At 46.4% G+C, this 107611-nt stretch carries 109 protein-coding genes (1 of these 109 running past the window's edge); 67 read left to right on the top strand and 42 right to left on the bottom strand.

Annotated elements, in window-relative coordinates; all coding sequences use genetic code 11:
• Positions 1-310: 310 nt before the first annotated feature.
• From CWE13_RS11680 to CWE13_RS11655, 6 genes are all read left to right on the top strand, one after another.
• A complete protein-coding gene (locus CWE13_RS11680) occupies positions 311-1156 on the top strand; it encodes a flagellin N-terminal helical domain-containing protein (protein WP_126808861.1) in 846 nt (281 codons plus the stop codon).
• 200 nt (positions 1157-1356) lie between these two features.
• Positions 1357-2154 carry a flagellin N-terminal helical domain-containing protein gene (locus CWE13_RS11675; protein WP_126808860.1) on the top strand — a complete coding sequence of 266 codons (798 nt, stop codon included), beginning with the start codon at positions 1357-1359 and terminating at the stop codon, positions 2152-2154.
• A gap of 197 nt (positions 2155-2351) precedes the next feature.
• Positions 2352-3206 (top strand): flagellin N-terminal helical domain-containing protein, encoded by an 855-nt coding sequence (locus CWE13_RS11670; RefSeq protein WP_126808858.1) that lies wholly within the window; start codon positions 2352-2354, stop codon positions 3204-3206.
• Between the two features lie 227 nt (positions 3207-3433).
• The gene (locus CWE13_RS11665; RefSeq protein ID WP_126808856.1) at positions 3434-4258 is read left to right on the top strand and encodes a flagellin N-terminal helical domain-containing protein; all 825 of its coding nucleotides are present in this window, start codon (positions 3434-3436) and stop codon (positions 4256-4258) included.
• Between the two features lie 157 nt (positions 4259-4415).
• The gene (locus CWE13_RS11660; RefSeq protein ID WP_126808854.1) at positions 4416-4811 is read left to right on the top strand and encodes a thiol-disulfide oxidoreductase DCC family protein; all 396 of its coding nucleotides are present in this window, start codon (positions 4416-4418) and stop codon (positions 4809-4811) included.
• A 111-nt stretch (positions 4812-4922) separates the two neighbouring features.
• Positions 4923-5270: a flagellar protein FlaG gene (locus tag CWE13_RS11655; RefSeq protein ID WP_126808852.1), complete on the top strand. Its 348-nt coding sequence runs from the start codon at positions 4923-4925 to the stop codon at positions 5268-5270.
• A 114-nt stretch (positions 5271-5384) separates the two neighbouring features.
• On the opposite strand, the gene fliE is transcribed toward CWE13_RS11655, so the two are convergent.
• Positions 5385-5720, bottom strand: a complete 336-nt coding sequence (gene fliE, locus CWE13_RS11650) for a flagellar hook-basal body complex protein FliE (RefSeq protein WP_126808872.1) — start codon at positions 5718-5720, stop codon at positions 5385-5387.
• Between the two features lie 270 nt (positions 5721-5990).
• Here fliE and fliF point away from each other — a divergent pair, with 270 nt between their 5' ends.
• The 13 genes from fliF to fliR all read left to right on the top strand — a co-directional run bounded on the left by fliF (position 5991) and on the right by fliR (position 17315).
• Entirely contained in the window at positions 5991-7769 is a 1779-nt protein-coding gene (gene fliF / locus CWE13_RS11645) for a flagellar basal-body MS-ring/collar protein FliF (protein ID WP_126808851.1), read from the top strand.
• A complete protein-coding gene (fliG, locus tag CWE13_RS11640; protein WP_126808849.1) occupies positions 7756-8784 on the top strand; it encodes a flagellar motor switch protein FliG in 1029 nt (342 codons plus the stop codon). Before fliF ends, fliG begins: the two co-directional genes overlap by 14 nt.
• Positions 8777-9523 carry a flagellar assembly protein FliH gene (locus CWE13_RS11635; RefSeq protein WP_126808847.1) on the top strand — a complete coding sequence of 249 codons (747 nt, stop codon included), beginning with the start codon at positions 8777-8779 and terminating at the stop codon, positions 9521-9523. The genes fliG and CWE13_RS11635 overlap by 8 nt, the downstream gene beginning before the upstream one ends.
• Positions 9520-10902, top strand: a complete 1383-nt coding sequence (gene fliI, locus CWE13_RS11630; protein ID WP_126808845.1) for a flagellar protein export ATPase FliI — start codon at positions 9520-9522, stop codon at positions 10900-10902. Before CWE13_RS11635 ends, fliI begins: the two co-directional genes overlap by 4 nt.
• On the top strand, positions 10899-11372 hold the full coding sequence (fliJ, locus tag CWE13_RS11625) for a flagellar export protein FliJ (RefSeq protein WP_126808843.1): 474 nt from the start codon (positions 10899-10901) through the stop codon (positions 11370-11372). The genes fliI and fliJ overlap by 4 nt, the downstream gene beginning before the upstream one ends.
• 3 nt (positions 11373-11375) lie before the next feature.
• Positions 11376-12776 (top strand): flagellar hook-length control protein FliK, encoded by a 1401-nt coding sequence (locus CWE13_RS11620; protein WP_126808841.1) that lies wholly within the window; start codon positions 11376-11378, stop codon positions 12774-12776.
• A 129-nt stretch (positions 12777-12905) separates the two neighbouring features.
• On the top strand, positions 12906-13400 hold the full coding sequence (fliL, locus tag CWE13_RS11615) for a flagellar basal body-associated protein FliL (protein ID WP_126808840.1): 495 nt from the start codon (positions 12906-12908) through the stop codon (positions 13398-13400).
• A gap of 90 nt (positions 13401-13490) precedes the next feature.
• The gene (gene fliM, locus CWE13_RS11610) at positions 13491-14579 is read left to right on the top strand and encodes a flagellar motor switch protein FliM (RefSeq protein ID WP_126808838.1); all 1089 of its coding nucleotides are present in this window, start codon (positions 13491-13493) and stop codon (positions 14577-14579) included.
• Positions 14572-15024, top strand: a complete 453-nt coding sequence (gene fliN / locus CWE13_RS11605) for a flagellar motor switch protein FliN (protein WP_126808836.1) — start codon at positions 14572-14574, stop codon at positions 15022-15024. The genes fliM and fliN overlap by 8 nt, the downstream gene beginning before the upstream one ends.
• Positions 15021-15458, top strand: coding sequence for a flagellar biosynthetic protein FliO (gene fliO, locus CWE13_RS11600; protein ID WP_126808834.1), 438 nt, complete (start codon positions 15021-15023; stop codon positions 15456-15458). Before fliN ends, fliO begins: the two co-directional genes overlap by 4 nt.
• Positions 15455-16219 (top strand): flagellar type III secretion system pore protein FliP, encoded by a 765-nt coding sequence (fliP, locus tag CWE13_RS11595; RefSeq protein WP_126808825.1) that lies wholly within the window; start codon positions 15455-15457, stop codon positions 16217-16219. The genes fliO and fliP overlap by 4 nt, the downstream gene beginning before the upstream one ends.
• A 14-nt stretch (positions 16220-16233) precedes the next feature.
• On the top strand, positions 16234-16503 hold the full coding sequence (fliQ, locus tag CWE13_RS11590) for a flagellar biosynthesis protein FliQ (protein ID WP_126808823.1): 270 nt from the start codon (positions 16234-16236) through the stop codon (positions 16501-16503).
• Between the two features lie 20 nt (positions 16504-16523).
• Positions 16524-17315: a flagellar biosynthetic protein FliR gene (fliR, locus tag CWE13_RS11585; RefSeq protein ID WP_126808821.1), complete on the top strand. Its 792-nt coding sequence runs from the start codon at positions 16524-16526 to the stop codon at positions 17313-17315.
• A gap of 10 nt (positions 17316-17325) precedes the next feature.
• Here the strand turns inward: fliR and flgL are convergent, their stop codons facing one another.
• The 11 genes from flgL to flgB form a co-directional block, all read right to left on the bottom strand.
• Positions 17326-18282, bottom strand: a complete 957-nt coding sequence (gene flgL, locus CWE13_RS11580) for a flagellar hook-associated protein FlgL (protein WP_126808820.1) — start codon at positions 18280-18282, stop codon at positions 17326-17328.
• An 89-nt stretch (positions 18283-18371) separates the two neighbouring features.
• A complete protein-coding gene (gene flgK, locus CWE13_RS11575; RefSeq protein ID WP_126808818.1) occupies positions 18372-19979 on the bottom strand; it encodes a flagellar hook-associated protein FlgK in 1608 nt (535 codons plus the stop codon).
• Positions 19980-20040: 61 nt separating this feature from the next.
• A complete protein-coding gene (locus CWE13_RS11570) occupies positions 20041-20379 on the bottom strand; it encodes a rod-binding protein (RefSeq protein WP_126808816.1) in 339 nt (112 codons plus the stop codon).
• Positions 20379-21482 carry a flagellar basal body P-ring protein FlgI gene (locus CWE13_RS11565; protein ID WP_198677956.1) on the bottom strand — a complete coding sequence of 368 codons (1104 nt, stop codon included), beginning with the start codon at positions 21480-21482 and terminating at the stop codon, positions 20379-20381. The genes CWE13_RS11570 and CWE13_RS11565 overlap by 1 nt, the downstream gene beginning before the upstream one ends.
• 11 nt (positions 21483-21493) lie before the next feature.
• Positions 21494-22180: a flagellar basal body L-ring protein FlgH gene (locus tag CWE13_RS11560; protein WP_126808813.1), complete on the bottom strand. Its 687-nt coding sequence runs from the start codon at positions 22178-22180 to the stop codon at positions 21494-21496.
• Between the two features lie 41 nt (positions 22181-22221).
• Positions 22222-23004: a flagellar basal-body rod protein FlgG gene (flgG, locus tag CWE13_RS11555; RefSeq protein WP_126808811.1), complete on the bottom strand. Its 783-nt coding sequence runs from the start codon at positions 23002-23004 to the stop codon at positions 22222-22224.
• A 26-nt stretch (positions 23005-23030) separates the two neighbouring features.
• Positions 23031-23774, bottom strand: a complete 744-nt coding sequence (locus CWE13_RS11550; RefSeq protein WP_126808809.1) for a flagellar basal body rod protein FlgF — start codon at positions 23772-23774, stop codon at positions 23031-23033.
• A gap of 100 nt (positions 23775-23874) precedes the next feature.
• A complete protein-coding gene (gene flgE, locus CWE13_RS11545; RefSeq protein WP_126808807.1) occupies positions 23875-25059 on the bottom strand; it encodes a flagellar hook protein FlgE in 1185 nt (394 codons plus the stop codon).
• Between the two features lie 37 nt (positions 25060-25096).
• Complete coding sequence (locus CWE13_RS11540) at positions 25097-25765, bottom strand: flagellar hook assembly protein FlgD (RefSeq protein WP_126808805.1); 669 nt, start codon at positions 25763-25765, stop codon at positions 25097-25099.
• Positions 25766-25769: 4 nt separating this feature from the next.
• The gene (gene flgC / locus CWE13_RS11535; RefSeq protein WP_126808803.1) at positions 25770-26177 is read right to left on the bottom strand and encodes a flagellar basal body rod protein FlgC; all 408 of its coding nucleotides are present in this window, start codon (positions 26175-26177) and stop codon (positions 25770-25772) included.
• A gap of 18 nt (positions 26178-26195) precedes the next feature.
• Positions 26196-26606, bottom strand: coding sequence for a flagellar basal body rod protein FlgB (flgB, locus tag CWE13_RS11530; RefSeq protein ID WP_126808802.1), 411 nt, complete (start codon positions 26604-26606; stop codon positions 26196-26198).
• A 226-nt stretch (positions 26607-26832) separates the two neighbouring features.
• Between flgB and flgA the strand changes: the two genes are divergently transcribed.
• The 4 genes from flgA (at position 26833) to CWE13_RS11510 (ending at position 29086) form a co-directional block, all read left to right on the top strand.
• Positions 26833-27543 (top strand): flagellar basal body P-ring formation chaperone FlgA, encoded by a 711-nt coding sequence (gene flgA / locus CWE13_RS11525; protein WP_126808800.1) that lies wholly within the window; start codon positions 26833-26835, stop codon positions 27541-27543.
• 209 nt (positions 27544-27752) lie between these two features.
• Positions 27753-28031 carry a flagellar biosynthesis anti-sigma factor FlgM gene (gene flgM / locus CWE13_RS11520; RefSeq protein ID WP_241973689.1) on the top strand — a complete coding sequence of 93 codons (279 nt, stop codon included), beginning with the start codon at positions 27753-27755 and terminating at the stop codon, positions 28029-28031.
• A 30-nt stretch (positions 28032-28061) separates the two neighbouring features.
• Positions 28062-28511: a flagella synthesis protein FlgN gene (locus CWE13_RS11515; protein ID WP_126808798.1), complete on the top strand. Its 450-nt coding sequence runs from the start codon at positions 28062-28064 to the stop codon at positions 28509-28511.
• Positions 28512-28528: 17 nt separating this feature from the next.
• Positions 28529-29086, top strand: a complete 558-nt coding sequence (locus tag CWE13_RS11510) for a hydrolase (protein WP_126808796.1) — start codon at positions 28529-28531, stop codon at positions 29084-29086.
• 17 nt (positions 29087-29103) lie between these two features.
• Here the strand turns inward: CWE13_RS11510 and CWE13_RS11505 are convergent, their stop codons facing one another.
• Entirely contained in the window at positions 29104-29967 is an 864-nt protein-coding gene (locus CWE13_RS11505) for an ion transporter (RefSeq protein WP_126808794.1), read from the bottom strand.
• 239 nt (positions 29968-30206) lie between these two features.
• Between CWE13_RS11505 and CWE13_RS11500 the strand changes: the two genes are divergently transcribed.
• Genes CWE13_RS11500 through mnhG form a run of 7 tightly spaced genes read left to right on the top strand, consistent with a single transcriptional unit; the run spans position 30207 to position 36279 of the window.
• Positions 30207-32792: a putative monovalent cation/H+ antiporter subunit A gene (locus CWE13_RS11500; protein WP_126808792.1), complete on the top strand. Its 2586-nt coding sequence runs from the start codon at positions 30207-30209 to the stop codon at positions 32790-32792.
• Positions 32789-33220: a Na+/H+ antiporter subunit B gene (locus CWE13_RS11495; protein ID WP_126808790.1), complete on the top strand. Its 432-nt coding sequence runs from the start codon at positions 32789-32791 to the stop codon at positions 33218-33220. The genes CWE13_RS11500 and CWE13_RS11495 overlap by 4 nt, the downstream gene beginning before the upstream one ends.
• A 10-nt stretch (positions 33221-33230) precedes the next feature.
• A complete protein-coding gene (locus CWE13_RS11490) occupies positions 33231-33578 on the top strand; it encodes a Na+/H+ antiporter subunit C (RefSeq protein ID WP_126808788.1) in 348 nt (115 codons plus the stop codon).
• Positions 33575-35083, top strand: a complete 1509-nt coding sequence (locus CWE13_RS11485; RefSeq protein ID WP_126808787.1) for a Na+/H+ antiporter subunit D — start codon at positions 33575-33577, stop codon at positions 35081-35083. The genes CWE13_RS11490 and CWE13_RS11485 overlap by 4 nt, the downstream gene beginning before the upstream one ends.
• Positions 35080-35553 (top strand): Na+/H+ antiporter subunit E, encoded by a 474-nt coding sequence (locus tag CWE13_RS11480; RefSeq protein ID WP_126808785.1) that lies wholly within the window; start codon positions 35080-35082, stop codon positions 35551-35553. Before CWE13_RS11485 ends, CWE13_RS11480 begins: the two co-directional genes overlap by 4 nt.
• 20 nt (positions 35554-35573) lie before the next feature.
• On the top strand, positions 35574-35843 hold the full coding sequence (locus CWE13_RS11475; protein ID WP_007419484.1) for an MrpF/PhaF family protein: 270 nt from the start codon (positions 35574-35576) through the stop codon (positions 35841-35843).
• Positions 35836-36279 carry a monovalent cation/H(+) antiporter subunit G gene (gene mnhG / locus CWE13_RS11470; RefSeq protein ID WP_126808783.1) on the top strand — a complete coding sequence of 148 codons (444 nt, stop codon included), beginning with the start codon at positions 35836-35838 and terminating at the stop codon, positions 36277-36279. The genes CWE13_RS11475 and mnhG overlap by 8 nt, the downstream gene beginning before the upstream one ends.
• Before the next feature lie 87 nt (positions 36280-36366).
• Here mnhG and cysK read toward each other — a convergent pair whose 3' ends face one another.
• Both cysK and cysE read right to left on the bottom strand, forming a co-directional pair.
• Entirely contained in the window at positions 36367-37350 is a 984-nt protein-coding gene (cysK, locus tag CWE13_RS11465; protein ID WP_198677955.1) for a cysteine synthase A, read from the bottom strand.
• Positions 37350-38195 (bottom strand): serine O-acetyltransferase, encoded by an 846-nt coding sequence (gene cysE / locus CWE13_RS11460; RefSeq protein WP_126808781.1) that lies wholly within the window; start codon positions 38193-38195, stop codon positions 37350-37352. The genes cysK and cysE overlap by 1 nt, the downstream gene beginning before the upstream one ends.
• 192 nt (positions 38196-38387) lie before the next feature.
• Here cysE and CWE13_RS11455 point away from each other — a divergent pair, with 192 nt between their 5' ends.
• Positions 38388-39680 (top strand): metal-dependent hydrolase family protein, encoded by a 1293-nt coding sequence (locus CWE13_RS11455; RefSeq protein ID WP_126808779.1) that lies wholly within the window; start codon positions 38388-38390, stop codon positions 39678-39680.
• Between the two features lie 112 nt (positions 39681-39792).
• On the opposite strand, the gene CWE13_RS11450 is transcribed toward CWE13_RS11455, so the two are convergent.
• Positions 39793-40257, bottom strand: coding sequence for a DUF2489 domain-containing protein (locus CWE13_RS11450; protein WP_126808777.1), 465 nt, complete (start codon positions 40255-40257; stop codon positions 39793-39795).
• A 3-nt stretch (positions 40258-40260) separates the two neighbouring features.
• The gene (gene yihI, locus CWE13_RS11445; RefSeq protein WP_157980967.1) at positions 40261-40764 is read right to left on the bottom strand and encodes a Der GTPase-activating protein YihI; all 504 of its coding nucleotides are present in this window, start codon (positions 40762-40764) and stop codon (positions 40261-40263) included.
• 890 nt (positions 40765-41654) lie between these two features.
• Here yihI and CWE13_RS11440 point away from each other — a divergent pair.
• On the top strand, positions 41655-43415 hold the full coding sequence (locus CWE13_RS11440; protein ID WP_126808773.1) for a DUF885 domain-containing protein: 1761 nt from the start codon (positions 41655-41657) through the stop codon (positions 43413-43415).
• A gap of 89 nt (positions 43416-43504) precedes the next feature.
• On the opposite strand, the gene CWE13_RS11435 is transcribed toward CWE13_RS11440, so the two are convergent.
• Together CWE13_RS11435 and yihA are read right to left on the bottom strand one after the other, a co-directional pair.
• Positions 43505-44410 (bottom strand): DMT family transporter, encoded by a 906-nt coding sequence (locus CWE13_RS11435; protein ID WP_126808771.1) that lies wholly within the window; start codon positions 44408-44410, stop codon positions 43505-43507.
• A complete protein-coding gene (yihA, locus tag CWE13_RS11430; RefSeq protein WP_126808769.1) occupies positions 44407-45048 on the bottom strand; it encodes a ribosome biogenesis GTP-binding protein YihA/YsxC in 642 nt (213 codons plus the stop codon). The genes CWE13_RS11435 and yihA overlap by 4 nt, the downstream gene beginning before the upstream one ends.
• 177 nt (positions 45049-45225) lie before the next feature.
• Here yihA and CWE13_RS11425 point away from each other — a divergent pair, with 177 nt between their 5' ends.
• Positions 45226-45867, top strand: coding sequence for a c-type cytochrome (locus CWE13_RS11425; RefSeq protein ID WP_126808767.1), 642 nt, complete (start codon positions 45226-45228; stop codon positions 45865-45867).
• Between the two features lie 239 nt (positions 45868-46106).
• Here the strand turns inward: CWE13_RS11425 and polA are convergent, their stop codons facing one another.
• The 4 genes from polA to aroE all read right to left on the bottom strand — a co-directional run bounded on the left by polA (position 46107) and on the right by aroE (position 53702).
• Positions 46107-48941 carry a DNA polymerase I gene (gene polA / locus CWE13_RS11420; protein ID WP_126808765.1) on the bottom strand — a complete coding sequence of 945 codons (2835 nt, stop codon included), beginning with the start codon at positions 48939-48941 and terminating at the stop codon, positions 46107-46109.
• Positions 48942-49525: 584 nt separating this feature from the next.
• Positions 49526-50743: a DUF945 family protein gene (locus CWE13_RS11415; RefSeq protein ID WP_126808764.1), complete on the bottom strand. Its 1218-nt coding sequence runs from the start codon at positions 50741-50743 to the stop codon at positions 49526-49528.
• Positions 50744-50794: 51 nt separating this feature from the next.
• Positions 50795-52777, bottom strand: coding sequence for an SLC13 family permease (locus CWE13_RS11410; RefSeq protein ID WP_126808762.1), 1983 nt, complete (start codon positions 52775-52777; stop codon positions 50795-50797).
• Between the two features lie 67 nt (positions 52778-52844).
• Positions 52845-53702 carry a shikimate dehydrogenase gene (gene aroE / locus CWE13_RS11405; RefSeq protein ID WP_126808760.1) on the bottom strand — a complete coding sequence of 286 codons (858 nt, stop codon included), beginning with the start codon at positions 53700-53702 and terminating at the stop codon, positions 52845-52847.
• Between aroE and CWE13_RS11400 the strand changes: the two genes are divergently transcribed.
• Positions 53701-54138, top strand: a complete 438-nt coding sequence (locus CWE13_RS11400; RefSeq protein WP_126808758.1) for a group II truncated hemoglobin — start codon at positions 53701-53703, stop codon at positions 54136-54138. The genes aroE and CWE13_RS11400 overlap by 2 nt on opposite strands.
• Before the next feature lie 71 nt (positions 54139-54209).
• Here the strand turns inward: CWE13_RS11400 and CWE13_RS11395 are convergent, their stop codons facing one another.
• The 6 genes from CWE13_RS11395 to dprA form a co-directional block, all read right to left on the bottom strand.
• The gene (locus tag CWE13_RS11395; RefSeq protein WP_126808756.1) at positions 54210-54995 is read right to left on the bottom strand and encodes a hypothetical protein; all 786 of its coding nucleotides are present in this window, start codon (positions 54993-54995) and stop codon (positions 54210-54212) included.
• 168 nt (positions 54996-55163) lie between these two features.
• Complete coding sequence (hemF, locus tag CWE13_RS11390; protein ID WP_126808754.1) at positions 55164-56087, bottom strand: oxygen-dependent coproporphyrinogen oxidase; 924 nt, start codon at positions 56085-56087, stop codon at positions 55164-55166.
• Entirely contained in the window at positions 56084-56659 is a 576-nt protein-coding gene (gene tsaC / locus CWE13_RS11385) for an L-threonylcarbamoyladenylate synthase type 1 TsaC (RefSeq protein WP_126808753.1), read from the bottom strand. Before tsaC ends, hemF begins: the two co-directional genes overlap by 4 nt.
• Positions 56660-56716: 57 nt before the next feature.
• Entirely contained in the window at positions 56717-57280 is a 564-nt protein-coding gene (locus tag CWE13_RS11380; RefSeq protein ID WP_126808751.1) for a DNA topoisomerase family protein, read from the bottom strand.
• A gap of 29 nt (positions 57281-57309) precedes the next feature.
• Positions 57310-57786, bottom strand: coding sequence for a DUF494 family protein (locus CWE13_RS11375; RefSeq protein ID WP_007419504.1), 477 nt, complete (start codon positions 57784-57786; stop codon positions 57310-57312).
• Between the two features lie 5 nt (positions 57787-57791).
• Positions 57792-58961 (bottom strand): DNA-processing protein DprA, encoded by a 1170-nt coding sequence (gene dprA / locus CWE13_RS11370; protein ID WP_126808749.1) that lies wholly within the window; start codon positions 58959-58961, stop codon positions 57792-57794.
• A 148-nt stretch (positions 58962-59109) separates the two neighbouring features.
• On the opposite strand from dprA, the gene def reads away from it, so the two are divergent.
• Genes def through trkA form a run of 4 tightly spaced genes read left to right on the top strand, consistent with a single transcriptional unit; the run spans position 59110 to position 63353 of the window.
• Positions 59110-59622: a peptide deformylase gene (gene def, locus CWE13_RS11365; protein WP_126808747.1), complete on the top strand. Its 513-nt coding sequence runs from the start codon at positions 59110-59112 to the stop codon at positions 59620-59622.
• Between the two features lie 11 nt (positions 59623-59633).
• Positions 59634-60620, top strand: a complete 987-nt coding sequence (fmt, locus tag CWE13_RS11360; protein WP_126808745.1) for a methionyl-tRNA formyltransferase — start codon at positions 59634-59636, stop codon at positions 60618-60620.
• The gene (gene rsmB, locus CWE13_RS11355) at positions 60617-61957 is read left to right on the top strand and encodes a 16S rRNA (cytosine(967)-C(5))-methyltransferase RsmB (RefSeq protein WP_126808743.1); all 1341 of its coding nucleotides are present in this window, start codon (positions 60617-60619) and stop codon (positions 61955-61957) included. Before fmt ends, rsmB begins: the two co-directional genes overlap by 4 nt.
• Positions 61958-61970: 13 nt before the next feature.
• Complete coding sequence (gene trkA, locus CWE13_RS11350) at positions 61971-63353, top strand: Trk system potassium transporter TrkA (RefSeq protein WP_126808741.1); 1383 nt, start codon at positions 61971-61973, stop codon at positions 63351-63353.
• Positions 63354-63370: 17 nt separating this feature from the next.
• Here the strand turns inward: trkA and CWE13_RS11345 are convergent, their stop codons facing one another.
• The gene (locus tag CWE13_RS11345) at positions 63371-64870 is read right to left on the bottom strand and encodes a TrkH family potassium uptake protein (RefSeq protein ID WP_126808739.1); all 1500 of its coding nucleotides are present in this window, start codon (positions 64868-64870) and stop codon (positions 63371-63373) included.
• Positions 64871-64918: 48 nt separating this feature from the next.
• Positions 64919-67138, bottom strand: a complete 2220-nt coding sequence (locus CWE13_RS11340) for a transglycosylase SLT domain-containing protein (protein WP_126808737.1) — start codon at positions 67136-67138, stop codon at positions 64919-64921.
• Between the two features lie 281 nt (positions 67139-67419).
• Here CWE13_RS11340 and fadB point away from each other — a divergent pair, with 281 nt between their 5' ends.
• From fadB to tusA, 3 genes are all read left to right on the top strand, one after another.
• A complete protein-coding gene (gene fadB, locus CWE13_RS11335) occupies positions 67420-69561 on the top strand; it encodes a fatty acid oxidation complex subunit alpha FadB (RefSeq protein ID WP_126808735.1) in 2142 nt (713 codons plus the stop codon).
• Between the two features lie 18 nt (positions 69562-69579).
• The gene (gene fadA, locus CWE13_RS11330) at positions 69580-70743 is read left to right on the top strand and encodes an acetyl-CoA C-acyltransferase FadA (RefSeq protein WP_126808733.1); all 1164 of its coding nucleotides are present in this window, start codon (positions 69580-69582) and stop codon (positions 70741-70743) included.
• 159 nt (positions 70744-70902) lie between these two features.
• The gene (gene tusA, locus CWE13_RS11325; protein WP_198677954.1) at positions 70903-71145 is read left to right on the top strand and encodes a sulfurtransferase TusA; all 243 of its coding nucleotides are present in this window, start codon (positions 70903-70905) and stop codon (positions 71143-71145) included.
• Positions 71146-71216: 71 nt separating this feature from the next.
• On the opposite strand, the gene CWE13_RS11320 is transcribed toward tusA, so the two are convergent.
• Positions 71217-71699: a GNAT family N-acetyltransferase gene (locus CWE13_RS11320; RefSeq protein ID WP_126808729.1), complete on the bottom strand. Its 483-nt coding sequence runs from the start codon at positions 71697-71699 to the stop codon at positions 71217-71219.
• A gap of 124 nt (positions 71700-71823) precedes the next feature.
• On the opposite strand from CWE13_RS11320, the gene CWE13_RS11315 reads away from it, so the two are divergent.
• Positions 71824-72555, top strand: a complete 732-nt coding sequence (locus CWE13_RS11315; protein WP_126808727.1) for a helix-turn-helix domain-containing protein — start codon at positions 71824-71826, stop codon at positions 72553-72555.
• On the opposite strand, the gene CWE13_RS11310 is transcribed toward CWE13_RS11315, so the two are convergent.
• Both CWE13_RS11310 and CWE13_RS11305 read right to left on the bottom strand, forming a co-directional pair.
• Positions 72472-73821: an alpha/beta fold hydrolase gene (locus tag CWE13_RS11310; protein WP_126808725.1), complete on the bottom strand. Its 1350-nt coding sequence runs from the start codon at positions 73819-73821 to the stop codon at positions 72472-72474. The two genes, CWE13_RS11315 and CWE13_RS11310, sit on opposite strands and share 84 nt — an antisense overlap.
• Before the next feature lie 109 nt (positions 73822-73930).
• Complete coding sequence (locus CWE13_RS11305) at positions 73931-74521, bottom strand: DNA-3-methyladenine glycosylase I (RefSeq protein WP_126808723.1); 591 nt, start codon at positions 74519-74521, stop codon at positions 73931-73933.
• 106 nt (positions 74522-74627) lie between these two features.
• On the opposite strand from CWE13_RS11305, the gene glyQ reads away from it, so the two are divergent.
• From glyQ to CWE13_RS11290, 3 genes are all read left to right on the top strand, one after another.
• The gene (gene glyQ / locus CWE13_RS11300) at positions 74628-75578 is read left to right on the top strand and encodes a glycine--tRNA ligase subunit alpha (protein WP_126808721.1); all 951 of its coding nucleotides are present in this window, start codon (positions 74628-74630) and stop codon (positions 75576-75578) included.
• 1 nt (position 75579) lies between these two features.
• Positions 75580-77649, top strand: coding sequence for a glycine--tRNA ligase subunit beta (glyS, locus tag CWE13_RS11295; protein ID WP_126808719.1), 2070 nt, complete (start codon positions 75580-75582; stop codon positions 77647-77649).
• A gap of 139 nt (positions 77650-77788) precedes the next feature.
• Entirely contained in the window at positions 77789-78097 is a 309-nt protein-coding gene (locus CWE13_RS11290; protein ID WP_126808717.1) for a hypothetical protein, read from the top strand.
• Between the two features lie 109 nt (positions 78098-78206).
• Here CWE13_RS11290 and gyrB read toward each other — a convergent pair whose 3' ends face one another.
• From gyrB to dnaA, 4 genes are read right to left on the bottom strand one after another with little or no spacing between them, the layout of a single operon-like run.
• The gene (gene gyrB / locus CWE13_RS11285; RefSeq protein WP_126808715.1) at positions 78207-80624 is read right to left on the bottom strand and encodes a DNA topoisomerase (ATP-hydrolyzing) subunit B; all 2418 of its coding nucleotides are present in this window, start codon (positions 80622-80624) and stop codon (positions 78207-78209) included.
• Between the two features lie 13 nt (positions 80625-80637).
• Positions 80638-81732, bottom strand: a complete 1095-nt coding sequence (recF, locus tag CWE13_RS11280; protein ID WP_126808713.1) for a DNA replication/repair protein RecF — start codon at positions 81730-81732, stop codon at positions 80638-80640.
• A gap of 17 nt (positions 81733-81749) precedes the next feature.
• The gene (dnaN, locus tag CWE13_RS11275; RefSeq protein WP_126808711.1) at positions 81750-82850 is read right to left on the bottom strand and encodes a DNA polymerase III subunit beta; all 1101 of its coding nucleotides are present in this window, start codon (positions 82848-82850) and stop codon (positions 81750-81752) included.
• Positions 82851-82890: 40 nt separating this feature from the next.
• Positions 82891-84351 (bottom strand): chromosomal replication initiator protein DnaA, encoded by a 1461-nt coding sequence (gene dnaA / locus CWE13_RS11270; protein ID WP_126808709.1) that lies wholly within the window; start codon positions 84349-84351, stop codon positions 82891-82893.
• Between the two features lie 319 nt (positions 84352-84670).
• Between dnaA and rpmH the strand changes: the two genes are divergently transcribed.
• The 8 genes from rpmH (at position 84671) to CWE13_RS11230 (ending at position 91274) form a co-directional block, all read left to right on the top strand.
• Positions 84671-84805, top strand: coding sequence for a 50S ribosomal protein L34 (rpmH, locus tag CWE13_RS11265; protein ID WP_007419525.1), 135 nt, complete (start codon positions 84671-84673; stop codon positions 84803-84805).
• A 36-nt stretch (positions 84806-84841) separates the two neighbouring features.
• Positions 84842-85213, top strand: coding sequence for a ribonuclease P protein component (gene rnpA, locus CWE13_RS11260; RefSeq protein WP_126808707.1), 372 nt, complete (start codon positions 84842-84844; stop codon positions 85211-85213).
• On the top strand, positions 85168-85458 hold the full coding sequence (gene yidD / locus CWE13_RS11255; protein WP_126808705.1) for a membrane protein insertion efficiency factor YidD: 291 nt from the start codon (positions 85168-85170) through the stop codon (positions 85456-85458). Before rnpA ends, yidD begins: the two co-directional genes overlap by 46 nt.
• A gap of 2 nt (positions 85459-85460) precedes the next feature.
• A complete protein-coding gene (yidC, locus tag CWE13_RS11250; protein ID WP_126808703.1) occupies positions 85461-87131 on the top strand; it encodes a membrane protein insertase YidC in 1671 nt (556 codons plus the stop codon).
• 192 nt (positions 87132-87323) lie between these two features.
• Positions 87324-88745: a tRNA uridine-5-carboxymethylaminomethyl(34) synthesis GTPase MnmE gene (mnmE, locus tag CWE13_RS11245; RefSeq protein WP_241973688.1), complete on the top strand. Its 1422-nt coding sequence runs from the start codon at positions 87324-87326 to the stop codon at positions 88743-88745.
• A gap of 3 nt (positions 88746-88748) precedes the next feature.
• Positions 88749-89633 (top strand): patatin-like phospholipase family protein, encoded by an 885-nt coding sequence (locus CWE13_RS11240; protein ID WP_126808701.1) that lies wholly within the window; start codon positions 88749-88751, stop codon positions 89631-89633.
• Between the two features lie 152 nt (positions 89634-89785).
• The gene (locus tag CWE13_RS11235) at positions 89786-90949 is read left to right on the top strand and encodes a dicarboxylate/amino acid:cation symporter (RefSeq protein ID WP_126808700.1); all 1164 of its coding nucleotides are present in this window, start codon (positions 89786-89788) and stop codon (positions 90947-90949) included.
• A gap of 67 nt (positions 90950-91016) precedes the next feature.
• The gene (locus CWE13_RS11230) at positions 91017-91274 is read left to right on the top strand and encodes a hypothetical protein (protein WP_126808698.1); all 258 of its coding nucleotides are present in this window, start codon (positions 91017-91019) and stop codon (positions 91272-91274) included.
• A 46-nt stretch (positions 91275-91320) separates the two neighbouring features.
• Here the strand turns inward: CWE13_RS11230 and CWE13_RS11225 are convergent, their stop codons facing one another.
• The 4 genes from CWE13_RS11225 to CWE13_RS11210 form a co-directional block, all read right to left on the bottom strand.
• Positions 91321-91764: a hypothetical protein gene (locus tag CWE13_RS11225; RefSeq protein ID WP_126808696.1), complete on the bottom strand. Its 444-nt coding sequence runs from the start codon at positions 91762-91764 to the stop codon at positions 91321-91323.
• Between the two features lie 58 nt (positions 91765-91822).
• A complete protein-coding gene (locus tag CWE13_RS11220; protein ID WP_126808694.1) occupies positions 91823-92173 on the bottom strand; it encodes a TraR/DksA family transcriptional regulator in 351 nt (116 codons plus the stop codon).
• Between the two features lie 239 nt (positions 92174-92412).
• Positions 92413-93264 (bottom strand): universal stress protein, encoded by an 852-nt coding sequence (locus tag CWE13_RS11215; RefSeq protein ID WP_126808692.1) that lies wholly within the window; start codon positions 93262-93264, stop codon positions 92413-92415.
• 18 nt (positions 93265-93282) lie between these two features.
• Positions 93283-94761, bottom strand: coding sequence for a SulP family inorganic anion transporter (locus CWE13_RS11210; protein ID WP_126808691.1), 1479 nt, complete (start codon positions 94759-94761; stop codon positions 93283-93285).
• Between the two features lie 466 nt (positions 94762-95227).
• Between CWE13_RS11210 and CWE13_RS11205 the strand changes: the two genes are divergently transcribed.
• The 14 genes from CWE13_RS11205 to CWE13_RS11140 form a co-directional block, all read left to right on the top strand.
• On the top strand, positions 95228-95683 hold the full coding sequence (locus CWE13_RS11205; RefSeq protein ID WP_126808689.1) for a flavodoxin domain-containing protein: 456 nt from the start codon (positions 95228-95230) through the stop codon (positions 95681-95683).
• 606 nt (positions 95684-96289) lie between these two features.
• Positions 96290-98191 carry a tRNA uridine-5-carboxymethylaminomethyl(34) synthesis enzyme MnmG gene (gene mnmG / locus CWE13_RS11200; RefSeq protein WP_420837041.1) on the top strand — a complete coding sequence of 634 codons (1902 nt, stop codon included), beginning with the start codon at positions 96290-96292 and terminating at the stop codon, positions 98189-98191.
• Positions 98192-98215: 24 nt separating this feature from the next.
• Complete coding sequence (gene rsmG / locus CWE13_RS11195; protein WP_126808686.1) at positions 98216-98875, top strand: 16S rRNA (guanine(527)-N(7))-methyltransferase RsmG; 660 nt, start codon at positions 98216-98218, stop codon at positions 98873-98875.
• Between the two features lie 22 nt (positions 98876-98897).
• Positions 98898-99689, top strand: a complete 792-nt coding sequence (locus CWE13_RS11190) for a ParA family protein (protein ID WP_126808684.1) — start codon at positions 98898-98900, stop codon at positions 99687-99689.
• A gap of 2 nt (positions 99690-99691) precedes the next feature.
• Positions 99692-100576: a ParB/RepB/Spo0J family partition protein gene (locus tag CWE13_RS11185; protein WP_126808682.1), complete on the top strand. Its 885-nt coding sequence runs from the start codon at positions 99692-99694 to the stop codon at positions 100574-100576.
• Between the two features lie 279 nt (positions 100577-100855).
• Positions 100856-101254 carry an ATP synthase subunit I gene (locus tag CWE13_RS11180; RefSeq protein ID WP_126808680.1) on the top strand — a complete coding sequence of 133 codons (399 nt, stop codon included), beginning with the start codon at positions 100856-100858 and terminating at the stop codon, positions 101252-101254.
• 15 nt (positions 101255-101269) lie between these two features.
• A complete protein-coding gene (atpB, locus tag CWE13_RS11175) occupies positions 101270-102118 on the top strand; it encodes a F0F1 ATP synthase subunit A (protein WP_126808678.1) in 849 nt (282 codons plus the stop codon).
• Positions 102119-102211: 93 nt separating this feature from the next.
• Positions 102212-102466: a F0F1 ATP synthase subunit C gene (atpE, locus tag CWE13_RS11170; protein WP_007419545.1), complete on the top strand. Its 255-nt coding sequence runs from the start codon at positions 102212-102214 to the stop codon at positions 102464-102466.
• Between the two features lie 38 nt (positions 102467-102504).
• Positions 102505-102975, top strand: a complete 471-nt coding sequence (gene atpF, locus CWE13_RS11165) for a F0F1 ATP synthase subunit B (RefSeq protein WP_126808676.1) — start codon at positions 102505-102507, stop codon at positions 102973-102975.
• A gap of 17 nt (positions 102976-102992) precedes the next feature.
• Positions 102993-103526 (top strand): F0F1 ATP synthase subunit delta, encoded by a 534-nt coding sequence (atpH, locus tag CWE13_RS11160; RefSeq protein ID WP_126808674.1) that lies wholly within the window; start codon positions 102993-102995, stop codon positions 103524-103526.
• Positions 103527-103540: 14 nt separating this feature from the next.
• Complete coding sequence (gene atpA / locus CWE13_RS11155; RefSeq protein WP_126808672.1) at positions 103541-105082, top strand: F0F1 ATP synthase subunit alpha; 1542 nt, start codon at positions 103541-103543, stop codon at positions 105080-105082.
• Between the two features lie 55 nt (positions 105083-105137).
• Positions 105138-105998, top strand: coding sequence for a F0F1 ATP synthase subunit gamma (gene atpG / locus CWE13_RS11150; protein WP_126808671.1), 861 nt, complete (start codon positions 105138-105140; stop codon positions 105996-105998).
• A 42-nt stretch (positions 105999-106040) separates the two neighbouring features.
• The gene (atpD, locus tag CWE13_RS11145; protein WP_126808669.1) at positions 106041-107426 is read left to right on the top strand and encodes a F0F1 ATP synthase subunit beta; all 1386 of its coding nucleotides are present in this window, start codon (positions 106041-106043) and stop codon (positions 107424-107426) included.
• Between the two features lie 18 nt (positions 107427-107444).
• On the top strand, positions 107445-107611 hold the start of the coding sequence (locus CWE13_RS11140) for a F0F1 ATP synthase subunit epsilon (protein ID WP_126808667.1). 262 nt of this gene lie beyond the right edge of the window; the window shows 167 of its 429 coding nt (coding positions 1-167); it begins with the start codon at positions 107445-107447; the stop codon falls past the right edge of the window.

The following is a 107611-nucleotide window of genomic DNA, read 5'->3' as shown; positions in this document are numbered from 1 at the left end:
TTAGCTAGTGATTCCCCTTACCGGGCTCACAGAGGACTCACACCTCCAAGTCATCCTGCCAGCACCACCTGCACAGGAACAGCGCCTGTCAAGGCGCTACGCGCCGTGCCCGGCGCACCACAAAAAACTCCGTTTGTTAGTGGATCGTGAAAGATTATCGGCCGAGACACGGAAAACTAAAACGATAATTCAGTGCTTTCAAGCGACAGTCAAAAATATTTAAAAAAATTCTAAAGAATATTTCGATAGGGTCGATAAATGGAGCATTCGCGCGAATCGATAGCGCTTTAATCGAAAGAGGAAATACCTTATGTCAGTTATTAACACCAATATGACATCGCTAATTGGTCAGCAAAACTTATCGAAGTCGCAATCTTCTCTGCAAACTTCGATGGAGCGCTTATCTTCTGGCTTACGCATCAACAGCGCAAAAGATGATGCCGCGGGTCAAGCGATTGCAAACAAAATGACAGCGGAAATTCGTGGTTTGACCCAAGCGCAACGGAATGCCAACGATGGTATTTCATTAGCACAAACCGCTGAAGGTGCGTTGAACCAAATCAACGACAACATTCAGCGTGTTCGCGAACTCACCGTGCAAGCACAGAATGGTACCAACTCAGCGGACGATATCGCTTCAATCCAAGCTGAAATTACTGAGCGTTTAAACGAGATAGAACGCGTTGTAGACGACTCATCTTTTAACGGCAATTTACTCTTCAACGATGGAACAAATACCTCAGATGGCCAAGCTGCTGTTGATTTCAACATTCAAGTAGGATCAAAAGACGGCCAGGTAATCACCATCGAGAACACCTTGTTAGACGCAAGTGGCTTTTCAATTGCTGGATTTAATGTCGATGCGGGTGCCGGTGCAGTTACCGCAGATCCATTAGATACATTAGACGACGCGCTTGCCGCAGTTGACGTTGCGCGTTCAGGTTTAGGTGCAATTCAAAACCGCTTAGAATCAGCCATCGATAACATCAGCACCACAACAACTAACCTTTCTGCAGCACGTTCACGTATCGAAGATGCAGATTATGCTGTTGAAGTATCGAACATGACCCGCGCGCAAATTTTACAGCAGGCAGGTACTTCTGTTTTGGCTCAGGCTAACCAAGTACCACAATCTGTATTATCACTATTGGGTTAATCGAAGCCTTTTTGTAGATATTGTGACGTTATATTTGGCCACCTACGGGTGGCCTTTTTTATGCGCATTTATTAACCGCCATTAAAAGTTAAACGTGTAGCTAAAGTTTATCGAGAATCTGCCGATTATTATCAATGACGGTATTAACTTGTCGATAATCGATAGCAATATCGATACTTATAAACTAGAGGGACATCACTATGTCAGTAATTAACACCAACATGACCTCGCTGATTGGCCAGCAGAACTTATCGAAGTCACAATCTTCTCTACAGACTTCGATGGAACGCCTATCATCTGGCTTGCGCATTAATAGCGCAAAAGATGATGCCGCTGGCCAAGCGATTGCGAACAAGATGACTGCGGAAATTCGCGGCCTAACGCAAGCTCAGCGCAATGCCAACGATGGTATTTCACTAGCACAAACCGCTGAAGGCGCGTTGAACCAAATCAACGACAACTTGCAGCGCATGCGTGAACTTACCGTACAAGCTGAAAACGGCACCAACTCAGCAGACGACATCGCTTCAATCCAAGCTGAAATTACTGCTCGCTCAGCTGAAATCGATCGTGTTATCGACGAATCTACCTTCAATGGCAACGCCTTGTTTGCAGATGCTGCGGCAACAACTTTTGATATTCAAGTTGGTTCTAAAGACGCTCAAACTATTGAAATCTCAATTGCTCAAGCTAGTGGCTTCAGCCCTGCTGATACAACGCTTGGAACAATGACTTTAGCGGATCTTGATGGTGCATTAAGCAATGTTGACGAAGCGCGTTCAGGTTTGGGTGCAATTCAAAACCGCCTAGAATCAGCGATTGATAACATCAGCACCACAACTACTAACCTTTCTGCAGCGCGTTCACGTATCGAAGATGCGGATTACGCAGTAGAAGTTTCAAACATGACTCGTGCACAGATCCTACAGCAAGCCGGTACTTCGGTACTAGCGCAAGCGAACCAGGTTCCACAGTCTGTATTGTCACTACTAGGTTAATTCCTATTTCGTTAGTGTTGAATTAGTAATCTACATATTACTAATTTCTATAAAAGCAGCCACCTTTCGAGGGGCTGCTTTTTTTATGCCTAGATGATTAAAGTTTAATCATCTTAAGCCGATAAATTCTTTGACAACTTTTAATTTTGTCGACTACCGACTTCACTGTCGATTTCTACTGGAAGAGGGACATTAACATGTCAGTTATTAATACAAATATGACCTCGCTGATTGGCCAACAGAATTTATCGAAATCGCAATCTTCATTGCAAACTTCGATGGAGCGTTTATCGTCTGGTTTGCGCATCAACAGCGCAAAAGATGATGCTGCTGGCCAAGCCATTGCGAACAAGATGACTGCGGAAATTCGCGGCCTAACGCAAGCTCAGCGTAATGCCAATGATGGTATTTCACTAGCGCAAACCGCTGAAGGCGCGTTGAATCAAATCAACGACAACATTCAGCGTGTGCGTGAGCTAACCGTACAGGCACAAAACGGTACCAATTCAATCGATGATATAGCGTCAATTCAGGCTGAAGTAGATGCCCGCCTGTCTGAAATTGGCCGAGTGATTGACGAGTCAACTTTTAACGGTATCTCCATCTTTGACAGCGCTGATGATTTTTCTATTCAAGTTGGCTCTAAAGATGGGCAAACCATTGATATTGCAGCAATCGTTACCACTAGCTTTGGTTCTGCCGCTGGCAGCCGATTGGAGAACTTTGACGTAGATTCAGCAGCTACAGTCGATTTATCTGCTGATGGCGGAAGCGCGACAGCTGGTGTTCTCGAAGTATTGGATTTTGCATTATCTAATGTTGATGAAGCGCGTTCAGGGTTAGGTGCTATTCAAAACCGCCTAGAATCAGCCATTGATAACATCAGTACCACAACTACTAACCTCTCTGCAGCGCGTTCACGTATCGAAGATGCGGACTACGCAGTAGAAGTTTCAAACATGACGCGTGCACAGATCCTACAGCAAGCCGGTACTTCGGTACTTGCGCAAGCGAACCAGGTTCCACAGTCTGTATTGTCACTATTAGGTTAATGCTCACTTTATGCACCTCTGCCGAGGTGCATAAAAGTGTTCTTATTAGGCCACCTTCGGGTGGCCTTTTTATTACCCAATGTATTTTTTCACACTAAGTGTTTTGCAATAAAAGTCACAATCAGCGCTAAAGTTTGCGGCATATCAGCCGATTATTCTCTATGACGGTATTAACTTGTCGATGATCGATAGCAATATCGATACTTATAAATTAGAGGGACATAACTATGTCAGTAATTAACACCAACATGACCTCGCTGATTGGCCAGCAGAACTTATCGAAGTCACAATCGTCTCTACAGACTTCGATGGAGCGTTTATCATCTGGTTTGCGCATTAATAGCGCAAAAGATGATGCCGCAGGTCAAGCTATCGCGAACAAAATGACTGCAGAAATCCGCGGCCTAACGCAAGCTCAGCGTAATGCCAACGATGGTATTTCACTAGCGCAAACCGCTGAAGGCGCGTTGAATCAAATCAACGACAACATTCAACGAGTTCGTGAGCTAACTGTGCAAGCACAGAACGGCACCAACTCGGCGGCGGATATTGAATCAATCCAAGACGAAGTAGATCAACGTCTAGCCGAAATTGACCGTGTTGTTGATGAATCAACATTCAACGGTAACGCGTTATTCGGTAACGGTACTACTTTCGATATCCAAGTAGGCTCTAAAGATGGCCAAACTATCACTGTAAGCATTGCCGACGCCGCAGACTTTTCAGCAGCCTCTACTAATGCTGGTGCTGGTGACTTAGCAGCGTTTGACGTAACTAGCGCTACTGGCTTAGCTGATCTTGATGCTGCGCTTGCGGCAGTTGACGTATCTCGTTCAGGTTTGGGTGCGATTCAAAACCGCCTAGAATCAGCGATTGATAACATCAGCACCACTACTACTAACCTTTCTGCAGCGCGCTCACGTATCGAAGATGCGGATTACGCAGTAGAAGTTTCAAACATGACACGTGCACAGATTTTGCAACAAGCTGGTACTTCTGTACTTGCACAAGCAAATCAGGTTCCACAGTCTGTATTGTCACTATTAGGTTAATATACTCTGGGTTAACCACTACCCTTACGTATGCTTTAAAGGCGCCCTCGGGCGCCTTTTTGTTACCCGGCATTGCAGTAAGCCTCATCTAAAACACCACCTATGCCGTACACTACGTAAATATCTTCCCACTAATTCTTAAATCAAAGGCCATATCATGAGCACAGAAAAATCGTTGACGATATTTTACGACGGCGGCTGCCCATTATGCGTGCGGGAAATGAAGCATTTAAAGCGTTTAGATCGTGATGAAAAGATAGTGTTTGAAAACATTCTGCACGATGATTTTACAACGCGATATCCAAATATATCGATTGAGAATGCTAACCAAATTTTGCATGGCATCAATCGCAGTGGTGAAATGATATATGGTCTTGATGTTACTCATGCAGCATGGAGCGCAGTAGGCCGTGGTTGGCTTACCGCGCCATTACGATGGCCTGTTATTGGTTGGTTTGCAGATAAAGCCTACCTATTTTTTGCACGGAATCGCAATCAAATCTCTAAGCTTTTCACCGGCAAATCACGTTGCGATCAATGCTCCATAGATTAATACTCAGCGATAGCTTTGCTTAAATAATCAACAGTTTGCTAAAGTTTATTTATGATCTACCGATAATAACTCTAATCGGCAAAAACCAGTGCAGCACAGGAGCACTATAAAATGACTACACCTATTAGCGAACTATCCGGCAACTGGCCTGCTGCATTTGCAGCCTCAGAAAAACAACGTTCCGATAAAGTTATGCAAAATTTGCCTGCGGAGAAAGGTGAAAATGCTGAAGCCAAACAAGTCAGCGCAGAAGATTTAGTGCCACCTCTACAACAAATAAATGAAGTTTTAAATCCTTATGGTGTGCAGTTTGAAATTTCTGAGGGTAAACCCGTTGTTGTGCAAATTATCGATACCAAATCGGGTGAAGTAATCAGGCAAATACCCTCTGAAGAGGTATTGCGCGCCGCTGAACAATTGGCGGATATTCGTGGCGTACTGGTTAATAGCGAAGCATAAATAGCAATACAACTTGCATCTAACCTAGGTTGCCAGAGAATTTAAATCAAAAACCCCAGGCTTTTTACCTGGGGTTTCCTTTTTCTAGCTTGCAATAGTATTTTTTAGTACTGCTTACACATTCATGTTCATAATTTCTTTGTAGGCGTTAACTAAACGATTTCGAACCTGTACACCCATTTCAAAGGCAATACCCGCTTTTTGCGCATCAACCATCACATCATTCAAAGAAACACTTGGATCACCAAGTTGAAATGCAGTTCTTTGGCTAGCCGAAGCCTGTTGCAGTTCGTTTATACGGTTTATTGATGATTGCAGCTCGTTTGCAAAACTACCCTTCTCTACGGCATTACCTGCTGCTATCGCCTTTGGGTTAGCGACCTGGCCAGTAGCTTGCGTTTGCACCGCTTGCATTTGTTGTAACGCTGATTGAATACCTGCAACACTCATTTTATTACCCTCACCTGCAATATTCGCAATCATACCGTGATGTTCGAACGTTTAGTTCTTACCGCCAAACCTATCTACGGTTCAATGATTCTTTTTTGATGGAGCACAGATTACCAATGAAAACTCAAAGTGAACGGTTTAAATAAAGCAAAAAAAGTGGTCTTTTTACTCCTTTGCTTTCCTTTCAAATAGCGATAATGCTATCCATGAAAATACCCTGACCCGTTGTTTGGGTAGTTGAAATTCTTAACTCGAATGCGCAAAGAGCCCATGGAATCTACGATAAACCAACAAACGTCTGCCGCTAGTGCAGCCACAACAAATCCAAGCACCAGTACTCAACTGGACAAAGTGCTTGGTTTACTACGTGGAAATTCGATTCTTCCAATATTGATCGGTGGAGCCGCATTTATAGCCGTCGTCGTTGCACTCATCATGTGGGCGACAACCCCAGAATATCGCGTGCTATACAGCAACTTAAGCGAATCGGATGGCGGTCAAATTGTAACCGAGCTTGAAGCTCAACGTATTCCTTATCAACTATCTGCGGGTGGTACCAGCATTCTCGTGCCGGGCGACCAAGTTCACCGCGTACGTTTGGGTATGGCGGAACAAGGTTTACCGCAAGGCGGTAATACTGGGTTTAGCTTGATGGATAATCAATCGTTCGGCATTAGCCAGTTTGCAGAGCAAGTTAACTTCCAGCGCGCATTAGAAGGCGAATTGGCAAGCTCAATGGAATCTCTCGGGCCCGTTAATCGGGCGAGAGTGCATCTTGCTATGGCAAAGCCTTCCGTTTTTGTTCGCGATCGCGAACCGGCTAAAGCTTCTGTAATTTTAAACTTGCATGCGGGCCGTACACTCGGTGAAGGGCAAGTAAATGCGATTGTCCACATGGTATCAAGTTCGGTGCCAGAGCTCACGGCTGAAAACGTTACCGTTGTCGATCAACAAGGTACGTTACTTTCTGCCAATGGCCAAAGTAACGATTTATCAGGAACAGAGCTAAGCTATACGGAAGAAGTAGAACGTACCTATCAACGCCGTATTGAAGAATTGCTAGCGCCGATTTTAGGTAGAGATAACTTAAACGCGCGAGTAACCGCACAAATTGATTTCTCTCGAATCGAAGAAACGTCAGAAACGTATAGCCCGAATCAAACGCCAGAAACGGCAGCAGTAAGAAGTATTCAAAGCAACCTATCATTACAAGGCGAAGGCGATTTCGTTGGCGGTGTTCCGGGTGCTTTATCGAATACACCGCCTGGTGTAGTTACTGCACCCATTGAGGCGCCTGAAGAGGGTGAAGAAACAACGGGTAACCAACCAAGCCAAAATAATCGCAATGTGCGCCAAGATAATATTGTTAACTACGAAGTAGACCGGAATATTGCCCATATTCAACATCAACGGGGTCGCCTAGAGCGTTTATCCGTAGCGGTTGTGGTGAATCACCGCAGCGCCGTCGACGAAGAGGGCAACCCAACTGCCGTTCCGTTGACCGAAAACGAACTTGCGCAAGTTGAACGTTTAGTTCAACAAGCCATGGGATTTAATGCGGCACGCGGTGATCAATTAGAAATCGTGAATAGCCGTTTTGTATCATCCGCGGACCCGCTCGCAATCGAACCTCGCGAATGGTGGCAAGAGCCAGATACCCAGCAACTTATTATTCAAGTTGGGCGTTATGTTTTAGCCGGCTTAGGTATATTGCTTTTCTATCTACTAATTTTGCGCCCCATGATTAATCGCCGTTTTGTGAAAAGCAAAGCAAGCGATGTTGTGGATAGTGCCGAAGAATCTGAAGCACCAAGCGCTAAACCAAGTAGCCGGATACGTGCGGTTGTTGGCGACGATGAAGAAGATGATGCTTTGCCAACGAGCGGCGAAGACGCCGACGCGATGACATTCAATTGGCCGAAGAAAAAGAACATGACAGCGTACGACGACGCCGTTCGAAAAACACAAGAAATAGCCCGACAAAAACCGCGTCAAGTTGCACGCATCGTGCAAAATTGGCTAACGGAGGACGAGCATGTCCGCGACTGATACTTTAACCGAAGTAAGTAACTTCGAAAACATGACAGGATTGCGCAAAAGCTCAATTCTACTGCTCTCGCTCGACGAAGATACCGCCGTGGATGTGTTTAAACATTTCACACCGCAGCAAATTCAGCGTATCAGCAAAGAAATGGCACGCTTACAAAACGTTTCGAGAAATGAAATCAAATGGGTTTTGGAGCAGTTCCACGAAGATCTATCCAATGCGCCACCGGTTGACGAATACGACGGTTATATTCGTTCCGTACTAACAAAGGCGTTGGGTAGCGAGCGCGCATCTACGTTAATTGAAGATGTGCTCGATCAAAAAGCTGGTAACTACGGTATTGATGCGCTGAACCTAATGGATGTTCCAGAGGTAGCGGAACTGATTCGTGATGAACACCCGCAGATTATTGCAACTATTCTTATACACCTGGATCGCCAACAGGCAGCCGGTGTTCTTGAATTGTTTGATGAACGCTTGCGCAACGATGTGGTTTTACGAGTTGCCACTTTTACCGGTGTTCAACCGGCAGCATTACAAGAACTTACCGAAGTGCTCGGCGGTATGCTGGATGGTCAGAATCTGAAACGCAGCAAAATGGGCGGCGTAAGAACAGCTGCAGAAATACTCAACTTAATGAGTGCAGGCCAAGAAGATACAGCACTGGAGAATATCCGTGCCTACAACGACGAATTGGCAACAAAAATTATCGACGAAATGTTCCTATTCGAAAACCTTATCGATTTGGACGATCGCAGCATTCAAGTGCTCCTCAAGCAAATCGATACCAATGTATTGGTTATTGCGCTTAAGGGTGCTGAAAATGAATTGGTTGATAAATTCTTACGCAATATGTCGCAACGTGCTGCCCAGTTAGTTCGCGAAGAAATGGAAACCCGCGGCCCGATTCGCCTATCGCAAGTGGAAACCGAGCAAAAAGCTATTTTGGCCATTACACGCCGCTTAGCCGATGCGGGCGAAATTATGCTGAGTAGCGGAGACGATACCTATGTTTAAGCCCTTTTCACCTGAAAATCTGAAAACTGAAGCTTCTGATTTTGCAGAAACGAAAGTAGTTTCGGGTGAAAAATGGCATCGTTGGGACTTAGATGAGCTGCGTAATGCTCGAAAAAACACGCTTCCGATTAATGAAGAGCAGAAACAAGGCTTTATCCGTGATGCTGAATTGAACGCTTTGCGGGAGAAGGCGCGCCAAGAAGCTTGGGAGCAAGGGCATAAAGAAGGCAGTGATAGCGGTTACCAAGCGGGCTATGAACAGGGTCTTAAAACCGCGAAAAGCGAAGTAGAAGCAGAAAAGCAGGCAACGATCGACGAAGCTGTTGTACCGGTTCGCGAACTCGCACAAGCCTTTAGCGCTGCGTTGAACGATATTGATAAAAATATTGCAGATGAATTAGTAGAGCTCGCACTGGCTGTTGGTACTCAACTAGCACGCGATAGTTTAAACGAGAATCCTGAAACCGTTTTAAAAATTGTGCGCGAACTTATGCATTCCGAGCCTACATTTACTAATAAACCACGGTTATTTGTGAATCCTGAGGATTTTACGCTTATTGAAGAGCATCTTCATGATGAGCTACAAGCTGCTGGTTGGAAGCTGGTATCGGACGAGCGCTTAACGCGCGGTGGGTGCCGTTTAGTAAGCCAGAACGGTGAACGTGATGCCACTTGGGAAGCGCGCTGGGAACAAGTAAGAGCTCAGATTCGACAACGCGATGAGGGTAAAGACGCGTGAAAAACACCTACGAAAGCACTTTTGGTAATGACTGGGGCCACGTTTTGAACAAAGTTCAAAATCGTGTTGCCAGCTTGCCTAGCTTTCGCACTAGCGGCCGAGTTATTCGCGCCACGGGGATGGTTCTCGAAGTCGTGGGCTTAGAACTACCTCTAGGCAGTGCTTGTAGAATTGAAATTGTTGTTGAAGGTGGCCACGAATTTATTGAAGCCGAAGTGGTTGGATTTTCAGGCGAACGTTCATTCTTGATGCCTTTAGTGGAAATCCGTGGCTTAACGCCTGGAGCTCGTGTCTTTCCTCTGCAAGAACACGGACCTTTTGAGGGCCGACGTTTCCCAATTGGTACCAGTTTGCTGGGCCGAGTTGTTGATGGTAACGGTAAGCCGCTCGACGGTAAGGGTCCATTGCGAGAAGCAAAATTCGCACCATTAGCCACGCCCAATATAAACCCAATGAATAGAGCTCCGATTGACCAGCCAATTGATGTAGGAATTCGAGCTATTAACTCACTGCTTACGGTTGGCCGCGGCCAACGAATGGGTTTGTTTGCAGGTTCCGGTGTAGGTAAATCAGTGTTGCTTGGAATGATGGCGCGTTATACCGCAGCTGATATTATCGTGGTTGGATTAATTGGCGAGCGTGGCCGTGAGGTACAGGATTTTATTGAAAATATTCTAGGTGAAGAAGGGTTAAAACGCGCCATTGTTGTCGCCGCACCGGCCGATACTTCGCCGCTCCAACGCTTACAAGGTGCTTCTTATGCCACGCGGCTCGCAGAAGATTATCGAGATCAGGGTTTGAATGTATTACTCATTATGGACTCCCTTACGCGGTTTGCCATGGCGCAGCGCGAAATTGCTCTGGCGATTGGCGAACCACCAGCAACAAAGGGCTATCCGCCGTCGGTTTTTGCCAAATTACCCGCACTGGTAGAACGTGCAGGTAACGGATGTAAAGGGGGCGGCTCAATTACCGCATTTTACACCGTGCTCACAGAAGGTGATGATCAGCAAGATCCAATTGCAGATTCAGCGCGCGCTATTCTTGATGGCCATATCGTACTTTCCCGTGCACTTTCGGAATCGGGCCATTATCCGGCAATTGATGTTGAAGCCTCGATTAGTCGTGTTATGCCTGCAGTTGTACCTGACACACAAATGAAACAAGCACAGCATTTTAAAAAGCTATTTTCAGTGTATCAGCGAAACCGCGATTTAATTAGCGTTGGCGCCTATAGCCCAGGGCACGATCCGGTTCTCGATCAAGCTGTACAGATGTATCCAAAATTAGAATCATTTTTACAGCAACCACATAATCAAGGGGCCGATTCTTCTGCCTCTACGAGCGCATTAACTAATCTGTTTGGAGGTTCGCAATGAGCGGTTCCACAGCACTTGATACGCTAACTGATTTAGCCAAAGAAGCACGCGATAAAGCCGGGCAACTACTCGCCACGGAACGTACCAACGAACAGCAAATCCTAGCGCATCAGGAAATGCTAGTGAATTATCGCGAAGAGTATGCAGTGCAACTTCAACAACTGATGCTCGACGGCGTGGACCCGGTAACACTGTATAACTATCGTCAATTTCTAATGTCGTTAGATGAATCAATTAAGAAAGCGAGCCAAGCCTTACACCAACAAAATAATTTGGTGGACAAAAGTAAGCAAAATTGGCAACAGCAGCAACGAAAACTAACGTCGTTTACAACACTAAATGATCGACGCCTTGCTGCAGCCCGCAAAACGGCGGATCGGAAAGAACAATTGCAAACGGATGAGTTTGCCAATAATCAGCATATTCGCGGTGGGCATTTAAAGCTCATCTCTGATGCTGATAAGGAGTAACCGATGTTAAATATGATGTTGCTGAACCCTTCACAACCAGGAACGAACAGCCCGCAAAATGCGTCCGCTGCTGCCACCACTTCGGCAACAACCCCGGGAGATTTTGCTGCGCGATTACAAAACCTTGTAGATGTTCAACAGGGAGCAAAAAAGGCTACCGGCGACAAACATACGCCGCAGGAAATATTACTCTCTGATTTGATACCCTCGGAGCTAAAGCCGGGTGTTGAGCTAGTGCCAGGCGATCAAGTGCAACCGTTACCGATTGAGCTTCCAGCTGAAGCTCCGTTAATGGCGGCGAGCACGCAAGGTACACAGCCGTTAGCGACACAACAAAATAACCTCTCAGAAGATATGCTGGCGCGCATAGAGCAAGCGCAAGCACTGGCGAAGCAACTTAACCAAGGCCATTCTGCACCGACGGCTGCGGTTCAAGATGTGAACTCGTTATTTAATGCGCAAAACACAGTGAGCCCAACCACCCTGCCAAGTTCGCAAACACAGCAACTCGCCTCAATGCAGCCTAGTGCGGCTATGCAACAGGTGATGTCAGAGCAAAACAGCAAAAATATGCAACCAAGCGCCATGGCGCAAACGCTCAAAGCTGGAAATAATCAACTTGCCACGGTGAATTCGCAAACGTTAACGGCGAGCCAAACTGCCGCGTTGCAAATGGCTATGCAGCTTAGTGGTCAAGAACGAGCCAGTTTGCCCGCTGGCGCTTTCTCTGAGGGTAATACTTTTTTGGCAGACGCCAAGTTACCGCCAACACCGCAACAGCCAATGCCCACTTGGCAACCGTTAGCAACGCCGGTTCCCATCAAACAAGCCATGCCAACTGCTGAATCAGCGCTGCAAGGTATGAATAGCTTAACGAACGTAAGTACATCCGCCAACGGTGAACAAGCCAATTTGGCGGCAATGCAGGCAGCGAGTACGAATGTGGCAAGTAGTAACGCGAGCCCTACGAGTACGCTTACCGCACCTTTGGCATCAAATGCCTGGCAGCAACAATTAAGCCAACAAGTAGTAAACATGAATTTTCGTCAAGACAATCAGGTAGCGCTGCGCTTGCACCCGGCAGAGTTAGGACCATTGATGATTAACCTGAGAATGGACGACCAAGCCGCAAGTTTGCAGTTCAGTGCAACGAACGCAAATGTGCGCGCTGCAGTAGAAACAGCCATTCCGCAATTGCGCGAAATCCTGGCTGAGAACGGCATAGAGCTTAGCGAATCATCGGTAAACGATGGGCAAGCCGAACAACAAAATCAGGAACAGAGTTCAGGTTCTTCCGAAGTGGCCGATAATAGTTTAAGCACACCAACCCAAAGCACTGAAGAAAGCTCGGAACGGGAGCTAGACATTCAGGTTGGGAATGGGCAAATTGACCTGTACGCCTGATATTGATCAGGTATTTTCTTACCTTTTCAGGTTAAACTGAGAAGATAAGAGGGTGAAACTTCGCTTTTTTACGGTTCACTTAAATTAAGTACAGGCATAATTCAGAATAAGCTAAAACAGGGTAAATACATGGCTAAGCCACAACCGAAAAATAAAGATAGTAACAATACGATTATCCTCGCCTTAGTTGGCTTGGTTGCGATAATGATTGCGGTTACCGCGGTGAACACTTGGTTATTGCTTGATACCAGAACTACTGCGCAATCTGCGTTAGCAGCCAGTAATCCAGCGGCCGAGCGTATTCGTGAGCCGGTATTCGTAAAGATTGAACCTTTTACTGTGAATTTGCGCAGTGATCAATTTGGTCCTCGCCTTCTCTACACGGGGATGACCCTTGAAGTGCAAGATGGCGATACTCGGCAAACCTTGTTAGACAACATGCCGCAAGTACGGAGCCGATTGTTAGTCATGCTTTCTGGGCTCGATGCCGAAAATATTAGTACCACCGAAGGAAAAACAGAACTTGCGGAGCGTATTAAGGTTCGTTTATCAGAATCTTATGCCAATTCCACCGCAGAAATCGAAATTTTTGAGGTGTTATTTACTGAGTTTATTGTTCAGTAACACCCGTTAACAGAATACGAGCTCCCCAGTATTTGGCAAATAATCCGATATTGGCAGCATTTGCAGTTAGAAAACTATAGATGAGCGTTTATGGCTGGTGATAAGCCCCTTTCACAGCATGATATCGATGAATTATTGGGTTCGGTATCTAAACCATCGAAACCTGCAGATGATGTAAAAACATCATCTCGGCAGGAGCGTTTCGGTGGCGTAAAAGAACGGAATACCGGTGAGCGACCATTTGATCCGGGCACTCAGCATCGGGTTGTGCGCGAGCGCTTGCACACCCTTGAAATCATAAACGAGCGATTTGCTCGGCAGTTCCGCATGAACTTGTTTAATTTGTTGCGCCGTAACGCCGATATTTCAGTTGAATCCGTTCGTTATCAGCGCTTTCAAGATTTTTCCGATAAGCTACCTACCCCAATAAATTTAAACATCATTGCCATGAAGCCGCTGCGCGGAACCGCGCTAGTTGTATTCCCGCAGAACATGGTTTCTATGATTGTTGAAAACTTATTTGGTGGTGATGGTCGATTTATCACGAAAAATGAAGCGCGCGAATTTACAGGCACCGAACAACGTATTATTAATCGTGTTCTAAATCTGGCGATGGATGCTTATCAAGAGGCTTGGCGTGCTGTTTTCCAACTTAAAATTAGCTATATCCGTTCCGAGATGCAGCCAAAATTTGCCAGTATCACAAGCTCTCCGAGTGAGATCGTAGTCACCACAACCTTTCATCTGGAAGTAGGTAACTTGGATTCAAGCTTTCAGATTTGTATGCCCTACTCGATGATCGAACCACTGCGCGATCGCCTTACCAATTTGCGCGCCGATGCATCAAGTGCAACCGATAAAGCATGGCGTGAGCGTATCACCCAAGAGCTACAATCTTCTGATGTTGAGCTCACCACAAACTTCTTGGATATCCCAGTGCGTTTACCGCAAGTAATGGCACTTAAAGTAGGTGATGTATTGCCGGTTTCGCTGCCGAAAACAGTAACGGCTACGGTTAGCGGTTTACCTGTGCTGGAATGCGAGTACGGTTCATTAAACAAACACCGTGCACTGCGAGTTATTAAAATTTTAGAGAACCATGCGGTGACAAGCCCAAGCAAAGCAGAACATGTTTCTGTGTATGGGCCGGAAACCTCTGAGGATTATGACGATGACTGATGATAAAAAGCCGAATAAGGATGCTGAAGAGCAACCTAAAAAGGCCACACAAGGTAGCTCAGAAAGCGGAAATCAAGATCCGTGGGCAGATGTACTCGAAGAAGAGCAAGCTGCTGGGAATCCGCAATCGGCCGGAGATCGGGTATTTAAACCGCTCGAAAGTACCAATCGTGGGGCTAGCGCCAGCGATTTAGATATCATCATGGATATTCCGGTAAAGCTCAGTGTTGAACTTGGCCGCACGCGAATCACCATTAAGCAGCTATTAGAACTGGCGCAAGGCTCAGTTGTTGAACTCGATGGCTTAGCGGGTGAACCTATGGATATTCTCATCAATGGTTACCTCATTGCCCAGGGCGAAGTGGTGGTTCTTGATGATAAGTACGGTATTCGAATCACTGAAATAGTAACGCCAGCAGAACGTGTACAGAAACTGAATCGATGATCACAAACACTACGAATGCGGCGAGTACTCCGGCGGGCACCGATGTGGTGTCAAGCCTTACTCTGCTTGGTAAAGTGTCCGCTTCGTTAATTTTAGTTATTGTTATTATTTTGGTATGTGCTTGGATTTTTCGCCGCATGGGCAGTAGCTGGTTGCCAAGCACAACCAATAAAATTCAGGTTATCACCAGTGCAAGCCTAGGTGGAAAAGAACGTATTGTGGTAGTAGATGTAGAAGGGAAACGCTTGGTACTAGGCGTAGCCCCAGGAAGTGTGAATCGGCTTAGTGAAGTAGCTATCCCCGAAATCACTGCGATCGAGAAAGAACCCTCGGCAACAGAAAATGGCCATGTGAACCCGATTCTTAGCCCGTTTGCGAATCTCTTAAAAGCAAAGCAAAAGGCGAGTAGCGATCACAAAGGTAGCAAGAAATGACGTATTCCCACAAAGCATGGTTCGGTGTTGGTATTTTAATTTTGAGCGCAATTGCGCTTTTTTTGCCTACTGAAGTACTCGCACAAGAACTGCCAACAATAACCAGCACCACCGGTGAAGATGGCACTCAACGCTGGTCCGTGCCGTTACAAACACTATTACTCCTCAGTAGCATGGCGTTTTTACCCGCCGGCCTGCTAATGATGACGAGCTTCGCCCGAATTATTATCGTACTTGGCCTCCTACGTACCGCCATGGGTACGCAATCAGCGCCACCTAACCAAGTGTTACTGGGCATCGCTCTATTTCTTACATTTTTCATTATGTCGCCGGTACTTGCACAGATATATGAAACGGCGTGGGTTCCGCTCAGTGAAGATGCCATTGGCTTTCAAGAATTCCTGCCCCTCGCTGCAGAACCGCTGCGTGAATTCATGCTCGCGCAAACACGCCAAGGCGATCTAGAACTCTTCGTGCGTCTTGCCGATATCGGACCAATTCAAGGACCGGAAGAGTTGCCAATGCATGTATTGATTCCATCGTTTGTTACTAGTGAATTAAAAACGGCATTCCAAATCGGCTTCACGATATTTATTCCATTTCTGATTATCGATTTGGTTGTGGCTAGTGTATTGATGGCGCTCGGTATGATGATGGTGCCACCCGCTACTATCTCTCTGCCGTTCAAGCTCATGCTGTTTGTATTGGTTGATGGTTGGCAACTGATTATTGGTTCACTTGCTGCAAGCTTCTACTTTTAGCTAGGGGGTAACCGATGAATCCAGAACAAGTTATGACCATCGCTTATCAAGGCATGCGCGTAGCGCTTTATCTCGCAGGCCCCTTGTTGCTTACTGCATTGCTTATCGGCTTAATCGTAAGCTTGTTCCAAGCCGCTACGCAAATCAACGAAATGACCCTTTCCTTCATCCCGAAAATTCTTGGGGTAGTGATCATGCTCGTAGTCATTGGGCCTTTTTTACTTCAATTAATTATTGATTACACCACTGAGCTATTCACCAGTATTCCTACCATGGTGCAATAGCGTAGTGTTCCGGTTGCACCATGATTGAAGTAACCTTTCTGCAGCTACAGGGTTGGATAGTAGCCTTTATCTGGCCTCTGTTTCGCATCACCAGCTTTATGGTGTCTGCTCCCGTATTTGGTCATTCACGCATTCCTGTTCAACTACGAATAGCTTTTGGCGCAGCATTAGCCATTGTTATGGCGCCAGTTATTCCAGCCATGCCCGATGTACCCATATACTCATGGGCCGGGTTTGGTATTATTGTAGAGCAGGTTTTAATTGGCGTTGCCATGGGCTTAGTAATGCAAATAGCGTTTGCAGTAGTCATGGCGGCAGGTGAGTTTATTGGTTTGCAGATGGGGTTAGCGTTCGCCACCTTCTTTTCGCCCGATAGCGGTGCAAACACCATGATCTTATCGCGGCTACTACATGCGTTTACGATTCTGCTGTACTTGGCGTTGAATGGGCATTTAATAATGCTAGAAGTTATCGCATTTTCCTTTGAGCAGTTGCCCATAGGTACCGCAGGTTTAAACTTGAATGCGTTTGAAGCCTTTGCGCGTTTTGGTGGGGTTATTTTCTCATCGGGGATATTGCTGGCGCTACCGGTATTTGGGGCGTTACTGATTATCAACCTTACACTCGGTATTCTTAATCGCTCTGCACCTCAGCTCACTGTATTTTCGATTGGTTTCCCACTATCGCTTACTATGGGTTTGTTCTTAATTATGATACTCACAACGCAGCTCGGCACTTTCGTGCAAGCCCTATTTACTCACGCGTTGGAGTTTATTGCGCAAATGCTCGAAGCACTTGCGCCTATTCAATAAAAGCCAGAATCTAGCGGAGATAGTTAAACAGGCTTAAACCTTTGATGTCCACAAACGCTTTTTGCGCGGCCTGTAATCCAACCATTCGTAAACTATAATCAGAAGCAGCTTGTACATAATCTAAGTCGACTAAATCCGATAATTGCTGTTCATAGCCTAATGTGCGATTGCCAGCCACCAAATCGAGGGTATCTAACTCATTTAACCGAGCACCCAATGAAGCCCGCTTCGTTAGCGTATTATCCTGCGCATTATCGAATTCGCGCATTACATTACTAAAGACATCTTTTCGATCCGCATCCGATAACGTGCCTTCGTCTGCGCGTAAAGCGGCTATTGCGTTTTCAAAGCTAGCGAATAAATTCGTATTTGCTGGGGTACCATCAACGGCTGGACGCGCGTTGCTCAGCGCAGTTAAGAAGATATCGTTGCCGGTGTGCCCAACTTCCATCAACCGATCGCCATCAACCCGCTCTTGACGCATTTCAGTGCTACCTTCAAACTGCACCGTGCCATCGGCAGCACGCGTAAATGGCGCTTCGCCATCGCGGTAACCACCAAATACATAACGGCCGGTGCCATCGGTAGTGTTCGCTAAGCCAACGAGCGCTTCGTATACACCTTCCATTTCACTAGATACCGAGATACGGTCAGTTTCACTCAGCGTACCGTTTGATGCTTGCACCATGAGTGTTTTTGCACGGGTTAACATATCGCCAACGCTATTCAACACACTTTCCTGCTGCGAAAGGCTATTTCGCGCACTTACTCGCGCATCAGTATATTGTTGGGTTACCGCGATCGATTGGCCTACACCCACGGCGCGCGCAGCTGCTTGCGGATCATCTGATGGGTTGACAACACGGCGACCGGTAGACATTTGCTGGCCTACTTTCATAAATTCCGCTTGCTGACGATTCATCGATGAAACGTTCTGATCAAAAATGGTAACCGTACTAATACGCATATTACTTTTCCCTAGAATCTTTGCCGAAAATCTTCGCCAAAGCTAACGCTGTTCACTTACTACAATATATCGGCTGTTATCAGCAAAAATTAACGGGCGATCGACAATATTGTCTCTAAAACTGTCATTCCAGCCTCGATCACTTTCGCATTCGCTTGGTAATATTGTTGATAACGCACTAAGTTCGCCGCTTCTTCATCTAGGTTCACACCCGACTCAGATTGCTGTAATGCCTGCAACTGTTCAGTTAAGCCCTGCTGAGCGGCAAGATTGGCATTTACCACCGCATTCCGGTTACCGGAATCACTCACTATTGCGCCATAGGCTTGGCTGAAGTTGGCGTTGCCACCAACCACGCGACTACTTTGTAAATCTTGCAGAGCAAGTGCGTTGCGGTTGTCGCCAGAATCAGCCGAGGTAGCGGCAGCAATGTTCGAGATATCATTAATTTGCACGTTGAAATCACGTGCTGCGCGCTGCACCGGGTTTACACGAAATCTATCGCCAACTTCCGGTGTGCCATTCACATTAATCTGTAATCCAGCAAAATTTAAATTACCATCGCCATCAGGCGCTACATTCATGCGGTTGCCAGTATCACGTTGCGTAGCTTGCCAATCTGTACCATTAAACGTTAAATCCCAAGAGCTTGCCGATAGTTCACTCAGATCGGCAATTGAAACATCGAGAACCGCATCACCGTTATTTTTCGTGTTTGTATAGCTCGAAGGAGCACCAATACTGAAAAATTCACCGCCGGCATCTCCATTCAGATCAACACCTGCTTGATGTTGCTCGTTAAACGATTGCGCCATGGTTACGGCGAGTTGGCCGAGTTGGCCTTGTATTCTATCTAGGCTCTCGCGGCGAAAGCTCATCAAACCGCCTAATGCTCCACCTTTGAATTGGTCTTCTCTAAATTCCAGAAGGTTGCCAGAAGAATCCCGGTAGCCAACAACTGTCCGCTCCGGATCTGACGAAGAGGCCATAGCTTCAAGCGAAAACGAAGTATCCCCAGTAACGAGTGGTTGGCCGTTACCGATAGATACGTTATATGCACCGCCATCTTGAACGTTCACGCGAATATCAATTTTCTTACTTAATTCAGCAACATATTGGTCACGCTGGTTAAGAAGCGCATTCGGGGTTTGCCCAGTAGCCGCAGCCGAAGAGGCGATTTCTTTGTTCAACATCGCGATTTGCCCAGCGACATCGTTAATTTGCGAAACCTCTAGTTGTACAGCACCGTTTACCGTGCGTTGTAAATCATGCAGGTAGTTATCAAATGAACGAAACTGGGCTGCCATACTATTGGCATTACCAAGCACGCCTTCGCGGGCAGCTGGTTCTGCAGGGGCGCCGGCTAAATCACCAAGAGAACCAAAGAATTTTTGCATCAGCGGCGCTAAGCCGGCCTCAGGATCAGCCAAGAGATTATCAATTTGGCTGGCTTGGGTTTTATACGATTGCAACGAAGAAAGATTGCCATTCGCATTGTTTAAGCGCTCAGCAATAAAACTATTGAACTGGCGATTCACGCCATTTACTTGCACGCCGCCACTGTTTTTCGCTTCACCAAGCAAAACAACTTCCCGATTATACCCAGGTGTATACACATTCGAGATATTGTTACTGGTGGCATATAGCGCTGTTTGCGCTGCGTTCAAACCGGTAATGCCGGTGTTTAAAATACTCATCAGACCTACCTTTTAACTGTGCTGAAGATTATCGGCAGCGGAGGCGAATTCTTAAGGTTATTTAGGGCTTTTGTGCCGGATTTTGAGCAGGGCCTTGCTGGAGTTGCTGCACTAATTGATCCGCTAGGCCAATTCCGCGTGTAGCAAGATGGCGCGTGAGCTGTTGATCATACATGCTTTGCATCTGTTGCGTTTGTGGCGAATCAAACAACTCTGATTTCCCTGTAGCCTCGCGCATACTCTGCATCACCATATTTAAAAAAACGGCTTCAAATTCTTCAGCAGCTTGGCGTAAACCGGCTTCTCCGTCTACGCGGTTATTGGCTTTTATCTGATTCAAACTTTGTACATCAAGTGCCATTCGTGCCTGCGTGGCTTGGGTACCAAACGTATCATTCATTAGATTATCTCCAGTTCAGCACGTAACGAACCTGAGGCTTTCAATGCCTCTAGAATAGCCATCAAATCAGCTGGGCTTGCGCCAAGTGAATTCAAGGCGTTCACCACTTCCATTAGATCCACACCTTCAACCATATTTAAGGTGCCTGCTTCTTGGGTAATTTGAATATCAGTATCCGTGGTTACTACCGTTTCGCCCTGTGAAAAAGGTGCTGGTTGGCTTACCTGCTGACGGGTATCAATCGATACCGAAAGGTTTCCATGAGCAACCGCAGCTTGGCTCAAACGCACATTTCCGTTCATTACTACTGAACCTGTGCGTGAATTAAGCACTACCCGAGCACGGCCGATCGCTGGGTCGACATCAATATTTTCTACGCGTGCCATGAACCGAACGCGTTCATTCGCATCTTGCGGGCCAAATAAGCGAATCACTCGACCATTTACCGCCTCAGCCACGAAATTACCGAATTCATCGTTGATTCGTGAAACCACGCGTTCCGCGGTGCTGAAATCAGCTTGCTTCAAATGCAGTTCAAGCTCACCCTGGTTGCTGCCCAGAGCCAATGCTACTTCGCGCTCGACAATCGCACCGCGAGAAATACGTCCTGCCGCTTGATGGTTGATAGTTTCGCGGCTGCCGCCACTCTCAGCACTAACACCACCGATTAAAAGGTTACCTTGGGCAATAGCGTAAATTTCGCCATCCGCACCGCGCAATGGGGTCATAAGTAAAGTGCCGCCACGTAAGCTACGCGCGTTACCCACCGAGGATACCGTTATATCTAGCCGCTGGCCTTGCATTGAGAACGGCGGTAAATCTGCAGTTACCATTACGGCAGCTACGTTTCGTAGTTGCATATTCGTGCCTGCAGGAATCGTAACCCCGAGTTGTGAAAGCATGTTGGTTAAGCTTTGGCCCGTAAATGGTGCTTGCGTAGTTTGATCGCCCGTGCCATCAAGCCCCACAACCAAGCCGTAACCCACGAGCACGTTATCGCGAACACCAGCAAACTCAGCTAAATCTTTTAAACGCTCAGCTTGCGCCGGTGAACTGGCGATTAATGCGGCACCGAGAATAATGATGCTTAAGAATTTTTTCATGTTGATCACCATTACAGTGGGCTCGCCCAGTTAAAGAATCGTTGTAACCAGCCCATACGTTGCGCTGTATGAATATAACCATCACCGATGTATTCAATACGCGCTTCGGCAACCTGGCTTGAAAGCACAGTGCTTTGGCCAGTTACAGAACGAGGGTTCACGATTCCAGAGAAACGAATATATTCCGCGCCACTGTTGATGGCGATTTGCTTTTCACCGCGAACGCGTAAATTCCCATTCATCATCACTTCCAAAACCTGTACGGTAATGGTGCCTTGAAAGGTATTATTCGCGCTGGCCGAACCTTGCCCAGTAAAATCGCTCGCCGAGCTGACATCGAGGCCTAGATCAGCAAGTGAATCTAAGAAATCAGGCAGCTGCTCTATATCAATACCTACATTGCTTGCACGTGAAGCGGCGGTTTGGTTGCTTTTTGATGCACTTACTTGTTCTTCAACAAGAATAGTTAAAATATCCCCAACCATGCGTGGTCGGCGATCTTCAAACAGTGGTGCGTAACCTCGCTGTGCTTGAAAAATCGAGCCATTCGCTTGTACGGCACCACGCTCAGGCATAATAATTGGCTCTGGCTGGGTTACCACAATTGGTTTCGGTGGGGCTGAACACGCAACTAACCCAAATGCGGCAACGGCTACACAAATGGCTTTAGCAGCTGATTGTTGGGTTAATTTAAACATCAAAAACTCCTGAAACTTAAGCATGTGCGAAAACGCTACGCTTATAATTGCGTTAAGCGCGAAAGCATTTCGTCGCTCGTCCGCAATGCCCGGCTGTTAATTTCGTATGCGCGTTGGGTTTGAATCATATTCACCATCTCTTCAACCACATTCACGTTCGAAGTTTCAACATAACCTTGGAATAATCGTCCAGTTCCGTTGTCACCAGGGCTATATTCATTGCGTGGGCCCGATGAAGCAGTTTCCCGATACAAATTACCGCCCACAGATTCAAGGCCGGTATCATTCATAAAGGTCGCTAGGGTTACTTGGCCAACTTCGGTGGGTTGGGGGTTACCCGGCTGTGTTACCGATACAATGCCATCTTCACCAATAGTGACACTTAACGCGTTGGCTGGGACAAAGATACCTGGCTCCAACGGGTAGCCACTTGCAGTAACCATTTGCCCGTTTTCGTTTAGTTGGAAACTACCATCACGTGTAAAAGCCACTTCGCCATCGGGCATCAATACCTGAAAAAAGCCTTTACCATTAATCGCTAGATTTCGTGAGTTTTCAGTAGCTACTAAACCACCTTGCGTGTGCAAACGTTCCGTTGCTACCGCACGTACACCGGTACCCACTTGTAAGCCCGAAGGTAAGCGATCTTGCGCATTGTTCATTGCACCGGGTTGACGCATGTTTTGATAAAGTAAATCTTCAAAAACTGCTCGCGATTGTTTGAAACCAGTGGTGTTCACGTTCGCCAAGTTATTGGTGATAACGTCCATCTGAAACTGCTGCGCTTCCAGGCCTGTTTTTCCGGTCCAAAGTGATTTAATCATGTTTTATCTCCATTCGTTTCTACGAATTAGCCTTGCACGGAAAGCAGGCTATTAGCGCGCTGAGAGTTTTCATCGGCACTGGTAATAACCTTCATTTGCATATCGAATTTACGTTGGTTACTGATCATGGCTACCATGGCTTCTACCGCACTTACGTTACTGCCCTCAAGCGCGCCTGTAGCTATCTTGGCATTCTCATCACGGCCAAGAACACCGCCATCAGTAGCACGAAATAAGCCATCCAGCCCACGTTCGAGCTGTTCAGCGCCAGCGTTTACTACCTTGATTCGGTCGATTTCCGCCAGTTCCGTTGAACGAGCACCCTCGCCTTTCATGGTTATGGTGCCATCGTCACCGATGGTGATTTCAGCGCCTAATGGAATAACAATTGGGCCACCATCGCCCAGTACCGGACGGCCAGCACTCATTAACACGCCATTGGCATCAACGTTCAAATCGCCACGCCGAGTATACGCCTCGTTACCATCACCACCTTGCACCGCAAGCCAGTGATTATCACCCATGGCAATATCCATAGGCCGGCCAGTCGCGTTGATAGGGCCGCTGGTTGCATCAAACATCGGCGTCGACGCCACGGCGGCCGTACGCGTAGCTAAGGAGCCCGGACCATCAATCGGAACCGCTCGAACAGCACTTAATTGCGCACGAAACCCGCTTGTTGATACGTTTGCAAGGTTGTGATTAATCACGCCCTGATCATCAAGCGTTTGCTTGGCTCCGCCCATTGCGGTGTAAATCATTGGATCCATAATCCGAACTCCTAAACTACTTTTGCTATCCGCCGCATTTATTTACCACCACTTGGCAAATAAATAACGGCAGGCAACGTGCACACATACCAAAGTAAAATTAACGCAGGTTTACTGTAGCCTGCAGTACTTCATCTTGGGTTTTAATGCTTTGTGCGTTTGCTTGATAATTGCGTTGCGCCATGATTAACGCCACAAGCTCCTGGGTTAAATCAACGTTCGATTGCTCAACAACACCGGAAGCGATGTTACCGAACTGACCTTCACCCGCTAAACCAATAATCGCCGGGCCTGAATCTGCTGTTTCTAACCAAGAGTTATCACCAACAGCACGTAAGCCTTCCATATTTCGGAATGAAGCTAGTGCTACGGTACCAAGCACTTGGCTTTGCTCATTGGTATAGGTGCCTACAATGCTGCCATCTTCTTCAATCGCAACACGCACTAACGTGCCTGATGTATAACCATTTTGTTGTAAGTTATTAAGCTCGAACTCATTGGCGAACTGTGTTGTACCCGCAACATTCATGGCTACATTCATCTGGTCGGCACCACCACCTGGATTAAACGTAAAGTCATCCAAGCCATTGGTTGCTGCTAGGATACCGTTTGAATCAAACTCAACGGTGCCCGTTTCCGGTGCTAACTCTCCATCACGCGCCAAACGAACTTGCCATTCGTTGTCGGCAACTTTAGTGAAATACATTTGCGCACTTGAGCTATTACCCAGCGAATCATAAACGGTTACCGTGTTCGCATAGTGATAGGTATCAGGATCGTTTAAATTAAACGGAACCGTAGCTCTATCAATAATGGGTGACCGTGCATCCATATTGAAGCTTGCTAGAATCTCGTTGGTTGGATTTGCTTGCAAACCACCTGAAGGAATACGAAGTTGCTCAGGTTGGCTACCCACAGCTGCGTCTGCGGAATAACCTGTTAAACGAGCGCCCGAAGCGTTAATTAAATAGCCTTCGTTCGTCATGGTTAACTGGCCGTTACGCGAATACATCACTTCGTTATTTTGCGAAAAACGGAAGAAGCCGTTGCCCGTTACTGCTAAATCTAACGAACGGTTAGTTGTTTCAAGGTTACCTTCGTTAAAGTTCTGAACGATAGCGGCAACGCGCGTACCCAAACCACCTTGAGAATCAGCGTAAACATCAGAAAACTGAATGCCTGAACTCTTAAAACCAACCGTTTGCGCGTTAGCAATGTTATTACCAACAACACCTAAGTTGTCAGCCGCTGCACGTAGGCCACTTAATGCTTGTGAAAAACTCATAGTTAATCTCCTGGATTAAACCAAAGGTGCTGAACAATCAGACAACTTGGCGAATATCTTCAAGTCGAACAGGTTCAAATATGCCACCGAGGTCCAAACGAGGTCCGTCTGGGTGGCCTGTACTTACTGCAAATACTTGTGCGTAGTTAAATGTTTCATGTGGAACATTGCGGCCTTCAGCATCAGTTGCTTCAACCTCAAAACGATATGCGCCATCAGGAGCAACTGAGCCATTTCCCAATTTGCCATCCCATTCCACGGTGTGCATACCTGCGCCCACATCCCCCATATCGAGGGTTCTTACAACCTGGCCAGCGCCATCAAGAATGTTCACTTTCACGCTATCGGCCGGGCGATCAAACTCCAAAGCAAAAGGCGTTGGCGCTCCTTCACCTACCAACACCCGTTCGCCTGGCACCAATACAGCTTTACCAATCAAAGCTGTAGCCTGCATAAACTTACCTTGCTCAATTTGGCCGTTAATACCGGTCATAGTCTCGTTCAACTGCTCGATACCACTTACGGTATTGATTTGTGCCAACTGCGACGTCATTTCGGCGTTTTCCATCGGATTCAATGGATCTTGATTCTTCAACTGAGCCACGAGCAAGGTCATGAAATTCTCACGCATTTCGGCGCTATTCGCTTGTGAACCTGGGCCTTGGCCGTTCACCGTGTTTAACACCGATTGATCAATCGTATTCATGGGCTTAACCCTCTCCGATGCTTAGCGTGCGCATCATTAATTGTTTGCTGGTATTCATCACTTCTACGTTCGCCTGATACGAGCGTGATGCAGAAATCATATTGACCATCTCCGCAACCGGATCCACATTCGGCATCTGCACATAGCCATCGGCGTTCGCTAACGGATGACCTGGGCGATATTCAAGCCGCCCCGGAGTTTGCTCTTCAATAACTTCCCGAACTTGCACGCCAGTAGGGCCTTGGCCATTTTGCAATTTGCTTTCAAATACAACTTGTTTGGCGCGGTATGGCACCCCATCAGGGCCACTTACGCTATCAGCGTTTGCCATGTTACTGGCGGCTACGTTCATCCGCTGCGATTGTGCAGTGAGTGCCGAGCCGGTGATATCAAAAATGCTAAACATGCTCATAATTCAGAACCTCTTTTCTTATTCTGGCTGCATTGCCGACCGCAGGCTCTTGATTCGGCTGTTCATAAACGTTAACTCGGCTTGGTAGCGCACCGAGTTATCAAGAAATTTGCTGCGTTCCATATCCATATCCACGGTATTGCCATCTAATCGTGATTGCGCCGGAATACGGTATTGCAGATTATCAACGCCTGATGCGCTCATTCCACTGCCACCAATATGCCCCGCTGAAGTGCGCGCTAGCGTTGCTTGCCCCTGCCCGTTTTGTGCCGAGGCCTTTCGAAGCTCACTGGCAAAATCAAAATCCCGGGCTTTAAAATTTGGTGTGTCGGCATTCGCTATATTATTGGCAAGCACTTGTTGACGCTGATCGCGAAGCCGCAATGCATCTTGGTTGAACTGCAGTGTTCCGGTTAATTTATCAATCATGTTGCTACCCTTGTTATCAATTGCAGTTCTCTACTCACGCATCCCGACTTGGTTAATTATTGTACAGGCCAGATAAAGGAGAACTTGGCAGCGTTAAGACTACGATGGTATTTGTCGAGCCAATCGGTCGAAAAAAGCAGTTTTTTTCGCTTATTTCTTCGATTCACACTTCATTCGTGTGTTTATAATGGCGATCTAACAGCCATTGCAGGGAAATAACAAATCGATGCAAGCCTTTGTAAAAAAAGTATTTTTAACGCTCATCGCGGGTGCATTGATATGTGCTCTGATACTGGCGAATACTGCTTTTGCAAATACACAAGAAGTAACCCGCGCAGTACAGAACTTTCTTTATCAAAAAGCCCAACAAACCAATGAGAATACTTCGGAAATTGCAATCGAGGTATTTACGCCTAGCGCACATTTCGGTGAATGTATAAACCCGCAGCCATTTTTCCCAAATGCCAATCAAGAAGCTGCTGGCCGGGTTTCAGTTGGAGTTCGTTGTGGTGAAAATGGCAACCAAGTGCGATATGTTCAGGCGCAAATATCGCTGCTCAGTAATTATATGGTGCCCATTGAGGATATTCGCTCTGGAACCTTGCTACAGGCAGATATGCTGACATCAGCGCAAGGTGATATTGGCCGTATGCGCACACAACCAATAACGAATTTAGAAGATTTAGTAGGGTTAGTGGTGCGCCGAAACCTACGCGCCGGGCAACCAATTCACCAAGAAATGGTACAAGCGCCGGAAATAATAGGCCGCGGTGACAATGTGAAAATTGTGGCGCAAGGCTCTGGGTTTCAGATCGAGCGTGATGGCACAGCGGTAGATAGTGGCGGCTTAAACGATGTAATTCGCGTACGTATTGGGAATCGCAATATTCTTGAAGCAAGAGTTATTGGCCCCGGCCGCGTTACCATAAAAGATTAACGGAAAACATCCCGTTGATAGATACCTAAAACTACGAAATCGCGTACGTGGCCTTGGTTTTACTATCCTCGGTTAAAAGGGCTATGTTAAAATTATGCTAATACTACAAATAAGCTGCGCTTTGGCTGATTTTTGAGCATTAATTTGCTAAAGTTTCCTTATCTTCTGCCGATAATAATTGCAGACCCAAACACACCAAGGGGAATGTTTTGAAAATCAATGGCATGCAGCCTTTACCAGTTACCCCAAGTAGCGAACAAGGCAAATCAACGGGCAAAACGTCGAGTGCAGGCAGTGCAAATCAAACTGCGGAAACACCTGCGGCGGTAACGCATTTTAGCCCAGCGCTTGAGAATACAAGCCAAGATATCGATATGGCGCGCGTTAACGAATTGAAAGAAGCAATTCGCGATGGTCGTTTAGATATTAAAGCCGACCAAATCGCCGATGGCTTAATCGATAGCGTTCGCGAGCTTTTAGATAACTAAATTTAATTATTGTTGGATTACCTGCCCAAAATGAGCTTAGAGAATCACCTAAAGCACCAGTTAGAGCGCATGCAAGCAATGGAAACGTTGCTCAAGCAAGAGCAACTCTTGCTGGGTGAGGGCAAAATTGATGGCGCAGCATTAGAATCCATAGCAAAAGAGAAACAAAGTTTATTCGCCGAGCTTGAGCAATCGGAGTTGAAACGCCGTAAAGCACAGGAGCGGCTAGGCTACTCACTCGATCGTGAGGGCTCAGAAAAAGCCGCAACGGATTCAAGTTGTAGCGAGTTATGGCAAGAATTAATTTTAGCAACGGAAAATGTAGCGCACATCAATGCGTTGAATGGCGATCTCATTCAACATCGGCTGCAACACAATCAGCAAATGCTCAATATATTGCGTGATGCAGGGGGCACCAGTTTATATGGCCCTGATGGCCAATCGAATAAAACAATTCCCCGGGTAAGCTCAAAAGCCTGATTTGGAGCATTCGTAGAATGGTAAAATCTCAGAGCGTCTCGCAACAAGAAAGCCTTCTATTAGTTATCGATATTCAAAGTCGCCTAGCGCCAGCAATCGATCGTGCGCGCGATATCGTACATGCCGCAGATAGACTATTAAACGTTGCCTCTGAACTACACGTTCCCTGCGTGTTCACAGAACAATACCCGCAAGGGCTTGGTACAACCGTTGAGCAACTCGCCACGCACGTTGAAAACGCTACCTTATTTGAAAAAATTCATTTCAGCGCCTATCGAGAAGCTGATTTTGTGCGCTTTTTAGAGCAGCAAAAGCGCTCTCAGGTTGTAATTCTCGGAACAGAAGCTCATGTGTGTGTTTTGCAAACAGCGCTTGATTTACTAGCCGCGGGCTTCCAAGTATTTGTAGTGGAAGATGCAGTTGGTTCGCGAAGAGGCCAGGATAAATCGATAGCCTTGTCGCGCTTAACCAAAGCTGGCGCAGTGATTGTAAGTTCTGAAATGGTTATCTTCGAGTGGCTAGAGCGCGCTGGCACAGACGTATTCAAGCATATTTCGAAAACCTACATTCGGTAACGTAACCGACGATAACCCTACGGATCTATGGTTTCATCAACCTTGTTCGTGGCTTTCGAAGTCGCCAAAACATGCGCGTGAATCACGCTAATTTGCGTTTGTAAATCTTCTACGTGCTCGCGCAACCAATGTATATCAGCCGCTTCCCCTTCCCCTGTTTCTAAAGAATGAGCCGCGCTTTCTTTTTGCATCACTTCGAGCACTACACCTATCATCATATTCAAGAAAATGAAGGCGCTTAAGAAAATAAAGCTGACATAAAACAACCACGACCAAGGATAAACTTCCATGGTTTCATACATAATGGAAGTCCAACTCTCGAACGTAGCTACCCGAAACAAAGTAAGCATGGCCACCGTAATATTCTCCCAGTAAAACGGATTGATATCATGGAAGATAAAACTACCAATGGCGCCGTAGATATAAAAAATAATAAACATAAACAAGGCGACATAGCCCATGCGTGGTAATGCCTTTAAGAACGCATTCATCAACATGCGTAATTCCGGAACGATAGAAACAAGGCGCAGCACTCGGAATACTCGCAATAACCGAGCAAGAAGCACGCTTTGCCCGCCATCAACTGGAATTAAGCTCGCCACCACGATAACGAAATCGAACACATTCCAACCCGATTTAAAGAAGTTAAGAAAACGGCGTTCTGCGAGCATACGGATTGCAATTTCAATCACAAAGAAAACGGTAACGCCCCAATCTAGGTAATCCATGATGCGGGAAAAGCGAGTGGTTTCCTCGTAAGTTTTTGCGCCAACGACTAAGGCAGAAAATATAATGATGGCAACAACTACCAATTCAAAAATTTTATTGCTGCGCAAGCGCACAAAACTTGCTTGCCAATTACTGTAGTTTGCCTTTTCCATTAAAATAATTCCGCCTAGTGCACGATGTTACGCCGTTGAGTATTGAACAGGATGTTGGGCCAATTTAAGATAAAAACAAGCGAACATAACAGTTTTTTACATCGGCAAACACTGGAAATTCGGTTAATAGCCAACGAGTTCACTTCACTCAATTTATGAAATTATGCTAGATTACATGGTTCAATTGCTGGAATACTCGGTAACCCATTGATTTCTCGTTAAGCTGGAGAGGACAAACCATGCAACTTGCCGTACTGGTGATATACCTTGCAGCATTAATTACGCCTTGGCTGTTTGTGCAGCACCAACATCGCACAGCCTATATTATGGCGCTGGTGCCGGCTGTACTTACCATTTGGTTTGCTACTCATATTCCGCTTGTTGCTGGTGGTGAAGTATTGATCCATGAATATCAATGGATCCCCGGCCTCGATATTTCCTTAACCATGGTACTCGATGGGCTATCGCTCATGTTTGCCTTGCTCATTTGCGGTATCGGAACACTCATTGTTTTGTATGCCGGCGCCTATTTGAAAGGAAACCCAGCACAAAATCGTTTTCTCGTTATTTTACTTGCCTTCATGGGCTCAATGCTCGGCTTAGTGCTGGCCGATAACCTGATTACCTTGTTCGTGTTCTGGGAATTAACCAGCATTACTTCGTATATGCTTATCGGCTTTAATCATCAAAGTGCCGAAGCTCGGAAAGCAGCGCTGCAAGGGCTTATTGTTACCGTGGCTGGTGGTTTGGCGCTACTCTGTGGCCTCGTAATGCTCGCCTCAATAGCCGGCTCCTATTCCATTCAAGAAATATTAGGTTCGTCTGAAGCCCTTACCGAACACCCTTTATTCGTTGGCATGCTGATTTGTTTGTTGCTGGGCGCATTTACGAAATCAGCCCAATTCCCGTTTCATTTTTGGTTACCGAACGCCATGGCAGCGCCAACACCGGTAAGTGCCTATTTACATTCGGCAACCATGGTAAAAGCAGGTATTTATTTGCTTGCGCGGTTACAGCCAGAACTTGGCGAAAGTGGCTTATGGACCATTCTACTTAGTAGTTTCGGCGCGATGACCATGCTTACCGGTGCCTTTATGGCGGTACGCAGCACCGATTTGAAAAAACTACTCGCTTACTCAACCATTATGGCGCTAGGTACATTAACGCTCCTTATCGGAATAGGTACCGAAACCGCTATGATTGCCTTTGCGGCGTATTTATTAGCGCACTCTTTGTACAAAGGCGCGCTATTTATGCTTGCTGGTATCGTTGACCATGAAGCAGGTAGCCGCGATGTTACTTTGCTCGGCGGCCTCCGGAAAAATCTTCCATTAACCGCCATTTTAGTAGCCGTAGCCGCGCTCTCGTTAGCAGGTATTCCACCGCTATTCGGATTCGTGGCGAAAGAGTTATTGTTAGAATCAATGCTAGGTGGTGCTTTCCATAGCTTTATTTATGTATTCGTTATGGTGGCCTCTATCTTTGTGGTAACCGTAGCCTCGGTAATCGCTTTACGTCCGTTTTTTGGCACGTTCAAAGCGCCTAAAGAAAAAGAAAAAATTCACGAGCCACCAATAGCCATGCTGGCTGGCCCCGTTGTTTTAGTATTCCTGTCACTTGTGGCTGGTATCATTCCTGGCACCGTAGGTAGCTGGGTAACCCTACCTGCTTCCACCGCTGTAGCCGGCGGTGTTGTTGAAGGTTATTTAGCGCTTTGGCATGGCTTAAACCTTCCGCTTTTACTCTCAGGAATCAGTATTGCCGTTGGTTTAGTGCTATTTAAATATTGGGATGCATTCCGGAGCCGCTTACAAGTGCTCGATCCGATTATCGCTCGCGGTCCGGAACGCGGATATTTTTGGTTCATGGATGCAATCGTATGGGTAGCGGAGTGGCAAACCCGAATATTACAAAACGGGTCGATGCGAAATTATTTACGCACAATCGTACTTGTGTTCGTTGGCCTCACGGGCTACACGCTACTCACTCGTTATCAGCTGCATTGGAATTGGGACGTAAACCTCTACTTCCATGAACTGGTAACCGTTGGTATTTTGGTAGCTGCGGCAATTGCCGCCTGCATCACCCATTCGCGCCTCGGCTCAGTTGCGGCGATGGGTGCCGTTGGCTTCTCGGTAGCGCTTATTTTTATCTTATTCAGCGCACCAGATCTTGGTATTACGCAAATTCTTGTAGAAACACTAACGGTTATTCTACTGGTACTTGTACTGTTCCGATTACCAAGCTTTTCAAACATATCCACAACTCGAGAGCGTATTCGCGATGCAATAGTAGCGCTTCTGGTTGGTGTTCTAATCATGTTCCTAATCATGATTACCATTGATGTACAGCTGTTCGAACCAATATCTGGATACATGATTGAAAATAGCTACACGTTAGCGCACGGCCGAAATATCGTAAATGTGATCTTGGTTGATTACCGAGCGTTAGATACCTTGGGAGAAATTTTCGTATTGGCCCTTGCAGCAATGGGTGTGTACGCGATGATTAAATTTAATCCGGCTACTTCGCCTGGTTCAAACCACTATGCGGGAACACTTATTTTAGGTGAGAAGAAATTAGCGGAGAAAGATATTATTCATTCGCTCGAAGAAATTCACCAGAAAATGCTGGAAGATCAGAATATTATCTCCGCTGGTGCGATGAAAGACCGCAACGACAATGATGACGACGACGAGGATGATTCGCCAAATAGTTCCTACGATGAAGATCGCGATCACGATGATTCACAAGCGGCTAAACGCAAAGCCGAAGAACACGATGATGACGCTGAGAACGAGGATAAGGAGGGCAAGAAATCATGATGAAACCCGGCACGATTATTCTGTACACTGCGGCGCGATTTTTAGTGCCTTTGCAGCTCCTGTTCTCGGTATTTTTGCTGCTTCGCGGCCACAATGAACCGGGTGGCGGCTTTATCGCCGGATTGGTTGCCGCAGGTGCATTTACCTTATATTTATTTACTTTTGGTTCGGCGGTAACACGCGATTTAATGCGTGTCGATCCGCGTAATTTAATCGGTATTGGTTTATTTATTGGTATGCTTTCAGTATTTCCTGCCGTGTTCCAAGGACAAGCATTTTTAACCGCACAATGGTGGCCCATTATGTTGCCGGGCGGCACCGAAATAAAACTATCAACACCGCTAATTTTTGATATTGGCGTATACCTAACTGTAGTGGGTGCAACAATGACAATGATTATTGCACTCACCGAAGCTGAAGAGCGTTAAGGAGGCACAAATGGAACCAGTTATGGCCATTGCTGTTGGCCTCATGTATGCAGCAGCTATTTATATGATGCTTCGGCGCAGTATTGTGAAGCTAGTAATTGGCCTGATGTTGCTTTCAAATGCAGCAAACTTGCTTATATTTACATCTGCTGGAATGACCCGTGGAGCACCTCCACTGATTCCACCAGGTGCTGTTGTCCCCGATGGCATCGTTGCTGATCCACTGCCACAAGCACTTATTTTAACCGCGATTGTTATCGCTTTTGGCGTGCTCGCTTTTGCTGTAGTACTTATTCACCGGGCGTATAACATACTTCGCACCGATAACTTGGATCAGATGAAGGATACCGATACGTGAGTTTTGAAGTTGCTTTGCCTATCCTTATCCCGCTGCTCACGGGTGCACTGTGCGTAATGTTCTGGCGCTACAATGCCATTCAGCGCGCGTTATCTTTAGTGGGGAGCTTTGCTCTACTTGCTACTAGCATTTGGCTGATGATCAGCGTTTATAACGATGGCCATGTTGTTATGTATATGGGTAACTGGGAGGCCCCATTTGGCATCACCCTAGTTGCTGATATGCTCAGCGCCATCATGGTTGTGCTTACCGGCATGATGGCTGTAGCGATCGCTATATACTCGCTTTCTTCGGCTTCACCAAGCCATGAACGATTCGGTTACTACCCGTTAATGCATTTATTGCTCGCTGGTGTTGCCGGTTCCTTCCTCACCGGTGATATTTTCAACCTGTATGTTTGGTTTGAAGTAATGCTAATTGCGTCGTTCGCGCTTTTAATACTAGGCGGCGAACGCGCGCAAATGGAAGGCGCGGTAAAATATGTAACCTTAAACTTATTATCTTCAGCAATATTCTTGAGCGCTATCGGCTTACTTTATGGTCTTGTTGGCACACTGAATATGGCCGATATTGCGGTGAAGCTAGGCGAGGCAGAAAATGCAGGGCTTATCGATGTAATCGCCGTTATGTTCCTGATTGCCTTTGGTATTAAAGCGGCTGCATTTCCATTATTTTTCTGGTTACCCGCTTCTTATCACACCGGGCCAGTGGCAGTTTCTGCCTTATTTGCCGGTTTGCTTACCAAGGTTGGTGTGTACGCGTTATTCCGCGTGTTTACACTGATATTCAACCAGAATGTGGATTTCACGCACGAAATACTGCTGTGGATGGCGGGTTTCACTATGCTTACGGGTGTACTTGGCGCCGCCGCACAGTTTGAATTTAGGCGAATTCTTTCGTTTCATATTGTCAGCCAAATAGGCTATATGATTCTTGGCTTGGCCTTATTCACGCCGTTAGCCCTAATCGGTGGCGTTTTCTACATCATGCATCACATTATAGTGAAAACGAATTTGTTCCTGATAAGCGGTATTACTCACCGATTACTTGGAACCTATGATTTGAAAAAACTCGGGGGCATTTATAAATCGCGGCCATTTTTAAGTATTTTATTCCTAATACCCGCACTTTCACTCGCCGGTGTTCCGCCACTTTCGGGCTTCTTTGCGAAATTTATTATCATCCGCGCGGGCGTTGAAGCAGACGCTTGGGTTATCACGGGGATAGCCTTGTTGGTTGGTCTGCTGACGCTATATTCAATGATTAAAATATGGGCGGAAGTGTTTTGGAAAAAACTACCGAAAGGGCAAGATGACACCGCACTGGTTGAAGGGAAAACATCAGCATCAACGGTTGTGCTTTATATCCCCGTCGTTTTACTTGCCGTTTGTACGCTATTTATCGGCCTAAATGGGCAGCCTATTTATGAATTTGCAGAATACTCAGCGGCGCAGCTATTAAACCCACAAGGCTATATTGATGCGGTTCTAGGAGGTGCACAATGATAGGCTTCATGTGGAACCTACTTCTAGCCGTAACTTGGGTTGTACTCACAGGTGACGTGGGTGGCATAAACCTGTTGTTTGGTTTATTTGTCGGTTATTTGGTACTCGGCGTTATGCAGCGGCAAATCCCTTCTTTGCGCGGCTATACTCGACGCTTGCCGCGTTTATTGAAGTTCATTGCGTTTTTCTCAAAAGAATTAGTAGTAGCAAACTTAACCGTGGCTTTCGATATTATTACGCCCGTTTGGCATATGAAGCCCGGTGTTATCGCCATGCCACTAGAAGCAAAAACCGAATTAGAAATAACCATGGTGGCAAACCTCATATCTTTGACGCCTGGCACACTCAGCCTCGATGTTTCCGATGATCGCCGAGTATTATTTATTCACGCTATGTTCTTAGATAATGAACAAGAACTGCGTGATAGTTTGAAAGATATGGAACGCAGGGTTCTTGGAATCTTGCGCTAATCCAGAGGAGAAGCATCTACGTGGAAATTGTTATTTTAATTTCATTCGCATTGCTCAGTTTATCGATGCTGTTAATTTTTATTCGTCTATTGATGGGGCCAACCCTGCCGGATCGCGTAGTGGCGCTCGAGTTGTTAGCAACTGTTATTGTTGCCATAACCGGCACCTACGCAATTTTTACCGACCGTTCAAGCTTCATTGATGTGGCTATTGTGGTGGCATTAACGGCGTTTTTAGCCGCCATTGGGTTTGCTCGCTTCTTAGAACGTGGAGGTCCGCGCGATGACTGAAACCATAGTGAATTGGGTAATTGCTATATTCATGCTTTCAAGTGGTATTTTCACGCTGCTTGCTGCAGTTGGTATTTTACGCTTACCCGATCTAATGACACGCATGCACGCGAGCACGAAAGCCGGAGCATTGGGGGTTGCGTTAATGATGATTGCCGCCATGCTCCATTTCAACGATTTAGTGGTCATGGCAAAGGCGTTAGCGGTTATCATGTTTATCTTGATCACCGCACCTATCGCGGCGCACGCAATTGGCCGTGCAGGCTATTTCGTTGGTGTACCTATTTGGGTGAATACGGTAAAAGATGAGTTGTTTAACCGCTACGATAGCGATACGCATCGGCTCCGAAGTGGTTTAGAAACCGAAGAAGAGCTGAAGAAAATGAAAACCAGTAATAAAGATAAACCGCGTATTCGCGTTACCACAAAAAAATGACGCACAAACAATACAAAAAAGCGCTGCGGCTTAACTAAAGCTCGCAGCGCTTTTTAGATTTTACCATTCAAAGAATGAATTGATCCGTTAAGGCTCAAGCTCTTCACTAGTGAAAATATCTTTGAATAATGGCGTGCTTAAGTAACGTTCTGCTGAGCTTGGTAGAATAACCACAATATTCTTCCCTGCGTACTCAGGCATTACCGCTAAGCGATTCGCCGCAACAACCGCGGCGCCCGATGATATTCCCGCAAGAATACCTTCCTCACGCATTAACCGATGCGCCATAGCGTATGCTTCGTCATTGGTAATCCGTTGCGTACCCTTTAATAAACTTAGATCTAAGTTCTTTGGCACAAAACCAGCGCTAATGCCCTGAATTTTGTGCGGCGTATGGGTAAGCGGTTCGCCAGCAATGGTTTGGCTAATTAAGGGGGAATCAGCCGATTCAACCGCCCAAATATCTAAGGCTCTATCTTTTTTCTTAAAATAGCGCCCCACACCCGTAACCGTTCCGCCGGTGCCAACGCCTGCAACAAATACGTCCACCGAACCTTGTAGGCTTGCATCAATTTCGGGTGCCGTTGTGGCCTCATGGATATCAGGATTCGCCGGGTTCTCAAACTGACGCAAATACACGTATTTATCCGGCTCCGCCGCAATCATTTCCTCAACTTGAGCTTGTGCACCTTTCATGCCTTTCTCAGCGGGCGTTAATATAATGTCAGCGCCTAACGCCTTCATCAACTGGCGCCGCTCTAAGCTTGCCGAGCGCGGCATTACAATAGCGATTGCGATACCCTTTGCAGCCGCCACTGAAGCCAACGCTATGCCAGTATTGCCCGACGTAGCCTCAATTAAAACTTTGCCAGGCGTTAATAAGCCATCGGCTTCAGCCCGTGAAATCATGCCAAAGCCAATGCGATCTTTCACGCTACCGGCGGGGTTTCTACTTTCTACCTTTGCATACACATTTGCTAGGGCGCCCTCAGGCAACACCCGCGATAAGCGAACCAACGGCGTGTAACCAATACCGGCAGCATTATTTTCGAAAACGGTAGGAATACTCATTACTTCTCATTTTCCTCATCTGTAGTTTCGGTTTTAGCCTTCGTGCGGTTCTTCGCAGCCGCTTGTTCGGCCTGCACGAAATCATCGTGTTCTAATTCAATTTTCGGTACATCACTGCAAACATCACCGCCCATGCGATTAATCGCTTTGCACATCTCGACAACGCGATTATCAAGCATGTGCATGTGATCAAGCATGCGGCCAATAGATGTTGCTACCGGATCGGGGTTATCTTTCGATACCGCATATGCATCGAAGCCATATTTCTTGGCAATGGCTTCCCGCTGGCTATCTTGTTCAGTGCGCGCCGTAATCTCAGTACTTGGCTTTGCACCGGCAACAATACGGCCGGGGATGCCTACAACCGTAACCCCATCGGGCACATCGCGTACCACAACCGAATTCGATCCGATACGCGCATTTTCACCTATCATTAATGGCCCCAACACTTTTGCGCCCGCACCAATAACCACACCATTACCCAAGGTTGGGTGGCGTTTGCCCGATTTCCAGCTGGTGCCGCCTAGGGTAACGCCGTGATACAACGTACAATCATCACCAATTTCAGCCGTTTCACCAATCACCACGCCCATACCATGGTCAATAAAGAACCGGCGGCCAATTTTAGCCCCAGGATGGATCTCAACGCCTGTTAACCAGCGCGATATGGTAGATATCCAGCGCGCCAGCCAACGCAACCGCCATTGCCACAAACGATGGCTAATGCGATGAACCCATATCGCGTGCAGACCCGGATAATTAGTGAGTACTTCAAAAAAATGTCGCGCAGCTGGGTCTCGCTGGTACACGCTAGCAATATCTTCCCGAATGCCTCGGAATAACATAGGCGAATCTCGCTTAATCGAATACGAATCCAATAAAAACCACTTTTCTATTGGAGCATTTATGCTAATTTGGTTATTAGTATAACGTTTATCAAGTGCTTCCGTGAAACTAGCTTGAAATTACTCAGTAAAATCCACGTTTAGCACGCCAGCAGCACCAACGCTAATAATCATAACTTCTGGAGCTACCTCATGAAACGCAATGTTATTACGCTAATTATCGCCGCTTGGGTTAGTGCCGCCGCACAGCCTGCAGTGGCCGACACATTAATTCATGCAGGCCGATTGATCGACGGCACCGCAAATCAGGCACAAGAGAACGTTACTATTCGCATCGACGAAAATAAAATTACCGCCATTGAAACCGGTTTCACCCGCGGAGCCGATGACGATGTTGTCATTGATATGCGCAATGGCACCGTAATGCCTGGCTTTATTGATATGCATACACACCTTACATCGCAATCGGAGCCCGGCTCTTATATGCATCGGTATACCCACAACGAGGCAGATGTGGCTTTTCGTGCCGCTCATTTTGCGGATTTAACCCTGCGCGCTGGTTTTACTACCGTGCGCGATCTAGGTGATAGCTTTGCCGCCAGCGTAGCCCTAAAAAGGGCGATTCAAGCAGGTTATGTGCACGGACCGCGTGTCTATACGGCTGCTAAATCGTTGGCTACCACGGGCGGCCACGCAGATCCGAGCAACGGTTCACGGCGCGGTTTAGTTGAAAGCCCTGGCCCGATGGAAGGCGTAGTAAATGGCATTGATGATGCCCGCCAAGCTGTTCGCGCACGCTATCAAGAAGGCGCTGATTTAATTAAGATTACGGCTACCGGGGGCGTACTGAGTATGGCTGCAAGCGGCGATAACCCGCAGTTCATGGATGATGAACTCGAAGCTATTGTCGACACTGCACGGGATTACGGAATGCGCGTGGCGGTGCATGCACATGGCAAAGACGGCATGATGCGCGCCATACGCGCTGGTGTTCATTCAATTGAGCATGGCACTTATATGGACGACGAAGTATTTGAGCTAATGAAAGAACACGGTACCTATTACGTACCCACAATCACTGCCGGCCGCAGTGTTGCCGAGCGTGCTGAAATCGATGGCTACTTTCCGGAGCAAGTTCGCGCCAAAGCGCGCGCCATTGGCCCGCTAATTCAAGGTACTTTCGGACGTGCTTATGCAGCCGGTGTGAATATTGCCTTCGGCACCGATTCAGGCGTATATGATCACGGTGAAAATGCTCGCGAGTTTGAATATATGGTAGAAGCGGGAATGCCACCAATCGAAGCAATTCGCTCTGCTACCCTTGTTGCCGCTACGTTACTCGGCGCCGAAGATATAATTGGTAGTATCGAAGTGGGCAAGCATGCTGATATCGTAGCGGTTCGCGGCAACCCGATGAACGATATTCATTTGCTCAAAGATATCCACCTTGTCATCAAAGATGGTGTTATCTACGTGCAGCCATAATTCAGCGCCAACAATCCGGTATTGGCAAAACAAAAGCGCCCAAAGCCGTTAAGCTTTGGGCGCTTTTATTACATTTATGTTTTTACTTTTCCGGTTGCGCCGAGGCATCAACCTAACGCTGTTTTACTCGCTCTTCTTTTACCCATATCACCAATGTTTGCAGATCATCTTTGATAGGTTGCTCGAGCTCAACTTCGAAGCGCTCGCGCTCCAGGTCCATTTTCCGAATCTCTTTTTTTGGAAATTCTTTTCGAGCTTCATGTGTAGGCATATGTTTAATACGCTCATACATTTCGTGAATCGAAGGCCAACGTTCAGTAAAATTATGGCGCTCAGCTTGCGGTAAGTTGTCCAGTAATACCGCGATACGAATACAGCCCTCTGATAGCGGACATTGATCTTGCTGCATCGCCTTCGCGATCGTTTCTATACTCTCGTGTAAATAATTTAGGCGTTTTTTCTGGTTCTTAGCAATACCCCTGTTTTGCTGGCGTAAGCGCGAAAGCAAAACTCCCGCATAAACACTCAAACCGGCAACAACTAAAACGCCAATAATCAGAGAAATCCAAATCAACACTTACTACTCCTTCGAGCCCGGTATCTCATCATCGAGAATATCGTTCTCGTTAAAATCATATTCAAAATTATCGTCATCTTCATCTTCCTCAGCATCTAAATCGATGCCAAGAAGCTCGGCTAATTCTTGATATCGCGCTAACTGCGCATCGAGCCACGCTTGGTCTGCTTTGGTAAGAATATCGCCATTTTCCGCACGATCAAGCAACGCCTGCAACCGAGTGTCGTTTTCCAGTGCTAGCAATTCCTTCTCCGGCGCCATTGCCTTTTTTGGAACCGTAAGCGGCACAGGTTTCTTACTACCATGGCGAGGGTCTTTCAATTCACCTGCAGCCTTTTGTTGCTGAGATTGTGCTTGCGCACCGTAACGGCTACCCGCTGCCTTGCCTTTACCTTTTTCTTTGGTATTTTCCTTAGCCTTACTTGAGGATACGGCTTCGTCGGGTTTTCGATCAGCTTTGCGTAAAGCGAGTGGCCCAGATTTTCGGGTTTTCTTGATTCGTGTCATATTTGTAGGCCCTTGAGGGTGGAGGTGTCCACACTTCATTTAGAAAGTAGTGTGATCATAGCCCATTCCGGCCATTTACGAAATCGCAGGCAATAAAAAAGGCGATGAATACCATCGCCTTGATTGAAACTCGTACCCCCCAAGGGTAAAACCGAGATCGATTGTCGCTGAATCCTTACTATTCTTGTTTTTCTTCCTTGTAAATCCACCTCTTTTTATCCGCACTCTTAAAGGTGCAACTTTTTAACGGTGGAGCTTGTTTAGATTTAACTGCATAAATGCTAACGAACTACTCTTAATGGTGTTTCGGTTGCGCAGTATTTCTTTCCCAAAATGTTTTATTATTATTGTTCTCTCGCATTTACGCTTTTTATTATTATATTTGCGAGAGGGTCGCCTCCTGGCGTTATTTTTGTTCCCTGATGTCGCATTACCAAACTTATGTTTATTGTTATTGTTCATAAGTGCTCTGTAGAAGAGCAGTGGTTAAGTAATGCTAAAACGGTTTCCCCGAAATATTCTTTAACAAATTTTACACGAACATCTTATCACAGCTTTGTAACAATTACCTGCTATAAAGTGTTCTCGTTAACAATGGTTTAGCGCGTTTTTTATTTTTGCTTTTCGCCTTGCACCCCTTGCTAACTCTCACATACCTGCCGCAATAGTGCGTTTCAACGGCGTTAAGATTACGTGAATGAGTTTGTTTCGCAACAATTTAATTGATCTAAAAACCATATTTTTATTACGAAATTGCATTTAAGATAACTTTTTATGATGAATGTTATGGTTTTGCCATGTTTCAGCGCATATACTTCGACTGGTAAAGCACCGTAATACCATGCAAAATGGTTTTTTATCATAATTTGTTACATTTTAAGGAAACTCGCATGCGTAATTCGCCTCCCCTAGTCGCTTTAGCGTGCGCGCTGGTAATCCTTACCGGTTGCCAAGCCGCACCAGAAACTACCGAAGCACCTGAAGTAAATGCCAATACTCAATTTACTGAGCTGGCAGAAGCCGCCTGGAGCTATGGCCGAAACACCGACCCAAACCGTTTGCAAGATATCAGCCCTGAAGCGCTTGCCGAAAGATATGAAAATAGATTGGCTTATTACGAACAAATTGAGGCCATTCCAGCCGAAAGCCTAAGCGAAGAGAATCAAATCAATCGTGATATGTTGCTATACGCATTGAAGAATATGCTTTCCGATTACGAATTCAATATGTATCTCATGCCACTCACAAACGAAACTGGGCCGCACAATCGCATGGCGGGCTTACCGAACAGCATTCGTTTTCAACGCGCAGATGATTTTGATCGCTATTTAAGCTTGTTGAGTGATGTACCAAATTGGATGCAGCAACAAACCGAATATATGCGTGAGGGCTTGGCATCAGGCATGGCACAACCACAGGTAGTGCTGAAAAATTTTGCTGCGGGTATCAATGCATACATTGCTATGGACCCTACAGAAAGTGTTTTCTACCAACCCGCGGCCGATGCTAAACGAATTCTATCTGAGGAAGAATTTGCTGAGTTGGATTTAGAATTGCAAACAGCCATAGCGACACTTGTTAATCCCGCATTCATGGATTTTCATGAGTTTTTAGTTGAAGAATATATCCCTAATGCACGCACAGAAATCGCCGCTACCTCGCTACCAAATGGTGAGGCTTTTTACGCTGATCGGGTGAAACACTACACTACGCTTGATTTGAGCCCGGAAGAAATTCACGAAATTGGATTGGCCGAAGTGGCGCGCATTCGCGCAGAAATGCAAGAAGTGATCGACGAAGTAGGATTCGAAGGTAGCTTCGCCGAATTCATTCATTTTCTCCGTACCGATCGTCAGTTTTACGTGGAAACCGGCGAAGAATTGCTGAAAGAAGCTGCATTTATTGCGAAAAAAGCTGATGGCGTTTTACCGCGATTATTTCATCACTTACCGCGGACGCCGTATGCCGTTGAACCAGTGCCGGCAGAGATCGCACCGAACTATACTCAAGGCCGGTATTCTGGGCCAAGCCGCGATGATCAACCCGGCGAATATTGGGTAAATACATACGCAGTGGAAACACGCCCACTCTATGAGTTAGAAGCACTTACGCTACATGAAGGTGTTCCGGGGCATCATTTACAGATTTCACTGGCCGCGGAAATGGAAAACGTACCACCTTATCGCCGCTCTACGTATATCTCGGCTTTTGGTGAAGGTTGGGGGTTATATGCGGAGTATCTGGGGCTAGAAACCGGTTTCTACCAAGACCCTTACAGTAATTTCGGCCGCTTAACCTATGAAATGTGGCGCGCTGCGCGTTTAGTAGTAGATACTGGTATGCATGCCATGGGGTGGAGCCGCGAGCGTGCTGTTGAGTTCCTTGGCAGCAACACGGCGCTTTCGCTACACAATGTAAATACTGAGATAGATCGCTACATCAGTTGGCCAGGTCAGGCGTTATCGTACAAATTAGGTGATTTAACCATTAAACGATTACGTGCAGAGGCCGAAGCGGCGCTGGGTGAAGATTTCGATTTGCGAGAATTCCATTACCAAGTGTTACGCAATGGTAGTATTCCTCTGGCAACTTTAGAGCAGCAAATTGCGGCTTATATTAGTGCCGAGCAGGCGCGCATTGCCGCCGAGTAATAGCAAAAGAAACACTGATAAATTAAAAAGCCGGAACTACCTACTCAAGGTAATTCCGGCTTTTCTTTAGATGTAACCCCATAATATCGTTAACCGCGAGCAGGCACCGGTTTGCGGTTAGCTAACCACACCCCCACCAGTATCAACCCCATACCACCAAGCTGATAGATGCCGATACGCTCCCCGCTAAGCACGCCGAGCGTCATGGCTACGATAGGAATCAAATAAGTTACTGAGCTTGCAAATACCGTGGTGGCAATTTGCACTAAGTGGTTAAATAAAATCAAAGCGAGTGCCGTACCTACCACGCCAAGCACCAAAATTGCGGCCAACGAGCCCCAGGCCGCTGAAGATACTAACTTACTCGTTACCTCGCCCGGCCCAATGAGATATATCAGCGCTACCGGCAATACCATTAGCAATGATACGCCCGTGATAGTAAGTGGGCTTTGATCGGGTAAATAGATTTTAATGAGATTTAAGTTGGCGCCATAGCAAATAGTGGAAAGTACAATAAACAGTGCATACCCGTTCAGTGTAAGCTCACCGGTAGCATTGAGCAGCACTAGCATGGCGGTACCCGCAAAGCCTATCAACAAGCCAACAATAGTGCGCCCAGTAACCCATTGACGAAATATAATTGCACCCATAATTAGGGTAAATAATGGCGTAAGCGCGTTTAGGGCACCGGTAACACCGCTGGCAATCTGCGTTTGTGCTAAGGCAAATAGAAAGGCAGGAAGTAAGCTACCCGTTAATCCTACCGAGAGTATAACCGGCCATTGATGCCGCTTCACACGATGCATGCGCACAATAGCAAAGGGGGCTAAAAACGCAGCCGCCGCGGCTAATCGCACCGCTGCCACTTCAGTTGGTGTGAAGGTAACGAGGCCCATTTTAATTAACCAAAATGAGCTTCCCCAAACTAATGCCAGTAGAAATAATTTAGCCCATGTACTCGGCGGATACTGCTCGGCAATTAAGGCTGGCTTCATGAATCAGGAGTTTCTTCAGATGCCGGAGCCGCCGGATTAGCAAACCAATGATGAAGTTTTTGTTCGAGTTCAGGCAAGCCACTTTTATTCAACGAAGAGAATAAAATAACCGATACATCGCCGCCAAAGCCTGGAACGGCTTCTTGAATTTGCATCAATGCAGCTTTGCGTTGCCCGCTTTTCAATTTATCAATTTTCGTTAACACCACCAAAACCGGCAAATCACTTGCCACGGCCCAATGAATCAGCTCTTGGTCAAGGTCTTTCATCGGATGGCGCACATCCATCAGCACCACTAGGCCACGCAAACAATTACGTTTTTCCAAATACTCGGAGAGTGCTTGTTGCCACTTTAATTTCATCGCTAGTGGCACTTGCGCAAAACCATAACCTGGCAAATCAATTAAACGCCGATGATCATCTAACGCAAATACATTTATTTGCTGTGTACGGCCTGGTGTTTTACTCGTTCGCGCTAGGCTCTTTTGCCGAGTAAGCACGTTAAGCGCGCTTGATTTTCCTGCATTCGATCGGCCAGCAAACGCAACCTCCATGCCCTCGTCGGCCGGCAGGTGACGGATATCTGGAGCACTGATAGTAAAATGTGCTTTTTGGAAATGCAGGGTGTCAGTACTCACTATAAACCTCGATAAATCTTGAATGATGCCTATTATGACGCATGAATGCACTTGAGCCAACCACAGAACAACGATTCAGACGTTTCATCGTGGCGAGATTCGTGTAAAATAGGAAACTGAATTTTTCCCGGGCCGTTTGCCCAGCCGAAAACAAAGAAAAGACAGAGAAGAGAGCTCATGAAAAAACTCGCGATTCTATGTGGTTTGATGCTGTTCGCCAGCGGAGCAGCAATGGCTTCAGGCTCAGACAGCCTTAGTGGTGACGCAGAAGCCGGGCAAGAAAAATCGGTAACTTGTGCAGCTTGCCATGGTCCATCTGGTAATAGCCCGTCAGGTGATTTTCCTAATATAGCCGGCCAAGGTTACAAATATTTAGTAAAACAACTTATGGATTACCGCACGGGCGTTGAAAGCAATGGCGAACGTGGTAGAAGCAATATGCTAATGGCAAGCCAAGTAGCTAACCTTAGCGACCAAGATATTCATGACTTAGCTGCTTACTACACTGCTCAAGAAAATGATATTGGCGCTGTTGATGAAGAAATCGTGGCGGAAGCGCAACGCTTGTTTATGGGTGGTGATGTTGATCGCGGTATCACGGCTTGTGCTGCATGCCATGGTCCTGGTGGCGCTGGTATGGGGTTAGCTGCATTCCCAATGTTAAGTGGCCAACATGCACAGTACACGAAAGCGCAACTCGAATTATTCCGTTCTGGTGAGCGTGCAAACGACCCGAACGCCATGATGCGCGATATCGCTACACGCCTTACTGATCGCGATATCGAAATTTTATCGCAATATATCAATGGCCTTTATTAAGGTTCGCTAATACGCGATAGCATATAAATATTGAATGAAGAGCCCAGCGATGCTGGGCTTTTTTGTGTTTATTTTCACCAAATAGTGACTGCGCAAATACTACAAGTAGTGGCCATAAAAAACCCCGGCTAAGAAGCCGGGGTAAGAGATGTCCAGGGAAAACATCTTGGGAGAGCAATACGCTCATTAACTATGAGTAGCCATCGCGCAAAAAGTTTCCCACTAAAACTTCAATAAAATCAGTGCGCTTCATCCCAGTTATCACCTACACCTGCTTCCGCTATCAACGGAACATCAAGTTTTACTGCTTGTTCCATTACATTCGTCAGCAACTTCACGTAAGTATCAACTTTCTCCTCACGAATTTCGAAAACTAACTCATCATGCACCTGCATTGTGAGGAACACATCGCCCTCATCAACGTTATCTGGGTTTTTTAACCACGCCGCTACATCAAGCATTGCTTTCTTTATGATATCGGCAGCAGAGCCCTGCATTGGCGCATTAATTGCAGCGCGCTCGGCAGCTTTTCTGCGCATTCCATTGCCAGCGTTTATTTCTGGTAGATACAACCGGCGGCCGCAAATGGTTTCCACATAGCCGTGCTTCGCCGCACTTTCACGTGTGCGTTCCATATATTCCTGAACACCTGGGAAGCGCTCAAAATAAACATTCATATAATGTTGCGCGTCTTTTTGCGGAACATTTAATTGCCGCGCCAAGCCAAATGCCGACATACCGTAAATCAAACCGAAATTCACCGCTTTGGCGCGGCGACGTTGTTCACTGGTAACATCATCCAAGCTCACACCAAATACTTCTGCGGCAGTTGCTTTATGAATATCGCGGCCACGGGCGAATGCTTCAACTAAACCTGAAGATTGCGAGATATGGGCCATGATCCGCAATTCAATTTGGCTGTAATCGATGGCCACAATTTTGTAGCCATCAGGCGCTACAAAGGCTTTTCGCACCCGGCGCCCTGCTTCATTGCGAATCGGAATATTTTGCAAGTTAGGATCGGTAGAAGAAAGCCGCCCTGTTGCAGTAACCGCTTGATGATATGAAGTATGAATACGGCCAGTAGCGGCTTTAATCATCCGCGGAAGCTTATCAGTATAGGTAGATTTGAGTTTGGCCATGCCTCGATGCCGCAGAATCAACTCCGGCAACGGATAATCGAGCGCCAACTCTTGCAAAACCTCTTCAGCTGTTGAAGGCGCACCTTTCGGTGTTTTCTTCTTTACCGGTAAACCTAACTGCTCAAATAGAATTACCTGCAACTGCTTGGTGGAATTCAAGTTGAACGGATCCCCTGCGATTGCAAATGCTTCTTTCTCTATTTCAGCGAGCTCTTTGGTAATTTCTGCGCTTTGTTTGGCAAGTTGATCCGGGTCTATTTTTACGCCCCTGCGTTCCATCATCGCCAGTACCGGAACCAATGGAAGCTCTATTTCTTTTAGCACCTCTTGCAACCGGCCTTCCTTTTTCACGCGTGGCCAAAGAACTTCGTGCAAACGCAAGGTAATATCAGCATCTTCAGCGGCGTACGGCGATGCTTGGCTTATCGGCACCTCATCAAACCGCTTTTGCTTTGCTCCTTTTCCAGCTACATCTGCATATGCAATCGTTTTATGCCCTAAATGGGTAAGCGATAGCGTATCCATATCATGTCGTGAACTCGTACTATTGAGTACATAGGACGAAAGCATCGTGTCGTTCAAAATCCCACGCAGATGAATATCGTAACGGCGAAAAACATGCATATCGTATTTGATGTTCTGGCCTATTTTCTTGGCGGTAGTGTCTTCGAGCAACGGCTTCATCTGCGCCAGAACCCAATCACGCTCCAATTGTTGTGGCCCATCAAGATCTTGGTGCATAAGCGGTACATACGCCGCTTCGCCCGGCGCTACGGCAAACGAAATACCGACCAGTTCGGCTTCCATATAATCCAAGCTAGTGGTTTCCGTATCAATGGCGAAATATTCCGCGGCGTCGAGTTTTTCTAGCCACTGATTAAACCTTTCTTTATCGGTAATGGTGACGTAATGACTAGTATCAATCTGGCTTGCATCGACGTTTCCGTGATCACTGTCCGCATCGTCATTGTCATGTTCAATACCCTCAAGCAGTTCAGTTTGGCTACCTGAATTCTTAGCCTTACCTTTGTGCTCCGGAGCTTCTTGCCCTTTCGCCAATAGTTCAGAGAGCCAACGACGAAATTCGCATTCTTTGTATAGTTTTGCCAGTGCTTCATCGTCCGGTTCACTGAGAGTAAGTTGTTCCGGTAACAGTTCCATTTCGACATCGAGCTTAATGGTAGCCAGGGCCTGTGAAAGCAATAAAATATCCTTATGCTCACGGATTTTATCCGGCATTGATTTCGCACCACGGAAGCTTAGCTCAGCAAGCTTATCGGGGTTCTCAATCATCGCCGCAATACTACCCATTCCCTCGAGCATTTTCAGTGCCGTTTTTTCACCCACACCGGGCAAGCCCGGAATGTTATCGGAGCTATCACCCATAAGCGCCAGAAAATCGATCATTTGATCGGGCCGTACGCCATATTTTTCCGGAACCGCGGCTTCATCAAGTACCGTGCTTGTCATGGTATTAATCAAAATCACATGATCATTTACCAACTGCGCCATATCTTTATCGCCGGTACTAATTAAACAAGTACGGCCTTCTTTCGCCGCTTGTTGCGCTAAAGTTCCAATCACATCATCGGCTTCTACACCCTCGATCGAGATTAGTGGTAAACCCATGGCACGAATAATGTTGTGCAGGGGCTCAATTTGCGATCGCAAATCATCCGGCATAGGGGGGCGATTTGCCTTATATTCCGCATACATGTCGTTGCGGAATGTTCCTCCCTTCGCATCAAACACAACCGCCATGTGGGTCGGTTCAAATTGCTTCAACAAACTACGAAGCATATTTACTACGCCATAAATGGCTCCCGTAGGTTCACCCGCTGAATTGGTTAAATGAGGTGGCGCGTAAAAAGCACGGAAAAGATATGAAGAACCATCAACCAGGATAAAAGGCTGCTTTGGAATGCGTTGCATATGGGTAAACCTATTCTTAATTGAAGCGCAAAGTTGCTAGGCATTAAGCATGCCACAGGGGCACTGATCTAGCCAATTTTAGTGTAGAAAAACGGAATGAATTCTTGAAAATAAAGAACTAACAACCTGTGGATAACTCTGTGGGGAACACCTTATCCTGCCGTAAATCCGAAAACCGAATAGCAGCATGCGTTTTTATGTATGTGTTTGATATAACGCGAGAATAATACGATCTCGGACAGCTTATATTTATATTTATTGCTTATTTCTCGATTGTGGAAAGTTGCTTATTGTGCGCTTTCTTCAACACGAAGATAGTGATTGAACCACGCAGCAGATTTTGTAAGCAATCTCGTAAACCGGTTGAACAGATTAGCACATTGATTAAGCAATACCAGATCATTTTTCGATCTTTTTTAACATTTTTAGATCTGAAAAATCACTTAGTTATTCCGCTTCCCGTAAGCTGTTATTTTAAGAAGGAAAAGATCTACGGAGAAGCCATGAAATAAAAACGCAATCCAAAAGACATGATCAAAAAAGGCGAGCAACCGCTCGCCTTTAATGAAAGATACGCGCCGATATTATTGTTGCATAGCGCTTAAATCAACCATCTCATCATTTATATAAAGTGCGCCATCCGCAAAACGCACATTCCATGGTAGATCGTCCGATGTGAATGCCATCATCATCATTTGTAGCATGCCTGGCATTTTTTCAATGACTAAATCTACATCTACGTGCTGAGCAAACTCCGGGCTTTGTAGCAACGCTACTTTTTCACTATCGCTTAAGTCAGCGAAATCGAAACCAAACGTGCCATGGCTGACTAAATCACCCCACCCTTCACCGCTAACAAATAGCTCGTTGAAACGAATTAGCACGTTATCACTAGCAGCCATAGCGTGTAAGAAAAGCTCACCCATTTCTTCTTCACTCAAGTCAGGCTCTTGTAGGGCTTCGTTAAGCGCCATCATTTCATCATAGTTGATGCCTTCAACGGCCCAATCTAAACGAGCATTACCTTTTACGGTTGGCCCTGCATCCAGGCTTTCCAATACAAACATCCCATCCACACGAATTTCTTCATCTACGCGCAAAGTGTTTAGCGTCGACTTTAAACCCGTGACAACAATAGGTGCCCCTACTACTTCTAGGTTCATTTCCATTTTCCCCATAGTGAATGCCGAATCACTTGAAAAAACTTCGCCATCTAGAATCCGAGAATCGCTGTTCATTGCCAGCGCGCTTAGCGTTACCCCTTCATTATTCTCGCCAACGAGCGTTACCTCCGGAGCATCAAAGTTGAAGCGCCGCTCTTCACCTGCCATCACAAAGTGCATTTGCATGGGGTTTGCTTGCACAGCGAAGCCTTCGTCAAGCAAGTTTATTGCGGGGAAATCGTAAGTTACACGCAAGCCACCGCGGCTAACAACGCCCGAAGAGGTAAAAGGGCTGCCCTCATAGAGTAACTCGCTCATTTTCTTGTCACCAAAGGTAACATCGCCAGAGCCTTCCCACTTGGTATTTAAAAATCCGTAACTTAACTGAATGGTTTCTTCATAATATAGTGCAAAATCGAGGTCAGGAATCTCATCCATTTCCATTCGAAATACTACGGTTGCGTTGCGTGCACCTTCTTCCTGCCAATCAACCTCAACCGCCCACTGAGAATTACGTTCAACTTCTTCTACCAAGGTTTCAACCGCTTGGTAGGTGGCTTTTTTTGTGGTCACAACACCAGCAACATAGGCTATCACCGCTAGTACAATAACGATGATGGCAATTAATCCCTTACGCATGTTTTTTCCTCTTTAATAAGTTTTTTTAAAATTATAGTTAAATTGTAGCAATTACAACGGCCAAAAGTACAACAAAGCAGGTATCGAGACGGCAAAAACCATTAGCGTGAGCGGTAGCCCCATTTGCCAATAGTCGCCAAATTTAAACCCTCCAGGGCTCAAAATGAGCGTGTTGTTTTGGTGCGCTATCGGCGTTAAGAATGCACAAGAAGCACCCACCGCAATCGCCATTAAAAACGCATCCGGATTTACATTTAATTGGTTGGCTATACTTATCGCCACCGGGCACATAACCGCCGCTGTGGCGGCATTATTCATTACACTCGATAATAAGGTAGTAATAATTAATAGTAAGCCTAACACCACCGCCGGGCTGCCATCCGCAACGTAGTAGAGCATGAGATCTACTACACTATCGGCAGCACCCGTTTGTTCCATTGCCAAAGCTATCGGGATCAACGCGGCCAACAACACTACTACCGACCAATCGATGTTTTCATACACTTGCCGCAAAGGGATAACACGTAGGGCCATAACGGCAAACATACCAGCAGCAAATGCCACGGCAGCTGAAGCAATACCCGATGCAGCCAATGCAACGGCGCCAATCATAATACCCGAGGCATACATAGCTCTGCGCTTACTGGGAACACGCACAGTTCGCTCAGCAAGTGGAACGCATTTATACAATGATGCAAATTGTGCTAAGCCCTCGGCACCACCCTGCATCAGTAACACACTACCGGATTGAATCGGAGTTTGCCGCAAGCGGTTAATTTTTTGATTACCCTCATGGGATATTGCCAGTAAATTTAACCCTAATCGGCTGCGCAGGCGCAATTCAGCTGCCGTGCTACCGATCATAGCCGAATCTGGCATTACTACCATCTCAACTAAAACCACTTCACTATCATCAGAGGCACGAGGTACCGCATCGGCATCGGCCCGGCTGGTAACGCCACCACGTAGCGTATAATTACCATAGGCAGTTACCTTACGGTCAACCCAGGCTGTGCGCGATTCTCCCGTTTTAGTAACGGTTTTAATATCACTAAGCTCGGTAGTTTCTGCCTCACCCTCGGCGCCTTTCTCTTCTGCTTCTTCTTGTTCTTCAGTGTCCTCATCGGAATCCGCTTCTGGGGGCTTAACGTTATCCACTAGCCGCAAACCCAGCACATTTAACGCTTGGCTCAATGTTTCCGGTTCGGCTTTGATAATCAGCAAATCGCCCTTACTCAAACGTTGATAGCCATAAGGGTGTACTACTTTAATCTTATCGCGCACCATTCCCACAATTTCCGCATCCGAATCTTGCAGCTTTAGATCTAAATCACGCAATAACATGCCGTTGGCTTTACCATCATCGGAAACTCGTACTTCCGTAAGGTATTTGCCGGTATCGAAACCTTCAGCATCGGTACGTTCGCGTTTAGGTACTAAGCGCCAGCCACCAAGCGCAATAAAAATAACACCCAGAATTGCTACGATAATACCCACCGGAGCGAAATCGAACATCTGGTATCCGCTGCCAAGTGATTCCGCCCGATAACCGGAAACAATAAGATTTGGCGGTGTACCAATCAAGGTTGTCATGCCACCCAAAATCGAACCAAAAGCTACCGGCATCAATACGCGGCCAGCAGGGATACTAAGTTTCGCTGCCAATTGGATCGCAATCGGCATCAACAGCGCCATAGCACCCACATTGTTCATAAATGCGGAAAGCACCGTGGCCAAACCGGTAAGTGAGGCGATGGTGGTAAGCGCACCGCCAGAAGTTGGCGTCAGTTTATGGGCAACAACATCAATAGCACCCGTGCTTTGTAACGACGCACTAAGCACTAAAACACAGGCTACGGTAATCACGGCCGGATGACCAAAACCCGCAAACGCTTCTGCCGCAGGGACTAACCCAAATGCAACACAAGCAAGCAACGCACCAAGCGCCACGATATCGTGGCGCCAACGCCCCCAAATAAAAAATATGAGCGTACACAACAAGATTCCAAGAATGGTAATTTCGGGTAACGTCATTCAATATTCTCTTTTATCGATACCACAGGAACTTACATTCCCGGATAGCAGCACCTATGCCGCTCATTTACAACTGCGAACGCACTGAATCTAGCACTACTTTTGTGTCGGGTATATCCCCAAACCACTGGAAATAGCTTAAAGCGGCTTGTTCTATTAACATTCCCAACCCATCAGAAACCGCACAGCCGCGTTCTTCCGCCCATTGCATAAAGGCTGTTGGCTTGCTGCCATATACCATATCGTAACAAAATGGTTTATTGGCTAAGGTTGCCTCTGGAATTTCCGGTCGTTCTTGTGTCAGCCCGCTCGACGTTGCATTAATAACAATATCCCAGCTCCCATTCTCGGCAGACCCTGCCGCTGAACTCAAGCCGCCCGCAGATAACAACGTGGAAAACACTTTTGGCTTCATTTCTAGCTCGCCGGCCAATCGCTGCTGCCACTCTGATACTAAATTCTGTGCTTTAGCTTCGGTGCGATTAGCAATATGAAGATGTGCTACCTCGGCATCCAGCATCGGCCCGATAATGCCTCTTACCGCGCCCCCTGCGCCGAGAACCAACACCCGAGCGCCCCTCAACTTCATACCCAACCGTAAAAGATCGGCTTCTAATCCATCGCCATCGGTATTGTGGCCTAACCACTCACCATCTCTAAGAATCAACGTATTCACCGCCTGTGCTTGGGTTGCGCGCGAGCTTAGCGTTGAACACAACGACAGCGCTTGCTCTTTCAGCGGTACGGTAACGTTAGCGCCAACACCACCATTCGCAACAAAGGCTTGGAAACATTCTGCAAATTGCTCCGGTGATGCTAAAATTCGCGCATATTCAATTGTTCTTCCATGTTGCATAGCAAATGCTTGATGAATTTCTGGCGAACGGCTATGCGCAATTGGGCTTCCAAAAACAGCGAGTTTCATGAATTTTCCTTCTCGAATAAAACAGTTTTTTCGCCGTACCGAAAATAATTCGGCGAACATCACGCTTTACGATCAACTTGGCGGTGAACAAGCTGTACGCTCAATAGCCAATCGTTTTTACGATATTATGGAGCATGACGCAGCCGCAAAAGACCTTTTAGCGATGCACCCTCAGCCCATGATCGCCATCCGATTAAAATTCTTTGAGTTTCTCTCAGGTTGGCTCGGCGGTCCGCAGCTTTATGTCGAAAAATATGGCCATCCCATGCTCCGCGCCCGCCATTTACCCTTCCATATCGATACTAAAATGCGCGATCAATGGCTTCACTGTATGTATCTAGTGCTTGATGAGCAAGTAACAAACATTACTTTACACAACGAACTTCGTGTTCGCTTTACACGTTTAGCGCATCACATGATCAACGCAAATGATTAGTTAAAAAACATCATCTAGTAGCAACAAAAAAGCCCCAGCGCCTCATGGCACTGGGGCTCATAACTTATTCGTTACTGCGCCGCTTTTTCCTGCTGTTTACGAATCCGCTCTAATCGACCTGAAAACCCAGTTTTGGTTTTATCATCTAAGCCAAATTCCAGCGCTCTCTCACAAACGGCAATTGCATCCGTATACTGACCATCTTCAGCAAGCAATGTTGCATAGTTTTGGAAGGTAAGCACTTGCGGTAACGATCCACCATTCGCTTTCTTCAGCGGTTTTACAATGTCAGGAAATTCTGCAATATGCTGTTTTGAGAACGTTTTACTAATCTGACGCCAGCCCGCATCATTACGATTTTTATAACTATTCTCAGTAATCTGCTGATACAAACGATGGCGCGCAAGCGGATCCTTCGTTTTTTCTAACTCAGCCACCGGTTGCGTAAGTTCATCCGGAACCTCTGCACCAATAGGTGATGGCTGCGATTTATTCGCGCTATCAATCACCGGATCCACATCTTTCGGAACCCCTGTTTTCGGCGCTGGTGATTTTTTTGCTGCCGGTTTTTTCACAGCAGGCTTTTTCTCAGAAACTTTGCTCGCAACCGCTTCTTTCCCGCTTTCTACGGCTTCTTTACCTGTTTCAACCGCATCTTCAGTTACTGATTTAGCTTCTTTCGCTAAACGCGCTGAATCCTCTTTTATTTCGGCTTCTTTTTCGTTTACTTCGGCTTGAATTTTAGCCGCAGAAGCATCTGATTCAGCATGCCCTGAAGCGTTCATTTTCAATAAACGTCGCGCAAGAACCACGATTACAATTACAACTATAAGAAGAAAGAAAAGATTCTGTGCCATGAAAGCCCCTAGCTCCGATTAATTTTTATTCGAATTTCAGCATAATATCAAAACTCGGTGCTGACAAGTGTTGCGCGGCAATTGATCACCCGATAGAAACACCTTGCGCCCAATCTTCACTATTCAGAGTAATGTTAATGGCTAAGAATAAAAATAAATCAATACGACTTATAACCAATCACGCGGTTTCAAAAACGCCTGTAACCGAGCTTCTGCAGAACCTTCCTCAGGTTCGTACATATATTCCCAACGCGCCAGCGGCGGCATCGACATCAAAATTGATTCGGTACGCCCGCCTGTTTGTAAACCAAACAACGTGCCGCGATCATACACAAGATTAAATTCCACATACCGGCCGCGCCGATATAGCTGAAACTGCCGTTGTTGTTCACTAAACGGCATATCTTTTCTACGTTCAATAATCGGCAGATAAGCAGGTGTGTAGTGATTACCTATCGATTTCATTAAGCCAAAGGCATGTTCAAAATCTAATTCACCATTCGGGTTGGTATTCAAATCATCAAAAAACAAACCACCAACACCGCGCGTTTCATTCCGATGCGGCAAAAAGAAATATTTATCGCACCATTCTTTATACTCTTGATAATAATGCTCACCAAACGGAAGGCATGCAGCTCGCGCTGTTCGATGCCAATGTTCTACATCCTCTTCCACTGGATAAAAGGGGGTAAGATCGAAACCACCGCCAAACCACCAAACCGGGTCTTCTCCTGGTTTTTCCGCAATGAAGAAACGAACATTCGCGTGTGAGGTTGGAATGTTCGGATTATGTGGGTGAATCACCAAAGAAACCCCACAGGCATTGAAGCTACGACCGGCTAACTCAGGGCGGTGAGCAGTAGCTGAAGCCGGCATAGCTTCGCCAAAAACATGGGAATAGTTCACGCCCCCTTGCTCAATCACGCCACCATTTTTCAATACTCGAGAACGGCCACCGCCACCTTGCTCGCGCACCCAACTATCTTCAAGAAACTGAGCCTCGCCATCAATACCTTCAAGGCTATGGCAAATATTATCTTGCAACTGTTGCAGGTAAGCTTTAACCCGCTCTAGATATTGATGTTCCTTCACCGCAATACCTCTTGCGTTAATGGATTAAAGATTTTACTAGGTGCGTCTCGCCCACCGGTATCGCCGGCCATGATCCAATCGATATCGGAACCAAATTCTTGATAAACGCCTTCTGCGGTAACGAATGGCGCTTGCCCCGAACGATTAGCGCTGGTGGATACCAATGGCGTTCCCAACGCTTTGCATAAACGCCGAACAGGCTCAAATGCAGTAACACGCACGGCAATCGTATCGAAATCACCTCGCAAATAGCGAGGTACTTCTGGCCGCGCTGGCAGCACCAGCGTTATTGGTCCAGGCCAATGCTGTAACACGGTAAAACGTTTGTCTTGAGGGATTTTTTTATCATCTACGTAATCAAGCAACTGGCTGTAATCGGCAGCAATAAGAATCAAGCCCTTATGCTCCGGGCGTTGCTTTAATGCTAACAATTTACGCACCGCTACTTCATCGTAAGGGGCGCAGCCTAGCCCGAATACCGCTTCCGTAGGATAAGCGATCAAGCCATGATTTGTTAATGCCGTTCTCGCACCAGCAAAAGGATCTAAAGTATTGTCGGATTTATCGTTCAAAGCAGCATTTTCCTAGAGGTGAATTGAGTTTGCTGTGGCGTATACCATCGTTAAATATTATATCGGGTCTGATTTGTATCCGCATTGTTTTTGCGGACAACGCAAACGCACGCCTGCAGCCGAATCTCGCTTGACCAACAAAGGCCAGCCACAATCAGGGCATGGCTGCGCTACGGGCTCTTCATTCAGTGCATATTTACATTTTGGATATCGATCGCAGGCATGAAATTGCTTGCCATATCGATTGGTACGCGTTTGCAGATGGCCTGTTTTACATTCTGGGCAGGGGATAGGTTCGCGATTCGGCGTTTTATCAGCCGTAGGGTCGAGCATGAAATGACATTTCGGAAAAGCGCTACAACCAATAAACAAACCGTAGCGGCCTTTTTTCAGCAATAAGCCCGCTCCACACTCGGGGCATTCTTCACCGGGCAGTGCCTGCGGCTCAAAATCACCGGCTTCATGTAAGGATTGCGTGTAATCACACTGAGGATAATTGCTGCAGCCCCAAAACGAATTGCTGCCGATATGTTTTAGCTTTACCGCGCTATTACAGCGCGGACAAGGCTCTGCTCGCACATCGGTTCGCTCTGGCGAGTTAAAAAGTTCAGATGATGTCATTCACGCCTCAATGGTTTCTATGCATTGGTTTAATGCATTAGCCCCTGTGGCTCCTCGAACAACAATTCTTCCATTTGGCTATAGGCATCTTCATGGCCCGGAACGTTAAACAACACCATCAAAATAACCCACTTTAAATCTTCCAGTAGGAATTGCGGCGTATCAAGTTCCATAACCCGATCGATAACCATTTCCCGAGTGGTAAAATCGAGCACCCCAATTTGCTCTAGATAAAGTAAAAAGCCACGCGATTGCATATCTAAACGCGCTTGCTCTTCCGGCGTATACGCACGGAAAGATGCCGCAGGCGCAGATTGCACTAAATACGGGTGATCTTTACTATCCTGCAAGTCGGCCAAACGTTCTAACCAAGCGAGAGCCTTGCCAATTTCCTGTTCATGGAAACCTGCACGGGTAAGCTCGTCAGTCAGTTCGTCGTGGTCCACTACCACTTCCATTTCCGAATGGACGTAGTTCTCAAACAAGTACATGAGGATATCAAACACGGCTCTTACCTCCTCACCCTGACGTAACCGCCAGGTACTGTCTTAATCCATCCATCCAACTCGAGACTGATGAGCTGGTTCACAACTACTGAAACAGAATCTTCACTCTGGCTTAACAACCAATCAAATGAAGTTGTTTCAAATCCCACGTTAGCCAATAAACGCTCGTTTGCCAATACGTTTAACGGAATTTTCGCAGAATTCTTTTCAGCACTTTGGAAAGTTAATCCAAAATTGCTTGTTTCTTCCGGTTCTTCTTGATTCGAAGCAATCTCTTCCGGTTTAACATTTTCACACTTAATATCTTTATCGGCAGCGAATAAATCGGCTTGAGCCGGCAGCTCAGCTAATATATCGTTGCTACAGGTTACTAGTTTTGCACCTTGCTGAATCAATAAATGACAACCTTCACTACCCGGGTGTGGCACTGGGCCGGGAATCGCAAATACTTCCCTGCCTTGCTCTACTGCATAGCGCGCAGTAATTAACGACCCGCTTTTCAAGGTTGCCTCGGCAACTAACACGCCTGAGCTGATACCACTGATTATACGGTTTCTAGCCGGAAAATGTTCAGTTTTCGCCGGAGTACCCGGCGCATATTCACTCAACACGATTCCCGCAGCTACTATTTCATTGCGTAACTGCCGATTTCGCGGCGGATACACTAAATCAATGCCGCAGCCTAAAACGGCTATGGTTGGCATACCTTGTGCTAGTGCCGTTCGATGCGCCAGGCCATCAATACCCAACGCCATACCACTGACAATACCCCAACCTTGCTGGCAAAGCTCTGAAACCATTTGTTCCGTTAAGCTCAACGCTAACGGCGAAGCTTTGCGGCTTCCAATCACGGCCAACCAATGGCTCTGAAGCAAGCCTTTATCGCCTATTCCAAATAGTAACATGGGGGCGCGATATATGGCTTTCAAGGCTTCGGGGTATTCAGCACTTAGGCAGTGTACTAGAAAATGCTTGGCGTCGGCATGAAGCCATTGATACGTGCGATCTACGAGCCCTGCAGGTAACGCTGGCAACATCGCTTGAATGAACGTTGGGATTTCAAAATCGCCGCTAGCTTCCCAAAACGTTCGAAGTTCACGCTTCACTTTTTCTGGCGCACGCTGCACACGCAACCAAAGCTCTAAATTCCGATGATTCCAATCGTTTGTTTCCATTTACACTTCCTTGTGTTCAGCAAATTTAATCCCCATATTGGCAATATAGAAAGAGAAGCGAATCAAGCAACACAAATCCTGTCAATTCCGCGATCTTCCCGTTAAAATTAGGAATATCACTGAATTTGAATTCAAAAGAGTTTTAGCTATGGCAGAAATGACAATTTTAAAGTACCCAGATGAGCGCCTTCGCACCGTAGCGAAACCGGTAGAAAGTGTCGACGACGCTTTGCGTCAAACCATCGATGATATGTTCGAAACCATGTATGGTTCGCAAGGTGTAGGCTTAGCCGCTACCCAAGTAAATGTGCACAAGCGGTTATTCGTTGCCGATTGCAGTGAAGATAGCAAAGAACCGCTGGTTTTTATTAACCCGGAAATTATTGAGCGTGATGGTATTCACGAAAATGAAGAAGGGTGTTTAAGCTTTCCGAACGTTTACGCGAAAGTAGAACGCGCAGGCAAGATTAAGGTTCGCGCACTCGATCGTGAAGGCGAAATTTTTGAACGCGAAGCCGAAGGTCTTCTGGCGATTTGCATACAACATGAAATTGATCACCTCAACGGCAAGCTATTCGTTGATTATTTATCGCCTCTTAAACGCGATCGCATTCGCAAGAAACTGGAAAAAGAAGCACGTTTAGAAGCAAAACAAGCCTAAGGAACTCCTGAGTGCGGATAATTTTTGCAGGTACCCCGGATTTCGCTGCGCGCCATTTGCAGGCGTTGCTCGAAGCCCATGATTTAGATGTTGTAGCGGTTTATACTCAGCCCGACCGCCCTGCTGGGCGTGGTAAAAAACTACAAGCGAGTGCCGTAAAACAATTAGCGTTAGAACACGGTTTACCGGTTGCTCAACCTACTAGCTTGAAAACTGCTGAAGCGCAGGCTGAACTCGCAACTTGGCAAGCAGATGTGATGGTGGTTGTGGCTTATGGCCTGATTCTACCGCAGGCCGCATTAGCAATTCCACGCTTAGGTTGTGTCAATGTTCACGGCTCTTTGTTACCACGTTGGCGTGGAGCCGCGCCTATTCAACGCGCAATATGGGCCGGCGATGAAGAAACCGGTGTTACCATTATGCAAATGGACGAAGGTTTAGATACTGGCCCTATGCTGGCGAAATCTTGGCTGCAAATCGAGCCTTCCGATACCTCGGCTTCTTTATATGAAAAGCTCGCTAAACTTGGTCCGCTCGCACTTGTAGAAACCTTGCGCAGCATGAATACCGGAGACACCCGAGCGGTTCCCCAGGAATCGAGTAAGGCCACCTATGCGGCGAAGCTGAGCAAAGAGGAAGGCGTTATTGATTGGCACCAACCGGCTGCGTTTATCGAACGCTGTGTACGAGCGTTCAACCCATGGCCTAGCAGCGTTTTTAGCCACCCTGAACATCCCGATCAGCCGATTAAGGTATGGCGCGCACAGGTGATAAAACGCGGGAACGATGTAAATAACAGCGCCGCACCGGGTACTATTCTTCAAGCCGATAAAAACGGTATTGATGTTGCTTGTGGTGAAGATACCTTACGTTTGTTGGAAGTGCAGCCCGCAGGCAAAAAGCCTATGTTAACCACCGATCTATTAAACGCGCGGCGTGATTGGTTCGCACCCGGCACAATGCTTGCGAGTGCAGGCAACGAACGGAGTGATTCGTGAATAATGCCGCTGCTTCACGAGCCGCCGCCGCGAAAATATTGCAGCAAGTATTGCAGCATGGCCGCTCACTAAGCCAAGCAATTCCAAGTGAAACCGAGCATTTAGAAGCCAACACTCGTGCTTTTACACAGGCCATTTGCTATCAAGTACTGCGTCAGCTACCCAGCTACGAATGGCTTATTTCTCAGCTCATAGAGAAACCGCTAAAAACCAAGGTGCGCATCGTTCACTACTTGCTATTAGTTGGCTTATGCCAACTTCGCGATATGCGTGTTCCAGCGCACGCAGCTATTGCTGAAACCGTAGAAGCCTGTATAGCGCTGCGACAAAAGAATTTAAAGGGCATGGTGAATGCGGTTCTTCGCTCCTATCAGCGCCAGCAAGAGGCCCTAGAAAGCCAACTTACTGAGCTCAGTGCGCGAACGCCAGCGTTGGCCTTTAACCATCCCGGATGGTTGCTGAAACGATTAGAAAAAGCGTATCCGGACCAGTGGCCTGCGATATGCGAAGCGAATAATACGGCGCCACCTCTATGGTTACGCGTGAACACGAAACATCACTCGCCCGCCGAATATCTCGCGAAGTTAGAAGCAGAAGGCATCGAGGCCTACGCCGATGAGTTTTCGGCTATTCGATTGGCCCAAGGTATGGATGTAACGCAATTGCCCGGCTTTTCAGAGGGCCATGTATCTGTGCAAGATCGTTCAGCACAGTTTGCAGCCCATATTCTAGCCGCCGAGCCAGGAATGAATGTTTTAGATGCATGTGCGGCCCCCGGTGGAAAAACCGTTCATTTACTCGAACATACTACTGATTTGCAGGTAACGGCGCTTGATTTTGATGCCAGCCGTTTGCAACGAGTACACGAAAATCTCGCACGGATGCAGGTAACGGCAAATGTTATTTGTGGTGATGCAGCCGAGCCAGCGGAATGGTGGGATGGCCAGCTGTTTGATCGAATATTGCTTGATGCGCCCTGCTCAGCAACAGGCGTTATTCGCCGTCATCCTGATATTAAATGGTTGCGCCGTGCCGACGATATTGAAACTCTAGTAGAACTGCAGGGCCGTATTTTAGCTGCACAATGGCAGCTACTGAAACCGGGCGGACGCTTGCTGTACGCAACTTGTTCTGTGCTTCCGGAAGAAAACATACTGCAAATTCAATCATTTCTAGCTACAGTGGATGATGCAGAAGCCATCGCAATCCCGATTGCTCCGCAAAAACCTGGCAGCAAAGATGGCCCAGAGAGCTCAGAAAATATGGGATGGCAGTTTTTACCCGCGGCTGAAAGTGGCGATGGTTTTTTCTATTTCTTACTACAGAAGCGCAAATAATTAGGCTAAGAACATGAAAAAAGTAATTATTGTGGGAGCTGGCCGCGTTGGGGCCACACTTGCTGAAAGCTTGGTGAGCGAACGCAATGAAGTTACCGTGGTCGACCAGAATCGCGTGCTCTTGGAGCAACTGCAGGATAAACACGATTTACGTGTAATCCAAGGTAACGGTGCGCACCCCGATGTGCTGCGCCAAGCGGGTGCCGATGATGCCGATATGTTGATTGCTGTGAGTAGCCTTGATGAAGTCAATATGCTCTCGTGCCAAGTTGCCCACAGCATTTTTAATACCCCAATGAAAATTGCTCGGGTGCGCTCTGAGCAATATACCAAATACCACGATCAGCTATTTCGTAAAGAACAACTCCCTGTCGACCACATAATTTCGCCTGAGCAGTTAGTAACCACTTACATAAAGCGCCTTATCGATTATCCGGGTGCCCTGCAAGTTATCGAATTCGCCGAAGGCAAAGTAAGCCTCGTTGCTGTAAAAGCATCCTATGGCGGCAAGCTTGTGGGCCATGCTATTGCTGCACTGCGCAAGCATATTCCAAATATCGACACCCGTGTGGCTGCCATATTCCGGCAAAACCGCGCGATTCGTCCGTTGGGTAGTACCATTATTGAAGCCGACGATGAAGTGTTCTTCGTTGCCGATACCAAAGATATTCGTGCCGTGATGCAGGAACTACAGCCGCTCGAAGCGCGCTATAAAAATATTATGATTATGGGTGGTGGCCACATAGGCGCAGGCCTTGCTCGGCAACTAGAAGAAACCCATAAAATTAAAATTATTGAACTTGGCTTGGCACGAGCAGAACAGTTAAGTGCTGAATTAAGCTCGAAAACGCTAGTATTGCACGGTGATGCCACCGATCAAGTAATGTTAAGCGAAGAGCGTATCGAAGAGATTGATGCGTTTATTGCCGTTACCAACGATGACGAAGCCAATATAATGGCGGCCTTGCTTGCTAAACGCATGGGTGCGAAAAAAACCATGGTGCTGATTCAACGCAGCGCCTATGTAGATTTAGTGCAAGGCGGTGAGATCGATGTTGCCATATCGCCGCAACAAGCCACCATTTCCGCACTACTTAAACATATACACCGTTCCGATTTTGCCAGTGCCTATTCGCTACGCCGCGGTGCTGCGGAAGCGATTGAAGCAGTAGCGCGTGGTGACGAAAAAACCTCACAAGTAGTAGGCCGTGAAGTGGGTGAATTGAAGTTACCGCCAGGCACAACTATTGGTGCGGTAGTGCGTGGTTCCGAGGTGCTAATAGCCCACGATGACACGCTAATTCAATCCGATGATCACGTTATTTTATTCTTGGTGGATAAAAAATACGTGAACGAAATCGAGCGTTTATTCGCACCTGGGGCGCTTTACTTCTAGCGCTGAGTATAAGTAAATTAATGCTTCCAAAATGCTGGTGTGAATAACACCAGTAGCGTGAAGATTTCTAGCCGCCCGAATAACATTGAAAGAATCGCAATCCATTTGCCGGCATCGGAAACACTGGTGAAGTTTGAAGCCACATCGCCAAGGCCCGGACCTAAATTATTCAGCGTTGCCGCCGTGGCACCAAACGCTGAGTAATCATCAAGCCCCGTAGCAATAAACAGAAGCATAATAATTACAAACAACAACGCATAGGTTGCGAAAAATCCCCACACCGCCTGAACCACACGATCAGGGAGTGCTTTATCGCCCCACTTTACTGTAAACACACCTTTTGGGTGCACCAACCGGTCTATTTCACGCTTACCTTGGCGATACAGCAACAGCACGCGAATCACCTTCAAACCGCCGCCCGTAGAGCCGGCACTACCGCCAATAAAGCTCGCAAAAATCAACAATACCGGTAAAAACAATGGCCATGTAACATAGCTTTCCGTGGTAAAACCGGCGGTTGTGGCTATAGATACCGCTTGAAAAATCCCGTGGAATAATGAATCACTCCAATCCGCGTGCCAGCGTTGGCTCAACAGCGTAAGCACCACAATCAGCATCAAAACGAACTGGATTCCCATGAGGGCTCTAAACTCTGGATCTTTACTGTAGGTAAATAGCGAGCCCTTAGACCAATCCCGCTGGTTTTTACCATCAACTCGGCGGCTATACATTCGCGGAAACGCGGCGAAATGCAGCGCGAAATTCACCGCAGCGATAAGCAAAAAGAGCACGCAGATCATGTGGATAACCGGGCTATCGTAGTAACCCATGCTCGCATCATGCGTTGAGAAGCCACCAATCGCTACTGTGGAAAAAGCATGGCCAACCGCATTGAATGGCGTCATTCCAGCCGCCCAATAAGCAAGCGCACAAGCAATGGTAATCCCTAAATAAATAAACCAAAGCTGCTTGGCGGTATCTGCAATACGTGGGGTCATTTTCGAATCTTTCATTGGCCCCGGCATCTCGGCGCGATAAAGCTGAATGCCACCAATGCCCAATAAAGGCAGAATCGCTACGGCTAATACAATAATACCCATACCACCCAGCCACTGCAGTTGTTGGCGGTAAAAACGATAAGCATGGGGAAGTTCATCAATTCCGGTTAAAACCGTAGCACCGGTTGTGGTTAGCGCGGAGAATGATTCGAACATAGAATCAGTAAAGCTTAAGGAATAGGCATCCGGCATCCAGAACGGTATTGCCCCAACCGAGCCCAACACCACCCAGAACATAACAACGATAATGAACCCTTCGCGGGTTTTCAATTCACGCCGCTTATCGCGATTCGGGTACCAAACCAGCAAACCAATCGCTAAGCTAAGCAAAAACGCAAGCAAGAACGCCCAGCCGCCGCCATCTTCATAGAAATAAGCAAGCGCTGCCGGAGGCAGCAATGTAACGCTAAAAATAGCGATGAGTAGGCCAAGAATCCGCAATATAGTGCGTACTTGCATGAAAAGCCCTTTCTTCGGCTGAGATTATTATTGGTTTAGGTGTTCGCTTTAGCCGCCGGAAGTAATCTGCATGCGCACTAAAGGCTGTAATACATTAGCATTATTTCCCAGCAACATCGCATAAATTTGCTGGTATGCCAGCACCGCCTTTACATAATCGCGCGTTTCCTGATACGGAATCAACTCGATCCATAAATCCGCAGGCATTGCCGTTTCTGGTATCCATTCGCGAACGCGATTACTCCCGGCATTATATGCAGCTGTGGCTAGAAGCCAATTACCATCAAAACGATGATGTAATTCAGCAAGATACTGGGTTCCCATTCTCACGTTATCTTCTGGGTCATCAAGACGAAACCTGCCACCACGGCTAGTAGTGAGGCTTGGGCTACGCCGATTAATATACTCAGCCGTGGCTGGCATCACTTGCATTAAACCGCGCGCACCCACCGGAGAAACCGCATCGGGTTGAAACGAGCTTTCGCGGCGAGCAATCGCAAATGCCCATGCTGGGTCAATATCAACAATATCTGATTGCGCTTGCAACAACGCTGCGTACGCTAACGGGAATCGGCGCGCAACGTCATTTACTGCGGGCGTTCCCGCAAGGCCGAAGATAGCCTGATCGTGCCAGCCCCACTCGGAGGCCAATACAGCAATCAACACCTGTTCGTCTTCTGAAGCGCGTGCGCGAAGCATATTCCATTCGCGCCGCGCATCGAGTAGTCGGCCATGGTGTAAAAGCTCGCGCGCTCGCAATGCCTCCGGCCTACGGCTAATATCGCGCAATTTATCAACCACCAACGTGGTGCTTTGATGCTGCAAATTAGCCGGTAACGACATTCGCGCACTGGCCATAAAGCCATAATAATTTCGAGTTTGTGATGCTTTCACCAGCAGCTCGGTTGAATCTTCCAGCATCCCCATCTCAGCCAAAGCTCTTCCCCGCCAATATAACCACTGTGGTTCTTGCTGCGCAGCCGATGGCAAAGCCAAGATGAATTCGTTAATCACATCAAAGCGTTGTTGTTCCAGCAAACTCGCCAAGTACCACTGTTGTACCGAACTCGACATCGCCGCAATTGGCAGGCGCTGGAACCATTCTATCGCTTCAGGCTCACCCCGTAAGGCTAAGGTAACTGCGATATCCGCATTCATTTGTTCCGTTTCGGCAGCGCTAAATGAAAGCGTAGTTTGATAGTGTTCCCAAGCACTAATAGTGCCCCAGTGATCATCCCACCGCAGGCGCGATAACGCAGAAAGCACCATATTTTGGGTAACTTCATTTTTAGCCGTAAACTCATGATAGCGCTGAACAACTCTGGGGTTGGCTTGAACTCGGCGCTGCAAACTCAATAGATCTTGCTGTTCTTTCGAAATAAACCGACTAAGGTAGCGCACCAGTGAGTTTTGCCGAGCATTGAGCGCTAATTGAATCCGTTGCCACACTACCTCTTCGGTTCGATAACCCGCATCTGCCCAGATACTAAATAAACTATCGCACGCAGACGGCAAACTTTCGCCATGCGTCCAAAACGCAGTAACATCCTGCCAAAACGAGTTTTGCTCACTGGCGCTAAGAGATTCCAAGCTGCGATAGCGGTAGCGTAACGCTTGGCATTGGAGCAGCAGAGAAGATTGCGGTTCATAATCGCGCAAGAACCGTTCCGCATCATTATTTCGCCGCAAGAAATGTAGCCAATCGGTTCGTAAAGAGCGAGCAATCGGTAGCCCACTGTGCTCATTAAGAAACTCACTAATCACCGATTCATTCGCCATGCGAATGTTTTTTTCCAGTAGCGCACCTTCCAAGTATGGGAAAAGCGGATAATCCCGAATTTCTAACATAGCCTCTTGTGCGTTAGTGTACTCTCGGCGGTTTATCATCCCTTCTATTTCTAAGAATGCCTCGCGTTGCGCTTCAAGCTTCGCATCGATCAAAATACCCCAAGGCTTAATCAGTAATTGAAAACCCGATTCCATATCTGAGTTGCCAACATTCTGAGTTCGCGCATCCTGTTTTTCAAGTAACCCCAGCAACGCTGATACCGGCCCAGTGCTTGGTCCGTTGAGATCCAAGCGCTCTGCTTCTTTCTCCGAGTGTTCTTGTGCTTGCCGTTCTAATTGAATATCCCAAAGCAAAGTATCGTCCACGGCCATACTATTGTCGTGAGCCGAAACTGTATTCATTGCAAAAGCAGCTACTACAAGCCCAGTGAAAACTGCACCGTTCTTCCGTATTTTCTCAATAAAGCTAGTGTTTACCATTACTTCCTAATTTACTCGCAGGTTACTTTCAAACGGGTGTTTAATTTTCTTTGCGGTTGTGGGATGATTAGTCGCGAATTTTTTACCATACTCTTGTGTACGTTCATTGTAACCATCACTCATGCAATATTTACGTTGAATAGTTTATATACGGTTAAAATTTTTGTTTGGAACGAAACCATACTAATTTTGCCAAACGAACTACACAAGAATTGTAGCACGCAAGCAACAACTTGAGTGTTAGTAGGGATTTACTCTGCTCACTAGTCGGGAGACCAAAGATGATCTACAAAGGTGATAACCTTCACGTTGATTTTATCGAACCAGGCATTGCCGAAATTACTTTCGATGCTCCGGGTTCGGTCAACAAGTTTGATGAAAAAACACTAACAGAATTTAGCGAAGCGCTGGATTCTCTCTCCGGTAATAGCGATTTGCGTGGTGTTTTAGTGCGTAGCGCAAAGCCAACCTTCATTGTTGGTGCCGACATCACCGAATTTCTGACCCTTTTTGCCGATTTGGAAAAAACTAAAACGTGGGTTCACAAAGCATCTCGTGTTTTCGATAAGCTCGAAGATTTGCCAGTACCAAGCGTAGCTGCGGTAAATGGCTTTGCACTGGGTGGTGGCTGTGAAGCCATTTTGGCATGTGATTACCGTATTGCTGATGAAACTGCGGTTATCGGCCTGCCAGAAGTGAAACTTGGATTAATTCCAGGGTTTGGCGGTACCGTGCGTTTACCACGGGTTATCGGCCCTGATAACGCACTAGAAGCTATTACCACCGGAATGAACCACAAGCCTGAGAAGGCGCTTGCGGTAGGTTTAGTTGATGCAGTAACGAGCAGTGATCACCTAAAAGAAGGTGCATTGAGCATGTTGCGCGATGCCATCGCCGGTGAACTTGATTGGCAAGCAAAGCGCCAGCCTAAACTTGAAGCATTAAAAGCCAATGATACTGAAAAATTAATGTCGTTCAGCACTGCGAAAGGCATGATTTGGGCGAAAGCAGGTAAACATTACCCTTCTCCACATGCTGCACTCGAAGTTGTAGAGCGTGGCGCGGGTGAAGGCCGTGAAGCTGCTTTGAACATTGAAAACGAGCTGTTCGTTAAGTTAACGCAAACCGATGCGGCGCGTGCACAAGTTGGTATCTTCCTAGCTGATCAACTCGTTAAAGGTAAGAGCAAGAAAGTAGCAAAATCAGCTACCAAGAAGATCAGCCGCGCCGGTGTTTTAGGTGCGGGCATTATGGGTGGTGGTATTGCTTACCAATCAGCCTCACGCGGCGTTCCAGTAGTGATGAAAGATATCCGCCGGGATGCGCTCGATTTGGGCTTGAACGAAGCCTCGAAAATTCTCGGTAAGGCGTTAGAACGCGGCAAGATTAGCCAAAAAATTGTAGCGAAAACGCTTACCTCAATCACGCCTACATTAAACAACAGCGAATTAGCTGATGTCGATATTATCGTAGAAGCGGTTGTTGAGAATCCAAAAATTAAAGCTTCGGTGCTTGCTGAAGTAGAAAAAGTAGTGGCCAAAGATGCGATTATCACATCGAACACTTCTACCATTTCTATCGATAAGCTCGCTGAAAGCTTAGAAGATCCAAGCCGCTTCTGTGGCATGCACTTCTTTAACCCAGTGCACAAGATGCCGTTGGTAGAAATCATTCGTGGTAAGCACACTTCTGATGAAACTATTGCCGCCGTAACGGCCTACGCGTTGCAAATGGGCAAAACCGCGATTGTGGTAAACGATTGCCCGGGCTTCTTAGTTAACCGCGTATTGTTCCCCTACTTTGCCGGCTTCAGTAAGTTGCTCGACGACGATATCGATTTCACCGGTATCGATAAAGTAATGGAGAAAGAGTTTGGCTGGCCAATGGGCCCCGCGTATCTATGTGATGTTGTAGGTATGGACACAGCCGATCACGCTACCAACGTGATGGCTGAAGGCTTCCCAACGCGCATGGCGCGCGATGATAACGGCGCTATTGCGAAGTTAGCAGCGGCAGAACGTTATGGTCAGAAAAACGGGAAAGGCTTCTACGAGTACAGTGTAGATAAGCGTGGGCGTCCACAGAAAGTGGTAAACCCAGACGTTTACGACATCATTGGCAAGAAATCGGCCAGCGCAGAGAAAGACGAAATTATTGCGCGGTGTATGATTCCTATGGTGAACGAAATGATTCGCTGTGTAGAAGAAGGCATTGTCGATTCTGCAGAAGAAGCCGATATCGCCTTAATCTACGGCTTAGGCTTCCCTCCATTCCGTGGTGGCGCGTTCCGTTATTTAGAAACACTAGGTTTAGAAAAATTTGTTGAGTTAGCCGATAAGTACGCAGATCTCGGTGAAATTTATCAAGTAACTGATGGTTTACGCGAGAAAGCGAAAACCGGCGGCACTTATTTTAAAAGCTAACCACGAACGGAGAATGTTATGAAAGACGTCGTTATTGTAGATGCAATTCGTACCCCAATGGGCCGTTCAAAAGGCGGTGCATTCCGCAATGTGCGGGCTGAAGATTTATCAGCAGAATTGATGAAAGGTTTATTAGCACGCAACCCAAATGTTGATCCAAACGAATTGGAAGATATTTACTGGGGCTGTGTACAACAAACTCTAGAGCAAGGCTTCAACGTAGCGCGCAACAGCGCCCTGCTTGCTGGCATTCCACATCAGGTAGGTGCGGTTACCGTAAACCGCTTGTGTGGCTCTTCTATGCAGGCTATTCACGATGCAACGCGTGCCATTCAAACTGGTAATGGTGATATCTTTATCGCTGGTGGTGTTGAGCACATGGGCCACGTGCCCATGATGCACGGCGTTGATTTCCACCCAGGCTTGAATATGTCGGTAGCCAAAGCGGCCGGCTCTATGGGCTTAACCGCTGAGCTTTTAGGTAAGAAGTTTGGCATTACTCGTGAACAACAAGATGCCTTCGGTGCGCGTTCACATCGCTTATCGCATGAAGCCACTATAAACGGTGAATTTGATAATGAGATTTTAGCGATCAATGGCCATGATGAGCACGGCGTATTGAAGCGCTTTAAGCACGATGAAGTAATTCGCCCAGAAACAACGGAAGAAGCCCTTGCTGGTTTACGCCCGGTGTTTGATCCGGCAAATGGTACGGTAACAGCTGGTACTTCGTCTGCCATTTCAGATGGTGCTGCGGCAACCTTGATTATGTCGGCCGAGCGTGCAAAACAGCTGGGGTTAACTCCACGTGTTCGCATTCGCTCCATGGCGATTGCCGGCTGCGATCCTTCTATCATGGGTTACGGCCCAGTTCCTGCTACCGAAAAAGCGCTTAAGCGTGCTGGCTTGAGCTTAGGCGATATTGACTTGTTTGAGCTGAACGAAGCCTTTGCTGCACAAGCACTATCGGTTATGCGTGGCTTGAAGATGGAAGATAAAATGGATACCCACGTGAACTTGCACGGTGGTGCCATTGCACTTGGCCACCCACTTGGCTGTTCTGGTGCGCGTATCAGCACAACCCTGATTAACCTAATGGAACAAAAAGATGCAACGCTTGGTTTAGCGACCATGTGTATCGGCTTGGGCCAAGGTATCGCTACTATCTATGAGCGTGTTTAACGCGTAAATAGCTAGCTGAAAATCTGTATATCGATAAACGATACACATAATAAAAATCCCGCCATGCTTTTTGCCCTGGCGGGATTTTTTTATGGATTGCTTACGCCTATACTACCCATATTGTTTTTCGTTTCAGGCTTTGAATTGTAGGGGTAGATCATGGCGCCGTTTAGTAACGCTGATTATCAGTTGGATACGCAAGGCTTACGTTGCCCGGAACCTGTGATGTTAATTCGCGGCAAGATTCGGCAAATGGAAAACGGTGAAACGCTTCTCGTTTTAGCCGACGACCCAGCAACTACTCGCGACATACCATCGTTCTGCCGTTTTATGGATCATCAATTGTTAGCGCAACAAATTGATGAAATGCCCTACCGTTACCTAATTCAAAAAGGTTTGTGATCCTATGTTCCACGTGGAACAAATAGTGGCCGGTTGAACCGGCTCGAACCTTAGTGAGAGCTTGATTTAAATTAGAGCTTAAACTCCCAGAATTCAGCTTGGCCCATTCCAGGATCAAGCTGATACGGTTTAAAACCAAATTTTAAATATGCTAAGCGAGCTGGTTCGTTGCCGCTAAGTACCTCTAGGGTTAACTTCACGCAACCTCGCTGCTTTGCCTTTTCAGCTGCTGCAGCAATAAGCTTCTGGCCTATATTCTGGCCCCGGTAACCGTCACGAACTGCAATGTCATGCAAGTTACATACTGGCTTCGCAGCAAAGGTTGAAAAACCCTCAACACAATTGATTAAACCCACCGCACCATCTGTTTCATGCCACGCAATAAAGCTATACACGGTGTGCCGTGCTGCCATTTCAGAAATAAGCGTCGCTTTAGTGGCTGCTGGAAGTGCTTCACCACCCCCCATCGGGTCTTGAGCATAATGATCCAACAGCTCAATTAATGCGGCCGCGTGTTCCGAGTTTTCATAGTTAACTGCTTCTATTCGTAACATTTCTTATATATTCCCTATTATTCATCTTCTTATGCCACAATGCATAAAGAAGAATACCCTCACCGCAATCGAATTCCGGCTATATAGCCGATGCGGATAATATTAATAATATGAGGATAACAAAATGACTCTCGGAGAACGACTAAAACAACGGCGGAATGAGCTTGATTTAAGCCAACCAGCCTTGGCTGAGCGAATGGGTATTGAGCAATCATTTCTTTCCAAGCTTGAAAATGATCGTTCATTGCCTAGTAACGATACCTTTCGTGGCTGGATAGCAGCACTTAATCTCAGTTTGGCAGAAACCCTTGAACCGCTGGAGATGAGTTATATTCACAGTAAACTTCGACCTATCGCCGATATAGAGCAATATGTTAGCAAGAATTCCGCACGGCAATTGAAAGAACGTCAACGGCTCTTCCGTGTTTCTGCTATTGCGTTAGCATTAGCATTCCCACTTTTCTATTCCGGCTTTACCGCAAACGTGTTCCCGGAACACCGGTATGAATATATGTCGTACGGCACTATAAATTTCGATGAATCAAAAGATATCTACCGAAATTGGCGAACAAGTTCCGTTTCTATGACCCGCGACGAAGCCAATGCATTAAGTGAACAAATGACGCGCCGTCTGCAAGAACAGTATATTCTTACCTTTGAAAACCGCGGTTCTCAATACTCAGAAGAAATTGAAGGTAGCGACGGCGCGCTTTACCGCACTTGGTACCTTCAGCCAAGCCAAGCGCCCACAGTACATAGACCGATCAACGGCCTACTGCAAGGCTTCGGCCTCGCCTTCGCTGTGTTTGGGATACTCGGGCTCTGGCGCGAACGTAAGCTCTACGTGCGAAGATAGCCATTGCTGTAACGGTGTTCGCAACGGGTGCAAGAGCATAAACATCCCGAAATGCGGGAGGTGCGGCACAGTGATTAGCTGAGCCTCCTTATTTTCAAGGCTCTCAAAGGTAACTAAGAAATCGGTGTAATCGGGAAACGGAAAAAACTCATCACGCTCTTCGTCTTTCAGCGCTAAACCCGCCCGAAGGCCTTCATAATCAACCACGTCATCAGCGCTTGATGCCGCAATTACCATTGGGCTCGAAGCCGCTTCTAAACGCGGGTGAAGCTTGAGGTATTCTTCATTCTCTATCCCATTGGCAATCACACGATCTAACGCCGTTGAGAATCTATCTTCCGATACAAACCAACGCACCCGCCAATCATTCTCTCTGGAAGTTTGGTAAACCGTTGATGCTTGCTCACGGAAATTATTCATAGGCGCAACTAACATTAAGGCTTCAGGCTCTACGCCAACCGCTAGAAGTTCCTGCTCTATCTCAAGCGCCGAAATCGCACCCATCGAAAAACCAAAGAGCACAATCGGCCTATCTGGATATTTTGTTGCTAACATATTCGATACCAGAGGCGGGTAATTTAAACCGAACTGCATCGGTGGATACTCATTTGGCCCGGGCAAAATAATCGGGTGAAGACCCATGGAGCGAAACCAATCAGCCCACGGCGTAACCATGTGCGGTGCTTCTAAGCCATAACCTGGAGCCATTACAACAATGGGTGCATCGCTATTTAATTCAGGAAATGTAAATTCTATGGTTTCGCTGAGGGATGGCCGTTTGGTTTTCTCGGCGCTAGAGGCCGCAGCTTCTTCGCTGTTTTCAGAATCTTGAGCATGATCCCCACTCTCTGAATCTTTATTTTCGCTTGTGTTCGTAAAGGAGAATGTTTTGCGCGACATTGTAGTTACTTCATCATCATGGATAGTGAGAAATTCCGCAAAATCGTAATAGATGAAGCAAGAATCGGAATCTAAGGTGGTGTGTTGCTTGCCACTATGGTCAGCGCCATTACTTGAAATCTCATCATCTTCAACACAATAACGAAAACGATTCGGAGCATAATCCTTATGTAAGTCACCTATTCCTGTAACTACAGGGCCAGTATTGAGAATGCGTTTCTCAACGGCTGCCGTGCAACCGGCAAGTAGAGCTACAACAGCGAGCCCTAGTAATACCTTAAGGCCTGCTCTCTTTGCTGGAGAAGAGAGGTTCTTTTCCGCGTTTTTATAATGTGATGTGCTTTGATTAAATGCATACCTTTCCATAATGAACTTTCCCTATTCAATTCTTGTTGTTCTCTAATCCTATTCTATTTCTTTTGGGCATCCTACACACTTTGTTAATATTCTCCCATCCAATGTTCCACATGGAACATTAATCCGGATTTCTAAAATCACAATCAACCAAATGGTCGTTAACCATCCCAACCGCCTGCATAAATGCATACACAATCGTGGGGCCAACAAAATTAAAGCCGGCCTTCTTTAACGCCTTCGACATCGCTTCTGATTCAGCGGTGCTGGTGGGAATATCACCCATATCTTTTGGGTAATTAATCTGTGGCTCACCACCCACAAATCCCCAAAGAAAATCACTGAACTCAATTCCTTGTTGTTTGAGTTTCATGTAGCCATCCGCATTGCGAAAAATTGATTGGATTTTTAATCGGTTTCGAACAATGGCGGTGTTATGCATTTGCGTTTCGATAAACGCATCGCGTTCGACTCCTTGAATAGCCGAGAGCGATTCCGGGCATAAATCCAAGAATGCCGCTTCATAACCAGCTTGTTTACGCAAAATGGTGATCCAACTTAAGCCCGCTTGTTGTCCATCAAGGCATAGCTTGGCAAATAGTTCTTGGCTGCTATATACAGGCCTGCCCCACACTTTATCGTGATATTCTTGGTAATCTTCAGCATCTCCACACCATGGGCAGCGATTTATTTGCGATTTGCTTCGAACCATAGCGTTTCTCCCTGTAAATTGGTGGTTTGCTCAGGGTATAATCACACAAACCCACGTCGCTAGAAATAGAGTTAGCGTACATTCGGCCGAATTAAGTGGAAATCCCATGGAAAAATTTGATGTAAAAACGTTTCAAGGCCTGATTCTTGCCTTGCAAGATTATTGGGCCCAACAGGGCTGCGCTATCGTGCAGCCGCTTGATATGGAAGTTGGTGCTGGAACCTTCCACCCAATGACATTTTTGCGTTCGCTCGGACCTGAGCCTGCGAGCTTTGCCTATGTGCAACCGTGCCGCCGCCCAACGGATGGCCGCTACGGTGAAAACCCAAATCGCTTGCAACATTATTATCAGTTCCAAGTGATCATGAAACCTTCGCCTTCAGATATTCAAGAACTCTACTTGGGCTCGTTAAAACTATTGGGCTTTGATCCTCTGGTTCATGATATTCGCTTTGTAGAAGATAACTGGGAATCACCAACACTGGGTGCTTGGGGTTTAGGCTGGGAAGTGTGGCTCAACGGAATGGAAGTAACCCAGTTCACGTATTTCCAGCAAGTGGGCGGCATTGAATGCAAGCCAGTTGCCGGTGAAATCACTTACGGCCTCGAGCGCTTAGCCATGTACATTCAAGGCGTGGATAGCATTTACGATCTGGTATGGACTACCGGCCCGCGCGGTACCATATACTATCGCGATGTATTTCATCAAAACGAAGTTGAGCAATCTACTTACAATTTCCAATATGCCGATGTTCAGGTTCTATTTAGCCGCTTCGATTCGTGTGAAAAAGAGTGCGAGCTGCTAATTGAAAATGGATTGGCCTTACCTGCTTATGAACAAGTAATGCGCGCATCACACGCATTCAACTTGTTAGATGCTCGCCAGGCGATATCGGTAACAGAACGCCAGCGCTATATACTACGCGTACGCACCATGGCCAAAGCGTGTGCCGAAGTTTACTACGCCACTCGCGCAGAACTGGGCTTCCCACTGGCTGAACCAGAGCTTGCCAAAGCGGCCCTTGCACAATACCAAAGCAGCAAAAAAGGAGCATAGCATGCATCAGAAAAACGATTTACTGATCGAGCTTGGCACCGAAGAGCTGCCGCCGAAATCATTGAAGAGTTTGAGTGAAAGTTTTACCAACAGCATTGTTAGCCAATTGGATGAAGCCCGTTTAACCTTTGCTACCGTACGTTCGTTTGCGTCTCCGCGTCGCCTCGCCGTGCTGGTGAGTGATGTTGAAACGGCTCAAGCCGATGAGATTGTGGAAAAGCGTGGGCCTGCTGTTGCAGCTGCGTTTGATGCCGAAGGAAACGCTACAAAAGCAGCACAAGGCTGGGCTCGCGGTATGGGCATTACGGTAGACCAAGCCGATCGTCTAAAAACCGACAAGGGCGAGTGGCTTATGTACAAAGCTACTGTGCCGGGAAAGCAGCTCAGCGAACTTGTGCAGGGTATGCTGGAAGTCGCCACGAAGCAACTTCCTATTCCGAAAACAATGCGCTGGGGATCAGGTGACCATCACTTTATTCGTCCTCTGCATCGCCTTACCGTTTTACTCGGTAACGATGTTATACCGGCAAGCCTATTTGGTGTCGCCAGTAGCAATAAGGTGACCGGGCATCGTTTTCATCATGCCGACGATTTAACCGTTAATCACGCCAATGAGTATGCTGAAACCTTACGAAAAGGTTGGGTGATAGCTGATTTCGCGGAGCGCCGAGAAACAATTCAACAGGCCGTTGTTGAGCTTGCTGCAGCTGAAAATGGCATTCCTGTTTGGGACGAAGATCTGATTGATGAAGTGGCTTCATTGGTTGAATACCCGGTTGCGTTGGTGGCGGGCTTTAGCGAAGCGTTTTTATCAGTTCCAAAAGAAGCACTTATTTACACGATGAAGGATGATCAGCGCTATTTCCCGCTTATCGATAGCAACGGTAACTTACTTCCGCGCTTTATTTTCATCACGAATATTCAAAGCAAAGATCCAGCGCAAGTGGTTTCCGGGAACGAGAAGGTGATTCGCCCTCGCCTTGCTGATGCTCAGTTCTTCTTTGATACTGATAAGAAAATTAAGTTGGCGGATCGCCTAGCGAAACTCGATTCTGTTTTGTTCCAAAAAGAGCTTGGTAGTGTAGGCGATAAGGCTCGACGTATCGAAGCAAACGCTGGCTCTATCGCTGATGCCTTAGGTGCGGATTCAAAAGCAGCTGCTCGCGCCGGGTTACTGGCTAAAGCCGATTTAGTTTCCGGAATGGTTATGGAATTCCCTGAAGTTCAGGGCGTAATGGGAATGCATTACGCGCGGAACGACGGTGAATCTGAAGTTACCGCACAAGCAATTGAGGCTCATTATCGGCCGCGCTTTGCCGGTGATGAACTCCCCAGTTCACCCGAAGGTTGTGCAGTGGCCTTGGCTGATAAGCTCGATACGTTAGTAGGTATATTCGGAATTGGCCAAACACCAAAAGGCGACCGTGACCCATTCGGTTTGCGGCGTGCCGCTATCGGTATGATTCGTATCTTAGTTGAGAAGAAACTCGCGCTCGATTTAGTAAGTTTAGTGGATATCGCAGTTAAGAGTTACGGTTCGATAATTAAAAATCCGGATGAAGTAAATGAGCAAGTTGTTGATTTCCTCCTCGGTCGTTTTCGCGCCTGGTATCAAGAACAAAACATAAGTGTTGATGTTATTCAGGCCGTGTTAGCTCGCCGCCCTACTGTTGCGCTCGATTTTGATAACCGCGTAAAAGCAGTGGCCGAGTTCCGGGCAAACCCGCAAGCTGAAGCATTGGCCGCCGCGAATAAGCGTGTGAGTAATATTCTTGCAAAAGCCGAAGGGGATATTGGCCCAGTAGATAAAACATTACTCGCCGAAGATGCCGAAATAGCGCTCTACGCCGCTTTAACTGATATCCGTGATACGGTTAGCTCGGCAGCAACAAACGGCGATTACAGTGCTGCGTTGAGCGCTCTAGCAACACTTCGAGAGCCGGTTGATACATTCTTTGATTCTGTGATGGTAAATGCCGATGACATGAAGGTGCGTAACAACCGTTTGGCACTATTAAACGCGTTACGTAACGAATTCTTAAAGGTTGCCGATATTTCATTGTTACAGTAAACGAAAGCTCAAGAGCCACAAGCTATAAAGTGCAGTTAGTTATTTCGCTAACTGCACTTTTTTTATATCCTCTAATCCCGAGAGTGACGTACAAATTCCAAAGTGCTCACTAAAACCGAATCATCGAGGTACACCAACTATGGCCTTTCTTGTTTATATTTTTGCTTTTGCCGTATGTATTTGGTTGGGTGTTAACGCAGGTAAACTAAAGCACTACACGTTAGGTTTACTCACCGCCGGAATATCGCCTTTCCTACTTGTATTCGTGTTTAACCTGCTCTACCAGTTCGTTTTTTCTAGCCAACCAGAGCCAGGAATACATACTGATTCAGCGTCTTTGGCTACCGTGCTATATGCTTTCTTAGCTACGCCCGGCGCCATTATTTCATTGGTGGTTTTTCACATGGTTCGCAATCAAAAGAAAAATAGCACGCACAAAAAAGCCTGATTCAGCATTCGCTTTAATCAGGCTTTTATTTACTATTTCATTACTAGCAATTGTGCTTGCGAGGATCGCTAATTTCGAGCCTTGCTATTACCTTCTAAGGAATTACCTACTAAACATCTAGGTTCGCAACTTTCAATGCATTACTTTCAATAAATGCACGGCGCGGTTCAACATCATCACCCATCAAGGTGGAGAATAATTGATCGGCGCCAATGGCATCTTCAATCGTTACCTGCAACATGCGGCGCGATTCAGGATCCATTGTAGTTTCCCAGAGCTGTGAAGGGTTCATTTCTCCAAGACCTTTGTAGCGCTGAACATAAAGGCCACGCTTCGATTCGCTAATTAGCCACTCGATTGCTTCAACGAAATCTTCAACCGGCTGCACTTTTTCGCCCCGTTGAACATAACCACCATCTTCAACTAAACCGTTGATATCTGTGCCCACAGAGGCTAAACGGTCATAATCACGCGATACCAAAAACTCATAAGTTAATGGGAAATCCGTAAACACACCATGGCGACGCAAGCGAACGGTTGGTAAATAGGCGCCTCGCTCCTCATTATGAGTAACTAATACTTCATAAGAGGCTGAGTCTTTTTCTTTGTCCATTAAATCGTTAGTAAAGGTTTCGGCCCAGGCTTTTACAAAGCCTTCATCTTTCATGTTTTCTGGCGTTAAGCGATCTGCATAAACCAACCGTGCTAACATGTGTTTCGGCAACAATCGGCTCAAACGCTGAATGGTATCCATCGCAAATTGATAATCACGTACCATTTTCTCGAGTGCCACACCCGTAATACCCGGAGCTTCAGAATTCACATGCAACGAAGCACGATCAAGTGCCAACGTAGTTAAATACTGAATCAAGCCTGGATCATCTTTAATATAGCTCTCTTGCTTACCCTTCTTCACTTTATAAAGTGGTGGTTGGGCAATGTAGATATAGCCACGCTCAATCAATTCCGGCATTTGGCGGTAGAAGAAGGTAAGTAACAAGGTACGAATGTGAGAACCGTCCACGTCAGCATCCGTCATGATAATAATGCGGTGGTAACGCGTTTTATCCGGGTTATATTCATCGCGGCCAATACCGCAACCCATAGCTGTAATCAACGTCGCTACTTCTTGTGAAGAAAGCATTTTATCGAAACGCGCTTTCTCTACGTTAAGAATCTTACCTTTTAGTGGAAGAATGGCTTGGTTCTTACGGTTACGCCCCTGCTTAGCAGAACCGCCCGCAGAATCACCCTCCACAATATAAAGTTCAGAAAGTGCTGGGTCTTTCTCTTGGCAATCTGCCAATTTACCTGGCAAGCCCGCTAAATCAAGCGCACCTTTACGGCGTGTCATATCACGTGCTTTTCGTGCAGCTTCACGAGCGCGCGCTGCATCAATAATCTTTTGTACAATAACTTTTGCATCCGTTGGGTTCTCTAACAAGTAGTTAGAAAGATGCTCGTTCATCGCCTGCTCAACGGCTGTTTTTACTTCTGAAGAAACCAACTTATCTTTGGTTTGCGAAGAGAACTTCGGGTCAGGAACTTTCACCGAAATAACGGCAGTGAGGCCTTCACGCGCATCATCACCGGTAGCGCTGGTTTTTGCCTTCTTCGCAAAACCCTCTTGCTCCATATAGGTGTTCAATGTACGTGTTAATGCAGCGCGGAAACCAGCCATATGGGTACCGCCATCGCGCTGCGGAATTGTATTCGTGAAGCAATAAATGTGTTCTTGGAATGAATCATTCCATTGCAAGCCAACTTCCACTGAAATGCCATCTTCGCGCTCAATAGAAAATTGAAACACTTTCGGATGAATCGGCATTTTCTTATCGTTCAAATAACTAACGAAAGCCGCGATACCGCCATCATATTTATAGTGATCTCTACGCCCTGTACTTTCTTCTATTAAATGAATAGAAACACCAGAGTTCAAAAACGAGAGTTCTCGCACACGTTTGGCCAGAATATCGTAGTGAAACTCAGTTTGCGTGAAGGTTTCGTGGCTTGGCCAAAAGCGAATTTCAGTACCTGTTTTATCCGTATCGGCTACTGCTTCGATATCCGAATCAGGGTTCCCGTGTGTATAGGTTTGCTTCCAAACTTTACCGGTGCGTTGAATAGTAAGCTGTAATTTTTCTGATAACGCATTTACAACGGAAACACCTACACCGTGCAAACCACCCGAGACTTTGTAGGAGTTATCATCAAATTTACCGCCGGCATGAAGCACGGTCATGATTACCTGAGCGGCGGAAACACCTTCTTCTTCGTGCATATCAACAGGAATACCACGGCCATCATCGCGCACAGAAACCGAACCATCTGTATGCATGGTTACATAGATCTCGTTGCAGTGGCCCGCTAGCGCTTCATCGATTGAGTTATCCACCACCTCGAATACCATGTGGTGTAGGCCTGTACCATCATCGGTATCACCGATATACATCCCTGGACGCTTACGAACCGCGTCTAAACCTTTCAAAACTTTAATATTCGACTGATCGTAGTTACTAGCTGACATAAATTATTCCTGTTTAATCATTTTTGATTGTTCCGTGTTCCACGTGGAACAATCGGGCTTCGGTGCTTTGAAATCGGCTTTTAAGTTCTTCTTGATGTATTGCCGTAACAAACACCTGACTTCCACTCTGCACTAATGCATCACAGAATTTCTGTTGGTTTTCGCTATCGAGTTCTGCTGGAAGGTCATCCACTAAGATGACACAAGGCTCCCCCCGATGCGAGAAGTAATCGGCACTTTGCACTAAACGAAGGGCCGCTACCAATAACTTTAATTGTCCTCGAGATAACCGCTCACGAGCATCTATCCCATCGGCTCTAATTTGCCATTCCGCCTTATTTGGACCAACACTGGTAAAACCTTGGCGCTTATCTAACTCTAATTTTTCGCCTAGTGCTGCTGATAAACTCAGTTCATCAAACCAACCCTGAAGCAATTTAAATTCAAACTCATACTGCGGTAAAAATGTTTGGCAATAGCTATTAAGTTGGCTATTCAAACCATTTAAATAATTTCGCCGGGCCGCTGTTACCGCTTCGCCCGCCTCGGCGAGTTGCTTATCCCAAACCGCGCCACCCTGAGAATCGTAAACACGCTGCTTCAATAACGCATTGCGCTGTTTTAATAATCGAGAAAACGTAAGCCAGTTAGGATAATACGATTGTTCCACATGGAACAAACCCCAATCCATGAACTGCCGCCGAAGTTTCGGCCCCTCTGTAACTAAAGCCACGCCCTCAGGCGTAATCAATTGTACCGGCATCAACCTAGCGAGCGCGCTAAATTTACGTTCATTTTCGCCGTTGATGCGTATTTCTGTATCGCCATTGCGTTGCCGGCGAAACCCTACCTTTAACTGATCATCTCTATCCATAGAGGAAGATTGCACCCTAGCGAACAAGGTAAATGCGTCTTTCTCGTCTTGCACTACTTGGCGGGATTGGTGCGTGCGAAACGAACGCCCAAACCCTAAACTATAAATTGCTTCTAAAATACTGGTTTTGCCGCTGCCATTTTCTCCACCGATAATATTAATACCGGCCGCTGGCTCTAGCGCTATCGTTTCAAGATTACGAAAATGTGAAATCGAAAGCTGGGTTAATTGCATATATTTCGCAACGCGCCCTACAGGCGCATTGGCATAACAACATAAAGTGCGCCATCATCGGCGTTATCTTCAACAATGGCACTACTATTTGGATCGCTTAACGTGAGCTTCACTTGCTCACCTTGAATTGCGTTAAGCACATCTTGTAAGTAGGTAACGTTAAATCCAATCTCAAACGATTCACCCGAGTAATCAACTTCCAAACGCTCTTCCGCTTGCTCTTGCTCAGGGTTGTTCGCCGTAAGCACAACTTCATTCGGCGAAAGCGCCATACGAACGCCGCGGAACTTCTCGTTCGATAAAATTGAAGCCCGTACACACGATTGGCGCAACAAATCACGATCCGCCACTACGATACGATCACCACCTTGTGGTAACACCCGGCGATAATCAGGGAAACGCCCATCTAACAACTTACTGGTAAACGTCATGTTTCCGGTAGTTACACGAATATGATTCTGGCCCAAAGAAAGCGATACCGGCGCATCGTCATCCCCTAACAAACGTAGAAGCTCAGAAACACCTTTACGCGGCACAATCACTTGTTTATGGGGTAACGCACTTTGCTCTAACGAAACCGCCGAAAGCGCCAAACGATGGCCATCGGTAGCCACCGTACGCAATACGTCATCATTCACTTCAAACAACATTCCGTTCAAATAATAACGAACATCTTGGTTCGCCATCGAGAAGTGCGTTTTTTCCATTAAATCTTTCAAATCGCCTTGCGCCATTTGAATTTGGATTTCGCTTTCCCATTCATCAATATTCGGAAAATCGCTTGCCGGCAAACTACTCAAGGTAAAGCGGCTCCGCGATGCGCGCACAACAACTTTATCTTCAGAGGCATCAAACTTAACATCTGCGCCTTCAGTGAGTGAACGCACGATATCTAATAGCTTTTTCGCGGGAACCGTTACTTCGCCAGGCGTAGCGCCCTCTAGTTCGATTTCAGAAACTAATTCTACTTCTAAATCAGTTCCGGTCATGCGTAGGCTATCTTCGGTAACTTGAATCAACACATTGCTCAAAATCGGCAACGTATTCCGGCGCTCTACTGCTCCGCTAACGACCTGTAACGGCTTGAGCAAGGCATCACGACTAATAGTGAATTTCATGCGGCTAACTCCCCTTATTATTATTTCGTTAACTGCAGCATCAAACCGATAACGTTCGGTTCAAGTTGCGATAATCTTCTTGAATTTCATGATCCGATTCAATTAGCTCTTTCACCTTCCGGCATGCGTGCAGCACCGTAGTGTGATCGCGGCCACCAAAGGCATCACCAATTTCCGGCAAACTATGGCTAGTTAACTCTTTCGCTAACGCCATTGCAACCTGCCGTGGCCTCGCTACCGAACGTGTACGGCGTTTTGAGGTTAAATCCGAAACCTTTATATTGTAATACTCAGCTACTGTGCGCTGAATATTATCAATAGTAACTAAGCGCTCTTGCGCCGCGATCAAATCGCGCAGCGCTTCTTTCACAAAATCGATAGTAATATCGCGGCCGGTTAACGTTACGTTGGCAATCACCCGATTCAGGGCGCCTTCAAGCTCACGTACGTTCGAACGCAAACGCTTGGCAATAAAAAACGCCACTTCATGCGGTAGCTTCGTTTTTCGCTCTTCCGCTTTACGTTCAAGAATGGCAACGCGGGTAGGCAACTCTGGTGGCTCAATGGCCACGGTTAAGCCCCAGCCAAAGCGTGATTTCAAACGCTCATCAACCCCTTCAATTTCCTTCGGATACACATCGCTGGTTAATATAACCTGTTGATTTCCTTCGAGAAGCCAATTAAAGGTGTGGAAAAATTCATCTTGGAAGTGGTCTTTCTTAGCAAAAAACTGCACATCATCAATTAACAGTGCATCAACGCTACGATAGCTTTCTTTAAAGCTATCAATCTTATTGTGCTTCATGGCATATACCATATCTTGCACAAAGCGCTCGGCACGCAAATAAAACACTTTCGCATCAGGTTTATTTGCCAAAATGCCATTCCCAATCGAATGCAATAAGTGGGTTTTACCTAAACCTGTACCGCCGTATATAAACAAAGGGTTGTAGGCCTTACCCGGGTTTTCAGCTACCTGTGATGCTGCGGCACGCGCTAACTGATTCGAGCGGCCTTCCACGAAGTTATCGAACGTGTACGTAGGTTGTAAATTACTGTGCTGTAAGGAAATCGGGCGATCAATAGGGTTCGTTAATACTTGCGGGGTATATTGCTGACGTCCATTGCTATTGCCGTTCGCTGCCGCTGAATTCTCATTCGGCCGATTGGTATCTTGCGGCGAGCTAAGGCTTGCAGATGTACTTTCACCATTTATGCTCGTAGCGGGTGCCGCATCCTTCATTCCTGAAGGTTTACGTGAACCACCCACTCGCAATTCAACATTAGGCGCTTTTTCTCCGGATGAACTGCGTAAAAAAGTAATAATTTGTTTTAAGTATTTATCTTTTACCCACTCCACTACGTAAGTGTTGGGTGCATACAAGAATAGCGTGTTCTGTTCTAGATCAGCCTGCAATGGGCGAATCCAGGTGTTGAACTGTTGTGCAGGCAGCTCGTTTTGCAAACGCGCCGCGCAATCGTTCCACAGTGAATTACTCACAGATCACCCCATCTACTCCTGTATTTTATTGAATTAGTTCTTATTATTCGTACGCGGGAAACGCGTTACTCGAGCACACCAATTATGATCATGAATGATGCGCTGATCCTACTATAGATCAATGGCCCGATCGCTCTTCCAGACGACCTTAAACCCGACTCTTCATTCTACGTAAAATACCTGTAGTACGCCAGTATTTTGGCCCCGAAAATGTAAAGTTATCCACAGGCCTTTTTTACCATTTATATTTGACAGCGATCCTTTTTATGGGTAGAATCCGCGCTCATTTTGAACTCAGATCAGCTACGGAAGAACAGCTATGAAAAGAACATTTCAACCAAGTGTATTAAAACGCAAGCGTACTCATGGCTTCCGTGCACGTATGGCAACCAAAAATGGCCGTCAGGTCCTTGCTCGTCGTCGTGCAAAAGGACGTAAGCAACTAGCTGCTTAATCGAATCGCTTCGTTAAGCAAAGCTCAGGTTGCTGAGTGAGTCGGTATACATACCCTCGGGAGTTACGTCTGTTAACTCCCGCAGACTTTCAAAACGTCTTCAATAATCCTCCTGTTAAAGCTGTAAGTAACGAATTCACGTTTCTTGCCAAGCCTAATCAACGGGAACATCCGCGTATGGGTGTTACTGTTAGCAAAAAAAATGCTAAGCGCGCCGTTGATCGTAACCGCATAAAAAGAATCATTCGTGAAACTTACCGTTTAAAGCAGCATAAACTGCCGGGCTTTGATATTATCGTCATCGCAAAACCTGGGGTGATGAAATTAGATAACCAAGCCCTCAGAGAGTTATTGGATTATTTATGGCGAAAATTAGGCAAGCGCTGCAATCAATACTTATTAAAGTAATGGTAGCATTGATTCGAGTTTACCAGTTGGTGATAAGCCCGCTGTTAGGCCCGCGTTGCCGGTTTTACCCAACTTGCTCGGAGTACACCAAAGATGCGCTTAAGCTTCACGGTGTAGGTAAAGGCAGTTGGCTTGCCATAAAACGAATTAGTAAGTGTCATCCGGGGAATCCCGGTGGTTTTGATCCGGTTCCCGGTTCGCAAAGCGATACCGAACACCAAGAAACGCAACGAGAGAAGAAGTAACTATGGATTCGCAACGTACAATTCTGGTTATTGCCCTTTTGGTTCTATCATTTTTAATGTTCCAACAATGGCAACACAAAGGTGGCAACACCCCAGGTATCGATCCTACTACCGCTCCACAGGTAGCTGAGCCCGCCGCTAATAATGATGTACCGCAAGCAACAGGTGATATTCCTGTAGCTAGCAACAACAACGATTCACCTACAACTGAAACTACCGCCATTGAAGGCGATACTATTACGGTATCTACCGATGTATTGCGGGTAGAAATCAGTTTACGCGGTGGTGATTTAATCAAATCAGAGCTCCTTCAACACGCTGAAACACTAGGCGAAGAAGCTCGCTATACCATTCTTTATCAGCGCCCAGGTAATTTACACATCGCGCAAAGTGGTTTGATTGGCCCGGATGGGGTTGATAGCGCAGATTCTCGCCCAGTTTATAGCGCGCAACAGCGCAGCTATGAAATGAATGGCGATACGCTAGAAGTGCCATTGGTATACCAGCAAGAAGATGGTACCGAGGTTACGAAAACCTACACCTTTGTTCGTAGCGATTATGCCATCAACGTTGATTATCGCGTAGCGAACAACAGCGATCGTGCAAAAACCATGAGCATGTACGGCCAGCTTAAGCAAACCATGCTAGATGGCGGCCGCGATAGTATGTTTATGCCTACTTACCGTGGTGCAGCATATTCTGCTGAAAGCAATCGGTATAAAAAATATAGCTTTAGCGATATCCAAGATAATGCATTAAGCAACAATACTCCTGCCGGTTGGGTGGCGATGCTCGAGCATTACTTTGTAACTGCTTGGGTTCCGGATCAAGAAGCTACAAACCGCCTTTACACCAACAATAATGCGCTTGGCGAAGGCATGATTGGCTTTATCGGCCCAGCGCACACTGTTGCGCCAGGTGAAACGCTTGAGCTTAGCAGTTCGCTTTATATGGGCCCGAAAAATCAGGCGCGGTTAAAAGAACTTGCAGAACACCTTAACCTAACCGTTGATTACGGCTTTTTATGGTGGTTAGCACAGCCTATCTATTGGTTACTTTCATTGCTGCAAAGCATTGTTATTAACTGGGGCTTAGCCATTATCTTGGTAACAGTGATTATTAAATCACTACTCTACCCGCTCACGAAAGCGCAATACGTTTCCATGGCAAAAATGCGGAAAATTGCGCCGAAAATGAAAGAAATGCGCGAGCGTTTAGGTGATGATCGGCAGAAGATGTCGGCAGCCATGATGAAGATGTACAAAGAGGAAAAAGTAAACCCTCTTGGTGGTTGTTTGCCGATGTTGCTGCAATTACCGATCTTCCTAGCGCTTTACTGGGTGTTGTTAGAAAGCCCAGAAATTCGCCATGCTGATTTCATGCTGTGGATTAACGATTTATCCAGCCGCGACCCATACTTTATCTTGCCTCTATTAATGGGTGGAAGCATGTGGTTGATGCAACGTTTGCAGCCAACCCCAGTAACCGACCCGATGCAGCAGAAGATTTTACAGTTTATGCCGATTATCTTTACGGTGTTCTTCCTGTTCTTCCCTGCCGGCCTAGTGCTTTACTGGTTAGTGAGTAACTTGATTTCAATTACGCAAATGACATGGATTTACCGCCAAATTGAAAAACAAGATGAAAAGAAGAGTAAAGTAAAAGCTCGTTAATTAATTCGATAGCAAAGCGTCTTTTAAAGGCGCTTAAAAACCACCATGCCGCTGCTACCAGCCATGGTGGTTTTTTATTAGGATAAGAGTGCGTTTAGGCTTAAGTTTAGGCTTAAATGAATACTCTGATTTTATCGGCTTTTTGCTCTATTATATGCCCATACGTTCTGCTTTTACCTGTTCGAGGCTAACATGACCCATTCGGCTTTAGATACCAGCGCCAGCAATAACCTTGCCGAAGCAACATTGAACCATGATACCGATACCATCGTTGCCCAAGCCACGCCGCCGGGCAAAGGCGGCGTAGGTATTGTGCGGGTAAGCGGCCCGGCAGCAAAAGATATAGCGCAAATCATTCTTGGCCATTGCCCAAAAGCACGGTATGCCGATTACACCGCATTTAAGAACACCGCCGGCGAACTACTCGACCAAGGCATAGCGCTGTTTTTCCAAGGGCCGAATTCATTTACCGGCGAAGATATCCTGGAACTGCAAGGCCACGGCGGGCCGGTGGTTATCGATATGCTAATCAAAGCCATTCTTGCCACCGATAAAGCACGCTTGGCGCGCCCAGGTGAATTTAGCGAACGCGCTTTTATGAACGACAAGCTCGATTTAGCGCAAGCAGAGGCGATTGCTGATTTAATCGATACTACCTCGGAACAAGCTGCACGAATGGCGCTACAGAGCTTACAGGGCGAATTCTCGCACAAAATCGACCAACTGGTAGATGCGGTTATTCACCTGCGCATGTATGTAGAGGCCGCGATTGATTTTCCGGAAGAGGAAGTAGATTTTCTTAGCGATGGCAAAGTAGCGGGCGATTTGAATGAAATCATTACTTCACTGGCCAAAGTTGAAACTCAGGCTAAGCAAGGCTCGTTATTACGCGAAGGTATGCGCGTGGTCATTGCTGGCCGCCCAAATGCTGGGAAATCGAGTTTATTGAACGAGCTCGCGGGCCGTGAATCGGCGATAGTTACTGATATCGCTGGCACCACACGCGATGTTCTGCGCGAGCATATTCAAATCGATGGCATGCCGTTACATATTATTGATACCGCCGGCCTACGCGAAAGCCCCGACAAAGTAGAACAAATAGGTATCGAGCGCGCGTGGGCCGAAATAGAGCAAGCCGATCGCGTATTATTTATGGTGGATAGCACCGAAACCGATGCCGTGCACCCCGATGATATTTGGCCCGAATTCTTTGCTCGGCTGCCGGAAAATCTACCCTTCAGCGTGATCCGCAACAAGGTTGATTTAACCGCCGAGCAGCCAGGTTTTCGCGAGATCAACGGCATTCCCGTTGTTTCGCTATGCGCCTCTACAGGCGAAGGCATTGAATTTCTGCGCGAACATTTAAAATCGTGCATGGGCTTCAACGAAAACATGGAAGGCGGCTTTATGGCACGCCGCCGCCACCTCGAAGCTATCGCCCGAGCGAAAACGCACCTACTTTCCGGCCAAGAGCAACTCGAAGTTTACCAAGCAGGTGAGCTGTTAGCTGAAGAGCTCCGCCTAGTGCAACACCACCTAAACGAAATCACCGGCGCATTCACCTCCGATGATTTACTCGGCAAGATATTTAGTAGTTTTTGTATTGGGAAATAGCGAATGCAACATAAGAGTTTTGATGCAGTTAACGATTCAGAACATCACACCCTTGTAGTTGAAGGTGGTGCGATGCGTGGCATTTTTGCAGCTGGCGTGCTTGATGCTTTTATTGCAGAAAATTTCTATCCCTTTGATTCGGCTATTGGCGTTTCCGCAGGCTCAACGAATCTCATCGGTTATCTTGCGGGTAATCATAAACGTTCATATAAGGTAATTACCGATTACGCTCGCCGCGAAGAATTCATGAATATTCGCCGCTACCTAAAGGGCGGGCACTTTTGCGATGTGAGTTGGCTTTGGCATACCTCGTTTGAGGAACAGCCGTTGAATATTCCTCAATTTCTTGAACGTAAAATTCCACTTACCGTGGTGACCACCAGTATTGTTTCCGGCAAAGCTTGTTATTACTTGGTAAACGAAACCAATATGAATGATCTCTTTCCGGCCTCATGTGCGATGCCTGTAGTATTTCGGGAGTTTCCGCCGATAGATGAAGAGCCCATGACCGATGGCGGCTTAGCCGATTCTATTCCTGTTATTCGCGCCTACGAGCAAGGCGCACGCATTATCACCGTTTTGTTATCCCAGCCCTTGGGCTTTAAAAAGAAGCCGGCGCGTTTTCCAAATCTACTGAAGCCTCTGTTTGCCGATCACCCAGCACTCTTTGCGGCGGTTACCGCTCGAAACGATCAATATAACCGAGCGCTCGATTTCATTGCCAAACCACCTGAAGATCTGCAACTCAATATTATCGCGCCACCATCTAACTTTCCGGTGAGCCGTTTCACCATGGATCTTGATTCGTTGAATATGGGATACAACCAGGGTATCAATGCTGGCTCACGTTTTATCGCGGAATCTTTAGTTCAGCATCGGGTGCGCTGATTTTTTCGAGGAACTATTCACCGCAATACACCATTCGCTGCACCAACCTCTATGTGTTTCTCTTTGTGCTATGCTTCAGCTCGCGTTAAAGTATCCGCATAAAATAAACAAGCGCCTTGGCGCACCACTAAAAACAACAATGAGAATAGATTATGGGCCTCATCTTTAAATTAATCGCTGGTATTGTGGTTGGTAGCTTTATTGGGCTATATGCACCGCATTGGTTTACCCAACTATTGCTTACTGTGAAAGTAATGTTTGGTCAGCTACTTTTCTTCACTATTCCTTTATTAATCTTATTTTTTATTACCAGCGGTATCGCAAGCCTACCCAATAACTCTGGGCGCTTACTCGGTAGAACGCTAATAATTGCTTACTTATCCACGATAATCGCCGGTGTTGTAGCATTTTTCGCGGCAACATTAGTAGTACCTATGTTAGCAACCGAAAACACCGACGTTGCCGGTATTACTGGAGTAGTTCTTGAACCCTTTATCACGCTGGATATCCCGCCGGTGTTTAGTGTCATGACAGCGCTTACCTTAGCCTTTATTTTGGGCTTGGGCATTGCCGCAACGGGTGCAAAAACCCTGAAATCGTTATCCGATCAGGGCCGCGATATTATTGAATTGCTGCTGGTAAAAATAATTATTCCATTTCTACCTATCTACATCGCTGGTGTATTCGCCGAAATGGCTGCGGCCGGAACAGTATTTGAAACCCTGAGAACATTCGGTGTGATTCTAATTCTTGCTGTGGCGCTTCATTGGCTTTATATCGTAACCATGTTTGTGCTCGCGGGCATTAAAGCTGGCGCTTCGCCAATAAAGCTCATTAAAAACATGCTGCCGGCCTATTTCACTGCGCTTGGTACCATGTCGAGTGCCGCTACTATTCCGGTAACGTTGCAATGTGCGAAAAACAACAACGTTGACGATGATGTAGCCAATTTCACCGTGCCGCTATGCGCCACTACACATTTGGCCGGTTCTACCATTACCATCGTAAGCTGCACCGTTGCGGTGATGGTATTGCACGGTTCGTTAGCAATCCCTTCATTTATAACGATATTACCGTTCATTTTGATGCTCGGTATCGTAATGTTGGCGGCCCCGGGCGTACCCGGTGGTGCGGTCATGTCGGCTGTTGGCCTGCTTGGTTCTATGCTTGGGTTTGGCGAAACAGCAATTGCGTTGATGATTGCACTGTACATGGCACAAGATAGCTTCGGCACGGCGTGTAACGTTACCGGCGATGGCGCAATAGCGCTCTTTGTTGATGATGCGAACAAAAGCGCGAATAACGAAGGCGCTTAAAGTAATAAACGCGGAGTGTGTGATTCACGCTCCGCGTTTCATTGATTAGATACAAAAGGCACCTACCATGCCCTTCGAAATTCGCCAGCTCAGTTGGCACAAAAGGCGCAAGCCCGGTAACGAACCAAAACCCGTGGCGGTTGCTGTTCCGAATTTTAAAAAAGAAGCCAATCACATGTGTGAGATCACGGTTACTTTCGATTCGGGCGAAATCATGCAGATGATGGGGCGAGTTTTGCAGAACCCAATAACCGGGGCTTGGTCGATAAATGGGTTGAACACCACGGGGCAATCGGTATTTGCTCGCTATATTGATGAACAATAGCCTTGATGAGTAATAGCGGCTCACTTAAAGTTAGTAAGTACTAACTTTAATATTTCAATTCCTCCGGCACCTCTATGTTTGGCTTATCATAACGCTTACGGATCCAATTAATACTGCGTAACACGCCTTTTTGCCGCAACAACCAACGTTCGAAAGCAAATTTCCCCGGAAAATCAGAAACTACCGCGGCGATAATTAACGTAAGTAGGCCCTGCCCTGGTAAAACGAGCATGAGCACTCCCGCTACGAATAAAACCAATGCAAAAACGTTCCTCAGCACATAAAGAATAATGCGCGGTATCGTCCAGTTGCGCTTGCGCCGTTTATCAATAAAATAATCAGCCGGCATTTTTATAATTAAAAATGGAATAATCAGCATTGAGGCCAGAACCATGCCAATACTTACCCCAGCAACAAGCGGTAAATACGGCTCCATAGTAATCATGGTGGATGCGAAAATTTGGCTAACTCTTTCTAAAAACGTTTCCATCGATCTCCTCGATTATTAGCAAGCTGTAGCCTTCACTGTTATCACCTGAACATGACAATTAAGGGCGTTTTTCTATTTCTTCCATGCATTGAATACACATGGCTGTGGTTGGGTCGATTTCTAAGCGCTTTTCATTGATCGCATCACCGCATTCTATGCAATAACCAAAATCTTCATTATCAATACGCACAAGCGCGGCGGCTATCGCCCGCAACATTTGCTCTCGGCGGCGCTTGTTGGCCTGCGCCATTTGCTGGCCTTGCATGGCGTCCATGCGCGAAAGCCGGCCGATACTTTGTTGATCAAGCTCAACCGGTTGTTCTGAATCTTGAGAATCTTCGTTTGTAGCGATTATTTCTGCGCGTAGTTGTTCTAATTTATTTCGATAAAAATCAGCATCATTTGCCATGTTGAACTACCTCGTTACTGCTTCGCCGTAGTTGCTCTTATTTACCTAATCGTAATCAATAAGCCCGAACCTTTATAAGCGCTATTCATTTTAAGTTCAACGCTTGTAAGCACCCTTGATTTACTTTATGCATGCACAATAACGCAAGTAACAATGAAAAAAGCCGCTGCATTTTACTGCAACGGCCTTTCCTCTCACACGCTTTACATAATGCTCAAGCCAAGGGCTTTCGCATCGTGTTATCGAAGTAGCAACAATGGAACCTTCGTGCTACTCAATAACTTGTTCGTATGGCTACCTACGAAAAACTCACGAATTCGTGAATGCCCATAAGCGCCCATCACAATCACATCCATATTTTGTTCATCCGCGTACTTAAGCAAGCTATCTTCCACCTCGCCAGCAACTAGCGCGGTGGTAACCTGAAAACCTTCTTCGCTAAGTTTCGCCGCAGCATTATCGAGCTGCGCTTGGTGATCGTTAGTTTCTGCAGCAACCATTACCACATGCACAGGAATTCCTTTAAACAGCGGGCTACCCGCAACCATTTCTACTGCTTTTTTTGCCGTAGTACTGTGATCATAGGCAATCATAATTTGTTTTGGTTCTTGGAATTTTCCAGTTACCACCCACGTAGGTTTGTGCATGGCACGAATAACACGCTCTACTTGATGGCCGATATGTTGGCCAATGCCATCGCCGCGTTTACCCTGGCGACCGATAACCAACAATCGAATTTCTTCTTCGATGTCCACCAAGGTATCAACCAAATCACCATGGCGCTGACGCAACAAAGGTTCGATAGCAAAATCAGAAAGATGCTTTTGCGCCGCATCAAGAAAAGCGTGGCCCTGCTGGCGCGAGAGTTTCGCCCGCTTTTCTTCTAACTCGGTAATTTCAGCCAGCAACCGTTGGCGCTCATCCATGCCAATGTTGCCGCTAAAATCCGCTTCATCCGAACTACGAATATCATCGAGTACGTTCAATAGTACTAACGAATTATTCAATCGTTTCGCCGACCAAGCCGCATAATCCGCAACGGTATCACTAAGGGCCGAGCCATCGATACAAGCAACTGTATGTGTTGTCATTTCATTATCCTCGTGTTCTTAATGACCCATTAAGCGGTCGATGGCATCTGGCTTATCCGATACACCAAATTTATCGACTACCGTTGCGGTGGCCTTGTTCATGCCTTCCACATTCACTTCCGCACCCTCACGGCGGAACTTCAAAATAACTTTATCAAGGGCGGCTACTGACGTGATATCCCAAAAATGGGCGCGATCTAAATCGATGGTTACCTTATCAAGAGATTCATGGAAATCAAACGATTCTACAAACTTCTCAGATGAGGTAAAGAACACCTGGCCAACAACGTTATAGGTACGGTGATTACCATCTTTCGAGAGTGTTGATGCGATGTGCATATAGTTGCCAACTTTTGCCGCGAAAAACAACGCCGCTAGCAGTACACCAACAAATACACCGAGTGCTAAGTTGTGGGTTGCAACCACAACAATAACCGTAGCTACCATAACGATATTGGTGCTCAATGGATGCTCTTTCATATCTTTAATCGACGACCAACTAAAGGTACCAATCGATACCATGATCATTACGCCGACGAGCGCGGCCATTGGAATTTGCCGTACCCAATCAGATAAAAATACAACCATTAATATCAACGCAACACCGGCTACAAACATGGATAAACGGCCACGGCCACCAGATTTAATATTAATTACCGATTGCCCAATCATGGCACAACCAGCCATACCGCCCATCAAGCCCGCGCCGATGTTGGCAATACCTTGGCCACGACATTCTTTATTCCGATCCGATTTAGTATCAGTTAAATCATCCACGATAGTTTGCGTCATCATTGATTCTAGCAAACCAACAATTGCCAGCGGCAATGCATAGGGCAGCACAATCATCAACGTTTCAAGATTCAGTGGAACATCGGGCCATAAGAACACCGGCAAACTATCGGGCAATTCACCCATATCACCTACCGTACGTACATCGATTCCCATATACATCACAAATGCGGTGATCAACACAATCGCAATCAGTGGCGAAGGAACCGCTTTCGTTACATAAGGTAAGCCATAAATAATTGCGAGAGCAGCAGCTGTGAGTGCGTATACATGCCAAGTAACATCGGTTAATTCAGGTAGCTGTGCCATAAAAATCAAGATAGCAAGCGCGTTCACGAAACCCGTTACTACCGAGCGCGATACAAACCGCATTAAACTTCCAAGTTTCAGCACGCCAAAAATTAACTGAAAAACACCGGTTAATAATGTGGCAATTAAAAGATATTCCAAGCCGTGATCACGCACCAGCGTAACCATAAGCAACGCCATGGCACCAGTAGCTGCAGAAATCTGCCCAGGCCGACCACCAATAAATGCCATAATCACGCAGATACAAAATGACGCGTACAAGCCAACTTTAGGATCTACACCAGCGATAATCGAGAACGCGATGGCTTCAGGAATAAGGGCAAGCGCCACTACTAATCCGGCTAGAATATCGCCGCGAATATTCCCAAACCATTCTTTCTGCCATGTTTGACGCATGTTATTTTTCCCATACCAAATGTAGAATAAAGCCAATGCAGCAGTTTGCACAGGCACTTGCTAACCGTGCAGCTATTCCGCGTAACTGAAGAATAAGCACAAATATTGTAGTTGTAGTTTTTTCATACAACAACGTGCTCGGCGTTAACCCTTGTCGAAGCGCCGTTTCCGCTTCGTTTTTAGGTACCACCAAGTTCTTTTATTTCAAAAACAGGTATTTTAGGTTTTAGCTGTAAACAAGTAGCTATAATTCGCTATGTATTAACAACGAAATAGCTATTTAGAACCTTAATCTCCAAGAATAGGAGTAAAAAGAAGCGGCATGATAAGTACAATTTGGTTAGTATTCAAGCATTTTTGTATGAAGATTTTATTGAGTTTTAAGCATTAACGACATTTTTTCTAATGAACAATGCCTTTTACCACAAATTACGAAGGGCTTTACGCTTATATTAAGGGCTAATTTATGCATTTCCACATTCTTGTTGGCACTACATCAGGCAACACTGAATATCTTGCCGATGCCTTAAACGAACGATTAACAGCATTAGGCCATTCCGCTACCTTGCACGATCAACCAACACCGAAGGAAGTATTCACCAATAGTGACGAACCAAGTTATTGGCTAATGTGTATAGCAACTCACGGGGCAGGCGAATACGCCGAGAGTATTGTTAGCTTTATGGAAGCACTCGCTACGGAAAAACCAGATCTACAGCAGGTGCAGGCCGCCATTATTGCCGTGGGTGATTCTAGTTACGATACTTTTTGTAAAGCAGGCGATGATGCCGAGGCGCTCATTTTAGAATTAAACGCGCGCTTGATCGCGCCTACGTTACAGATCGATATGTTCAATGAACTTGATCCAGAAGGAAGTGCGGTTCAGTGGCTTGATCAATGGATATCTCAAATCAGTGAATAAGTTTTAATTTTTTATCCACGCTATTAAACGACGTGTATCAAGAGAATTAAAATGTTATTCAGATCATATCCACAACATACAAGAATGGTTATACAAAATTTTCAAAAGCTGGGGATAACCTATGATCTTTCTTGTGATCGGATCCGGGGATAGATCTGGGGATAACTTCCATTGTGAATAAGCCCTGTTTTATCCCACTGGTTACCCTCAGATTAGATCGCTGTTTATGCACACTAAAACGTTTATTCTAAGTGCATGATCTATAGAGGCTAAAGCGTGATACCCACAGATTTTCGCTGAGCTAATAATAAGAATAATAAAAAAGATCTAAAAGAATATAGATCTATATATTACAAAACCGACCCTACCCACGATCATAAAACACGGTATTCTAAACACTACTTCTTCGCTCCCCAACCAAACTGATTCCAATGACCCCCTAAGCGCTTATACAAACCAAAAACTAAGTAAAGACACCATGTAAAAGCGTTTTTACAAACCCGTAAAAGTGCTACACTATTCGGCTCAGTGATCGTTTTAATGATCGCGATTCGCGATCGTTATTGAAATCACACACTAATTTTTTGATCCGAGGTTAAGATCTACATGGCAACAGAAGCGCATTACGATGTAATTGTTATTGGTGGTGGACACGCAGGAACCGAGGCAGCACTTGCTGCAGCTCGAATGCAAAAGCGTACTCTACTGATCACCCATAACATTGATACGCTTGGTCAAATGTCGTGTAACCCGGCTATTGGTGGTATTGGTAAAGGTCATTTAGTAAAAGAAATTGATGCCCTTGGTGGTATTATGGGCCGTGCTGCAGATCACGCAGGTATTCAATTTAGAACTCTGAATGGTTCTAAAGGGCCAGCTGTAAGAGCTACACGCGCACAAGCTGATCGCGCACTTTACAAAGCCTACATTCGCCATGCACTAGAAGAACAACCGAATCTGCAAATATTCCAGCAAGCTGCGGACGATCTAATTGTTACTGAAACTGGTTTAGGCCCGAAAGTTACCGGTGTTGTTACCCAAATGGGCCTGAAGTTCCATGCAAAAACCGTAGTGTTAACCACCGGAACATTTTTAGGTGGCCAAATTCATATTGGTTTATCCAATTACAGCGGTGGCCGAGCAGGCGATCCGCCCTCGAATGCATTAGCAAAACGCTTACGTGAGTTACCATTGCGCGTTGATCGTTTAAAAACCGGCACACCACCACGAATTGATGCAAAAACCGTTGATTTTTCAGTAATGCAAGAGCAACCAGGCGATGATCCACGGCCAGTAATTTCATACATTGGCAGCCGCGATGATCATCCACAACAAATTAGCTGTTACATCACCCATACGAATTTAGAAACTCACGATATTATTAAAAGTGGGTTAGATCGTTCACCTATGTATTCTGGTGTCATTGAAGGTGTGGGGCCACGTTATTGCCCTTCAATTGAAGATAAAGTGGTTCGGTTTGCCGATAAAAATTCTCACCAGATCTTTGTTGAGCCGGAAGGTTTGAATACCAATGAGCTTTACCCAAATGGTATTTCTACTAGCCTGCCGTTCGATGTACAGCAAGCGTTAGTACGCTCGATTCGTGGTTTTGAGAATGCACACATTACGCGTCCAGGTTATGCCATTGAATATGATTTCTTTGATCCACGTGATCTCAAACAATCTCTGGAAACCAAATATATTCAAGGCTTGTATTTTGCTGGGCAAATTAACGGCACAACAGGTTACGAAGAAGCCGCAGCCCAAGGCTTGATTGCTGGCGTTAACGCAGCACTTGCCGTAGATGGTAAAGATTCATGGTGTCCGCGCCGTGATGAAGCCTATACAGGTGTTCTCATCGATGATTTGGCTACCTTAGGCACGAAAGAACCCTATCGTATGTTTACTTCGCGTGCGGAATATCGATTATTGCTGCGTGAAGATAACGCTGATCTTCGCTTAACAGCAAAAGGCCGTGAATTAGGTTTGGTGGATGATCACCGCTGGGAATTATTCAACACTAAATTAGAATCGGTAGAGCTTGAAAAACAACGCTTACGTTCAACCTGGTTACACAAAGATCATGTTGCGGTAGACGCGGTAAATCCGTTACTGAAAACACCTATTAGCAAAGAAGCGAGCTTAGAAGAATTATTGCGTCGCCCTGAAGTTACTTATCAGGCGCTAACGAGTATTCCGAGCTTAGGCCCGGGTTTAACTGATCCGCTTGCTGCTGATCAGGTTGAAATTCAAGTGAAATATGCCGGTTACATTAAGCGTCAAGAAGATGAAATTGCAAAAACCTTGCGCCATGAAAATACTAAGCTTCCACCTGAATTTGATTACAGCACGATTTCTGGTCTTTCAAATGAGGTGATTGCGAAGCTTACGGAACATCGCCCTGAAACGATTGGCCAAGCCATGCGTATTTCTGGAATTACTCCGGCGGCGGTTTCTATGTTGCTGGTTCATTTGAAAAAACAGGGGTTATTGCGCAAATCTGCGTAAGCCAAGTACAAGGATTGCACGTTCATGAGTAAGGCTGCCCCGTTTCCAGAAACACAATTAGCAACACGTTTACATGCGTTATTAGCCACTACAGAATTAAGCGTTACTTCAAGTCAAGAGCAGCAACTAATGCAACTATTGGCCATGCTGCATAAATGGAATAAAGCGTATAATCTCACCTCGGTTCGCGATCCGGCCGAGATGTTAATTCGGCATATTCTCGATAGCGTAGTGGTGAGCCCCCATTTGCATGGTAAACATATAATCGATGTAGGCACTGGCCCTGGCTTACCTGGTTTGCCACTGGCGATATGTAATCCCGATAAGCATTTTGTATTACTCGATAGCTTGGGCAAACGAATTACGTTTATTCGTCAAGTTATACACGAATTAAAATTAACCAACGTAACGCCGGTGTTAGCGCGGGTTCAAGATTATCAACCACCTGCTGAAACGAATGGTTTTGATACGGTTGTTAGCCGAGCATTCGCATCACTTGCAGATATGTTGAGCTGGTGTCATCATTTGCCTTCAGCTTCGGGTCGTTTTATCGCCCTGAAAGGCCAACCTACAGAAGAAGAATTATCAACGGTTGTGGCACCATACAAGATTCATGGCATTCATACATTGTTCGTTCCAGAGTTAGATGCCGCCCGCCACGTAGTTGATATTCGCCAAGAATAATAAAATAAGCCGAGGAAGATTCGTGGGTAAAGTTATTGCAATTGCTAATCAAAAAGGTGGTGTGGGCAAAACCACCACAGCTGTGAATTTAGCGGCATCAATGGCGGCTACCCGGCGTAAAGTGTTGCTAATAGATCTGGATCCGCAAGGTAATGCCACCATGGCAAGCGGTGTTGATAAATACGATGTTCCGGCAACCATGTACGATTTACTCGTTGATGAAAAAGCCGCCGCAAACGTGATTCAAACGGAAACTAGCGGTGGTTATCACTTGCTGGCTGCCAACGGCGATTTAACGGCAGCCGAAATTAAATTAATGGAAGTATTTGCGCGCGAAACCCGCTTACGCCGAGCCTTAGAACCTGTTCGTGATTATTACGATTTCATTTTTATCGATTGCCCACCGTCATTGAACTTACTTACTGTGAATGCAATGGCCGCCTCTGATTCCGTGTTAGTACCAATGCAATGCGAATATTATGCCCTTGAAGGGCTAACTGCGCTGATGGATACCATTGAACAGTTAGCCTCGGTAGTAAACCCTGGGCTATACATCGAAGGTTTGTTGCGCACTATGTATACCTCGCATATTCGCCTTTCCATTGATGTTTCCGAGCAATTGAAAAGCCACTTCGGTGAAAAGGTTTACCGCACCGTGATTCCAAGAAACGTACGATTGGCAGAAGCTCCAAGTTTTGGCACACCGATTATGTATTATGATAAGTCGTCTACCGGCTCAAAAGCCTATTTAGCACTTGCGGGAGAAGTAATTCGCCGGGCTGAGTTAGCGGCGCAAGCGCAGAAGGAAGCATAACCATGTCAGCAAAAAAACGTGGATTAGGACGCGGCTTAGATGCCCTACTCACCAACAGTGCAAATGCGGCAGCACGGCACCAAGCGCAAACCGAAGAAACCCAACTTAGCTTAGATAAAGGCGAATTGCGGAAGTTACCCGTAGAGTTTTTACGCCCGGGAAAATATCAGCCACGTAAAGATATGGCGCCAGAAGCACTAGAAGATCTTGCGAACTCGGTAAAAGCGCAAGGTATTATCCAGCCAATCGTTGTGCGGCCACTTGGTGAAAATAGCTTCGAAATTATTGCCGGTGAACGCCGTTGGCGCGCAGCCCAACTTGCCCAGCTCGATACGGTACCGTGCATTATCAAAGATGTGCCCGATGAAGCGGCCGTTGCCATCGCGTTGATTGAGAATATTCAACGTGAAGATCTCAATGCCATGGAAGAAGCTATGGCGTTGTATCGTTTGCAGGAAGAATTTGAGCTTACGCAACAAAACGTAGCCGATGCCGTGGGTAAATCACGCACAACCGTTGCTAACTTACTCCGTTTGATGCAATTGAATGGTGATGTGAAAATTTTGCTCGAGCGCGGTGATATTGAGCTTGGCCACGCGAAGGTGTTGCTTGGTGTGGAAGGCGAAATGCAAAGTGAACTTGCTCGGGTGATCAGCGCTAAAGCAATGACGGTGCGTGAATCTGAGCGTTTAGTGAATAAAGCACTGAACCCAAGCAAGCCAGAAGAGAAAAAGCCTGATGCCGATGTGCAACAACTAGAAAACGCCTTAAGTGAACGCTTAGGTGCGAAGGTAGCGATAAGCCATAGCCGCAAAGGTAAAGGTAAGTTGGTGATCAATTATTCTACCCTTGATGAGCTCGATGGCATTTTAGCGCATATTAAATAGCACGGTTTTCATCGTGTTACTTTGCTAAAAGCACACTTAGGGTTCAGAACGGTACGTTTCACGGTTTAACATCTGTACTAATGGAATGTACTTAAGTTGCATTTTCACCCGAAAACTTTATAATCTGCGCAGCATTTATCGGGTATCGGTTTAAATGCTTTTTTTGTCGAAAAATTATACGAAATAGATGGGAATTTAACATCTAAGCTACAAATGGCGTGTACTTTGGCTTCGGCATCGGCACAGTAAGAAAAAAATTTCGAACAATAGGTAATTAAAATGGCCAGCCGTAATAGCAGAAGTATGATGCATGGTGGCCGCCGATTAGCGGTTCGATTACTACAGTTGCAGGCGCTTATCGCCGCCATAATAATCGTGCTTTTCGGCCTATTTATGGGAACACAAGCGTTGCCAACAGCAATTGCTGGCGCAGTTATCGGCTTAGTTCCAAATATCGCATTCGCCGCGATCGCTTTCCGACACGGAGGCGCCCGCGCAGCACCACAAGTGGTGAATAACTTTTATGCCGGTGAGGCCGCAAAAATGGCCCTCACTTTATGTTTGTTCGTGATTGCATTTATCTTTTTAAGCGGCCCCTGGTTCCCTCTTTTTGCCGTATTTATTGCCATCACTATTACACACTGGCTAGCACCGATTTTACATTTTAAATCTAACTAAATTGGGTTATTAATCATGGCTGCAAACGGAAATATGACTCCTACCGAGTACATTTCGCACCACTTAACGCCGCTGCAAATTGGCGAAGGCTTCATGGCCGTTAATATCGATTCTTTAGGTATTGCGATTGTGTTGGGTGTGTTTTTTCTATGGTTGTTCGCGTACGTGGGGCGGAAAGCAACCACCGGTGTTCCAGGTAAATTACAATGTGCAGTAGAGATGCTCGTTGAATTTGTGGATAAATCGGTAAAAGAAACTTTTCATGCGAAAAGTCGGTTTATCGCACCTCTCGCCTTAACTATTTTCGTGTGGGTATTCTTGATGAATGCCATGAAATTGATTCCGGTCGATTTCGTTCCAGTATTAGCTGGTTTATTCGGTTTAACTTTCGCAAGTAGCTCAGTAAAAGGCTACGTTGGCGAAGATGCAGGTATCTTTGAACGCGCTATGGATCACCCATGGAGCTACATGAAGGCTGCACCTACTACCGATTTGAACACCACGTTAGCACTTGCGATTGGTGTATTCTTACTTATTATCTTCTACTCTGTTAAACACAAAGGTTTAGGTGGCTTTATTAAAGAGCTGACGTTAAATCCGTTTAACCATTGGTCGCTAATTCCATTTAACTTGGTGCTTGAATTAGTAACCTTGATAGCAAAACCAATTTCGTTGTCATTGCGTTTATTTGGCAACCTTTATGCAGGTGAGCTGATATTCATTCTGATTGCGATGATTGGGTTGTGGCAGTTGCCACTGCACTTTGCGTGGGCCGTATTCCACATTCTCGTTATCGTGCTGCAAGCGTTTATTTTTATGATGTTAACCATCGTATATCTGAGCATGGCGAGCGAGAAACACTAAAAGAATTCGGGCTTAAGGATTAGGTCCATTTAAAAACTAGGTTTATTTTTACTTTACTTTTAACTTTAACTATCTGAAAAACTGGAGAAAACAATGGAAACTGTAGTTTCGTTTACAATCTTAGCCGTAGCTATCATCATCGGTTTAGCAGCTCTTGGTACTGCGATTGGTTTCGCAATCATGGGTGGTAAATTCCTAGAAGCAACAGCGCGTCAGCCTGAAATGGCTTCACAATTACAAACGAAGATGTTCATTTTGGCAGGTCTTATCGATGCGATCTCTATGATCGGCGTTGGTGTTTCTCTGTTCTTCGTATTTGCAAACCCATTTGTTGGCTTATTAGGCTAATTGAAAATCGACGGTCACCAACATAGAGGAGATCCGTTGTGGATATCAACTTAACTCTAGTTGGTCTTTTAATTGCGTTTGTGGTCTTCGTACTATTCTGTATGAAGTACGTTTGGCCACCGATTATAAATGCTATCGAAGAGCGTCAGCAAAAAATTGCTAGCGGTTTAGAAGCATCAGATCTCGCAGAAAAAGACCTTGAGAAAGCTCGTGCACAAGCCAACGAAGAGCTGAATGCAGCGAAAATTGAAGCCGCTGCAATCATCGACCAAGCCAAGAAACGGGCAACTAAATTGGTTGAAGAAGAAACTCAACGTGGTCACGCCGAGCGTGAGAAGATTATCGCCTCTGGTCATACAGAAGTGGAAACTGAGCGCAATCGTGTTCGTGAAGAACTTCGTAAGCAACTATCAATCTTAGCGATTGCGGGTGCCGAGAAGATTCTAGAGCGGGAAATCGACGCACAGAAGCAAAGCGACATTGTTGAAAAACTTGTCGCTGAACTGTAATCAAGGGGGTTGAGCACATGTCCGAATTTACTACGGTTGCTCGCCCCTATGCTAAAGCAGCTTTTAATTTTGCTGTTGAGCAGGGTGCGATTCAGAACTGGCACGAAATGTTGGAGTTTGCTGCTGCGGTAGCAACTCAAGAGGACATCCGCACTTTTCTGAAAAGTGCTAACAGCCGTGAACATGTAACCAATGTATTTGTTGGTGTTTGTGGTGAACAGCTCAATGAGAACGGCCAAAACCTGATTAAGGTAATGGCAGATAACGAACGCTTATCGGCGCTTCCTGAAGTTGCTCGGCTTTTTGCTGAGTTACGTGCGGAGCACGAAAAAGAGATAACCGTAGAAGTTACTTCTGCGGTAGCTCTAAATGATGCTGAACAAGCTAATTTAAGCGCAACGTTGGAAAAACGTCTCGCACGCAAAATCAAGCTCAATTGCAGTGTAGACCCGTCTGTTGTGGGCGGTCTGTTGATTCAAGCCGGTGATCTGGTTATCGACGGAACACTGAAGAGCAAGCTTTCACGGCTTGCACAATCACTGCAATCATAATCGGGGACGAGAGCATGCAACTGAATTCAAATGAAATTGCTGAACTTATCAAGAAACGAATTGAGAAGTTCGAAGTTGTTAGTGAAGCTCGTAATGAAGGTACTATTACCTCTGTAACAGACGGCATCATCCGGGTAACCGGTTTAGCTGATTGTATGCAGGGTGAAATGATCGAGCTACCTGGCAATCGCTTTGCTATCGCATTGAACCTTGAGCGCGACTCAGTAGGTGCGGTAGTTATGGGTCCTTACGAGGACTTACAAGAAGGCACTAAAGTTAAATCTACTGGTCGTATTTTGGAAGTACCTGTTGGTCGCGCCCTTTTAGGCCGCGTTGTTAACACCTTAGGTATGCCAATCGACGGTAAAGGTTCAATCGACGCTGATGGCTATGAGCCAGTAGAGAAAATTGCACCGGGCGTAATCGAACGTCAATCAGTTGATCAGCCAGTGCAAACTGGTTACAAATCAATTGATGCCATGATTCCAATCGGCCGTGGCCAGCGTGAGCTAGTTATCGGCGATCGCCAAACTGGTAAAACAGCAATGGCGATTGATGCGATCATCAACCAGAAAGGCACGGGCATTAAGTGTGTGTATGTAGCTATTGGTCAGAAAGCTTCTACTATTGCGAACGTAGTTCGTAAATTAGAAGAACATGATGCACTTGCTCACACCATTATTGTTGCGGCATCTGCTTCAGAATCTGCGGCGTTACAGTACTTATCAGCGTATGCTGGTTGTACGATGGGTGAATACTTCCGTGATCGCGGTGAAGATGCACTTATCGTATATGATGATCTTTCTAAGCAAGCAGTTGCTTATCGTCAGATCTCATTGTTGCTACGTCGTCCGCCAGGCCGTGAAGCATTCCCTGGTGACGTTTTCTATTTGCACTCGCGCTTACTAGAGCGTGCTGCTCGCGTAAACGCTGATTACGTAGAGAAGTTCACTAACGGTGAAGTGAAAGGCAAAACCGGTTCACTAACCGCGTTGCCAATCATTGAAACTCAAGCTGGTGACGTTTCTGCGTTCGTACCAACCAACGTAATCTCGATTACTGATGGTCAGATCTTCCTTGAAACTGATTTGTTTAACGCGGGTATTCGCCCAGCGGTTAACGCAGGTATCTCAGTATCTCGGGTAGGTGGTGCAGCACAAACTAAAATCATCAAGAAACTTGGTGGTGGTATCCGTTTAGCATTGGCTCAGTATCGTGAATTGGCAGCATTTGCTCAGTTCGCATCTGACCTCGATGAAGCAACGCGCTCGCAGTTAGAGCACGGCCAAGCGGTAACCGAGTTAATGAAACAAGATCAATACGCGCCAATGAGTGTTGCGGATATGGGTGTATCTATCTTCGCAGCTGAAAAAGGCTTCTTGAAAGGTGTTGCAATCGATAAGATTCAAGACTTTGAAAAAGCACTGCTTTCTTACTTCAACAGTGAGCACGCAGACCTCATGGCGAAAATTAATAAAACAGGCGACTACAACGGCGATATCGAAGCTGAGCTTAAATCAGGCCTCGAGAAGTTTAAATCAACTCAAAGTTGGTAATTCATAGGCCGCAGGTAACTGCGGCCTTCAGTCGTTGTAACGCGGGAGATTAATCATGGCCGTTGGTAAAGAGATTAAAACTCAGATCGGGAGTATCAATAATACTCAAAAGATCACCAGCGCAATGGAGATGGTCGCTGCGTCGAAGATGAAACGGGCGCAGGAACAGATGGCATTAAGCCGTCCGTACGCTGAGTCCATTCGCAAAGTGATCGGCCATATTGCCCAAGGTAACCTCGAATACCGCCATAGCTGGTTGGAAGATCGTGAGGTTAAGCGCGTTGGTTACATCATCGTTTCTACCGACCGTGGTTTATGTGGCGGTTTGAACAGCAACGAATTCCGTAAGGTTGTTCGTGATGTTCAAGAGTGGCAAGAAAAAGATGTTGAAGTCAGCTTCGCTGCTGTGGGCAGTAAAGCGTCAAGCTTTTTTAAACGGTTATCAGGAAGCATTCTGTCTCAATCATCAGGGCTTGGCGATCGGCCAAAAGTTGCTGATGTAATAGGTACAGTTTCTGTCATGCTTAAAGCCTTCGAAGAAGGTGAGCTTGACCGAATCTACTTGGTGTACAACAAGTTTGTAAACACCATGACCCAAGAGCCAGTGATCAACCAATTGTTGCCGTTGCCAAAATCAGAGACTGCCAAGCGCGAACACGCATGGGACTATCTGTATGAACCGGATGCCAAGTCTATTCTGGACACGTTGTTGCGTCGGTTTATTGAAAGCCAGGTGTATCAAGGCGTTGTTGAAAACCTCGCCAGCGAGCAGGCAGCCCGAATGGTCGCAATGAAAGCGGCTACGGATAACGCAGGTGATCTTATTGATGAGCTTCAGTTGGTATACAACAAAGCGCGTCAAGCAGCGATCACTCAAGAGATTTCCGAAATTGTTTCGGGCGCCGGTGCTGTTTAAGGCAACAGGTCAGAAAGATTTTGCAGAGTTAGAGGATAAGTCATGAGTCAAGGTAAGGTCGTCCAAATCATTGGCGCAGTTGTGGATATCGAATTTCCACAAACTGACGTTCCAAAGATCTACGACGCACTCCGCATCGCTGAAGGCGATCTGAAAGGGTTAACCCTGGAAGTTCAGCAACAGCTTGGTGGTGGTGTTGTTCGTACGATTGCACTCGGTACTACCGACGGTTTACGTCGCGGCTTGAGTGTTGAAAATACAGGTGAATCAATTTTGGTTCCAGTTGGTAAGGCAACACTAGGACGTATTATGAACGTTCTAGGTGAACCTATCGACGAAGCAGGTGATATCGGTGAAGAAGAGCGTATGTCTATTCACCGCGAAGCACCTTCTTACGAAGACCAATCAAGCTCTATTGAATTGCTTGAAACCGGTATCAAAGTAATCGACTTAATTTGTCCATTCGCTAAGGGTGGTAAAGTAGGTTTATTCGGTGGTGCGGGTGTTGGTAAAACAGTTAACATGATGGAGCTCATCCGGAACATCGCAATCGAGCACAGCGGCTACTCAGTATTCGCAGGTGTTGGTGAGCGTACTCGTGAAGGTAACGATTTCTACCACGAGATGAAGGATTCTAACGTACTTGATAAAGTAGCGTTGGTTTACGGCCAGATGAACGAGCCTCCTGGAAACCGTTTACGTGTAGCACTAACGGGCTTAACCATCGCTGAGAAATTCCGTGATGAAGGCCGTGATGTTCTATTCTTCGTAGATAACATCTATCGTTATACCCTAGCCGGTACCGAAGTATCAGCACTTCTAGGCCGTATGCCATCAGCGGTAGGTTATCAGCCTACGCTTGCTGAAGAGATGGGTGTACTGCAAGAGCGTATTACTTCAACTAAAAACGGTTCAATTACATCAATTCAAGCGGTATACGTACCTGCGGATGACTTAACCGATCCATCACCAGCAACTACCTTTGCTCACTTAGATGCAACGGTTGTATTGTCGCGTGATATCGCGTCATTGGGTATCTACCCTGCAGTTGATCCATTGGATTCAACATCGCGCCAGTTAGACCCGCAAGTAATTGGTCATGAGCACTATGATACTGCACGTGGTGTGCAATCAGTTCTTCAGCGTTACAAAGAATTGAAAGACATCATTGCAATCTTGGGTATGGACGAATTATCTGAAGAAGATAAGCGTGTTGTTGCCCGTGCTCGTAAAATTCAGCGTTTCTTATCACAGCCGTTCTTCGTAGCGGAAGTATTTACCGGTGCACCTGGTAAGTATGTATCGTTGAAAGATACCATTGCTGGATTTAAAGGCATCCTGGAAGGCGATTACGATAGCTTGCCTGAGCAGGCGTTCTACATGGTTGGTACTATCGACGAAGCGGTCGAGAAAGCCAACAAAATGTAATCGAACGGGAGGTTTGTAATGGCGGTATCCACAGTACATCTGGACGTAGTAAGCGCTGAAGATCGTTTGTTCTCCGGCAGTATTCGCTCGATCCAGGTGACAGGTAGTGAGGGTGAGCTTGGTATTTTGCCTGGCCACACTCCATTGCTGACCGCCTTGAAACCTGGCATGGTTCGCGTAGTTAC

The organism is Aliidiomarina shirensis, from assembly GCF_003987345.1.
Taxonomy (GTDB): Bacteria; Pseudomonadota; Gammaproteobacteria; order Enterobacterales; family Alteromonadaceae; genus Aliidiomarina; species Aliidiomarina shirensis.
The sequence above is the reverse complement of the archived record's forward strand: the minus strand, read 5'-3'. Positions and strand labels throughout refer to the sequence as shown.

Coding starts and splice junctions, on each gene's coding strand:
- CWE13_RS11230 (WP_126808698.1), top strand. CDS start 91,017: ATGCCCTTCGAAATTCGCCAGCTCAGTTGGCACAAAAGGCGCAAGCCC.
- gyrB (WP_126808715.1), bottom strand. CDS start 80,624: ATGTCAGCTAGTAACTACGATCAGTCGAATATTAAAGTTTTGAAAGGT.
- mnhG (WP_126808783.1), top strand. CDS start 35,836: ATGACTGAAACCATAGTGAATTGGGTAATTGCTATATTCATGCTTTCA.
- CWE13_RS11310 (WP_126808725.1), bottom strand. CDS start 73,821: ATGGAAAGGTATGCATTTAATCAAAGCACATCACATTATAAAAACGCG.
- CWE13_RS11240 (WP_126808701.1), top strand. CDS start 88,749: ATGCAACATAAGAGTTTTGATGCAGTTAACGATTCAGAACATCACACC.
- CWE13_RS11540 (WP_126808805.1), bottom strand. CDS start 25,765: ATGAATACGATTGATCAATCGGTGTTAAACACGGTGAACGGCCAAGGC.
- fliO (WP_126808834.1), top strand. CDS start 15,021: ATGATCACAAACACTACGAATGCGGCGAGTACTCCGGCGGGCACCGAT.
- cysE (WP_126808781.1), bottom strand. CDS start 38,195: ATGTTATTCCGAGGCATTCGGGAAGATATTGCTAGCGTGTACCAGCGA.
- CWE13_RS11210 (WP_126808691.1), bottom strand. CDS start 94,761: ATGCGTCAAACATGGCAGAAAGAATGGTTTGGGAATATTCGCGGCGAT.
- CWE13_RS11235 (WP_126808700.1), top strand. CDS start 89,786: ATGGGCCTCATCTTTAAATTAATCGCTGGTATTGTGGTTGGTAGCTTT.
- CWE13_RS11660 (WP_126808854.1), top strand. CDS start 4,416: ATGAGCACAGAAAAATCGTTGACGATATTTTACGACGGCGGCTGCCCA.
- CWE13_RS11560 (WP_126808813.1), bottom strand. CDS start 22,180: ATGTTTAAATTAACCCAACAATCAGCTGCTAAAGCCATTTGTGTAGCC.
- CWE13_RS11180 (WP_126808680.1), top strand. CDS start 100,856: ATGGCCAGCCGTAATAGCAGAAGTATGATGCATGGTGGCCGCCGATTA.
- CWE13_RS11345 (WP_126808739.1), bottom strand. CDS start 64,870: ATGCAAGTACGCACTATATTGCGGATTCTTGGCCTACTCATCGCTATT.
- flgL (WP_126808820.1), bottom strand. CDS start 18,282: ATGCGTATTAGTACGGTTACCATTTTTGATCAGAACGTTTCATCGATG.
- rpmH (WP_007419525.1), top strand. CDS start 84,671: ATGAAAAGAACATTTCAACCAAGTGTATTAAAACGCAAGCGTACTCAT.
- atpD (WP_126808669.1), top strand. CDS start 106,041: ATGAGTCAAGGTAAGGTCGTCCAAATCATTGGCGCAGTTGTGGATATC.
- dprA (WP_126808749.1), bottom strand. CDS start 58,961: ATGGAAACAAACGATTGGAATCATCGGAATTTAGAGCTTTGGTTGCGT.
- CWE13_RS11205 (WP_126808689.1), top strand. CDS start 95,228: ATGCATTTCCACATTCTTGTTGGCACTACATCAGGCAACACTGAATAT.
- mnmE (WP_241973688.1), top strand. CDS start 87,324: ATGACCCATTCGGCTTTAGATACCAGCGCCAGCAATAACCTTGCCGAA.
- CWE13_RS11620 (WP_126808841.1), top strand. CDS start 11,376: ATGTTAAATATGATGTTGCTGAACCCTTCACAACCAGGAACGAACAGC.
- tusA (WP_198677954.1), top strand. CDS start 70,903: ATGGCGCCGTTTAGTAACGCTGATTATCAGTTGGATACGCAAGGCTTA.
- yidD (WP_126808705.1), top strand. CDS start 85,168: ATGGCGAAAATTAGGCAAGCGCTGCAATCAATACTTATTAAAGTAATG.
- atpG (WP_126808671.1), top strand. CDS start 105,138: ATGGCCGTTGGTAAAGAGATTAAAACTCAGATCGGGAGTATCAATAAT.
- fliL (WP_126808840.1), top strand. CDS start 12,906: ATGGCTAAGCCACAACCGAAAAATAAAGATAGTAACAATACGATTATC.
- CWE13_RS11415 (WP_126808764.1), bottom strand. CDS start 50,743: ATGCGTAAGGGATTAATTGCCATCATCGTTATTGTACTAGCGGTGATA.
- CWE13_RS11490 (WP_126808788.1), top strand. CDS start 33,231: ATGGAACCAGTTATGGCCATTGCTGTTGGCCTCATGTATGCAGCAGCT.
- CWE13_RS11395 (WP_126808756.1), bottom strand. CDS start 54,995: ATGGCACAGAATCTTTTCTTTCTTCTTATAGTTGTAATTGTAATCGTG.
- trkA (WP_126808741.1), top strand. CDS start 61,971: ATGAAAAAAGTAATTATTGTGGGAGCTGGCCGCGTTGGGGCCACACTT.
- flgK (WP_126808818.1), bottom strand. CDS start 19,979: ATGAGTATTTTAAACACCGGCATTACCGGTTTGAACGCAGCGCAAACA.
- CWE13_RS11220 (WP_126808694.1), bottom strand. CDS start 92,173: ATGGCAAATGATGCTGATTTTTATCGAAATAAATTAGAACAACTACGC.
- CWE13_RS11550 (WP_126808809.1), bottom strand. CDS start 23,774: ATGGATCCAATGATTTACACCGCAATGGGCGGAGCCAAGCAAACGCTT.
- rsmG (WP_126808686.1), top strand. CDS start 98,216: ATGAGTAAGGCTGCCCCGTTTCCAGAAACACAATTAGCAACACGTTTA.
- glyS (WP_126808719.1), top strand. CDS start 75,580: ATGCATCAGAAAAACGATTTACTGATCGAGCTTGGCACCGAAGAGCTG.
- flgB (WP_126808802.1), bottom strand. CDS start 26,606: ATGATTGATAAATTAACCGGAACACTGCAGTTCAACCAAGATGCATTG.
- recF (WP_126808713.1), bottom strand. CDS start 81,732: ATGCAATTAACCCAGCTTTCGATTTCACATTTTCGTAATCTTGAAACG.
- fliN (WP_126808836.1), top strand. CDS start 14,572: ATGACTGATGATAAAAAGCCGAATAAGGATGCTGAAGAGCAACCTAAA.
- CWE13_RS11565 (WP_198677956.1), bottom strand. CDS start 21,482: ATGAAAAAATTCTTAAGCATCATTATTCTCGGTGCCGCATTAATCGCC.
- atpA (WP_126808672.1), top strand. CDS start 103,541: ATGCAACTGAATTCAAATGAAATTGCTGAACTTATCAAGAAACGAATT.
- yihI (WP_157980967.1), bottom strand. CDS start 40,764: ATGACACGAATCAAGAAAACCCGAAAATCTGGGCCACTCGCTTTACGC.
- CWE13_RS11290 (WP_126808717.1), top strand. CDS start 77,789: ATGGCCTTTCTTGTTTATATTTTTGCTTTTGCCGTATGTATTTGGTTG.
- atpH (WP_126808674.1), top strand. CDS start 102,993: ATGTCCGAATTTACTACGGTTGCTCGCCCCTATGCTAAAGCAGCTTTT.
- cysK (WP_198677955.1), bottom strand. CDS start 37,350: ATGAGTATTCCTACCGTTTTCGAAAATAATGCTGCCGGTATTGGTTAC.
- CWE13_RS11570 (WP_126808816.1), bottom strand. CDS start 20,379: ATGAATGATACGTTTGGTACCCAAGCCACGCAGGCACGAATGGCACTT.
- CWE13_RS11455 (WP_126808779.1), top strand. CDS start 38,388: ATGAAACGCAATGTTATTACGCTAATTATCGCCGCTTGGGTTAGTGCC.
- aroE (WP_126808760.1), bottom strand. CDS start 53,702: ATGAAACTCGCTGTTTTTGGAAGCCCAATTGCGCATAGCCGTTCGCCA.
- dnaN (WP_126808711.1), bottom strand. CDS start 82,850: ATGAAATTCACTATTAGTCGTGATGCCTTGCTCAAGCCGTTACAGGTC.
- fliG (WP_126808849.1), top strand. CDS start 7,756: ATGTCCGCGACTGATACTTTAACCGAAGTAAGTAACTTCGAAAACATG.
- CWE13_RS11400 (WP_126808758.1), top strand. CDS start 53,701: ATGAATTTTCCTTCTCGAATAAAACAGTTTTTTCGCCGTACCGAAAAT.
- fadA (WP_126808733.1), top strand. CDS start 69,580: ATGAAAGACGTCGTTATTGTAGATGCAATTCGTACCCCAATGGGCCGT.
- CWE13_RS11320 (WP_126808729.1), bottom strand. CDS start 71,699: ATGTTACGAATAGAAGCAGTTAACTATGAAAACTCGGAACACGCGGCC.
- atpE (WP_007419545.1), top strand. CDS start 102,212: ATGGAAACTGTAGTTTCGTTTACAATCTTAGCCGTAGCTATCATCATC.
- CWE13_RS11480 (WP_126808785.1), top strand. CDS start 35,080: ATGATAGGCTTCATGTGGAACCTACTTCTAGCCGTAACTTGGGTTGTA.
- fliF (WP_126808851.1), top strand. CDS start 5,991: ATGGAATCTACGATAAACCAACAAACGTCTGCCGCTAGTGCAGCCACA.
- CWE13_RS11635 (WP_126808847.1), top strand. CDS start 8,777: ATGTTTAAGCCCTTTTCACCTGAAAATCTGAAAACTGAAGCTTCTGAT.
- CWE13_RS11510 (WP_126808796.1), top strand. CDS start 28,529: ATGGTAAAATCTCAGAGCGTCTCGCAACAAGAAAGCCTTCTATTAGTT.
- glyQ (WP_126808721.1), top strand. CDS start 74,628: ATGGAAAAATTTGATGTAAAAACGTTTCAAGGCCTGATTCTTGCCTTG.
- CWE13_RS11225 (WP_126808696.1), bottom strand. CDS start 91,764: ATGGAAACGTTTTTAGAAAGAGTTAGCCAAATTTTCGCATCCACCATG.
- flgA (WP_126808800.1), top strand. CDS start 26,833: ATGCAAGCCTTTGTAAAAAAAGTATTTTTAACGCTCATCGCGGGTGCA.
- fliQ (WP_126808823.1), top strand. CDS start 16,234: ATGAATCCAGAACAAGTTATGACCATCGCTTATCAAGGCATGCGCGTA.
- CWE13_RS11215 (WP_126808692.1), bottom strand. CDS start 93,264: ATGACAACACATACAGTTGCTTGTATCGATGGCTCGGCCCTTAGTGAT.
- CWE13_RS11665 (WP_126808856.1), top strand. CDS start 3,434: ATGTCAGTAATTAACACCAACATGACCTCGCTGATTGGCCAGCAGAAC.
- CWE13_RS11340 (WP_126808737.1), bottom strand. CDS start 67,138: ATGGTAAACACTAGCTTTATTGAGAAAATACGGAAGAACGGTGCAGTT.
- CWE13_RS11410 (WP_126808762.1), bottom strand. CDS start 52,777: ATGACGTTACCCGAAATTACCATTCTTGGAATCTTGTTGTGTACGCTC.
- fliJ (WP_126808843.1), top strand. CDS start 10,899: ATGAGCGGTTCCACAGCACTTGATACGCTAACTGATTTAGCCAAAGAA.
- CWE13_RS11440 (WP_126808773.1), top strand. CDS start 41,655: ATGCGTAATTCGCCTCCCCTAGTCGCTTTAGCGTGCGCGCTGGTAATC.
- fadB (WP_126808735.1), top strand. CDS start 67,420: ATGATCTACAAAGGTGATAACCTTCACGTTGATTTTATCGAACCAGGC.
- CWE13_RS11425 (WP_126808767.1), top strand. CDS start 45,226: ATGAAAAAACTCGCGATTCTATGTGGTTTGATGCTGTTCGCCAGCGGA.
- CWE13_RS11380 (WP_126808751.1), bottom strand. CDS start 57,280: ATGACATCATCTGAACTTTTTAACTCGCCAGAGCGAACCGATGTGCGA.
- CWE13_RS11495 (WP_126808790.1), top strand. CDS start 32,789: ATGATGAAACCCGGCACGATTATTCTGTACACTGCGGCGCGATTTTTA.
- CWE13_RS11670 (WP_126808858.1), top strand. CDS start 2,352: ATGTCAGTTATTAATACAAATATGACCTCGCTGATTGGCCAACAGAAT.
- flgG (WP_126808811.1), bottom strand. CDS start 23,004: ATGATTAAATCACTTTGGACCGGAAAAACAGGCCTGGAAGCGCAGCAG.
- fliM (WP_126808838.1), top strand. CDS start 13,491: ATGGCTGGTGATAAGCCCCTTTCACAGCATGATATCGATGAATTATTG.
- def (WP_126808747.1), top strand. CDS start 59,110: ATGGCAGAAATGACAATTTTAAAGTACCCAGATGAGCGCCTTCGCACC.
- CWE13_RS11305 (WP_126808723.1), bottom strand. CDS start 74,521: ATGGTTCGAAGCAAATCGCAAATAAATCGCTGCCCATGGTGTGGAGAT.
- mnmG (WP_420837041.1), top strand. CDS start 96,290: ATGGCAACAGAAGCGCATTACGATGTAATTGTTATTGGTGGTGGACAC.
- fliP (WP_126808825.1), top strand. CDS start 15,455: ATGACGTATTCCCACAAAGCATGGTTCGGTGTTGGTATTTTAATTTTG.
- CWE13_RS11680 (WP_126808861.1), top strand. CDS start 311: ATGTCAGTTATTAACACCAATATGACATCGCTAATTGGTCAGCAAAAC.
- flgC (WP_126808803.1), bottom strand. CDS start 26,177: ATGAGCATGTTTAGCATTTTTGATATCACCGGCTCGGCACTCACTGCA.
- fliR (WP_126808821.1), top strand. CDS start 16,524: ATGATTGAAGTAACCTTTCTGCAGCTACAGGGTTGGATAGTAGCCTTT.
- CWE13_RS11315 (WP_126808727.1), top strand. CDS start 71,824: ATGACTCTCGGAGAACGACTAAAACAACGGCGGAATGAGCTTGATTTA.
- CWE13_RS11500 (WP_126808792.1), top strand. CDS start 30,207: ATGCAACTTGCCGTACTGGTGATATACCTTGCAGCATTAATTACGCCT.
- polA (WP_126808765.1), bottom strand. CDS start 48,941: ATGCAACGCATTCCAAAGCAGCCTTTTATCCTGGTTGATGGTTCTTCA.
- CWE13_RS11185 (WP_126808682.1), top strand. CDS start 99,692: ATGTCAGCAAAAAAACGTGGATTAGGACGCGGCTTAGATGCCCTACTC.
- flgE (WP_126808807.1), bottom strand. CDS start 25,059: ATGAGTTTTTCACAAGCATTAAGTGGCCTACGTGCAGCGGCTGACAAC.
- CWE13_RS11675 (WP_126808860.1), top strand. CDS start 1,357: ATGTCAGTAATTAACACCAACATGACCTCGCTGATTGGCCAGCAGAAC.
- CWE13_RS11655 (WP_126808852.1), top strand. CDS start 4,923: ATGACTACACCTATTAGCGAACTATCCGGCAACTGGCCTGCTGCATTT.
- CWE13_RS11515 (WP_126808798.1), top strand. CDS start 28,062: ATGAGCTTAGAGAATCACCTAAAGCACCAGTTAGAGCGCATGCAAGCA.
- CWE13_RS11505 (WP_126808794.1), bottom strand. CDS start 29,967: ATGGAAAAGGCAAACTACAGTAATTGGCAAGCAAGTTTTGTGCGCTTG.
- fliE (WP_126808872.1), bottom strand. CDS start 5,720: ATGAGTGTTGCAGGTATTCAATCAGCGTTACAACAAATGCAAGCGGTG.
- CWE13_RS11435 (WP_126808771.1), bottom strand. CDS start 44,410: ATGAAGCCAGCCTTAATTGCCGAGCAGTATCCGCCGAGTACATGGGCT.
- atpB (WP_126808678.1), top strand. CDS start 101,270: ATGGCTGCAAACGGAAATATGACTCCTACCGAGTACATTTCGCACCAC.
- yidC (WP_126808703.1), top strand. CDS start 85,461: ATGGATTCGCAACGTACAATTCTGGTTATTGCCCTTTTGGTTCTATCA.